This window comes from Flagellimonas meishanensis (genome assembly GCF_019880545.1).
Classification (GTDB): Bacteria; Bacteroidota; Bacteroidia; order Flavobacteriales; family Flavobacteriaceae; genus Flagellimonas; species Flagellimonas meishanensis.
In genome coordinates, this window is record NZ_JAINVW010000003.1 from 57,672 (window position 1) to 173,014 (window position 115,343).

The 115,343-nt window shown below is 43.4% G+C and carries 111 protein-coding genes, 3 tRNA genes and 1 other RNA gene (2 of these 115 cut by a window edge); 56 read left to right on the forward strand and 59 right to left on the reverse strand.

Annotated elements, in window-relative coordinates; all coding sequences use genetic code 11:
- Nucleotides 1–279: the 3' portion of a hypothetical protein gene (locus K7G75_RS08180; RefSeq protein WP_222983770.1), read on the forward strand. 183 nt of this gene lie to the left of the window's left edge; only the last 279 of its 462 coding nucleotides appear in the window; its start codon lies off the left edge, out of view; it ends in the stop codon at nt 277–279.
- Between the two features lie 68 nt (nt 280–347).
- Entirely contained in the window at nt 348–764 is a 417-nt protein-coding gene (gene aroQ, locus K7G75_RS08185) for a type II 3-dehydroquinate dehydratase (RefSeq protein WP_222983771.1), read from the forward strand.
- Here the strand turns inward: aroQ and K7G75_RS08190 are convergent.
- The 6 genes from K7G75_RS08190 to K7G75_RS08215 all read right to left on the reverse strand — a co-directional run bounded on the left by K7G75_RS08190 (nt 756) and on the right by K7G75_RS08215 (nt 4,702).
- Nucleotides 756–1,037, reverse strand: coding sequence for a DUF3817 domain-containing protein (locus K7G75_RS08190; protein WP_222983772.1), 282 nt, complete (start codon nt 1,035–1,037; stop codon nt 756–758). The two genes, aroQ and K7G75_RS08190, sit on opposite strands and share 9 nt — an antisense overlap.
- Before the next feature lie 9 nt (nt 1,038–1,046).
- Nucleotides 1,047–2,438: a dihydrolipoyl dehydrogenase gene (gene lpdA / locus K7G75_RS08195; protein ID WP_222983773.1), complete on the reverse strand. Its 1,392-nt coding sequence runs from the start codon at nt 2,436–2,438 to the stop codon at nt 1,047–1,049.
- A 118-nt stretch (nt 2,439–2,556) separates the two neighbouring features.
- On the reverse strand, nt 2,557–3,093 hold the full coding sequence (locus tag K7G75_RS08200; protein ID WP_222983774.1) for a DUF1572 family protein: 537 nt from the start codon (nt 3,091–3,093) through the stop codon (nt 2,557–2,559).
- Between the two features lie 2 nt (nt 3,094–3,095).
- Entirely contained in the window at nt 3,096–3,500 is a 405-nt protein-coding gene (gene msrB, locus K7G75_RS08205) for a peptide-methionine (R)-S-oxide reductase MsrB (RefSeq protein WP_222983775.1), read from the reverse strand.
- 15 nt (nt 3,501–3,515) lie between these two features.
- Nucleotides 3,516–4,016, reverse strand: a complete 501-nt coding sequence (gene msrB / locus K7G75_RS08210; protein ID WP_222983776.1) for a peptide-methionine (R)-S-oxide reductase MsrB — start codon at nt 4,014–4,016, stop codon at nt 3,516–3,518.
- Nucleotides 4,017–4,123: 107 nt separating this feature from the next.
- Complete coding sequence (locus tag K7G75_RS08215) at nt 4,124–4,702, reverse strand: collagen-like protein (RefSeq protein ID WP_222983777.1); 579 nt, start codon at nt 4,700–4,702, stop codon at nt 4,124–4,126.
- A 169-nt stretch (nt 4,703–4,871) separates the two neighbouring features.
- Here K7G75_RS08215 and K7G75_RS08220 point away from each other — a divergent pair, with 169 nt between their 5' ends.
- The 6 genes from K7G75_RS08220 (at nt 4,872) to K7G75_RS08245 (ending at nt 15,105) form a co-directional block, all read left to right on the forward strand.
- Nucleotides 4,872–6,812: an alpha-1,4-glucan--maltose-1-phosphate maltosyltransferase gene (locus K7G75_RS08220; RefSeq protein ID WP_222983778.1), complete on the forward strand. Its 1,941-nt coding sequence runs from the start codon at nt 4,872–4,874 to the stop codon at nt 6,810–6,812.
- Nucleotides 6,813–6,828: 16 nt separating this feature from the next.
- Nucleotides 6,829–8,436: a trehalose synthase gene (locus K7G75_RS08225; RefSeq protein ID WP_222983779.1), complete on the forward strand. Its 1,608-nt coding sequence runs from the start codon at nt 6,829–6,831 to the stop codon at nt 8,434–8,436.
- Nucleotides 8,436–10,331 carry a 1,4-alpha-glucan branching protein GlgB gene (gene glgB / locus K7G75_RS08230; protein ID WP_222984988.1) on the forward strand — a complete coding sequence of 632 codons (1,896 nt, stop codon included), beginning with the start codon at nt 8,436–8,438 and terminating at the stop codon, nt 10,329–10,331. The genes K7G75_RS08225 and glgB overlap by 1 nt, the downstream gene beginning before the upstream one ends.
- A gap of 95 nt (nt 10,332–10,426) precedes the next feature.
- Nucleotides 10,427–12,826: a glycoside hydrolase family 31 protein gene (locus K7G75_RS08235; RefSeq protein WP_222983780.1), complete on the forward strand. Its 2,400-nt coding sequence runs from the start codon at nt 10,427–10,429 to the stop codon at nt 12,824–12,826.
- A 41-nt stretch (nt 12,827–12,867) separates the two neighbouring features.
- Nucleotides 12,868–13,677: a M48 family metallopeptidase gene (locus K7G75_RS08240; protein WP_222983781.1), complete on the forward strand. Its 810-nt coding sequence runs from the start codon at nt 12,868–12,870 to the stop codon at nt 13,675–13,677.
- Nucleotides 13,678–13,779: 102 nt separating this feature from the next.
- Entirely contained in the window at nt 13,780–15,105 is a 1,326-nt protein-coding gene (locus tag K7G75_RS08245; protein ID WP_222983782.1) for an MFS transporter, read from the forward strand.
- Nucleotides 15,106–15,176: 71 nt separating this feature from the next.
- Here the strand turns inward: K7G75_RS08245 and K7G75_RS08250 are convergent, their stop codons facing one another.
- The 4 genes from K7G75_RS08250 to K7G75_RS08265 are packed head-to-tail and all read right to left on the reverse strand — an operon-like array spanning nt 15,177 to nt 18,125.
- Nucleotides 15,177–15,902 carry a head GIN domain-containing protein gene (locus tag K7G75_RS08250; RefSeq protein WP_222983783.1) on the reverse strand — a complete coding sequence of 242 codons (726 nt, stop codon included), beginning with the start codon at nt 15,900–15,902 and terminating at the stop codon, nt 15,177–15,179.
- A 33-nt stretch (nt 15,903–15,935) separates the two neighbouring features.
- Nucleotides 15,936–17,024 (reverse strand): DUF4097 family beta strand repeat-containing protein, encoded by a 1,089-nt coding sequence (locus K7G75_RS08255; RefSeq protein ID WP_222983784.1) that lies wholly within the window; start codon nt 17,022–17,024, stop codon nt 15,936–15,938.
- Nucleotides 17,005–17,571 (reverse strand): hypothetical protein, encoded by a 567-nt coding sequence (locus K7G75_RS08260; protein ID WP_262420295.1) that lies wholly within the window; start codon nt 17,569–17,571, stop codon nt 17,005–17,007. Before K7G75_RS08260 ends, K7G75_RS08255 begins: the two co-directional genes overlap by 20 nt.
- Nucleotides 17,568–18,125 carry an RNA polymerase sigma factor gene (locus tag K7G75_RS08265; protein ID WP_222983785.1) on the reverse strand — a complete coding sequence of 186 codons (558 nt, stop codon included), beginning with the start codon at nt 18,123–18,125 and terminating at the stop codon, nt 17,568–17,570. Before K7G75_RS08265 ends, K7G75_RS08260 begins: the two co-directional genes overlap by 4 nt.
- A gap of 215 nt (nt 18,126–18,340) precedes the next feature.
- Here K7G75_RS08265 and lon point away from each other — a divergent pair, with 215 nt between their 5' ends.
- Complete coding sequence (lon, locus tag K7G75_RS08270) at nt 18,341–20,791, forward strand: endopeptidase La (protein WP_222983786.1); 2,451 nt, start codon at nt 18,341–18,343, stop codon at nt 20,789–20,791.
- 72 nt (nt 20,792–20,863) lie between these two features.
- Nucleotides 20,864–21,550 carry a (d)CMP kinase gene (gene cmk, locus K7G75_RS08275; RefSeq protein ID WP_222983787.1) on the forward strand — a complete coding sequence of 229 codons (687 nt, stop codon included), beginning with the start codon at nt 20,864–20,866 and terminating at the stop codon, nt 21,548–21,550.
- 165 nt (nt 21,551–21,715) lie between these two features.
- Here cmk and K7G75_RS08280 read toward each other — a convergent pair whose 3' ends face one another.
- The 3 genes from K7G75_RS08280 to K7G75_RS08290 all read right to left on the reverse strand — a co-directional run bounded on the left by K7G75_RS08280 (nt 21,716) and on the right by K7G75_RS08290 (nt 24,054).
- Nucleotides 21,716–22,225, reverse strand: coding sequence for a DUF4411 family protein (locus tag K7G75_RS08280; RefSeq protein WP_222983788.1), 510 nt, complete (start codon nt 22,223–22,225; stop codon nt 21,716–21,718).
- Nucleotides 22,225–23,397, reverse strand: coding sequence for an ImmA/IrrE family metallo-endopeptidase (locus tag K7G75_RS08285; protein ID WP_222983789.1), 1,173 nt, complete (start codon nt 23,395–23,397; stop codon nt 22,225–22,227). The genes K7G75_RS08280 and K7G75_RS08285 overlap by 1 nt, the downstream gene beginning before the upstream one ends.
- A gap of 276 nt (nt 23,398–23,673) precedes the next feature.
- Entirely contained in the window at nt 23,674–24,054 is a 381-nt protein-coding gene (locus K7G75_RS08290; protein WP_222983790.1) for a LysM peptidoglycan-binding domain-containing protein, read from the reverse strand.
- Nucleotides 24,055–24,316: 262 nt separating this feature from the next.
- On the opposite strand from K7G75_RS08290, the gene rpsA reads away from it, so the two are divergent.
- The 10 genes from rpsA (at nt 24,317) to K7G75_RS08340 (ending at nt 33,645) form a co-directional block, all read left to right on the forward strand.
- Nucleotides 24,317–26,155, forward strand: coding sequence for a 30S ribosomal protein S1 (gene rpsA / locus K7G75_RS08295; RefSeq protein ID WP_222983791.1), 1,839 nt, complete (start codon nt 24,317–24,319; stop codon nt 26,153–26,155).
- Between the two features lie 113 nt (nt 26,156–26,268).
- Nucleotides 26,269–26,808 carry a bifunctional pyr operon transcriptional regulator/uracil phosphoribosyltransferase PyrR gene (gene pyrR / locus K7G75_RS08300; RefSeq protein ID WP_222983792.1) on the forward strand — a complete coding sequence of 180 codons (540 nt, stop codon included), beginning with the start codon at nt 26,269–26,271 and terminating at the stop codon, nt 26,806–26,808.
- 4 nt (nt 26,809–26,812) lie between these two features.
- Complete coding sequence (locus tag K7G75_RS08305; RefSeq protein WP_222983793.1) at nt 26,813–27,739, forward strand: aspartate carbamoyltransferase catalytic subunit; 927 nt, start codon at nt 26,813–26,815, stop codon at nt 27,737–27,739.
- A 1-nt stretch (nt 27,740) separates the two neighbouring features.
- Nucleotides 27,741–28,073: a ribonuclease Z gene (locus tag K7G75_RS08310; RefSeq protein WP_222983794.1), complete on the forward strand. Its 333-nt coding sequence runs from the start codon at nt 27,741–27,743 to the stop codon at nt 28,071–28,073.
- A 21-nt stretch (nt 28,074–28,094) separates the two neighbouring features.
- Nucleotides 28,095–28,466: a four helix bundle protein gene (locus tag K7G75_RS08315; RefSeq protein WP_262420296.1), complete on the forward strand. Its 372-nt coding sequence runs from the start codon at nt 28,095–28,097 to the stop codon at nt 28,464–28,466.
- Between the two features lie 71 nt (nt 28,467–28,537).
- Nucleotides 28,538–29,443, forward strand: a complete 906-nt coding sequence (locus tag K7G75_RS08320; protein WP_222983795.1) for a ribonuclease Z — start codon at nt 28,538–28,540, stop codon at nt 29,441–29,443.
- An 81-nt stretch (nt 29,444–29,524) separates the two neighbouring features.
- Nucleotides 29,525–30,172 (forward strand): pyridoxamine 5'-phosphate oxidase, encoded by a 648-nt coding sequence (gene pdxH / locus K7G75_RS08325; RefSeq protein WP_222983796.1) that lies wholly within the window; start codon nt 29,525–29,527, stop codon nt 30,170–30,172.
- Nucleotides 30,173–30,183: 11 nt separating this feature from the next.
- On the forward strand, nt 30,184–30,672 hold the full coding sequence (locus tag K7G75_RS08330; RefSeq protein WP_222983797.1) for a SixA phosphatase family protein: 489 nt from the start codon (nt 30,184–30,186) through the stop codon (nt 30,670–30,672).
- Nucleotides 30,673–32,751, forward strand: a complete 2,079-nt coding sequence (gene ppk1, locus K7G75_RS08335) for a polyphosphate kinase 1 (RefSeq protein WP_222983798.1) — start codon at nt 30,673–30,675, stop codon at nt 32,749–32,751.
- A gap of 12 nt (nt 32,752–32,763) precedes the next feature.
- Entirely contained in the window at nt 32,764–33,645 is an 882-nt protein-coding gene (locus K7G75_RS08340) for a Ppx/GppA phosphatase family protein (RefSeq protein ID WP_222983799.1), read from the forward strand.
- 2 nt (nt 33,646–33,647) lie between these two features.
- Here K7G75_RS08340 and K7G75_RS08345 read toward each other — a convergent pair whose 3' ends face one another.
- A complete protein-coding gene (locus tag K7G75_RS08345; protein WP_222983800.1) occupies nt 33,648–34,229 on the reverse strand; it encodes a MiaE family protein in 582 nt (193 codons plus the stop codon).
- A 55-nt stretch (nt 34,230–34,284) separates the two neighbouring features.
- Nucleotides 34,285–36,027: a DNA polymerase III subunit gamma/tau gene (locus tag K7G75_RS08350; protein ID WP_222983801.1), complete on the reverse strand. Its 1,743-nt coding sequence runs from the start codon at nt 36,025–36,027 to the stop codon at nt 34,285–34,287.
- A 107-nt stretch (nt 36,028–36,134) separates the two neighbouring features.
- Between K7G75_RS08350 and rnpB the strand changes: the two genes are divergently transcribed.
- An RNA gene (rnpB, locus tag K7G75_RS08355) (RNase P RNA component class A) lies at nt 36,135–36,427 on the forward strand.
- Here rnpB and K7G75_RS08360 read toward each other — a convergent pair.
- Genes K7G75_RS08360 through K7G75_RS08370 form a run of 3 tightly spaced genes read right to left on the reverse strand, consistent with a single transcriptional unit; the run spans nt 36,422 to nt 38,506 of the window.
- Nucleotides 36,422–36,958: an RsmD family RNA methyltransferase gene (locus tag K7G75_RS08360; RefSeq protein ID WP_222983802.1), complete on the reverse strand. Its 537-nt coding sequence runs from the start codon at nt 36,956–36,958 to the stop codon at nt 36,422–36,424. The two genes, rnpB and K7G75_RS08360, sit on opposite strands and share 6 nt — an antisense overlap.
- Nucleotides 36,958–37,791 (reverse strand): DUF3822 family protein, encoded by an 834-nt coding sequence (locus K7G75_RS08365; protein ID WP_262420297.1) that lies wholly within the window; start codon nt 37,789–37,791, stop codon nt 36,958–36,960. The genes K7G75_RS08360 and K7G75_RS08365 overlap by 1 nt, the downstream gene beginning before the upstream one ends.
- Nucleotides 37,772–38,506 carry a hypothetical protein gene (locus tag K7G75_RS08370; RefSeq protein WP_262420298.1) on the reverse strand — a complete coding sequence of 245 codons (735 nt, stop codon included), beginning with the start codon at nt 38,504–38,506 and terminating at the stop codon, nt 37,772–37,774. Before K7G75_RS08370 ends, K7G75_RS08365 begins: the two co-directional genes overlap by 20 nt.
- A 107-nt stretch (nt 38,507–38,613) precedes the next feature.
- Between K7G75_RS08370 and K7G75_RS08375 the strand changes: the two genes are divergently transcribed.
- The 6 genes from K7G75_RS08375 to K7G75_RS08400 are packed head-to-tail and all read left to right on the forward strand — an operon-like array spanning nt 38,614 to nt 43,804.
- The gene (locus tag K7G75_RS08375) at nt 38,614–40,047 is read left to right on the forward strand and encodes an ATP-dependent DNA helicase (protein ID WP_222983804.1); all 1,434 of its coding nucleotides are present in this window, start codon (nt 38,614–38,616) and stop codon (nt 40,045–40,047) included.
- A gap of 24 nt (nt 40,048–40,071) precedes the next feature.
- Entirely contained in the window at nt 40,072–40,641 is a 570-nt protein-coding gene (locus tag K7G75_RS08380) for a DUF4126 domain-containing protein (protein ID WP_222983805.1), read from the forward strand.
- A 38-nt stretch (nt 40,642–40,679) separates the two neighbouring features.
- A complete protein-coding gene (gene kdsB, locus K7G75_RS08385) occupies nt 40,680–41,393 on the forward strand; it encodes a 3-deoxy-manno-octulosonate cytidylyltransferase (RefSeq protein WP_222984992.1) in 714 nt (237 codons plus the stop codon).
- Complete coding sequence (locus K7G75_RS08390; RefSeq protein ID WP_222983806.1) at nt 41,384–42,088, forward strand: HAD family hydrolase; 705 nt, start codon at nt 41,384–41,386, stop codon at nt 42,086–42,088. Before kdsB ends, K7G75_RS08390 begins: the two co-directional genes overlap by 10 nt.
- The gene (locus tag K7G75_RS08395) at nt 42,088–43,215 is read left to right on the forward strand and encodes an iron-containing alcohol dehydrogenase family protein (RefSeq protein WP_222983807.1); all 1,128 of its coding nucleotides are present in this window, start codon (nt 42,088–42,090) and stop codon (nt 43,213–43,215) included. Before K7G75_RS08390 ends, K7G75_RS08395 begins: the two co-directional genes overlap by 1 nt.
- Nucleotides 43,216–43,264: 49 nt before the next feature.
- Entirely contained in the window at nt 43,265–43,804 is a 540-nt protein-coding gene (locus K7G75_RS08400) for a 1-acyl-sn-glycerol-3-phosphate acyltransferase (protein WP_222983808.1), read from the forward strand.
- On the opposite strand, the gene K7G75_RS08405 is transcribed toward K7G75_RS08400, so the two are convergent.
- The 9 genes from K7G75_RS08405 to thrA form a co-directional block, all read right to left on the reverse strand.
- Nucleotides 43,801–44,292: a hypothetical protein gene (locus K7G75_RS08405; RefSeq protein ID WP_222983809.1), complete on the reverse strand. Its 492-nt coding sequence runs from the start codon at nt 44,290–44,292 to the stop codon at nt 43,801–43,803. The genes K7G75_RS08400 and K7G75_RS08405 overlap by 4 nt on opposite strands.
- Before the next feature lie 76 nt (nt 44,293–44,368).
- A complete protein-coding gene (locus K7G75_RS08410; protein ID WP_222983810.1) occupies nt 44,369–44,836 on the reverse strand; it encodes a hypothetical protein in 468 nt (155 codons plus the stop codon).
- Between the two features lie 111 nt (nt 44,837–44,947).
- On the reverse strand, nt 44,948–45,658 hold the full coding sequence (locus K7G75_RS08415) for a YebC/PmpR family DNA-binding transcriptional regulator (RefSeq protein ID WP_222983811.1): 711 nt from the start codon (nt 45,656–45,658) through the stop codon (nt 44,948–44,950).
- A 76-nt stretch (nt 45,659–45,734) separates the two neighbouring features.
- Nucleotides 45,735–46,019 (reverse strand): 4a-hydroxytetrahydrobiopterin dehydratase, encoded by a 285-nt coding sequence (locus K7G75_RS08420; RefSeq protein ID WP_222983812.1) that lies wholly within the window; start codon nt 46,017–46,019, stop codon nt 45,735–45,737.
- A gap of 42 nt (nt 46,020–46,061) precedes the next feature.
- The gene (locus K7G75_RS08425; RefSeq protein WP_222983813.1) at nt 46,062–46,880 is read right to left on the reverse strand and encodes a sugar nucleotide-binding protein; all 819 of its coding nucleotides are present in this window, start codon (nt 46,878–46,880) and stop codon (nt 46,062–46,064) included.
- A gap of 7 nt (nt 46,881–46,887) precedes the next feature.
- Nucleotides 46,888–47,976: a glycine cleavage system aminomethyltransferase GcvT gene (gene gcvT, locus K7G75_RS08430; RefSeq protein WP_222983814.1), complete on the reverse strand. Its 1,089-nt coding sequence runs from the start codon at nt 47,974–47,976 to the stop codon at nt 46,888–46,890.
- Nucleotides 47,977–48,080: 104 nt separating this feature from the next.
- Nucleotides 48,081–49,376, reverse strand: coding sequence for a threonine synthase (gene thrC, locus K7G75_RS08435; protein WP_222983815.1), 1,296 nt, complete (start codon nt 49,374–49,376; stop codon nt 48,081–48,083).
- 4 nt (nt 49,377–49,380) lie between these two features.
- Nucleotides 49,381–50,304: a homoserine kinase gene (locus tag K7G75_RS08440; RefSeq protein WP_222983816.1), complete on the reverse strand. Its 924-nt coding sequence runs from the start codon at nt 50,302–50,304 to the stop codon at nt 49,381–49,383.
- Nucleotides 50,305–50,307: 3 nt separating this feature from the next.
- Nucleotides 50,308–52,752 carry a bifunctional aspartate kinase/homoserine dehydrogenase I gene (gene thrA / locus K7G75_RS08445; RefSeq protein ID WP_222983817.1) on the reverse strand — a complete coding sequence of 815 codons (2,445 nt, stop codon included), beginning with the start codon at nt 52,750–52,752 and terminating at the stop codon, nt 50,308–50,310.
- 251 nt (nt 52,753–53,003) lie between these two features.
- Here thrA and K7G75_RS08450 point away from each other — a divergent pair, with 251 nt between their 5' ends.
- Nucleotides 53,004–54,539 carry an NAD(P)H-hydrate dehydratase gene (locus tag K7G75_RS08450; protein ID WP_222983818.1) on the forward strand — a complete coding sequence of 512 codons (1,536 nt, stop codon included), beginning with the start codon at nt 53,004–53,006 and terminating at the stop codon, nt 54,537–54,539.
- Here the strand turns inward: K7G75_RS08450 and K7G75_RS08455 are convergent.
- Both K7G75_RS08455 and K7G75_RS08460 read right to left on the reverse strand, forming a co-directional pair.
- On the reverse strand, nt 54,536–54,955 hold the full coding sequence (locus K7G75_RS08455; protein ID WP_222983819.1) for an STAS/SEC14 domain-containing protein: 420 nt from the start codon (nt 54,953–54,955) through the stop codon (nt 54,536–54,538). The two genes, K7G75_RS08450 and K7G75_RS08455, sit on opposite strands and share 4 nt — an antisense overlap.
- A 159-nt stretch (nt 54,956–55,114) precedes the next feature.
- A complete protein-coding gene (locus tag K7G75_RS08460; RefSeq protein ID WP_222983820.1) occupies nt 55,115–57,670 on the reverse strand; it encodes an ATP-dependent Clp protease ATP-binding subunit in 2,556 nt (851 codons plus the stop codon).
- A 248-nt stretch (nt 57,671–57,918) separates the two neighbouring features.
- Between K7G75_RS08460 and gyrA the strand changes: the two genes are divergently transcribed.
- Together gyrA and K7G75_RS08470 are read left to right on the forward strand one after the other, a co-directional pair.
- Complete coding sequence (gyrA, locus tag K7G75_RS08465) at nt 57,919–60,405, forward strand: DNA gyrase subunit A (RefSeq protein ID WP_222983821.1); 2,487 nt, start codon at nt 57,919–57,921, stop codon at nt 60,403–60,405.
- A 74-nt stretch (nt 60,406–60,479) separates the two neighbouring features.
- Complete coding sequence (locus K7G75_RS08470) at nt 60,480–61,742, forward strand: tetratricopeptide repeat protein (RefSeq protein WP_222983822.1); 1,263 nt, start codon at nt 60,480–60,482, stop codon at nt 61,740–61,742.
- 52 nt (nt 61,743–61,794) lie between these two features.
- On the opposite strand, the gene K7G75_RS08475 is transcribed toward K7G75_RS08470, so the two are convergent.
- A complete protein-coding gene (locus K7G75_RS08475; protein WP_222983823.1) occupies nt 61,795–62,547 on the reverse strand; it encodes a C40 family peptidase in 753 nt (250 codons plus the stop codon).
- Nucleotides 62,548–62,565: 18 nt separating this feature from the next.
- Nucleotides 62,566–63,741, reverse strand: coding sequence for an acetyl-CoA C-acyltransferase (locus K7G75_RS08480; protein ID WP_222983824.1), 1,176 nt, complete (start codon nt 63,739–63,741; stop codon nt 62,566–62,568).
- Nucleotides 63,742–63,852: 111 nt separating this feature from the next.
- On the opposite strand from K7G75_RS08480, the gene K7G75_RS08485 reads away from it, so the two are divergent.
- From K7G75_RS08485 to K7G75_RS08505, 5 genes are all read left to right on the forward strand, one after another.
- The gene (locus K7G75_RS08485) at nt 63,853–65,889 is read left to right on the forward strand and encodes an HD family phosphohydrolase (RefSeq protein ID WP_222983825.1); all 2,037 of its coding nucleotides are present in this window, start codon (nt 63,853–63,855) and stop codon (nt 65,887–65,889) included.
- 111 nt (nt 65,890–66,000) lie between these two features.
- Nucleotides 66,001–66,084, forward strand: a tRNA-Ser gene (locus tag K7G75_RS08490).
- Between the two features lie 27 nt (nt 66,085–66,111).
- Nucleotides 66,112–66,186 (forward strand) — tRNA-Pro (locus K7G75_RS08495).
- A 310-nt stretch (nt 66,187–66,496) separates the two neighbouring features.
- Nucleotides 66,497–67,666: a site-specific integrase gene (locus K7G75_RS08500; protein ID WP_313777824.1), complete on the forward strand. Its 1,170-nt coding sequence runs from the start codon at nt 66,497–66,499 to the stop codon at nt 67,664–67,666.
- 232 nt (nt 67,667–67,898) lie between these two features.
- Complete coding sequence (locus K7G75_RS08505) at nt 67,899–68,450, forward strand: BfmA/BtgA family mobilization protein (RefSeq protein WP_222983826.1); 552 nt, start codon at nt 67,899–67,901, stop codon at nt 68,448–68,450.
- A gap of 135 nt (nt 68,451–68,585) precedes the next feature.
- Here the strand turns inward: K7G75_RS08505 and K7G75_RS08510 are convergent, their stop codons facing one another.
- Nucleotides 68,586–68,732, reverse strand: a complete 147-nt coding sequence (locus K7G75_RS08510) for a hypothetical protein (protein WP_222983827.1) — start codon at nt 68,730–68,732, stop codon at nt 68,586–68,588.
- Nucleotides 68,733–69,114: 382 nt separating this feature from the next.
- Here K7G75_RS08510 and K7G75_RS08515 point away from each other — a divergent pair, with 382 nt between their 5' ends.
- The 4 genes from K7G75_RS08515 to K7G75_RS08530 all read left to right on the forward strand — a co-directional run bounded on the left by K7G75_RS08515 (nt 69,115) and on the right by K7G75_RS08530 (nt 73,933).
- Complete coding sequence (locus K7G75_RS08515; RefSeq protein WP_222983828.1) at nt 69,115–70,155, forward strand: AraC family transcriptional regulator; 1,041 nt, start codon at nt 69,115–69,117, stop codon at nt 70,153–70,155.
- Nucleotides 70,156–70,249: 94 nt separating this feature from the next.
- Nucleotides 70,250–71,944 carry a serine hydrolase domain-containing protein gene (locus K7G75_RS08520; protein WP_222983829.1) on the forward strand — a complete coding sequence of 565 codons (1,695 nt, stop codon included), beginning with the start codon at nt 70,250–70,252 and terminating at the stop codon, nt 71,942–71,944.
- 288 nt (nt 71,945–72,232) lie between these two features.
- Nucleotides 72,233–72,646: a hypothetical protein gene (locus K7G75_RS08525; RefSeq protein ID WP_222983830.1), complete on the forward strand. Its 414-nt coding sequence runs from the start codon at nt 72,233–72,235 to the stop codon at nt 72,644–72,646.
- Between the two features lie 591 nt (nt 72,647–73,237).
- Complete coding sequence (locus K7G75_RS08530; protein WP_222983831.1) at nt 73,238–73,933, forward strand: urease accessory protein UreH domain-containing protein; 696 nt, start codon at nt 73,238–73,240, stop codon at nt 73,931–73,933.
- Here the strand turns inward: K7G75_RS08530 and hypE are convergent.
- Genes hypE through K7G75_RS08565 form a run of 7 tightly spaced genes read right to left on the reverse strand, consistent with a single transcriptional unit; the run spans nt 73,930 to nt 82,485 of the window.
- On the reverse strand, nt 73,930–74,955 hold the full coding sequence (gene hypE / locus K7G75_RS08535; protein ID WP_222983832.1) for a hydrogenase expression/formation protein HypE: 1,026 nt from the start codon (nt 74,953–74,955) through the stop codon (nt 73,930–73,932). The genes K7G75_RS08530 and hypE overlap by 4 nt on opposite strands.
- Before the next feature lie 3 nt (nt 74,956–74,958).
- Nucleotides 74,959–76,053: a hydrogenase formation protein HypD gene (hypD, locus tag K7G75_RS08540; RefSeq protein WP_222983833.1), complete on the reverse strand. Its 1,095-nt coding sequence runs from the start codon at nt 76,051–76,053 to the stop codon at nt 74,959–74,961.
- A 2-nt stretch (nt 76,054–76,055) separates the two neighbouring features.
- Nucleotides 76,056–78,311: a carbamoyltransferase HypF gene (hypF, locus tag K7G75_RS08545; RefSeq protein WP_222983834.1), complete on the reverse strand. Its 2,256-nt coding sequence runs from the start codon at nt 78,309–78,311 to the stop codon at nt 76,056–76,058.
- A 1-nt stretch (nt 78,312) separates the two neighbouring features.
- Nucleotides 78,313–78,846 (reverse strand): hydrogenase maturation protease, encoded by a 534-nt coding sequence (locus K7G75_RS08550; protein ID WP_222983835.1) that lies wholly within the window; start codon nt 78,844–78,846, stop codon nt 78,313–78,315.
- A 4-nt stretch (nt 78,847–78,850) separates the two neighbouring features.
- The gene (cybH, locus tag K7G75_RS08555) at nt 78,851–79,603 is read right to left on the reverse strand and encodes a Ni/Fe-hydrogenase, b-type cytochrome subunit (protein WP_222983836.1); all 753 of its coding nucleotides are present in this window, start codon (nt 79,601–79,603) and stop codon (nt 78,851–78,853) included.
- A gap of 13 nt (nt 79,604–79,616) precedes the next feature.
- Nucleotides 79,617–81,350, reverse strand: a complete 1,734-nt coding sequence (locus K7G75_RS08560) for a nickel-dependent hydrogenase large subunit (protein ID WP_222983837.1) — start codon at nt 81,348–81,350, stop codon at nt 79,617–79,619.
- Nucleotides 81,351–81,360: 10 nt separating this feature from the next.
- The gene (locus tag K7G75_RS08565; protein ID WP_222983838.1) at nt 81,361–82,485 is read right to left on the reverse strand and encodes a hydrogenase small subunit; all 1,125 of its coding nucleotides are present in this window, start codon (nt 82,483–82,485) and stop codon (nt 81,361–81,363) included.
- Nucleotides 82,486–82,645: 160 nt separating this feature from the next.
- On the opposite strand from K7G75_RS08565, the gene hypA reads away from it, so the two are divergent.
- The 5 genes from hypA to K7G75_RS08590 are packed head-to-tail and all read left to right on the forward strand — an operon-like array spanning nt 82,646 to nt 86,597.
- Entirely contained in the window at nt 82,646–82,987 is a 342-nt protein-coding gene (gene hypA, locus K7G75_RS08570; RefSeq protein ID WP_222983839.1) for a hydrogenase maturation nickel metallochaperone HypA, read from the forward strand.
- A gap of 16 nt (nt 82,988–83,003) precedes the next feature.
- The gene (hypB, locus tag K7G75_RS08575; RefSeq protein WP_222983840.1) at nt 83,004–83,858 is read left to right on the forward strand and encodes a hydrogenase nickel incorporation protein HypB; all 855 of its coding nucleotides are present in this window, start codon (nt 83,004–83,006) and stop codon (nt 83,856–83,858) included.
- An 11-nt stretch (nt 83,859–83,869) separates the two neighbouring features.
- Nucleotides 83,870–84,136 (forward strand): HypC/HybG/HupF family hydrogenase formation chaperone, encoded by a 267-nt coding sequence (locus tag K7G75_RS08580; RefSeq protein WP_222983841.1) that lies wholly within the window; start codon nt 83,870–83,872, stop codon nt 84,134–84,136.
- Nucleotides 84,137–84,147: 11 nt separating this feature from the next.
- A complete protein-coding gene (locus K7G75_RS08585) occupies nt 84,148–84,831 on the forward strand; it encodes a leucyl/phenylalanyl-tRNA--protein transferase (protein WP_222983842.1) in 684 nt (227 codons plus the stop codon).
- Nucleotides 84,832–84,848: 17 nt separating this feature from the next.
- On the forward strand, nt 84,849–86,597 hold the full coding sequence (locus K7G75_RS08590; protein WP_222983843.1) for a tetratricopeptide repeat protein: 1,749 nt from the start codon (nt 84,849–84,851) through the stop codon (nt 86,595–86,597).
- Between the two features lie 62 nt (nt 86,598–86,659).
- On the opposite strand, the gene K7G75_RS08595 is transcribed toward K7G75_RS08590, so the two are convergent.
- The 11 genes from K7G75_RS08595 to K7G75_RS08645 all read right to left on the reverse strand — a co-directional run bounded on the left by K7G75_RS08595 (nt 86,660) and on the right by K7G75_RS08645 (nt 96,011).
- The gene (locus tag K7G75_RS08595) at nt 86,660–87,430 is read right to left on the reverse strand and encodes a hypothetical protein (protein ID WP_222983844.1); all 771 of its coding nucleotides are present in this window, start codon (nt 87,428–87,430) and stop codon (nt 86,660–86,662) included.
- 42 nt (nt 87,431–87,472) lie between these two features.
- Nucleotides 87,473–88,693 (reverse strand): glutamyl-tRNA reductase, encoded by a 1,221-nt coding sequence (gene hemA / locus K7G75_RS08600; protein ID WP_222983845.1) that lies wholly within the window; start codon nt 88,691–88,693, stop codon nt 87,473–87,475.
- 75 nt (nt 88,694–88,768) lie between these two features.
- On the reverse strand, nt 88,769–89,167 hold the full coding sequence (locus tag K7G75_RS08605; protein ID WP_222983846.1) for a c-type cytochrome: 399 nt from the start codon (nt 89,165–89,167) through the stop codon (nt 88,769–88,771).
- Nucleotides 89,168–89,178: 11 nt separating this feature from the next.
- Entirely contained in the window at nt 89,179–90,051 is an 873-nt protein-coding gene (locus tag K7G75_RS08610) for a hypothetical protein (protein ID WP_222983847.1), read from the reverse strand.
- Nucleotides 90,048–91,364, reverse strand: coding sequence for an NrfD/PsrC family molybdoenzyme membrane anchor subunit (gene nrfD, locus K7G75_RS08615; protein WP_222983848.1), 1,317 nt, complete (start codon nt 91,362–91,364; stop codon nt 90,048–90,050). The genes K7G75_RS08610 and nrfD overlap by 4 nt, the downstream gene beginning before the upstream one ends.
- A complete protein-coding gene (locus tag K7G75_RS08620) occupies nt 91,361–92,329 on the reverse strand; it encodes a 4Fe-4S dicluster domain-containing protein (RefSeq protein ID WP_222983849.1) in 969 nt (322 codons plus the stop codon). The genes nrfD and K7G75_RS08620 overlap by 4 nt, the downstream gene beginning before the upstream one ends.
- Before the next feature lie 8 nt (nt 92,330–92,337).
- Nucleotides 92,338–92,616 (reverse strand): hypothetical protein, encoded by a 279-nt coding sequence (locus K7G75_RS08625; protein ID WP_222983850.1) that lies wholly within the window; start codon nt 92,614–92,616, stop codon nt 92,338–92,340.
- 11 nt (nt 92,617–92,627) lie between these two features.
- Entirely contained in the window at nt 92,628–93,518 is an 891-nt protein-coding gene (locus tag K7G75_RS08630) for a DUF5777 family beta-barrel protein (RefSeq protein WP_222983851.1), read from the reverse strand.
- A gap of 18 nt (nt 93,519–93,536) precedes the next feature.
- On the reverse strand, nt 93,537–93,935 hold the full coding sequence (locus K7G75_RS08635) for a hypothetical protein (protein ID WP_222983852.1): 399 nt from the start codon (nt 93,933–93,935) through the stop codon (nt 93,537–93,539).
- Nucleotides 93,936–94,084: 149 nt separating this feature from the next.
- The gene (locus K7G75_RS08640) at nt 94,085–95,203 is read right to left on the reverse strand and encodes a hypothetical protein (RefSeq protein ID WP_222983853.1); all 1,119 of its coding nucleotides are present in this window, start codon (nt 95,201–95,203) and stop codon (nt 94,085–94,087) included.
- 376 nt (nt 95,204–95,579) lie between these two features.
- The gene (locus K7G75_RS08645) at nt 95,580–96,011 is read right to left on the reverse strand and encodes an RrF2 family transcriptional regulator (protein WP_222983854.1); all 432 of its coding nucleotides are present in this window, start codon (nt 96,009–96,011) and stop codon (nt 95,580–95,582) included.
- A 120-nt stretch (nt 96,012–96,131) separates the two neighbouring features.
- Here K7G75_RS08645 and K7G75_RS08650 point away from each other — a divergent pair, with 120 nt between their 5' ends.
- The 11 genes from K7G75_RS08650 to K7G75_RS08700 all read left to right on the forward strand — a co-directional run bounded on the left by K7G75_RS08650 (nt 96,132) and on the right by K7G75_RS08700 (nt 107,496).
- Entirely contained in the window at nt 96,132–96,641 is a 510-nt protein-coding gene (locus K7G75_RS08650; RefSeq protein ID WP_222983855.1) for a c-type cytochrome, read from the forward strand.
- A 5-nt stretch (nt 96,642–96,646) separates the two neighbouring features.
- Nucleotides 96,647–97,222: a fasciclin domain-containing protein gene (locus K7G75_RS08655; RefSeq protein ID WP_222983856.1), complete on the forward strand. Its 576-nt coding sequence runs from the start codon at nt 96,647–96,649 to the stop codon at nt 97,220–97,222.
- A gap of 59 nt (nt 97,223–97,281) precedes the next feature.
- Nucleotides 97,282–99,207, forward strand: coding sequence for a Sec-dependent nitrous-oxide reductase (gene nosZ, locus K7G75_RS08660; protein WP_262420357.1), 1,926 nt, complete (start codon nt 97,282–97,284; stop codon nt 99,205–99,207).
- A 114-nt stretch (nt 99,208–99,321) separates the two neighbouring features.
- Nucleotides 99,322–99,963 (forward strand): hypothetical protein, encoded by a 642-nt coding sequence (locus K7G75_RS08665; protein WP_222983858.1) that lies wholly within the window; start codon nt 99,322–99,324, stop codon nt 99,961–99,963.
- Between the two features lie 6 nt (nt 99,964–99,969).
- Nucleotides 99,970–100,404: a nitrous oxide reductase accessory protein NosL gene (locus tag K7G75_RS08670; RefSeq protein ID WP_222983859.1), complete on the forward strand. Its 435-nt coding sequence runs from the start codon at nt 99,970–99,972 to the stop codon at nt 100,402–100,404.
- 16 nt (nt 100,405–100,420) lie between these two features.
- A complete protein-coding gene (locus K7G75_RS08675; RefSeq protein ID WP_262420299.1) occupies nt 100,421–100,723 on the forward strand; it encodes a cupin domain-containing protein in 303 nt (100 codons plus the stop codon).
- A complete protein-coding gene (locus K7G75_RS08680; RefSeq protein WP_222983860.1) occupies nt 100,720–101,958 on the forward strand; it encodes a nitrous oxide reductase family maturation protein NosD in 1,239 nt (412 codons plus the stop codon). The genes K7G75_RS08675 and K7G75_RS08680 overlap by 4 nt, the downstream gene beginning before the upstream one ends.
- Nucleotides 101,955–102,665, forward strand: coding sequence for an ABC transporter ATP-binding protein (locus K7G75_RS08685; RefSeq protein WP_222983861.1), 711 nt, complete (start codon nt 101,955–101,957; stop codon nt 102,663–102,665). The genes K7G75_RS08680 and K7G75_RS08685 overlap by 4 nt, the downstream gene beginning before the upstream one ends.
- Nucleotides 102,658–103,440: an ABC transporter permease gene (locus K7G75_RS08690; protein ID WP_222983862.1), complete on the forward strand. Its 783-nt coding sequence runs from the start codon at nt 102,658–102,660 to the stop codon at nt 103,438–103,440. The genes K7G75_RS08685 and K7G75_RS08690 overlap by 8 nt, the downstream gene beginning before the upstream one ends.
- A gap of 66 nt (nt 103,441–103,506) precedes the next feature.
- Nucleotides 103,507–106,407, forward strand: coding sequence for a GAF domain-containing protein (locus K7G75_RS08695; protein ID WP_222983863.1), 2,901 nt, complete (start codon nt 103,507–103,509; stop codon nt 106,405–106,407).
- On the forward strand, nt 106,408–107,496 hold the full coding sequence (locus K7G75_RS08700) for an ion channel (protein ID WP_222983864.1): 1,089 nt from the start codon (nt 106,408–106,410) through the stop codon (nt 107,494–107,496).
- Between the two features lie 35 nt (nt 107,497–107,531).
- Here the strand turns inward: K7G75_RS08700 and upp are convergent, their stop codons facing one another.
- The 4 genes from upp to K7G75_RS08720 form a co-directional block, all read right to left on the reverse strand.
- Nucleotides 107,532–108,185, reverse strand: coding sequence for a uracil phosphoribosyltransferase (gene upp, locus K7G75_RS08705; RefSeq protein WP_222983865.1), 654 nt, complete (start codon nt 108,183–108,185; stop codon nt 107,532–107,534).
- Nucleotides 108,186–108,382: 197 nt separating this feature from the next.
- On the reverse strand, nt 108,383–109,087 hold the full coding sequence (gene deoD, locus K7G75_RS08710) for a purine-nucleoside phosphorylase (RefSeq protein ID WP_222983866.1): 705 nt from the start codon (nt 109,085–109,087) through the stop codon (nt 108,383–108,385).
- A 4-nt stretch (nt 109,088–109,091) separates the two neighbouring features.
- Nucleotides 109,092–109,733 carry a deoxyribose-phosphate aldolase gene (gene deoC, locus K7G75_RS08715; RefSeq protein WP_222983867.1) on the reverse strand — a complete coding sequence of 214 codons (642 nt, stop codon included), beginning with the start codon at nt 109,731–109,733 and terminating at the stop codon, nt 109,092–109,094.
- A gap of 1 nt (nt 109,734) precedes the next feature.
- The gene (locus tag K7G75_RS08720) at nt 109,735–110,139 is read right to left on the reverse strand and encodes a hypothetical protein (RefSeq protein ID WP_222983868.1); all 405 of its coding nucleotides are present in this window, start codon (nt 110,137–110,139) and stop codon (nt 109,735–109,737) included.
- A 195-nt stretch (nt 110,140–110,334) separates the two neighbouring features.
- Here K7G75_RS08720 and K7G75_RS08725 point away from each other — a divergent pair.
- A tRNA-Arg gene (locus tag K7G75_RS08725) sits at nt 110,335–110,408 on the forward strand.
- A gap of 177 nt (nt 110,409–110,585) precedes the next feature.
- Here the strand turns inward: K7G75_RS08725 and K7G75_RS08730 are convergent.
- The 5 genes from K7G75_RS08730 to K7G75_RS08750 form a co-directional block, all read right to left on the reverse strand.
- On the reverse strand, nt 110,586–111,884 hold the full coding sequence (locus tag K7G75_RS08730; protein WP_222983869.1) for a metal-dependent hydrolase family protein: 1,299 nt from the start codon (nt 111,882–111,884) through the stop codon (nt 110,586–110,588).
- Nucleotides 111,885–111,979: 95 nt separating this feature from the next.
- Complete coding sequence (locus K7G75_RS08735; RefSeq protein ID WP_222983870.1) at nt 111,980–112,615, reverse strand: hypothetical protein; 636 nt, start codon at nt 112,613–112,615, stop codon at nt 111,980–111,982.
- 150 nt (nt 112,616–112,765) lie between these two features.
- Nucleotides 112,766–113,515 carry a nucleotidyltransferase domain-containing protein gene (locus tag K7G75_RS08740; protein ID WP_222983871.1) on the reverse strand — a complete coding sequence of 250 codons (750 nt, stop codon included), beginning with the start codon at nt 113,513–113,515 and terminating at the stop codon, nt 112,766–112,768.
- Between the two features lie 635 nt (nt 113,516–114,150).
- Entirely contained in the window at nt 114,151–114,507 is a 357-nt protein-coding gene (locus K7G75_RS08745; protein ID WP_222983872.1) for a hypothetical protein, read from the reverse strand.
- Nucleotides 114,508–114,667: 160 nt separating this feature from the next.
- Nucleotides 114,668–115,343 carry the 3' portion of a hypothetical protein gene (locus K7G75_RS08750; protein WP_222983873.1) on the reverse strand. The gene runs 281 nt beyond the window's last position, so 676 of the gene's 957 nt are visible here — the last part of the coding sequence; its start codon lies beyond the right edge, outside the window; its stop codon occupies nt 114,668–114,670.

Below are 115,343 nucleotides of genomic sequence, written 5' to 3' on the forward strand. Positions count from 1 at the left end.
GAGGACAATGCGACCATTGTGACCATCCTTTATTCATACCACAAAGAATTTGTTGGTGCAAGAGGGCTTCGTTGGTATACAGGGATAGGCCCGAGCATTATTCTCATTGAGGATTTTGATAATATTTTTGCGTTGCGCCCACATGTTGGTATTGATTTCAAGGTCAATGGGGTGCCTTTTGTGGTAAACTTTGACTGGAGACCCTCCGTGGTCTTAAGCGATACAGGCGAAAATGAAGTGGGTGCCTTTGGTTTTGGACTACAGTTCGCAATTAATTAAGAAGAAAAAGTGATTGGAAGAGGGTGGGGGCATTCCCACCCTTTTCTTTTTGTTGTATTTTTAAACCCATGAAATTGATAATCATAAACGGTCCCAACCTGAATCTTTTGGGCAAACGTGAACCTGAGGTTTATGGAAATAGCACTTTTGAGGACTATTTTGAAAAGTTGCAGCACAAATATCCGAAAGTACAGTTGTCCTATTTTCAATCCAATATAGAGGGAGAGCTTATTGACAAAATCCAAGAAGTGGGCTTTGATTATGATGGTATTGTGCTGAACGCCGCATCCTATACCCATACTTCTGTGGGAATCGGGGATGCCGTTAAGGCCATTGATGCACCTGTGGTGGAAGTCCATATCTCCAACACGCACAAGCGGGAAGAGTTCCGACATGTTTCCTACATCTCGTCAGGAGCAAAGGGTGTCATTCTCGGTTTTGGATTGCAGAGTTATGACCTTGCAATACAAAGCTTTTTACCCTAAAGGCTTTAGGTATTTTTTATCCATATAAAATGTACCGAAGGGCAACAAGGATGCCAAAAAAAGAATTGAAAATCTTTTTAGGTCCCATTTACGTTCCCAGCAAAACACAGCAACCACAGCTACATAGACAATAAAAAGAAAGCCATGGGCATATCCCACAATCTTGTTGGGTTCCAAGATTTCTGCCCAATATTTTAGCGGCATGGTAATTCCAAACAAGGCCAGATAGGAAATTCCCTCCATAATTGCGGTTGCCCGAAAAAGTTTCAGCATATCGGGGACCTACAAGTGGATTACTTCATCATAGGCATCGGCCACCGCCTCCATAACAGCCTCGCTCATGGTGGGGTGTGGATGTACGGCCTTGAGCACTTCATGACCGGTAGTTTCCAGTTTTCTGGCGACAACCGCTTCGGCTATCATGTCGGTTACCCCGGCACCAATCATGTGGCAACCCAGCCATTCGCCATACTTGGCATCAAAAATAACCTTCACAAAACCATCGGCGTTGCCTGATGCTTTTGCCTTTCCACTGGCAGAAAATGGGAACTTGCCCACTTTTATGTCATATCCCTTTTCCCTGGCCTGTTTTTCCGTCAAACCTACCGAAGCAACTTCCGGCATACAGTAGGTACATCCTGGGATGTTGCCATAATCCAAAGGTTCCACATGCATTCCAGCTATTTTTTCAACACATAGGATTCCCTCAGCAGAGGCCACATGGGCCAAAGCCTGCCCCGGAGTTACATCGCCAATGGCATAATACCCGGGGATGTTCGTTTGATAGTAGTCGTTCACAATGATTTTATCCCTGTCCACAGCAATGCCCACATCCTCTAGGCCGATATTTTCAATATTGGTTTTGATGCCGACCGCGGAAAGTACGATGTCCGCTTCCAATACTTCCTCACCCTTGGAAGTCTTGACCGTGGCCTTGACCCCATCGCCAGAGGTGTCCACCTTGGTAACCTCAGCTGAAGTCATGATTTTTACCCCGGCCTTTTTAAAGCTTCTTTCCAATTGTTTGGACACATCTTCGTCCTCCACTGGGACAATATTGGGTAGATATTCTACCACGGTAACCTCCGTGCCCATGGAATTGTAGAAATAGGCGAATTCGATACCAATGGCACCGCTACCCACAACAATCATTTTCTTGGGTTGCTTTTCAAGGGTCATAGCCTCCCGATATCCTATTACTTTTTTTCCATCCTGTGGCAGACTGGGCAGTTCCCGGCTTCTTGCACCGGTGGCTATAATAATATGGTCCGCTGAGTATTCGGCGGGGTCACCATGTTCGCCCTTGACCAAGACTTTCTTTCCCGGTTGTACCTTGCCAAATCCGTTCAGCACCTCAATCTTATTCTTTTTCATCAAGAATTGAACGCCTTTGCTCATGCCATCGGCCACTCCACGGCTTCTTTTCACCACGGCGTCGAAATCGTGTTCCACTTCATTCACTTTCAGGCCATAGTCTTCCGCATGTTTTAAATATTCAAAAACCTGAGCGGATTTCAGTAGGGCCTTTGTGGGGATGCAGCCCCAATTAAGGCAAACGCCACCCAAACTTTCCTTTTCAACAATGGCTGTCTTGAAACCGAGTTGTGAGGCGCGTATGGCGGTTACATATCCCCCTGGACCACTGCCCAAAACAATTACATCAAATTTGCTCATCAGTTTTTGATTTTAGTTTTTATACATGGAAATGCCCTGTTTGGGCAGGTGCAAAAGTACGGAATTCAAAAAGCAAATCCCAAGCGCTAAAAAATCAAATTTGGCCTGAAGGAAGAAATTAAGTTTTGTCCTCTCCGAACATCTTTTTATTGAAGGCTTCCGAACCACCCTTGGGAATGGACAGGGAAATCCATTCCTTGCCTACAATCATTTTGCCCAAAAAGATAATTTGCCCCACATGACTTGCATAATGGGCCAATTGACGATTTATGGCTTCCACTATTGTGTGTTCTTCGTCTCTTATCCTGATTTTTGTATCAAAATTTGAAGAATCAATACTTTCAAGGGCATTGAACAAGCATTTCCAGCCTTTTTCCCATTCGGTAAGCATGTCTACTTTTGTGGCATAGGTGCCTTCAAATTCCATTTCACGGTTTCGCCATGGTTTTTCCCCGTCTTCGGTCAAAAAATTGGTCCATCGGCTCAACATGTTGCCCACCATATGTTTTACGATAATGGCGATGGAATTATCCATTTCCTGGTATTGCCAGTGAATGTCATTTTCTGCAAGTTGCTCAAATGTTTTATCCCCCAAGGTTTTGTAACGCTGGAATTCAAACTTGATATTGGAGAGGTAATTCTCTTGAAAATCCATTCCTAGTTCTCGGGTTCGAAGTCGATGCTCACGGAGTTTATACAATAACGTTGACCCGTGGTATCCCGGGGGCCATCATTAAAAACATGGCCCAAGTGCCCTCCACAATTCGCACAGACCGTTTCGGTCCGGATCATGCCATGCGAGGTGTCCCTGATATACTCGATGGCGCATTCAACAGCTTGGTCAAACGAGGGCCAACCACAACCACTTTCAAATTTATGCTCACTTTCAAAAAGCTTTGCATTACAGGCTTTACAGTGGTAGTCACCATTTTCAAAGTGGAGATCATATGCTCCGGTAAACGGCCTTTCCGTGCCTTTGTTGCGAAGCACATAGTATTCCTCTGGGGAAAGCTGCTTTTTCCACTCTTCTTCTGATTTTTGAACACCGTATTTTTTGTCCATGTTGGTTGTTTGAGGTTAATCTTGTTTTGCGTCAGGGATAAAGTCGAGTGCGACACCATTGATGCAGTGCCTTTTTCCTGTTGTTTGCCGAGGTCCGTCATCGAACACATGACCAAGGTGCCCGCCACAGGTGGCGCAGTGTTCCTCTGTTCTGGCATAGCCGATTTTGTAGTCAACATCATAGGCCACATTGCCTTCAATTTCACGATCAAAAGAGGGCCAACCGGTACCTGAATCAAATTTGTGCTCGCTTTTGAAGAGGGGAGTTCCGCAACCGGCGCACACGTAGGTGCCTTTTTCTTTGTTATTAAGAAGTTCACTGGTAAAGGCATTTTCGGTGGCAGCTTTTCGGAGTACATAGTATTCCATATCCGTAAGCTCTGCACGCCATTCCGCATCTGTTTTCGTCACCGGATAGATTTTATCCTCGGTTTTGGCCATTGTCTTTTCTTCCTGGGAAATGCCCCTGCACCCCACAATGACCAAAAAAAACATCCAAAGCAATTTTTTCCCCATTCTTTTTTTCTGTTTTAGTCGATTTTTTATCAAGTCCTATCAAAAATAACAAACAAAAAAGTCCCACAGAAGAACTGTGGGACTTCAATGGCTGTTAAACACATATTTTATTGTAGGTCCAGTTTTTGGATTCCGCTTTCATCAACACCAAGGGCGCTCAACACATTTTGGATATTGGAGAGATCTATCTCAGGTGAATTGGCAAATTCACTTGGAACAAATACAATACGGAATGATTGGTTATCCGTAAATCCTGGGTCGAGGATGGAAAGATCAAAATTGCCATCGATGAATAATTCCACATCCAAGAAAGTATGGGCAGAAACATATTGAATGGTTCCCTCGGGCAGGAAAAAGCTTTGGGGAATCTGGCTCCATGCATCGGCGGTGCTGCCATCGTTCAAGTCGATAAGCCCATCAAAACGGTAAACGAGCACGGCATACGATTCAAATACCTCAAAGTTGGTAACATCACTAAAATTGATCAGGGTACTCCAAATATTTCCTTCCACATCATAGCCAAAATTTACTCCATCTACCTCAACCACTTGACCCTGAATGCCGTCAAGTCCGTCCAAACCATCGAGTCCATCCCGACCATCAAATCCAGGAGGTCCCTGTGGTCCTTCGCATGCTACTATAAACAGTACAACAAGTGCACCGATAATTGTATTGAATTTCTTCATGATTTCTGATTTTTTTGATTTGTATTTTTTTCGTTGTTTTCTTCTTAAATCAAAAAGCGTTCCATAAATTTTTATGGGAAAAAAAAGAATCCAAGAAAAAACAGGCTTTGTCTGAAATTTTTTGGTTTAATTTCTATATTTATCAGGACGGACCAACTAAACTAAGATTATGCTTAGGCAACAACGTGTTGTAATTGATAATGTGCGACCGCAATTGGATTGTGGGGAATTTTTTATAAAACGCGTGGTAGGTGAAACGGTGGATGTGACCGCCGATATACTCCCCGACGGCCACGATGTGACACAAGCCGAACTTCTTTACCGACATGAGGGTGATAAAAGCTTTTCCGAGGTACGCATGCACCACCAGGGCAACGATGTGCACATGGCCTCTTTTTTAGTGAAAAAGCAGGGTTTTTATGAGTATAAGTTAAGGGGTTGGGTGGACTACGCGCTCAATTGGCAACACGGCATAGAGGCCAAATTGAATGATGGGCAACATTTGAAAAGTGAACTGTTGGACGGTGTACAATACCTTAAGTTTTTACTGAAAAAAGTTTCGGCAACCGACAAGGAGCTTTTGAAAGAATGGATTGACGAGTTTCAAGATCCCAAAAAATATGATGCGGCAGTCAACAATGCAGTTTCAGAAAAACTACATAACTGGTTCGTTGCGCATCCACAGCGAATATTGGCCAACGAGAGCAAAACGCTGAAAGTTTATGTGGATAGGAAAAAAGCAAATTTTAGCACGTGGTACGAGTTTTTCCCTCGGTCTGCATCCCCACACCCAAATACCCATGGAACATTCAAGGATTGTGAGGCCCTGCTTCCCCGCATAGCCAGAATGGGTTTTGATACATTATATTTTCCACCGATCCATCCCATTGGGGAAGTGAACAGGAAGGGAAAAAACAACACTGTGAATGCACTGGAAGGGGATTCGGGAGTGCCATGGGCCATAGGTTCCAAACATGGCGGGCACAAGTCCATACACCCAGAACTGGGGAATGAAAAGGATTTTAGACGATTGGTGAAGAAAGCCAAGGACATGGGCATTGCAGTGGCCATGGACATTGCCTTTCAGGCGGCCCCGGACCATCCTTATATCTCCGAACACCCAGAATGGTTCCGTAAAAGACCCGATGGCACCATTCAATATGCGGAAAACCCTCCAAAAAAGTACCAGGATATTGTTAATTTTTATTTTGAGACCAAGGCATACAAGGAACTATGGCAAGAACTGCTAGGCATTGTGCTGCATTGGGTAGGTTTTGGTGTCAATGTTTTTCGTGTGGACAATCCGCATACCAAGCCCTATTATTTTTGGAACTGGCTCATTTCTGAGGTCAAAAAGGAGCATCCCGATGTACTTTTCTTGGCTGAGGCATTTTCCCGACCAAAGGTTATGCAGCAATTGGCCAAACAAGGCTTTTCCCAGTCCTATACCTATTTTACATGGCGCGTGAACAAGCATGAGTTGATCGAGTATATGCTGGAACTAACCCAGACGGATATGCGGGAGTATTATCGTCCCAATTTTTGGCCAAATACACCGGATATAAATCCCTATCATCTGCACGGGGCCAATGAGTCCATGCATTTGATTCGATATGCCCTGGCGGCAACCTTAAGTGGCAGCGTTGGGATTTATGGACCCGTGTTCGAGTATATGGTCACTGCTCAACTACCTCCAAAAGAAGAATATTTGGATTGCGAAAAATATGAGATTCGGCATTGGGATTGGACCATTGAAAATGCTTTGACCCATTACATCACCAAGATAAATGCCATTAGACACAAGCACGGGGCGTTGCAACAGACCAATAACTTAAAGATATGCAATACGCAGCATGATAATTTAATGGCCTTTTATAAATGGGATGACAACCTAAGTGATCAAATACTGGTGGTGATCAGCATGGATCCGCACCATACGGTTCAGGGCAAAGTTCAGTTTCCATGGTACGAGGTTGGTCCTACCGGTGGGGAAGGTGTGAAGATCAAGGATTTGATAACCGACCAAGAATATAACTGGTACGACGAATGGAATTTTGTGGAATTACACCCCAATGTGCCATTTCACATTTTTAAGATAATCAAGGAATGATCAAAAAAAGAATCCATTGAAACCTCCTTACAAATTCAATATAGCCTGGGAAAACCTTTTGGAAGATGAAAGCTTCACGCAGGTCTTTCTATCCACAGTGCTCGAGGAATACGTGGTACGACAGCGGTGGTACGGCGGGAAGTCGAGCAAGTTAAAATATATTGAGCTCCCGGAGCATTTCAGGATCCAACAGCACGGGGAGGTATACTATGGACTGATATTGGAGGTCAATTTTGAAGAGGCCTTTTACCAACACTATTTTTTGCCGATTGCCTTTGTGTCCGATGAAAATTTTGCCAAAAAAGATAGGATACTGCCGCTTACCCTAAATGGTCAGGAAGGGTTCATAATAGATGCACTGAACCTAGACGCGTTTCGGAAACTGGTCTTTGAAAGATTGATAACCGCCGAACCCAATGACACAACCAGGGTGCGCTATCACAAAAGCTTGAATTTTACGGATACGGAATATAAATCGTCGCGATTCATGGGGATGGAACAGAGCAATACCTCCATCATCATGAACGATAAATATGTGATCAAGTTTTTTAGAAGGATCTACGCCGACAAGAACCCCGATTACGAAATGAGCCGTTTCCTTTCCGAAAAAAAAGGATACAGGAACACACCAGCCTATATGGGCAGTTTGAGCATTATAGACTCCGACGATGCCAACATTACCATTGCACTGATGCAGGAATTGCTTCCGAACAAAGGAGATGCCTGGGAGTTTATGTTGAAGGAAATTGATAAGGTATTCCAATGGTTGGAACGAAAGAAAATTGATGTACACGCCTTGCCCAAGGTGGCGCTGTTCAAGCGGTTGAAGATAGGGGATGTGCCCCATCAAATTATCGACTGGGCCGGGTTGAACATATTTTTGAGGTTGCAGACCTTGGCAAAAAGAACTGCTGAAATGCACATTGCGCTGGGTTCTGAGTTTGAGGATACGGCATTTACCCCGGAACATTTCAATGGCGATTATGAAGTGTGGCTAAAAAACAGACTGCTCTACCAATTCCAGAACCGCCTGAACACTGTTGAAAACAATTTTACCAAATTGACGGGCCTGTCCGCTGAGTTGGCCAAGGAGTTTCTGGAACGAAAAAATGAGATCAGGAAACGTTTCATCAGTTTTGATTGGACCAAACTCAAAGGGGAGCGGCTTCGCGTACATGGGGATTATCATCTGGGGCAGGTTTTGGTTCGGGATGATGATTTCTATCTTCTCGATTTTGAAGGGGAACCGGAGAGTACCATCAGGGACAGGAAGGTAAAACAACCGCCATTGAAGGATGTGGCGGGCATTTTCCGCTCTTTTCATTACGCGGTATATGCCACCATTTTCAACAACGAAGGAAAATATCCCTATAAGCAGGCCGATCTTTTTCACGCTGGGGAAATTCTTTATACGTACTTTATCGGCGTGTTTCTCAATACGTACGTGGATTTGATCCAGAAAAACAATATCAACATTGGGTACACCCAGGAGCGGGAGTTCCTTTTGGAGTACTGCATGTTGGAAAAAGCAGTTTACGAACTGGGATATGAAATGAATTCGAGGCCCTTGTGGGCGGTCATTCCGCTTAGGGGCATTATGAGTATAATCAACAATAAAAAATGATGGCAAAAGTAGTTCCGCACAGTCTTTTTACCGATTTCGATATTAACCTCTTCAAGTCCGGAAAACACTTCCGTCTGTACGATAAATTGGGATCCCACTTGGTCGAGGTGGATGGGGTCAAGGGCACCTATTTTGCTGTTTGGGCGCCTTCGGCCAAGTCCGTATCCGTGATTGGCGATTTCAACCATTGGAATGCTACTGAAGATAAACTCAATGTCCGTTGGGACCACAGTGGCATTTGGGAGGGGTTTATCCCTGGAGTGGACAAGGGCGCAAAATACAAGTACAAAATTCAATCCCATAACAACGATATTTGGACTGAAAAGGCAGACCCTTTTGCCAGATACTGCGAACAGCCACCAAAAACGGCCTCCTTGGTCTGGGACGCCCCCTACAAGTGGAAGGACAAAAAATGGATGGATGGGCGCGAAAAATATAATAGCCTGCAGAGTCCCTTTTCCGTATACGAAGTGCATTTGGGCTCCTGGAAAAAGAAGAATGGATGGGAGTTTCTCACCTATGCCGAAATGGCTGATGAATTGGTGAACTACGTGGACGAAATGGGTTTCACCCATGTAGAGTTCATGCCCGTCATGGAGTATCCGTTTGATCCGTCTTGGGGATACCAGTTAACGGGTTATTTTGCCCCGACTTCCCGCTTTGGAAAACCGGAGGATTTTAAAATGCTCGTTGACAAGTTCCACCAACGCGGCATAGGGGTCATTTTAGACTGGGTACCTTCGCATTTTCCAGAAGATGCCCACGGACTTGGCTTTTTTGACGGTTCACATCTCTATGAACACCCAGACCGCAGAAGAGGGTACCATCCTGACTGGAAAAGCCTTATTTTCAATTACGGAAGGAACGAGGTAAGGGCATTTTTGATCAGCAACGCTGTTTTTTGGCTTGATCAATTCCATGTGGATGGTCTACGGGTTGATGCCGTGGCATCCATGCTCTATTTGGACTATTCCAGGGAAGACGGGGAGTGGGAGCCCAATATGTACGGCAACAACGAAAATTTGGAGGCCATGTCCTTTCTCAGGGAAATGAACACTGAGGTCTACGCCAGTTTCAAGGGGGTGCAGACCATTGCGGAAGAGTCTACGGCGTTTTCCGGGGTCACCAAGCCAGTGCATTTGGGCGGTCTCGGTTTTGGTATGAAATGGATGATGGGATGGATGCACGACACCTTGGAATTCTTCAAAAAGGAGCCGATATATAGATCCTACGACCTAAACGATATCACCTTTAGCATGACCTATGCGTTCACGGAGAACTTTATGTTGCCATTTTCCCATGATGAAGTGGTTTATGGCAAACAATCCCTTCTTTACCGCATGCCGGGCGACGAATGGCAGCGCTTTGCCAACCTTAGACTGCTTTTCGGTTACATGTTCACCCATCCCGGAGGAAATCTTCTTTTTATGGGGGGTGAGTTTGGCCAATCTTCCGAATGGAATTTTCAGGAAAGCTTGAATTGGCACCTCACGCAGTACGATTTTCATTCCGGAATACAAGAGGTCGTCAAGGATCTGAACCAACTTTATCGGAACAGTCCAGCACTTTATGAAAAGCAATTCAGCCCAGAGGGATTCCAATGGATAGAGCACAACGATCATGAAAATACGGTTTTGACTTACATTAGGAAAGGCAACGATCCAGAGGACGATTTAATCGTGGCCTGCAACTTCACCCCGGTCCCAAGGGAGAACTATAGGATGGGTGTGCCAAAAACCAAGCAGATGAAATTGGTTTTCAACAGTGACGATACCAAGTACTCTGGAGGCGGTATTGGCAAGAAAATAGTCAGGCCAACCAACAAGAGTTGGAATGGCTTTGAGCAGTCCGTTGTTATCACCGTGCCACCGTTGGGAGTCGTAATCTATCGATAAAGGGAATACGCAAACGTTGTAGCAACAATGTTTTTAACATCTTTTTAATTTCTCGGTCTAAAGTGTTTCTTTTGCTAGTCTCAATAAACTGACTAATGATCACCAACACAGAAATAGAAAAACGCGGAAACGAGCAACCCAATCACATAATTGATTTCAAGCAAGAGAACGATAAGCTTTATTTCACAACGCAAAATGGCGTCGTACTCGAGCTGACCATACTGAGGGACAGCGTAATTCGATTTCGTTATGCAACGGAACACGTTTTTGAGCCTGATTTCTCCTATGCCCTTAGCAATGATGTGAGCATTGGGTACAATGAACTTTCTGTAAAAGAAGACACCGACGAATACATCGTGAAGACCTCCAAGGTCATGGTCCATATTGATAAATCCAATCTTAAAATCAAGATAGAGGATATAGAGGGCAATAGCATTGTTGAGGATGAACTAGGTTTTCACTGGGAGGAAAACTATGATTATGGGGGAAACATCGTGAAGATGAGCAAAGTATGCCATTCTGGGGAAAGCTATTACGGAATGGGCGACAAGGCCTCCCACACCAACCTAAAGGGAAAGCGGGTGAACAATTGGGTCACCGACTCCTACGCCTATGGCAAGGACCAGGAACCGCTGTACAAGTCCATCCCCTTTTATGTAGGACTCAAGGAAAGCGTCGCCTACGGCATTTTTTTCGATAACTCCTTCAGCACCTATTTTGATTTTGCCAATGAAAAAAGGAATGTGACCAGTTTTTGGGCAGACGGCGGGGAAATGAACTATTATTTCTTCTACGGACCAAAAATGGGCCAAGTTGTGGAGGCCTACACCAATTTAACAGGCGTTCCTGAACTGCCACCACTCTGGGCCTTGGGGTTCCATCAGTCCAAGTGGAGCTACTATCCAGAAAAAACGGTTAAAAAGTTGGCTTCCACCTTCAGAAAATTGAAAATCCCATGCGATGCCATTTATCTGGATATTGATTACATGGACGGTTTTCGATGTTTTACCTGGAACAAGAAGTATTTCCCGGATCCGAAGAAAATGATCAAGGAACTGGAGGCCGATGGGTTCAAGACCATAACCATGATAGATCCAGGAATCAAAATCGATAGGGATTATTGGGTGTACCAGGAAGGTATGGAAAACGATTTCTTCTGCAAAAGGGCCGACGGACCGCATTTTAAAGGAAAAGTATGGCCCGGGGAGTGTAAGTTTCCCGATTTCACCAATCCGGAAGTACGGGAATGGTGGGCAGGACTGTACAAGGAAATGATAGCCGACCTTGGCGTACATGGAGTTTGGAACGACATGAACGAACCTGCTGTGATGGAAGTGCCCAGCAAGACTGCAAACCTGGATGTGCGGCATGATTATGACGGCCATCCCTGTAGCCATAGAAAGGCGCATAATGTATACGGGATGCAAATGGTCCGCGCAACTTATAACGGCATTAAGAAATATACCTTTCCGAAAAGACCTTTTGTCCTTACCAGGGCGGCCTATGCGGGCACGCAGCGCTACTGTGCCACATGGACAGGAGACAACGTAGCCACCTGGGAACACCTATGGATCGCCAATGTACAGATGCAGCGCATGTGCATGAGTGGCTATTCCTTTGTGGGCTCCGATATTGGTGGGTTTGCAGAGCAACCCAATGGGGAGCTTTTCGCACGTTGGATTCAATTGGCAATCTTCCATCCTTTTTGTAGGGTCCATTCCAGCGGAGACCATGGAGACCAAGAGCCTTGGTCCTTTGGTGAGGAGATTACCAACATCGTAAGGAAATTCATAGAATTGAGGTACAGACTATTGCCTTACCTCTACACCATGTTCTACAGGTATATAAAGGATGGCTTGCCCATGCTGCAATCCTTGGTATTCTATGATCAAGAAGATACCCAGACACACTTTAGGACCGATGAGTTTCTATTTGGGGAGCAAATTTTGGTATGCCCCGTGCAGGAACCCAATTCGCAGGGTCGAAGGATGTATTTTCCCAAAGGGAATTGGTACAACTACTGGACCGATGAGGTCATTACCGGTGGTGTAGAGAAGTGGGTCTCGGCACCACTGCACGTCATACCTTTCTATGTAAAAGAAGGTGCCATGATACCAAAATATCCGGTGCAACAATATGTGGGTGAAAAGGAAATGACCGAACTGGAAATAGATGTATACTTTAAGGAAGGAATGGAAAATTCCCAGGTGTACGAGGACCAGCAAGATGGTTACGATTATAAAAAAGGCAGGTTCAGTCTGCGGCGGTTTAGATTGAGAGGAAAACAAAATGAGCTCATCATCCAACAATTTAAGGATGGGAACTTCATCACTCCGTATGATAAATTTAGGTTTACCTTCCACGGACTGCCCTTTACCATTGGCACCGTTGAGGTAGACAACGAGGAGGTTAACACCCAGGACGTTAAATTAAATGGGAACAATTCCATCGAGATAACCAAGGATTTTACTGAATTGCACATCATTGGGAAATAATTTTTTTTGTATTTTCCCAAGTAGTTAAACATAGAAATATCATGAAAAAGTTCATTTTAGCCATAGCCATCTTTTTGGGGATTGCAGCTTGCAAAACCAACCCTTTTACCGGTAAGAGCACGCTCAATTTTTATCCGAACAGCCAAGTTTTTCCCATGGCATTTGCCCAATACGATCAATTTTTGAATGAAAACAACGTGGTAACGGGCACCTCGGAGGCAGAAATGATCAAACGAGTGGGTCAACGGATCGCATCAGCATCGGAAAGATGGTTGAACGCCAATGGCCATCCCGGATATTTAAAAGACTATAAATGGGAGTATAACTTGGTCAAGGATGAGACCGTAAATGCGTGGTGCATGCCTGGTGGAAAAATAGTGTTCTATACAGGTATTTTGCCTATCACTCAGACTGAAACCGGTGTGGCCGTTGTAATGGGCCACGAGGTGGCACATGCACTGGCAGACCACGGAGCACAGCGTATGAGTGCTGGGATGTTGCAGCAAATCGGTGCGGTGGCCGGGAATGTGGCCATTCAAGATCCGCAAAAGCGAAACACCTTTAATCAGGCCTACGGACTGGGTTCCACATTGGGGGTCATGTTGCCGTTCAGCAGAAGCCATGAAACCGAGGCAGACCGTATTGGACTTCAAATCATGGCCATTGCAGGTTACAATCCAGATGAAGCTGCCAATCTTTGGAGAAGGATGAAGGCGAAGGCTGGTGGCCAGGCCCCTCCTGAGTTTTTGAGCACCCACCCCTCAAACGACACCAGAATCAACAATTTGACCGCTTGGGCGCCTGCGGCGAAACAAGAAGCGGCTAAATTTGGGGTGACATCATTCAAATAGTTTGAAAAACAGCACACAGAAATGTCATTATTGACCGCATGTGACAATGGCTTTTTCCATGCCCCTTACATGCGATCAAGATGACATTTTTTATTTGGGAATATGACTAGAGTATTGGCCTTAAAGGGAAGTAAAAAATTATTGAATGCATGGGCATTCTATGATTGGGCGAATTCCGTATACAGCCTGGTGATTTCTTCTGCCATTTTCCCCATATTCTATGGAACCCTTTTTCGTGTGGCGGGTATTGAAAAGGTCACCCTTTTTGGCGGGGAAATAGCCAGGGCTCCCCTTATAAGTTATGTGACATCTTTGGCCTTTGTGTTCATTGCGCTGGTTACCCCCTTGGTTTCCGGCATTGCCGATTACATGGGCAACAAAAAGGTTTTCCTGAAGTTTTTCTGCTATCTGGGTGCGCTTTCCTGCATAGGCCTATACTGGTTTTCCTTGGAAAATATTTATTTTGGTTTGCTCTGCTACTTCTTTGGATTGGTGGGGTTTTGGGTCAGTTTTGCCATCAATAATTCGTATTTGCCCGATATAGCCTATCCAGAACAACAGGATGGCATCAGCGCCAAAGGCTTTTCATTGGGATATATAGGCAGCGTGATCTTATTGGTTTTCAATCTGGCCATGGTGATGCAACCTGCAGTATTTGGTATTACGGATAGCGGTGGTGAGGTTGCCGAGATAAAGGCCATGAAATACTCCTTTATTTCCGTGGGTGTTTGGTGGATCATGTTCAGTCAATACACTTTTGCGCATCTCCCCAAAGGATACAAAAGGGAAGGGGAGCGCACGAATATTGTGCTTAATGGATTCAGGGAATTGCAGAATGTTTGGAAACAATTGGGCTCTGAAATCCGCTTAAAGCGCTTTTTGGGAGCTTTTTTCGTATACAGTATGGCCGTTCAGACCATTATGCTGATTGCCACTTACTTTGGGGAAGAGGAAATTGGTTGGGGTTCGGACAGTGAACGTACCACGGGACTCATTATCAGTATCTTGGTCATTCAATTGGTGGCGATTTTGGGTGCGACCATCACGGCCAGGGCCTCGAAGCTATTTGGAAACATTCCCACCTTGATGGTCATTAATGCCATTTGGGTTTTGTTGTGCATCTATGCCTATTTTTTGCAAACCCCCACGGATTTTTATACCGCAGCCGGATTGGTGGGGATCGTCATGGGTGGTATTCAGGCCCTTTCCCGTTCCACATACTCCAAGTTTTTGCCGGAGACCACCGATACCGCTTCCTTTTTCAGTTTTTATGATGTGGCGGAGAAGATAGGAATCATTATTGGTACTTTTATGTACGGTGCCGTGGCCCAACTAACGGGAAGTATGCGTAACAGTACCATATTTTTGGGATTGTTCTTTTTGGTCGGACTCTATCTGTTGACACGCGTGAACAAGAAAAGCAACTAGTACCAAAAACAAAAGGCCCTGAATTTACAGGGCCTTTTGTTCGATTGTTCTTTGATTGGTGATAAACTCCCTTATCCTTTGGTTATATCCCCCGAACCGGAGGCCTTGCTATTTACTTTTGATGGATTGCCTCGATAGATGATGTCCCCCGACCCCGAAACCCTGGCATTTAAGGATTGGGTTGCCGTAACTTTCACATCGGCGGAGCCGGATATTTGCACATCAACGAATTCAGCCTCAAGACCAAAAGCCTTAACATCGCCAGAACCGGATACCTGCACATCCAGGGCCGAGGTTTTTCCCGATAGGGCAATGTCACCTGATCCAGAAAGCGATGCATCCACCTCTTCCGCTTCCACGGCAATATCTATATCTCCGGAACCTGCTATACTAACGCTGAAATCATCAGATTTCAAAGTGGTCCGGCCTACAACATCACCGGATCCTGAAATGGACAACGAACTGATTTCCTCAACGGGAACCGTAATCAATATGGCCTTGCCCCAAGTGGATGGGCTCAGATTCATGCCTTTTTCCTTTTTAATGATCAATTTCCCGTCCTTGACCTCAGTTTTGATATGTTCCAACAGGTTGGATTCACCCTTGAGGGTGATTTCCCCTTCACTACCCTCCACCAGTTCAACATCGAACCATCCTGCAAGTGCTACGCCATCATAGTCGCCCACGGAACGTTCTACGGTGACAACATTACCGTTTCCTTTTACTCTTTTTCCCCATTGTGCACTTGCCATTGCTGTAACGGTCAGTGCCAATCCAAATGTGATGATTTTTCTCATGATTGATTTTTAATGTGTTTTTTGATTTGATTTTTAGTTTTGATAGAAGGTAATTCCACCATAATCACTGGTGATATTGACCATGTTTCCCGAGTTTTCGCTACCGTAGTAGCCTTTGTAATATTTTTCATTTGATTTTTCCTTGCTGATATTGATTTCAAAGGCATCTTTGCCACTCACTCCAGCATAGTCCGTAGAAATCTCAAAATCAAAATGGTACTGGGGATCGTATCCTATCTTGATGCCGGTGTAATCACTTTTTATGTTGATATTTCCAGCATCTGGAGCCATTTTATCAATCTTCAGCGATCCATAGTCCGAGGTAACGCTCACATCTCCATGCACCGTTCCCAATTTAACCCCGATGTAATCGCCAATACCGGTTACATTTTTCACTTCATTTGCCTCAAGGGAACCATAGTCACTGGAGTATTCCAGGTCCGCCATTTCCTGGATCACGGCATTGGTGTAATCGGCCTTTATGTTCAGGTTCCCTGCTTTTTCGATGGTAAAACCAGAGTAGTCCGCAACGATTTCCGCACTGTTCACATAACCAAATGTGGACCTTGAGGTATAGTCAAAACGGAGTTCATTGTTCCTTCCGCGTAACTCACCTATGTCGATTTTTCCATAGTCGCAGCTGATTTTGGCATGTCCATCAATGCGATCAAGATAAATATTGCCATAATCGTTGATGAGGTTTATATTGTTCTTCACAGGAAGCTTGATAACATAGTTTACCTGAATGTTAACCCTTCTCCTGCCTCCCCACCAACCGCCGCGGTTGTTCCCATCACCAAACATGGTTCTTGCAAAGACCAAGCTCGGATTATGCTCAAAATCAACATCGATTTCATTCAATCTTTCCTGTACCTTTTCCTCATTGTTGCCGTTGGCCTTTATATGCACCTCCACAACTACCCGGTCCTCGTTCCATGAGGTTATGTTCAGGTTTCCGTAGCTGTTCTTTACCTTAAAGAGTGCGTTCGGATTTACGCTGAACTCCTTTTTTATGGTCTTTTCCTTGGTATACCTCCCGTTGGGATTGTCCGTGTTTGCCGACAGTAACAGGGGAACCAGCATCAAGGCCCAGAGAGCACTTTTATATAGTGATGTTTTCATTAGAATAGGAATTTAAGTTTTTAATGTTTTCGATACTGTTCAGTACTTCTTTAAGTAGATCTATTCTTATCTGGAAATTGGTTATCATGGCATTCAGTATAATTTTGCTGTCACCACCATTTACCAAGTCTCTTTCCAGTTGCTTGTAATCATTTTCCAAATGCTCCAATTGCATCAGGGTGTCATCCACCAACTGAGCGTTCTCGGGTGTTTTTTGATTTTTAAGGAGCTGCACCTGTTCTTCCACCAAACTGACGAAGTAAAACTCCGTATTGGACACTTCCGGTGCTATTTGCACAACTTGCTGCTTGATGCTGGGCCGTATATTGAAGACCTGCAGACCGAGCAGGGCAATGAGCGCCACCGAGGCAGCTATGGAAAGGGGCCTCCACCATGTGCTTTTTTTCCTGTGCAATGCAACGGTACCCTGGTGCTGCTGCAATTTTTCCATAAACCGGTCACGATGTCCGGTTTTAGGCTCTTCAAGGTCAAACTGTCCTTGTAGACGTTCAAATAATTGTTCAATATTGTCCTTTTTCATCATCATGCATTTACGGTCAATTTTTTTCTTAAGCTTTGTTTTGCCCTGGATATGGTGGTCCTACAATTAGCGTAGCTAATGTTCATGATCTCACTTATTTCATCATAATCATATCCCTCGATCAAATGTAAGGTCAAAGAAACTCTGTAGTTGTCCTTCAGACTTTTCATGGTTTCCATCACTTTTTGAGCCTTCAGTTCTGCAAAACCATTGGAATCCAGAGCAACTTCGTCATTATCTTCGACCTTGTACATTATTTCATCCAAATCCACTGCCCTGTTCCTCTTTTCTTTATTGTAATGATAGATACTGTTGTTCACCACAATCCGTTTTAGCCATGCGCCGAAGGCAACTTCTCCTTTAAAAGTGTGCAACTTGGTGAATGCGTTCAAGAATGATTCCTGCATCACGTCCTCAGCTTCCGCTGGGTTCTTCACAATCCGGTTCGCAATATTGTACATGGCCTTGTAATAGCGATTGTAGATCTCCATTTGCGCACTTTGCTTACCTTGACGGCACAAGTCAAGCAACCTATCAATATGTTCATTTTGGTGGCTCAAAAAATGAATGGTTTGTCTTATAGAGGGATGAAATTATCAATTGTTACACTTTTTGAAAAAAATAAATTTTAATGGCATGGGAATTGCCTTCTTAAAGCGATGAATGTGCCTGTAATCTACTGATAATATTGATTCTCAATGGATTATTTAGGCTCACTTTGCTAACAACGGGGTTTTATTTTTGTCCTTTATGACAAAATGACCGAAAAGATGATATGGGATCGATGAAAATTTCAAATTTTGACAATATAGACTTGCAGGGCCTGGACCAGGATGCGGAACTTATACCTTTGCTCACACCAGAGGATGAAGAACAGATGAACCGGGAGGATCTTCCGGAGGTGCTTCCTATTTTGCCCCTGCGCAACACGGTACTGTTCCCGGGAGTGGTGATCCCGATCACTGCAGGTAGGGACAAGTCCATAAATCTGATCAAAGATGCCAACAATGGTTCCAAGACCATAGGTGTGGTTTCACAGAAGGATGAGGAAACCGAGAACCCTGGGGTTGAGGATATAAATACCTTGGGGACCGTGGCCAGGATTTTACGTGTGTTGCAAATGCCCGATGGGAACACCACCGTGATCATTCAGGGGAAAAAGCGCTTTCAAATAGAGCAGATTCTCACCGAGAAACCTTATTTGACCGCCAAAATTGCGGAGGCCGCCGAAGAACGACCTAAAACCAACAATGAGGAATTTGAGGCCATAATTGATTCCATCAAGGAGCTGGCCTTTAAGATAATCAAGGACAACCCCAATATTCCGAGTGAGGCCACTTTTGCCATCAAAAATATTCAGAGCAATTCGTTCTTGATCAACTTTGTGTCCTCCAATCTGAACCTAACCGTTGCGGAAAAGCAGCAATTGCTCGAGATACCCAATTTACAGGAACGCGCCTTGGCCACTTTGAAATATATGAACATGGAGCTCCAAAAGTTGGAGCTCAGGAACGATATCCAATCCAAGGTGCGGAGCGATATGGACCAGCAGCAAAGGGAATACTTCCTGCACCAGCAGATGAAAACCATCCAGGAGGAACTGGGCGGTATGTCTTACGAGCAGGAGGTGGACGAAATGCGGGAGAAGGCCAAGAAAAAAAAATGGAGCAAAAAGGTAGAGGAACATTTTGAAAGGGAACTGGGCAAAATGCAGCGGATGAATCCCCAGGTCGCCGAATATTCCATCCAGCGCAACTACCTGGATTTGATTTTGGATTTGCCTTGGAACGAGTATTCCACGGACAAGTTCGACCTTAAACGCGCCGAGCAGATTTTGGATAGGGACCACTATGGTCTGGAAGATGTAAAAAAAAGGATTATTGAGTACTTGGCCGTTTTGAAGCTGCGGAACGATATGAAGTCCCCGATACTTTGTCTGTATGGCCCACCAGGTGTTGGCAAGACTTCGTTGGGAAAATCGGTGGCCGAAGCATTGGGCAGGGAATATGTTCGCATGTCCTTGGGCGGTCTTCGTGATGAAGCCGAAATACGGGGGCATCGGAAGACATATATTGGTGCCATGCCCGGCAGGATTGTACAAAGCATCAAAAAAGCGGGGACTTCCAACCCGGTTTTTATCCTGGATGAGATAGACAAGCTGTCCAACAGTCATCAAGGAGATCCCTCTTCGGCCATGTTGGAGGTACTTGACCCGGAACAGAACAATGAATTCCACGATAACTTTTTGGAAATGGGATACGATCTTTCCAAAGTGATGTTCATAGCCACGGCCAACAATCTGTCAACTATCCAGCCTGCGTTGCTCGATCGTATGGAGATCATCAACGTTACGGGCTATACCATCGAGGAAAAGGTAGAGATAGCCAAGCGGCATCTATTGCCAAAACAATTGAAGGAACATGGCCTGTCCCCAAAGGATTTGAAGATTGGCAAAAGACAATTGGAAAAGATTGTTGAAGGCTATACCCGTGAGTCAGGGGTTCGGGGATTGGAAAAACAACTGGCCAAAATGGTCCGCTATGCGGCCAAATCCATAGCCATAGAAGAGGAATATGACATCAAGGTGACGAATGAGGATGTCGAAAAAATATTGGGACCGGCCCGTTTGGAGCGGGACAAGTATGAAAATATCGACGTGGCGGGGGTTGTCACCGGGTTGGCATGGACCAGTGTCGGGGGTGATATTCTTTTTATAGAAACCATTCTTTCCAAAGGAAAGGGCAACCTCAACATTACCGGAAATTTGGGCAAGGTAATGAAGGAATCGGCTACAATAGCCCTGGAATACATTAAATCCAATGCGGATAAATTTGGCATTGATGCCGACATTTTCGAAAAATATAACGTCCACATCCATGTTCCGGAAGGCGCAACACCAAAGGATGGACCAAGCGCAGGGATAACCATGCTTACCTCGCTCGTTTCCCTGTTCACCCAGAAAAGGGTAAGGAAAAGTCTGGCAATGACCGGGGAGATTACCTTGCGGGGCAAAGTTTTGCCGGTTGGAGGGATCAAGGAGAAAATTTTGGCCGCAAAACGCGCCAGGATAAAGGAAATAATACTTTGCGAGGATAACAGAAAGGACATTGAGGAAATCAAGGAGGAGTACTTGAAGGGACTTACCTTCCATTATGTTTCCGATATGAGCGAGGTAATCGATATAGCCATCACCGACAAAAAGGTGAGAGATGCCAAAACCTTATAAAGTTCCAGGCAAGCACAATTAGAACCGTCCCCTTAAGGGGACATTAGGTGCGTTATGTTTATTTTTGATACAATGAAGAAAATAACCATAGCTGTTGATGGGTTTTCCTCCACCGGAAAAAGCACCATGGCCAAGCAATTGGCTGCCGCGTTGGGTTACGTGTATGTGGATACAGGGGCCATGTACCGTGCCGTAACCCACTACGCCATAGATCAAGGTTTTATTGACCAGCATGTTGATGCCACAGCGTTGATAGCCCATTTGCCCAAAATAAACCTTGAATTTGTGCCCAATCCTGCCACCGGCCGTTCAGATATGTATTTGAATGGTAAAAATGTGGAAAAGGAAATCAGGACCATGAAAGTTTCCAAACAGGTGAGCCAGGTAGCTGCGATAACGGAAGTCCGCGAGAAGTTGGTGGAAATGCAACAGCAAATGGGAAAGGACAAGGGCGTGGTTATGGACGGCAGGGATATTGGTACCGTGGTTTTCCCAGATGCGGAACTAAAACTCTTCATGACGGCTTCTGCGGAAACAAGGGCGGCCAGACGCTACAAGGAACTGTTGGAGAGGGGAGAACAGGTTACCTATGATGAAGTGCTGAAAAATGTAAGGGAACGGGACTGGATAGATTCCACCCGAGAGACGTCGCCCCTCAGAAAGGCTGCGGATGCTATTGAACTGGACAATAGCGATATGGGCCTGCAAGAGCAGTTTGAACGTATCCATGAATTTGCCAAAAGGGTGATTGCGAAGTAGGGTGGGAAGGATGGGATTTGTGGGTTTGACTTATCGGTTTCGAATAAGAATAGTAACGGGTAAAAACGAACTGAATTTTGGATAAACACACACCTTTTTTAAGTTTACTGAGCCTGGGTTTATTATTAATCTCGCTATTTTTTTTTGTGTTGTTAGTCACTAGCTTCACTCTGATTTACAAATAAATTTTATCTTCAAATCCCTTATAAATTCAAAATCGTCAATCCACTTAACATTCATATTATCGCAAACGTGAGGAATTTTAATTTTGGTTTGATTCTTAAAATAGTCTTTCGTTTCCTTTGTCACTACAATTGCATTTTCTTTAATTGCATGAGCAATTACCCAAGGGTCAGCTTTTGAGTGAATTCCGTTGCTTGAAACTAAATATTTATGACTTGGGTTAGATGCATATATTTCTTTTAAACAGTTTGTTACCCCTCCATCAATTTTTCTAATCGGAATATCACTGTTTTTCAGCCATTGAAATAGATTGTCTTCGCCTTTCTCTATTTCTTCATAAACTAATTCGGGAATAAAAATCACACCTTTTTTACCTAAATCATTTAAAACTTCCCAATAAGAAGGACAAATTTCTGGTGAGTAATATTTTTGCCAAGCTTGAATAAGAATATTGGCATCAATACAGTAAACTACTTTTTCATCTTCGAACATTAGGCAAGCAGTTTTTCAAATTTTTGGAATTTATTAATCTGCGTGTTAAGAAGATTACTTGCAATTGATGGTGATAACGAACCGTTATTAAAAGAATCCATTACAATTCTCGTGAATAGTTTGCTATTTTTATTTAGGCGTAGAAGGTAAGTGTCTGGTCCGCCTTTCCTTTCTTTTTGTTTTTCCTTTTTTATTTTTTCTCTTTCCAAAAACTTCTCAAATTCATCTTGAGCATCTAGTTTTAGAATTTTATATTGAGATTGGGAAATTAAATTTAAGTTTAAAGCGCGAACTAATAATGCAAAAGAACTTATACCGAGCTCTTTAGCTTGTTTAAAAATCAAATCATTCGAATCAAATATATCTGCATCCAATTGGGAAATTAATTCCTTTGGCATTAGTGCATTGGCTGCAACTTGGTTGCAAAATAATTCTACTGAATGAAATTTTGATTTAGGTTTGTCAGTAAAATCAATATCTATTTCATTTGAGATACCCGATTTAGCTATCCAAATATGTGCTAACTCATGGACTAATGTAAATAGTTGTGGTGCATTCCAATTTTTTGAATTCACAAATACAAAAGGGGCGAATTTGTCAGCAATCGCAAAACCTTGAATTAAGTCTCTATCTAGAACTAAATGTGAATGCAAGTGGCTAGCACGAGATATAAATATTCCAGCAGTTTCTGATTTGTCAATCCATTCGTTTATCGGTGTTTTCTGATAATTATCTGGACTAATTTTTAAGGTGTCCAATATATCTCTAGCAACAATTTCTGGATTATTGTTGATAGAATATTTTCCAACAAAAGGAAGTTTGTCTTCGCCAATTTCTTCGAATAATTCACTTATCCAATTCTGTTTTTCTTGAACATCACGAATAATAAATAATGATGCTGTATCTAGCTTCTGAGCATCATCTCTTCGATAATCTTGCAGTGGTTGGAAATCTTTTGGTATTTCTGGTAAAAAGAAAAGTGAAAATGGTCTTCTAAAACTTTTTGCCAAGATTTGAGCTTGTCGAATTGTCGGAAAATCATTACTATTCTCCCAAGCCAAATACCTTTCAGGCGATACAGAAACTTTTTTAGCAGCATCTTCAACAGAGATATTAGCGGACTCTCTTGCCCACTTTAAAATCTCGGATGTTATAAATGCTTTATCAGCCATTATTTTTTTATGCAAAGGTAAAATTTTAGCTCAGAACGTAATTTTTTTCAGCTTGTGGCTAACGTTAAAGATATGATTCGTTTTTAGCGTATTATATCGACTGATACTGAAACAAGTTCAGCACAAGCAAGTGAAGTTAGCTTTTTCAAGGTAATAATCCAACGCAAATAGATGGGCGCCATTTCCGAATTGGAAGCGGGACATTTTTGAAAGGGAGATACAAAATCTTCAAAAAAAAGACGCCCCAAGGCGCCTTTTTATCTTAAGATACTTTGTTTATAGATTGGGAATCACCAACACCTGGTCAGGGTGGATCAGATCCGGATTTTTAAGAATGTTCGTATTGGCCTCAAAAATTTTGTTGTACTTCATGGCATCCCCATAATAGTGCTTGGCAATTTTGCTTAGGGACTCTCCGCTCTTAACGGTGTGCCTGTGGAAAACCGAGTCGTCTTCAACGCCAATGTTCGCTTTGACGTCGGAAGGATTCTGACCCCCGATTTCCTTGATCTTGTCCCACAAAAGGTTTTTCTCATACTGGGTTCCGGCCGTGCCCTTTATTTTCAGCACGCCGCCTTCCTCGCTAACATCGCCGTTCTTTATGTTCAATTTTGCACCCAGGTCCAAAACGGGCTGATATTTTGCTTTTACACTCATGATCGTATTTTTTTTAGTTAATAATTAGAGCTTTCAATATAGGTATTCTTAATAGATTTTGCCATGAAAATTTGACTATACTTTCGCATGCGGCAAACCTTTGGCCCCTATGCTTTGTAAAACAAGAATTTAGTTGTATTTTTGCGCTCCTTTTTTAACAAAGCAGCAAGAGGAAAAAGGAAAGTGAAACTAATCTTATAAACCCTTTCGCGGTAATTGTTCAACTCTTGTAAAACGCGGAATACAAATTGAATATCAGCGCATGGCTGAAGAAAAAACTAATGTTGAGGCAGTGGAAGTTGCCGAAACCGTACAAGAAGTAAAAGAAGAAACCAAGACCCAACAGGATCCCAAGGAATTTTTGGAAAACTTTGATTGGGAAAGGTACGAAGAAGGAATTGAGCGTGTTGATGACAAAAAGCTCAAGGAATTTGAAGCACTCGTAGAGGAAAATTTTGTGGACACCGCCGATGAGGAAGTGGTCGAGGGAAAAGTGGTCCACATGACAGACCGAGAGGCTATCATCGACATCAATGCAAAGTCTGAAGGGGTTATTTCCCTGAACGAGTTCCGTTACAATCCCGATCTTAAGGTAGGGGACAAGGTTGAGGTGCTCATCGATATCCGTGAGGACAAGACCGGACAATTGGTATTGTCGCACAGAAAGGCCAGGACCATTATGGCATGGGATCGCGTGAACGATGCCCACGACAAGGAGGAGATCGTTACCGGTTTTGTAAAATGCAGGACCAAAGGTGGTATGATCGTCGATGTATTCGGAATTGAAGCGTTCCTGCCCGGTTCCCAGATAGATGTTAAGCCTATCCGTGACTATGATCAATACGTAGGAAAGACCATGGAGTTCAAAGTGGTTAAGATCAACCATGAATTCAAGAACGTGGTAGTTTCCCACAAAGCCTTGATTGAAGCGGACATCGAAGAACAGAAAAAAGAGATTATCGGCCAGTTGGAGAAAGGCCAGGTATTGGAAGGTGTTGTGAAGAACATCACTTCCTATGGAGTCTTTATAGACCTTGGTGGCGTGGATGGATTGATCCACATTACCGATCTTTCCTGGAGCCGCATCAACCACCCCAACGAGGTGGTGGAACTGGATCAGAAACTGAACGTGGTCATCCTTGATTTTGATGACAACAAATCTAGGATCCAATTGGGTCTTAAGCAATTGGAGAAACATCCATGGGATGCCCTCGGCGATGAGATCAAAGTAGGGGATAAGGTCAAAGGAAAAGTGGTGGTTATCGCTGACTACGGGGCCTTTATCGAGGTTGCCGAAGGTGTTGAGGGATTGATCCACGTTTCGGAAATGTCCTGGTCCACACATTTGCGATCTGCACAGGATTTTGTGAATGTGGGCGATGAGGTCGAGGCCGTTGTGTTGACCCTGGATAGGGAAGACCGCAAAATGTCCTTGGGCATCAAGCAGTTGACCCCAGACCCATGGACCGATATCACTTCCAAATACCCCGTAGGTTCCAAACACAAAGGAATCGTAAGGAACTTTACCAACTTTGGTGTGTTCGTTGAAATGGAAGAAGGAATTGATGGATTGATCTATATCTCCGACCTTTCTTGGACCAAGAAAATCAAACACCCATCAGAGTTCGTAAACGTGGGCGATACCTTGGAAGTTGAAGTATTGGAATTGGATGTTGAGGGCCGTAAGTTGAGCTTGGGCCACAAGCAGACCACAGAGAACCCTTGGGACAAGTATTCCAAAGAGTTTGCTGAGGGAACTGTCCACAAGGCGTCCATTGCAGAAGTGGTCGACAAAGGCGCCACCATCAACTTCAATGAGGATATTGTTGGTTTTGTGCCTTCGAGGCATATGGAAAAAGAAGACGGCAAAAAACTTGTGAAAGGTGAAGAGGCCGAATTCAAGATCATCGAGTTCAATAAGGATTTCAAGCGTGTGGTTGCAAGTCATACCGCCATCTTTAGGGAGCAAGAGGACCGCAACGTAAAAGCAGCCAAGAAAAGGGCAGCTTCTTCTGATGAAGCCGCACCGACCCTTGGAGATGCCAATGCACAGCTACAGGCGTTGAAGGATAAAATGGAAGCCGATTCCAAGAAAAAATAATCGGTTAGCCATACAGATACAACGAGCCCTGCCATTTAGGCGGGGCTTTTTTTGACCTTTACATTCTAAAGAATTGATTACTTTTGTTTTCAACAGAGTCGGTCGCAACGCAAATGAGTCAAAAAGTACTGCTTACTTCGAAGGAAATAAACATCATACTGCACCGTTTGGCCTGTCAACTCCTTGAAAATCATCTGGATTTTAGCAATACGGCCTTGATTGGAATTCAACCCAGGGGAATCTTTTTGGCAGAAAGACTGGCAAAGATCCTAAGGGACGATTACAAGATAAAACACATTGCACTGGGCTTTTTGGACATCACCTTTTTTAGGGATGACTTTGGGCGTTCCGATAAGATTTTGGCAGCGAACACAACAAAAATGGACTTTTTGGTCGAAGACAAGAAAGTGGTGTTTGTTGATGATGTGCTCTACACCGGAAGAAGCATAAGGGCGGCCCTGACGGCCATCCAATCCTTTGGTAGACCATTAAGCATTGAGTTGCTTACCCTGATCGATAGAAGATTTAGCAGGCATTTGCCCATTCAGCCCAATTATCGTGGCAGGCAGGTCGATGCCATAAACGAGGAGAAAGTAAAGGTGATGTGGAAGGAAAATGATGGAAAAGATATTGTGTACTTAGTTAGCAAATAGCACGATGGGCGAATTGAGCGTAAACCACTTATTGGGAATAAAATATCTGAAGAAAAAGGATATCGAGCTCATTTTTGAAACGGCCGACCACTTTAAGGAAGTAATAAACAGATCCATAAAGAAAGTTCCCACCCTACGGGATGTGACCATAGCCAATATCTTTTTTGAAAATAGCACGCGGACCAAGCTCTCTTTTGAACTGGCAGAAAAAAGGCTATCCGCCGATGTGGTGAATTTTTCGGCTTCTCAATCCTCGGTAAAAAAGGGAGAAACCTTAATCGATACCGTAAACAATATCCTGTCCATGAAAGTGGATATGGTGGTAATGCGGCATCCCAATCCGGGAGCTGGGATCTTTCTCGCAAGGCATGTAAACGCTTCCATAGTAAATGCCGGTGATGGAGCCCATGAGCATCCCACCCAAGCTCTTTTGGATTCCTATTCCATTCGAGAAAAGTTGGGCGATGTTGGTGGTAAGAATGTGGTCATAGTCGGGGACATCCTGCATTCCCGGGTGGCCCTGTCCAATATTTTTGCGCTGAAGCTACAAGGCGCCCAGGTAAAGGTATGTGGACCCAAAACCTTGATACCAAAGCATATTGAATCGCTAGGTGTGACTGTTGAAACCAATCTGAGAAAAGCTTTGGAATGGTGTGATGTGGCCAACATGCTTCGGGTACAGCGCGAAAGGATGGACATCAGCTATTTTCCATCCACGCGGGAGTATACCCAGCAGTTTGGGCTGAACAAACAACTGTTGAACAGTTTGGACAAATCCATAGTGGTGATGCACCCGGGACCCATTAATAGGGGGGTGGAGATCACAAGTGACGTAGCGGATTCCAACCAATCCATTATTCTGGAACAAGTGGAAAATGGAGTGGCGATCCGAATGGCTGTATTATATTTATTGGCATCAAAAATTAAATAAAATGATTTTCGACAAAGAAGGAACAACCACCATTGTTTTTCAGGAAAAGATTTCCCTTACGACCTTCTTGGAAAATTTGAACAAGGCATATCCCAAATTGAAACACGACAATATCATTGTCAACCTTTTTTCATTCAACAAGCTAACGGCAAATGATATTCTCGAGTTTTTGGACATTTCCAATACCCATAAAGCGTCTAAAAAATCTTTTGTGTTGGTGACCGATAGGGTCTCTTATGATGAGGTGCCTGACGAAATCAGTCTGGTACCCACGCTTCAAGAGGCCAGGGACATCATCGAAATGGAAGAGATAGAACGGGACCTAGATCTTTGATTGTAAGGTTAAAATGAATAATTGAAAATTAAAGATTTGCCCAAGGAGAATATTGTTCAGAAAAAGAGCTTCAGTTTTGCCCTTGATATAGTGCACTTCTACAAGAAGTTACAGTCTGAGCATAAGGAATTCGTTCTATCCAAGCAATTATTACGTTCGGGCACCTCCATTGGCGCTTTGGTGCGAGAGGCTGAACATGCGGAGAGCAGGAAAGATTTCACACATAAAATGAACATAGCCCTCAAGGAGGCCAATGAAACAAGGTACTGGCTTGATATATTGTTTCGATCGGAATACGTTTCAGAAACGAATTATGCCAAATTGAACGATGAAATTACGCAATTGATCAAATTACTGGCCTCAATTGTAAAATCCTCAAAATTGAAAGTTTAAGTATTGATCATGACGATAATATCTTCTTACCATATAATTTTTCATTTTCCATTTTCAATTTTCCATTTATTTTGAAGTTAACAATATTAGGTTGTTACTCCGCAACTCCAAGAACATTCACCAACCCAACATCACAGGTACTTGAGATTAAGAACCAAATTTTTTTGATTGATTGTGGGGAAGGCACCCAGGTGCAGCTCAGAAAGTACAGGATAAAATTCGCAAGGATCAAGCATATCTTCATTTCCCACCTGCACGGAGATCACTTTTTTGGACTTCCAGGATTGATTTCAACCTTTAGGTTGCTGGGAAGGGAAACGGAATTACATGTTTATGGACCCAAGGGCATCAAGGAGGCCATCACCCTTTTCCTTAAACTTGGGGACTCTTGGACAAATTATCCGTTGGTTTTCCATGAATTGGACTCCCATGGTTCTGAGCTTCTCTTTGAAGACGATAAACTGAGCGTCCATACCATACCCCTGGATCATCGGGTATATACCAACGGTTTCCTGTTCAGCGAAAAACCAGCACCCCGGACCCTAAATGTGGAGGCAGCCATCAAACATGGAATAGATAGGAGCCAGTTCATCAAAATAAAAGAGGGCAAGGATGGGATTGACAAGGAGGGAAAAACAATAGCCAACAAAAAACTCACTTTTGATCCGCCCCAACCTAAAAGCTATGCTTTTTGCAGCGATACCGCCTATGATGAGAATATATTGCCCCTCATCAAAGGGGTGGATGTGCTCTATCACGAATCTACTTTTTTGGAGACAGAATCAAGACTTTGTGAAAAAACCAAACATGCAACGGCCAAGCAGGCTGCGGTAATCGCAAAGAAGGCCGGCGCGGGCCAACTTATATTGGGACACTATTCCACCCGCTATAAATCCATCGAGGTTTTTAGGGAAGAAGCCTTGACAGAATTTCCCAATGTGGAACTGTCTGAAGATGGGAAAACCTTTGAGATCTGATCAAAAAATATAAAAACGGTCCAATACCTTTCCCATTTCCCATCTTTTGCTGAAATTTGAGGGTAATCCAGATTGATACGCATGCAAAATGACCTGAGCAATTACAGGAAGGCTTATGAAAAGAGCTCATTGACCGAGGATTCCATCGATGCGAACCCCATGCAGCAATTCCAAAAGTGGTTCTATGAGGCAGAGGCTACCGAAGGTCTGGAAGAACCCAATGCCATGACAATCAGCACCATCGGTTTGGACGGTTTTCCAAAAAACAGGGTGGTTCTTATGAAAAAGTACACCTATGAAGGGTTCATTTTCTATACCAACTACCTAAGTGAAAAGGGCAGGGCCATTGCCAACAATCCAGCAGTGTGCATTTCCTTTTTTTGGCACAGTCTTGAGCGCCAGATCATAATAAAGGGCACTGCAGAAAAAATCCCCGGGAACATGTCCGATGGATACTTTGAATCCAGGCCAGAGGGAAGTAAATTGGGGGCTATCGTCTCCAATCAAAGTGAGGTGGTAGAGTCCAGGGAATATCTGGAAAAGGAATTGGCCGCATTGGAAAAAAAGTATGAGGGGAAGGAAATTGACAGACCTCCGCATTGGGGCGGCTACTTGGTCCGCCCGATGTCAATGGAATTTTGGCAGGGCCGTCCCAATAGACTGCACGACAGGATCAGATATACTTTGGTAGAAGATCTGGATTGGAAAATAGAGCGATTGGCACCCTAAAACCGATTTGTATGAAACATTTGATATTGATGCGACATGGAAAATCATCGTGGGACTATGATATTTCCGATAAGGATAGACCGTTGCAGGAAAGGGGAATAAATGATGCCCATTTGGTAGGTAAGAAATTTAGGTCAGGTGGCGCGCAAATTGATTTTGCCTTTTCCAGTCCAGCGAACCGGGCCTTGCACACCAGTATGATTTTTCTCAGGAATCAAGAGTACAATTTGGAAAGATTTCGTGTAACGGAATCCCTTTACGACTTTTCTGGGAACAGTGTCCGCCAATTTGTTCAGCAATTGGACAACGATCTTCACAAGGTTGCCATATTTGGACATAATTATGCCTTCACAACGCTTGCAAATACATGGGGAGATAGGTATATTGACAACGTACCCACGGCCGGGCTGGTCCATATAGTTTTTAAGGAAGATAACTGGACGAAAATTGGAAAGGGTACCATTGAGCAATTGATATTTCCAAAACATTTAAAAAAATAAATGATCAAAGTAAGGAACGAATATGTCAACAGGGAGATAAGTTGGCTGCATTTTAACGCACGGGTGCTTCAAGAAAGTGCGGACAAAAAAGTGCCGTTGATAGACCGCCTGAGGTTTTTGGGTATTTTCAGCAACAATTTGGATGAGTTTTTCAAGGTGCGCTATGCAACCGTAAAGCGTATTGTGGATGCTGGAAAAACAGGAAAAAGTGTCTTGGGTGGAGAAAGGGCCAAAGATCTGTTGGAGGAAATCACCAAAATTGTTATCGCACAGCAGTCCAGGAGTTTGGAAATATTCAAGAGCATTGAAAAAGAACTCGAGCAAGAGAATATTTTCATTATCAATGAGAAGGAAATCACCGAGGGGCAAGCAGAATTCATCAGGGATTACTTTTTTAAAAAAGTGAACCAAGAACTGATGACCATCATCCTCAACGACCTTACCGAATTTCCGTTGCTGAACGATACGGCGGCCTATTTGGCAGTAAAAATGGTAATGAAAAAAGACCACGCCAATCACCACGGCCCAAACCGATATGCACTGATCGAAATTCCAAAGGGCATCGACAGATTTGTGGAACTGCCCAAGGAGGGGAACAAGAACTTTATCATTATCCTGGATGATCTTATCCGATTTTGCCTGGACAACGTGTTCACCATGTTCGAATACGAGTCCATTTCAGCGCACATGATCAAGATTACCCGTGATGCTGAGCTTGACATTGATAACGACCTTACCAAAAGCTTCATCGAAAAGATATCGTCCAGCGTTGAAAGTCGGAAAATAAGTGACCCGGTCCGTTTTGTCTACGACAAGAGCATAGATAAGGATACCCTCCAATTTCTTAAGGAAAAAATGAACATTGTGGACACCGACAGCGTTATTCCCGGTGGAAGGTATCACAACAGGAGGGATTATATGGGCTTTCCCAGTTTGGGCAGAGAGGATTTGATGTACAAAAAAATAGAATCACTGCCCGTTAAGGGTTTTAGCATGAAGGGGAGTCTTTTGGAACTCATAGCGCACAAGGATTTTATGATCTATACGCCATACCAGTCCTTTAGCTACGTAACCAAGTTTCTCCGTGAAGCTGCTTTGGACCCCAAGGTACGTACCATCAAGATAACTGTTTACCGATTGGCGGATGACAGCCAAGTGGCCTCTGCGTTGATCAATGCGGCCAAAAATGGAAAGCAGGTTACCGTCCAAATAGAACTTCAGGCCCGTTTTGATGAGCGTGCCAACATCGAATATGCCAACCAATTGCAAGAAGAAGGAGTCAACCTGATTTTTGGGGTGCCTGGTCTTAAGGTGCACAGCAAGATATGCATGATCGAGAGGGAAGAAGGCGAAGGCATTAAACGATACGGTTTTATCAGCACGGGCAACTTTAATGAATCGACCGCCAAGATTTATACGGATTACACCTTGTTCACTGCCCATGAGGGCATTTTGAAGGATATGAGCAAGGTTTTTGACTTCTTTGAAACAAATTATAAGATATACAAGTACAAACACCTTATAGTTTCACCACACTATACTAAGTCAACCTTCATTAGGCTTATTGATAACGAGATTGCCAATGCCGAGGCAGGCAGGGAGGCCTTCATCAAGGTGAAGATGAACAGTTTTACATCCTATAAGATGGTGGATAAGTTATATGAGGCCAGCAGGGCAGGGGTGAAGATACAGCTGATAATCAGGGGCATATGTTGTCTTATTCCAGGAGTGCCCGGAATGAGCGAGAATATTGAGGCCATTAGTGTGGTCGACAAGTTTTTGGAACATCCCAGGGTGTTTATCTTTGGAAATGGCGGAAATCCCAAGGTCTATATTTCGTCAGCGGACTGGATGACCCGTAACTTGGATTTCAGGGTTGAAGTGGGCTGCCCCATCTATGATCCAGAGATAAAACAGGAACTCTTGGACACTTTTGAGATTTCTTGGAGTGATAATACAAAGGCCAGGGTGTTTTCGGACAAACAGGACAATGCCTATCGGAAAAGAAAATCCGGGGAGGAACCGATCAGGTCACAATTTGCTTTGTACTATTACTATCAGAAAAAGTTGCAATCCTAAAACCTACACAATTTGATAATACGTAAGTTCGCAGCAATAGATATAGGCTCCAATGCCGTAAGATTGCTCATCAACAATGTGATAGAACAGACGGATAAGCCCACTGCATTCAAAAAAAGCGAGTTGGTGCGGGTACCTGTGCGATTGGGGGAGGATTCCTTCTTGCGCGCTTCCATTTCTGATAATAGCCTTGCTCGATTGATCCAAACCATGCAATCCTTCGATCTGTTGATGAAAGTATATGGTGTTGAAAAATACATGGCCTGTGCAACTTCTGCGCTCCGGGAGGCCAAGAATGGAAGAGAAGTGGTGGAGAAGGTATACAAGGCCTCGGGAATCAAGATTGAAATCATTGATGGTAAACGGGAAGCTGCCATCATTGCCTCGACGGATTTAAAGGATATCATAAAAAGTGATAGATGTTATCTTTATGTGGATGTGGGAGGCGGTAGCACGGAGTTCACCTTTTTTGAAAATGGCAAGCCCCAGGTGTCCAAATCATTTAAAATAGGTACCGTACGGATCTTGAACAATTTGGTTGATGATTCGGTTTGGGCAGAGGTCAGGGATTGGATTACCCAAAGGGTAAGTCCAGACAGTCAAATTGAGATCATCGGTTCTGGAGGAAACATTAACAAGCTTCACAAAATGTCCGGTAGAAAGGTAGGGCAACCATTGTCCTATATTTGGTTGAATGCCCAATATCACTTTCTGAACAGTATGGATTATGACGACCGGATATCGGAATTAGGCCTAAATCAGGATAGGGCGGATGTGATCATACCAGCTTCAAAAATTTTCTTGAACGCTGCCAAGTGGAGCAAGGCAAAAAAAATACATGTTCCCAAAATAGGTCTGGCCGATGGGATGATCAAAACCCTATATTACCAATAGGCTCAACCGTGCATGGTTTCCTTTTTGCCCAGATTTTTCATTAATTCTGCTTCGTAGTCAAGCAGTTCTTGCCATTTGCGGTCCACTTCGTCGCGGTTACCGTATTGGCGGGCAAATTTTAGGAACATGGTATAGTGGTTGGCTTCGCTGACCATTAAACTTCTATAGAATTCGGCCAGTTCCCCATCCTGAATTTCTTCTGAAAGCAGCCGAAACCTTTCACAGCTCCTGGCTTCAATAAGGGCGGCGTACAACAGCTTGTGCACCAAATGGGTTTCCCTGCTCCCTCCTTTGGGAAAGAACTTCATCAACTCGATCACATAGGCATCTTTCCTTTCCCGGCCCAAGACCCAACCCCGTTTCAGGATTTTGTCATGTACCATGTTGAAGTGTCCCATTTCCTCCCGTGCCAAAGCCGTCATTTCCTTGACCAATTCTGACTTTTCCGGAAAACCTATAATGAGCGAAATGGCCGTGCTTGCTGCTTTCTGTTCGCAATACGCGTGATCGGTGAGTATTTCTTCAATGTTTTTTTCAACGATGTTCACCCATCTTGGGTCCGTCGGTAATTTTAGTCCTAACATGAGACTTGGTATTATAGCGAGTTAAAAAGCAAAGATACAAGGAATGGGCCAGGGTCTAAAAATCGAGATCAAACTCTTTGCGCAACAGTTCAATGGCGGGATTCTTCTCTTTTAGTTTTTGATATTTTTCCGCCGGGGTGAAGGCAAATTTCTTGGCGGTTTCCTCATTTACGGTTATTTGCAGCGAAATGGAATAATTGTTAAGCTTTTGTTTTAGATAATCCAGCATCAGGCTTTGTTCGAGTTCCACTTCTTTCTTCATGGTGGCATTGGGAAGTTCGATCCAAATGGTGTTTACGTTCTTTAGCTTGGGTACATCGGTTTGAAAATTGCTCGCCAGTATTTTTCTCCCCTTGTCGTTTAGCATTTGTGTAAAATCGTTCCAGTGCTGTTGCATCTCCTCCTCAGAGAACGGCTCTGTGGGAAGCTCTTCCTTGGAAAGATTAGGGGCTTTGACATTTTCATGTTCCTTTTTCGCCTTTATGCTGGACAAGGACAGGCCCGAAACCCTTTTAACAGGATTCTTGATCTCAATTTTCTTCTTGGGTTGATAGTTCGGTGGAGGTTCTTGAATCGTTTCCAACTGCTCCTCTTGTAACATTTCTTCCGACGCTGCTACACTTTCAAGCTGAGGGATAGTCTCTTGTGTTTCTTGTTTTGGTGGATGGGCCTGCGTATTGGGAGCATCTATTTTTACAAAATGCGAGGCAGGGATTATGAAATCACGCTTTTTTTTTTCACCATCAAAGGTGATGGAGGCCATTTTCATTAAGGTGAGCTCCACCAAAAGACGCTGGTTTTTGCTAGCCTTGTACTTTAGATCGCAGTCGTTTGCCAAGTCAAGTGTCTTTAATAAAAAGCGTTTGTCCGCTTTCTTTGCTTGATCGTGGTACTGGTTTTTCACATCATCACTCACCTCTAACAGACTGATGGTATCAGGATGCTGACAGACCAACAGATCCCTGAAATGTGTGGCCAATCCAGAAATGAAATGGTGTCCATCATACCCGAGTGAAAGTGTCTTGTTGAAGAGCAAGAGCAGTTCGGGGATATTGTTTTCCAGAATTAAATCCGTAGCGGAAAAATAGGTATCATAATCCAGAACATTCAGATTTTCCGTGACCGCTTTCCTGCTCAGTTGTTTCCCGGAAAAACTCACGACACGATCAAAAATGGATAGGGCATCCCGCATGGCGCCATCCGCTTTTTGCGCGATGATGTGGAGTGCGCCCTCTTCAGCTTCAATATCCTGCTGTTCAGCTATATATTTCAAATATTCTGCGGCATCCTTGACCGTGATCCGTTTGAAGTCAAAAATTTGGCAACGGGAAAGTATGGTCGGGATAATTTTGTGCTTCTCCGTGGTTGCCAATATAAAAATGGCATGTTTTGGGGGCTCCTCCAGGGTCTTTAAAAAAGCGTTGAATGCGGATTGGGAGAGCATATGTACCTCGTCGATTATGTACACTTTATATTTTCCAACCTGCGGAGGTATGCGCACCTGATCAATCAGGTTTCGTATGTCATCTACCGAGTTGTTGGAAGCGGCGTCGAGTTCAAAAATGTTAAAAGCAAAGTCCTCATCCTCCCTTTGTGTACCATCTTGGTTTATTTGCTTGGCCAGAATTCTTGCACAAGTGGTTTTTCCAACCCCTCTTGGGCCACAAAACAACAATGCTTGTGCCAGATGATCGTTCTCAATGGCATTGAGCAGGGTATTGGTGATGGCCTCCTGTCCTACCACATCCTTAAAGGTCTGTGGACGATATTTACGGGCGGATACTATGAAAGGTTCCAAAATCTGGAAATTTCTGGTTAGTACAAATATAAAAATAGGATTCCGCAAACCTGCTTTTGGTAACCTATGTAACCTACTTTTTATTAACAATCGCAGTATCTTTGCACAGAGCAGGCCACCTTATCGCTGCAACATTAGTTGGAGAGGAAAGTCCGGACACCGTAGTGCGGCATAGCGGGTAACGCCCGTCCACCGAAAGGTGAGGACAAGTGCAACAGAAAGCAAGTACAGTTCGGCTGTAGTGAAATCAGGTAAACTCTATGCGGTGAAACGCCATGTAAACCAACATTAAAGGGCGGCACGTCCAAGTTGGAGGGTAGGCGGATTGAGCTTTTGGGCAACCAGGGGCCTAGATAAATGGTAGGGATATACAGAATCCGGCTTATGGCCTGCTTTATTTTTTGAAAAAACTAAAAACACTGCTTCCATATTTCCTTGCCTCGCTAAAATGCGCATGGGAGGACAGATTCTTCTGTTCGGCATGTTCAAGGACCAGTACGCCACCTTCTTCCAAAAGCCCTTTTTCCATTACATGGCCTATGATACTGGTAAGCTTTTCTTCGGCAAGATTATAGGGAGGATCTGCAAAGATGATGTCAAACTTTTGCTGGGTACGCTCCAAGAATTTGAAGACATTGGATTTTAGCGGCGTAATGGGAAAGTCCAATTCCTGTGCTATTTTGTTGATGTATTGTATGCAACCGGCAAAACTGTCCACCGCAACAATCTCCTCGACTCCCCTTGAGGCAAATTCAAAACTTATGTTACCCGTACCTGCAAATAGGTCCAGTACTTTTATTCCATCCCATTGAAATCTATTGTTCAAAATATTGAACAGCCCCTCTTTCGCCATGTCAGTAGTGGGCCTTACGGGGAGTTTTTTAGGTGCAACAAGTCTTCTGCCCTTATATTTTCCAGATATGATTCGCATTAAAGGGAACTGAGTACGGTAAGGTCAATGGTTTGATTTTCCATTTCATCAAAAGGAAATGCGGCATGGCTTGGGACAAAAACCGACACGTTGCCGATATATTTGCGGCACAGCTCGTAAAGAGCATCGCCTTCATCAATGGAGCCGAACAGTTTAAGCTGGATCTTTTCCAAATCCACTTGTAACTGTTCCAGGCTGAAAAGGAGAAAGTACAGCAAATCCTCCTTTGTCCCATACTCGAACTGATTGTAGAACAAAAGTTTCTTTTCTGAAATGACCACCATTTCCATTTCCTTTTTTGAGACCTGCACATAGCAAACAGGGTCTGTGCCCATCCTTCCTTGGTTGAGCAGCATTGAGATCAACACTGAACCGCTGTGCTTGAACTCAAATTCCCCAAAAAGATCAAAGATGTGGTTGTTTACGTTGGTGTAGGGGACATAGACATTGACGATGTCCTGATTTTCAATTTCATCATAGGCAATTTGGTCATTGGCCATGATTTTCGCATTGAATTTTAGGTAATTGGGCAGTTCATCTTTGTGGAAAAGGGGTTTGGGCACTAGGCTGAAAAGTCCATTTTTGTGTATGACAACGACCTCGGAAAAATCTTTCAAGGCATCCTTATGCTCGTTCAAAACGTTTTTTAGCTCCTTGAGCATCAGGTAGGGGGTGGAGGTCAATTTGAAGTCCACTTTTTCAAACAGCAAAATTTTATTGGATACAGTGTCCACTGCACAAAAAGAAAGTCCATTCAAACCAACTTGAATGGACAGTTTCTTAAAGGTATTTTCTGTGCTTTCCTGCGCTATATTAGTTGTCCTTTCTGTCATAGATCGGTGGCCAGTTACCATTGGTGCTTACATCGGTAAGAGAGCCCACTTTTATTTCGGTTCCGTTGACCTCTTCCACACTTTGGTGGGCATTCTCCCTTGTTCTTAAATCTTCGGGTTGGTCATACAGGATGATGTCCTTTTTTACTTTTGCCTCAAAAACAGCTGCTTTATAGCCACTTTTGTCGATGATGTCCGCCTTCATTTCAAACTTCTCATCATTTTGGGCATAAGGAACATTCATCATGGTCTTATAGCGATCGCTGTCCCTGAAAAGGGAATCCCTTATTTTTATAAAACCCAAGGTGTCAATGACCACGGTATCCTGCTGCAACTCGATTTGGTAAACCTTGTCGAAGCGCATAAAGGAGGAATCGCGCTGCTGGGTAATGGTGAAATTGGCCGTGTCGATAAACTGCACCAAGCTATTGAAATCATTGGCATACTTTCCGTTCACCACCTTGTAGGCCTCCTGGGAGTCCCTGATATCCTTTAGTTTGGCAATTACTTTTGAAAATCTTTCCTGTCTTACCTTGTTGAACTCAATGGGCGCATTGACGGATTGGTATATTTTATAGCCCAGGAAAATGCTCAACAGTCCAAAGCCGAGTACAAGAAAAGGTTTGATTTTTTGGGGTAGGAATCTGTCAATAACGAATACAAGCCCGATGGTCACCAGGAATATTAGTACAACGATAAGAATTAAGTTTAACATAATCGGTATTGTCTTTCAGAGTTAATTTAGCGGTTACAGACAAATCTACAATTTTTTTTTAATCACGAAACTTTTTGCTTTAAAAAACCATACTATCTTTAACCCACATGGACTACCCCCAAGCATCTGGTTTTTTGAAGATTTTGACCGAAAAGTTCCCACATGAACCTACCGAAAAACAGCATGTGGCACTGGAGCGACTCAGCCAGTTTATTTTGGAGGGGAAAAGGAACGAATTGTTCCTTTTAAAGGGTTTTGCCGGTACGGGAAAAACCACCATTATTGCCACCATTGTCAATAATCTTTGGAAGATAAAGAAGAGTGCCGTGCTCATGGCACCAACTGGCAGGGCGGCAAAGGTAATGTCGCTGTATGCCGGGGATATGGCATTTACCATCCATAAAAAGATTTACTTCCCCAAGAAACAAAAAGGAGGTGGCGTGCAGTTCATACTAGCCCCCAACAAGCATAAGAACACCCTGTTCATAGTAGATGAGGCTTCCATGATTTCGGATTCCCCAGCAGACTCCAAGCTCTTTGAAAATGGTTCGCTGCTGGATGACCTTATGTACTTTGTGCATTCAGGTAACAACTGCAAATTGATATTGATAGGGGATACGGCGCAATTGCCACCGGTGAAACTGGAGATCAGTCCGGCTCTGGAAGAGGAAAGATTGTCCTTGAACTATGATAAAGAGGTGCAGACCATGGAACTGGATGAGGTGATGCGGCAAGCCGAAAATTCCGGGATCCTATACAATGCCACCAATTTAAGGGAACAACTCCAATCCCAATTTTTTGACCGTTTTCAGTTTGAATTGGCTCCTTTCAAAGATGTTGTGAGACTGGTTGACGGCAACGACATTCAAGAAGCCATAGATTCTTCCTACCTCGAAAAGGGAAAAGAGGAGACTGTGATCATTGTGCGGTCCAACAAACGGGCCAACCTTTATAATAAGAACATTAGGGAACGCATCCTGTTTTTGGACAGCGAAATAGCCGTAGGCGACTACATGATGGTGGTCAAGAACAACTACTTTTGGCTTAGACCCAATTCAGAGGCCGGGTTTATTGCCAATGGGGATATCATTGAAATATTGGAGCTTTTTTCCATAAAGGAACTCTATGGGTTCTCTTTTGCCGAGGTGAAAGTGAAAATGGTGGACTATCCGAATCAAAAACCCTTTGAAACCGTATTGCTGTTGGATACCATAAACGCGGAGACCCCATCGCTTTCCTACGATGATGGGAACAAGCTGTACCAAGAGGTAATGCAAGACTACGCTCACGAGAAATCAAAATACAAAAAGTTCCTGGGCGTAAAGAACAACAGATTCTTTAATGCACTACAGGTTAAATTTTCATATGCCATTACGTGCCACAAATCCCAGGGGGGACAGTGGGACACTGTATTTGTTGAACAGCCCTATTTGCCAAATGGGGTGGATAAAGACTATTTGAGATGGCTTTACACAGCGGTAACAAGGGCTCAGAGACGATTGTACCTAATCGGATTCAAAGATGATTTTTTTCTTGACTAGGAATACGCTATTTTAGACATGACCATGAACTTATCACCGGATACCATACTAAGTATTTTTTTAGGAATCGGTTTGGCCGCTTCGGTCGGATTTAGGGTGTTTCTGCCATTGTTTGCCCTCAGCTTGGCTGCACACTTTGGTGCTTGGGAGCTCAATGAAAATTGGCAGTGGATAGGTAGCCTTACGGCACTTGTTGCCTTGGGCGTTGCCACTTTGGTGGAAATTTTTGCCTATTTCATCCCTTGGCTGGACAATGCCTTGGATTCCATAGCTGTTCCTTTGGCAGCCGTGGCGGGTACGGCCGTGATGGTCTCAACAATTGCCAATTTAGATCCTGTGGTCACTTGGTCATTGGCTATTATTGCTGGAGGGGGTACGGCGACCGCCATAAAGGGAGCCAATGCCGCCGGAAGATTGACCTCAACGACCACGACGGGTGGATTGGCAAACCCTTTGGTAGCAACCATAGAAACCGGAACGGCGGTAGCGGTTTCAACCGCTTCGATTTTGGTTCCACCCATTGCCGCCATATTGGTCATCATAATCTTGGTTATCATCTTCAGGATATACCGTAAATTGCGGCCCAAAAGGTAAAACGTCAACCAGATTTTGCAAATGTGAAAGTAATTTCAATGATTCCGGCCAGATACCAGGCCTCGCGATTTCCGGCAAAGCTTATGCAGGATCTGTGTGGGAAACCGGTAATTGTGCGCACTTATGAAGCGGCTGTAAATACCGGATTGTTTGATATGGTTTATGTGGTCACCGACAGTGAAACCATTGCAAAGGCCATTGGTGAAGTTGGTGGAAAAGTGATCATGAGCAGAAATCAACACGAGAGCGGCAGTGACAGGATAGCCGAGGCCATTCTTGATATGGAGGTGGACATCGTCATCAATGTGCAGGGAGATGAACCCTTTATCGATAAAGAGAGTTTGGCAAAGACAATTGCTGTTTTCAAGGCAGATGATGAGAAACAAATTGACCTGGCTTCCCTGATGACCCCAATCTCAGATTGGGAAGAGATTTCAAACCCCAATACAGTAAAAGTGGTTGTGGACAACCAAAACTTTGCACTTTATTTTTCAAGATCACCCATTCCCTATCCAAGGGATGAAAAAGTGACATCAACCTATTATAAGCACAAAGGGGTTTATGCCTTTAGGAAAAGAGCTTTGTTGGATTTTCAACAATTGCCCATGCGGCCCTTGGAGGCCAAGGAAAAGATTGAGGCAATTCGGTTCCTGGAATACGGAAAAAAAATAAAGATGGTGGAAACGCATGTCACCGGTATCGAAATTGATACCCCAGAGGATTTGGAACACGCGAGAAGGGCATGGAAGTAGATTTCAAAAGCATAAAGGTAATCGGGTTCGATGCAGACGACACCCTTTGGGTGAACGAGACCTATTTTCGGGAGACGGAAGAACTTTTTGCCGAATTGTTGGAAGATTATGAGACCAAGAACAAAATAGACCAGGAACTCTTCAAAATGGAAATGAAGAACCTGGAGACCTATGGTTATGGCATAAAAGGATTTGTTTTGTCCATGATAGAGTCCGCACTGGACCTTTCAAACAAACAGGTGCCCCAAGAAACCATCGCCAAGATTCTGGAACTGGGCAAAAAAATGATCTCACACCCCGTGGAATTATTGGATGGCGTTGAGGAGGTTTTGGCCCAATTGTCTGGAAAGTATCGCTTGATAGTTTTGACAAAGGGCGACTTGTTGGACCAGGAACGAAAATTGGAAAAATCCGGCCTTTCCCAGTATTTCCATCACGTGGAGGTATTGAGTGATAAAAAGGAAAGCAATTATCAAAATTTGCTGGACCATTTGGATATAAAGGTGAGCGAGTTTTTAATGATTGGCAATTCCCTAAAGTCCGATGTATTGCCTATATTGAACATTGGTGCGAGGGCCGTGCATGTACCGTTCCATACTACATGGGCACATGAAATGGTCGCAGAAGAGGAAATGGTGAACAACCATCTAAAATTGAGCCGCTTAAAGGATATTTTGAAGTATTTGGACCACTGATGAAGACGAAAGAAGAATTGAAGAATAGAGATACCACACCCAATAAGAAGACCACGTACCGTAATTTTCCTATGGTGCCCCGTGTCATTTTTGGACCAGGTTGTTTTTCCCAATTGGGGGAAATCCTGTTGCCCAAACGTAAAAATTCCGATGCACCCTTCATTTTTTTGATTGACGATTTTTTTGAGAACCAAGAATTTGCATCACGGATACCATTGATGTTCAATGATGAGATAATCTTTGTTTCTGCTGAGGAGGAGCCAAAGACAGAGCAAGTGGATACACTAGTGGCGCACATCAATGAAAAGTTTGATGAGAAACCATCCGGCATTATTGGTATTGGTGGGGGAACACTGTTGGATTTGGCCAAGGCTGTATCCATCCTCCTTAACAACAAGGGATTGGCCAAGGATTACCAGGGATGGGATTTGGTTGGACGCCCTTCCCTGTATCATGTAGGTATTCCCACCGTCAGCGGAACAGGGGCCGAGGTGTCCCGTACAACGGTGCTTCTGGGACCGGAAAAAAAGTTGGGTATCAATTCGGATTATACCACGTATGATCAAGTAATATTGGACCCGGATTTAACCCGGACCGTTCCAAAGGATCAATGGTTCTATACGGGAATGGACTGTTTTATCCATTGTGTTGAATCCTTGGAAGGAACCTATTTGAATGCTTTTAGCAAAAGCTATGGCGAAAAGGCATTGGAATTGTGCAAAGAGGTGTTCTTGGATGATTTATCGGAAAGCGAATCCAGGGATAAGTTGATGATGGCCTCCTGGCACGGCGGAATGAGCATTGCCTATTCCCAAGTGGGCATTGCGCATGCCATGAGCTATGGTCTTTCCTATCTATTGGGAACCAAACACGGAATTGGAAACTGCCTGGTATTTCAACATTTGGGCGAGTTTTATCCCAGAGGGGTGGAGCTCTTTAAACAGATGGTTCAAAAACATCAAATTGAATTGCCTCAAGGCACCTGTGCCAATCTCACCCAAGATGATTTTGATACATTGATCAATGTCGCCCTTGGCATGGAAGCCCTATGGGAAAATGCCCTGGGCCCCAATTGGAAAACAATAATGACACCAAAACGGCTGCAAGGCCTGTACGAGAAGATATAGGGGTCATTTTGGGCTATTTTTATTTTGCATATCACATACAGGTTGACACATGCATAGATTATCCAAATTCATATACTACAAAGTTCTTGGATGGAACATGCTGGGTACTTTTCCAGAGGTAGACAAGTGTGTGGTCATTGTGGTCCCCCATACGCACTGGTTTGATTTTTTCCTAGGGCTATTGGTGCGCAAAGTGGTCAACAAAGAAATAAACTATATTGGAAAGAAAAGTCTTTTCAACCCACCTTTTGGATGGTTTTTTAGGTGGACAGGGGGTGCCCCGGTGGACCGATCTAAAAACTCCAACACCGTGGAAAGCATTGCCCAAATTTTTAGGGAAAGGGAAATTTTTCGTTTTGCATTGGCTCCAGAGGGGACACGGAAAAAGGTGCATACCTTAAAAACGGGTTTTTATCATATAGCCAAAATGGCCCAAGTGCCCATAGTCATGGTAGCTTTTGATTTCGGCAAGAAACAAGTAAAAATTTCAGAACCCTTTTTCCCAAGCACCAATATGGAATTGGACTTTGAAAAAATCCATGCTTTTTATAAAGGGGTGAAAGGAAAAATTCCGGAATACAGTTTCTAAATTTTCTTTAGGACCTTGGGTTTGGGTTTCTCCACTTTTTTCGTATTACCAGGGAAAACCATATTTGTGCTCGAATAGGAACTCCCAAAAGTCACCGCCGCAGCATAAACCTGTTGAATGGCATCTACGACCTGGGGCTCTGAAAGCTCTTTGAGCGGATGGGCATAAACGGACCATATTATTTCGTCACTTAGCGCATATTTTACATCAAGTACGGAATGGAAATTGGCCACCAAGGCGTTTAGTAATTCATCCTCTTCCAATTTTTCCCGCTCTATAATGGGACTGATGATTCGCATGCGGTTGGCATTTTCATCAAAAATGCACATCAATAGACGCTCATTGATGATGAACTGATAGGAGTTCCCCTGAATTCGTACCGTATCCGACTCCCTTTCGATAATTGCATACAGTTTATCGGAATCCATCTCTTGCGATAGTATCGAAGAGCTTAGTAATAGTGCAAAGAGTAATATCGGTATTCTCATGGTTCAGGTATTTATCTCTAAGTCGGATTCAAGATTAGAATATATCATTCCTAAACCAAACAAATGCAATTTTTGATCAGGCCCTTACAAAATCCAGTTCAACTTCTGCCGGTTCATCCGTTCCGTCGCCGTCAAAATCAAACTCAGCAGGACCGTTTATGGACAATGTGGTGGCGGTACTCTGAATACCAAAAAATTCCGATTCTCCAGGGGAATCATCAAATTCCACGACCAAAAGGTCCTCATCAAAAGACATTTGTCCGGTAATGGTATCGACACCTTCTCCGGGAATGTTAAGGGTCAGCGTAAAGCGTCCATTGGCCTGAATGGCCAAGGTGGCAGACCCGCCTTCTTCCAAAACGTCAAACTCTACCACGGGGCCTTCTCCCGCCAGACCAAAAATAGCTCTAATGGCATTCCAATTGCCTTGGATATCGCTGATGGAAATGTCGGTGCCTTCGAGACTGGTACCGTCGTCATCTGAGCAGGATAAAACAAAAAACAAGAGCAATAAAAGGGCGATGAATTTTGAGATTGATTTCATGATTAACATAATTTATTGATGTACAATAAGTTACAAATTATATCAACGTAAATCTATTTTGGAATGTTAAAAATTGGACAAGCTGAAATACGATTATTCGGGGGGTATATCCTATTCCTGCATAGTGTGGTATACGTTCTGCACATCATCATCCTCTTCAATCTTTTCCAACAGCTTTTCCACATCGGCCATTTCCTCTTCGGTAAGTTCCTTGGTCACTTGGGGAATGCGCTCAAAACCTGAGGAGATAATTTCAATGTCCCGTGATTCCAGTTCTTTCTGTATGGCGCCAAAATTTTCAAAGGGCGCATAGATGTGAATGCCATCTTCATCCACAAAAACCTCTTCGGCACCATAATCGATCATCTCAAGTTCCAATTCTTCGGAATCTATCCCTTCGGGATTTATGGTGAAGTTGCAGGTATGGTCGAACATGAACTCCACCGAACCGGAAGTTCCAAGACTTCCATTGCATTTATTGAAATAACTTCGGATGTTGGCCACGGTCCTCGTATTGTTATCTGTAGCGGTCTCAATCAGAATGGCAATACCGTGGGGAGCATATCCTTCAAAAATGACTTCCTTAAAGTCTCCCTGGCTTTTGTCCGAGGCCCTTTTTATGGCCCGCTCAATATTGTCCTTGGGCATGTTGACCGCCTTGGCATTCTGGATCACGGCCCTTAGTTTGGAGTTGGAATCCGGGTCTGGGCCACCTTCCTTTACGGCCATTACAATGTCCTTGCCTATTCTGGTGAACGCCTTGGACATCGCGGCCCAGCGTTTCATCTTCCTTGCTTTTCTAAATTCAAATGCTCTTCCCATATGAATATGTACTGAAAAATACGGGCAAATTTAGCAAAAATTGACCCTGTGTCAAGTACTGGTTAAGCGCTTTATTTCATGGATTGATGATGCCTTCAATGCTTTGTGCCAGGCGCAGATCTTTTTGTGTGATCCCATCCACATCGTGTGTGTTCAGTTTTATGGTCAGGTTGTTGTATACATTTTCCCAGTTCGGATGATGGTTTTGTTCCTCGCACACGAATGCAATGTGGGTCATGATGGCGAATGCTTCCTTAAAGTCCTTAAACTTAAAGGATTTGGTGATCATTCCTTCCTCCAACGACCATCCATCCAGTTTTTTGAGCGCTTCCTTCACCTGATTTTCATTCAGTTTTTCCATAGATCTATATTTTTATAAAGGTAGAGAAATCCGAAGGGTAAACTAAACAGGAAGATGATGGTCAATGATTTCCTGGTATTTTATCCGCAGGTTTTTGGGCAGCTTATTGTGCTTGGGAAGGGCGGCCAGATAGCGGTCTTCATTGGTGGTGAACACGCGTTTTAGAATGGGATGGTAGTTCCCCATTTTTCGAATCACCTCTTTGATGAATTCTTCATGCTGTATAAGGTCTTGACTCCCCAAATGAAAAATTCCAGTTTTGTTCCTGTTGATGAGATAATGCAATTGTTGCGTCAACCGGTCATCATTGGTCACATTGATGATGAGATTGGGAAACACCTCAATGGGCTCCTTGTTTTCCAGGGTTTCCTTAATCTCCCTGATTCTTGGCGATGTATTGCCAAACACCATGGGCACCCGGAGGATTGCCATTTTTTCCGGGGGCAATCGCATCATCATGTTCTCGATCTTTATTTTTAGCCGTCCGTATACGCTTTCGGAAAGTGTTTTGTCAAACTCGTAGGAAGGATATTTGCTGTAGGCATCAAAAACATTGGCGGAGGAGATGAAATACAATCGGGTGTCATGCTTCACCAAATATTCCATGATATGCTGATGGGCCTGTATCTGTGCAGAAAAATTTCCCCGTAAGGAAGATATGATGATATCCGGCCGCACCTTTTCAAAAATTTTGAAAATATCATCTTCCTCCAGGTCATATTTCAAAAACTGGTTATTGGAGGCAAACGTACGGTTGGAACAACAGGTTCCATACGTGTCAAAGTAGGAGCAGAGTTCTTTGTAAATGGCATTGCCCACAAATCCGCTGGCTCCCAGTATTAGAATCTTTTTTTTGTCCAAATTTGGTCTAGGTGTTTTTATAAAAAGGGAGTTTTACCACCGTCGCGGGTACCGCACTCTTTCGGATTTGAATGTAAACGGTAGTGCCAACTTCGGAAAACCCTGTGGTAACATATCCAAGCCCTATGCCCTGGGACAAAGAAGGTGACATGGTCCCGGAAGTTACCTTGCCTATTTCTTTGCCGGCTTCGTCCACTATGGGATAGCCATTCCTAGGGATACCTCTTTCCTCCATTTTAAGGGCCACTAATTTTCTTTTTGGGCCGGTTTCTTTTTCCTTGGCCAAGGCCTCGCTGTTCACAAAATCTTTGGTGAATTTGGTGATCCAACCTAAACCGGCCTCGAAAGGGGAGGTGGTATCGTCAATGTCGTTTCCGTAAAGGCAGTAACCCATTTCGAGTCGTAAGGTATCCCGCGCGGCCAAACCAATCGGCTTGATGCCAAAATCTGCCCCTGCTTCCATCACGCGGTCCCATACTTGCTTTACTTCGGAATTCTTGCAATAAATCTCAAAGCCACCTGAACCGGTATAGCCAGTGGCCGAAATGATCACGTGTTCGATACCGGCAAAATCGGAAACTACAAAATTGTAAAATTTAATGGAAGCGAGATCAACGGAAGAAAGCGACTGCATGGCCTCCACCGCCTTTGGTCCCTGAATTGCCAATAGGGAGTAATCATCGGAGATGTTGCGCATTGTGGCGCCTATACTTTGATTGTATTTCGAGATATGTTCCCAATCCTTATCTATATTGGACGCATTGACCACCAATAAATAGGTTTCATCCTTGACTTGGTAAACAATAAGGTCGTCCACTATGCCTCCTGTCTCATTGGGCAGGCAACTGTATTGCGCCTTTCCAATAGTCAACTTGGAAGCATCATTGGAGGTCACTTTTTGGATGAGTTCAAGGGCATTGGGCCCTTCAATCAAAAACTCTCCCATGTGCGATACATCGAACACTCCGACGGCCTTGCGAACGGTTTCGTGTTCCATGTTCACACCTTCGTAGGAAACAGGCATTTCGTACCCGGCAAAGGGAACCATTTTTGCACCCAATGACTTGTGGGTCTCGTATAATGCGGTCTTTTTCATTCCATTGGTTTAATGGCCGTAAATTTATTGAATTCGACTAAGATGCGCCTCTCGCCGGGCCAATGTTTTGAACAATCTTTTGTTAAAATGGGGCATTGCACATGCTAATGTGCCAATAGATAGGACTTTAACTCTGCATAGGTGGAAATGGCATGCGACCTTTTTTTCTTGTCCATCACTCGTTGAATTTGGGGAGGAATAGCGGGACTGTACCCGATGGTTTCTTCAACCACATCCAAAAACTTGACAGGGTGTGCGGTCTCCAAGAAGATACCGTAGGTATTGGGATGGGTTTTTTGATATTCCTTTAGGCCAAGATATCCCACGGCACCATGTGGATCTAAGATGTAGCCCGTATCGGAATGGATTTTTTTCATTGTTTTTTTTGTTGCCTCGTCGGTAAAGGCATAGGATGAAAGATTCGCTCTCAGCTTTTGCAAATCGTCGTTGTACAATCTTCGGATGCGTACAAAATTGCTTGGATCTCCAACATCCATGGCATTGGATATCGTGGCGGTGGAGGGTTTTGGTTGATAAATTCCTTTTTCCATGAATTTTGGAACAATGTCGTTTGCATTGGTCGAAGCCACAAAATGCTTCACGGGCATGCCCAATTTCTGGGCCACCATACCGGCACAGATGTTTCCAAAATTACCGGATGGGACGGAAAAAATAAGCTCTTTGTTTTTTGATTTGGTCTGTTTGTAGGCAAACAGAAAGTAGAACAGTTGGGGCAACCATCGGGCCACATTGATGCTGTTGGCAGAGGTCAATTTTTTTCTATCTGTAATGTCGCAGTCCAAAAATGCGGTCTTGACCATCCTTTGGCAATCATCAAAAGTGCCTTTCACCTCCATGGCTTCAATATTTTTCCCCAAAGTGGTCAGCTGTCTTTCCTGAATGTCACTTACTTTTCCACTGGGGTATAGAATCACGACGTTGACCCCATCCACCCCTAAAAAACCATTGGCGACAGCTCCTCCGGTATCTCCAGAAGTGGCTACCAGAACGGTAACCTCCTCTTTTTGACCTTTTGAAAAATAACCCAAACAGTTCGCCATAAATCGTGCCCCTACATCCTTGAAGGCCATGGTGGGGCCATGAAAGAGTTCCAAAGCGCCCACATTTTCCGCTATGTCCACAACCGGAAATTCAAAATCCAAGGTGTTGGCAATGATTTCCCTTAAAACCGAATCGGGAATATCCCCTTTCACAAATTGATGGATAGCTTCAAATGCAATATCATGGTCTGTCAGATCCTCAATGTTATCAAAAAAAGATTTGGTCAGGGGCCGTATGCTATCCGGGAAATAGAGTCCCTTGTCCGGGGCAATTCCCGCAACCACCGCCTGCTTAAAGGACGCTGTAATGGATGGATTGTTTAAACTGTGGAACTTCATGGATCTATCCAATTTGCTTTATACCTTCGGTATTTATTCTTGATACATGTACATCGAAAGGAATTCCAATACCCGTGTAAGTTTCTTTCATGGATTGTGCCACCCTTTCCGCTGTTTCCATTCCTTTGCTCAGGGCAAAAATGGAAGGTCCAGAGCCAGAAATGCCACAGCCCAGTGCTCCGGCCTCTAGGGCGTTGAACTTTACATTTCCGAATAGGGGTATCAGTATGGACCGGATGGGCTCCACGATATGGTCTTCCAAAGAGCGACCGATCAATTCGTAATCACTTTTGAACAAACCGGCGATCAATCCGCCAACGTTTCCCCATTGTTCTATACCTTTTTTAAGGGAGATGGTGGTCTTTAGGATTTTTCGGGAATCCGATGTTTTGATTTCTATTTGAGGATGGATCACAGTGGCCACAAGTTCTGATGGGGTGGGAAGGGGCACGATATCCAAAGGATTGTAGCTCCGTACCAAAGTGAAGCCCCCAAAAATTGCTGGTGCCACGTTGTCCGCATGGGCCGTGCCACTTGCCAGATTTTCCCCTTGCATGGCAAATTGCACCAGCTCCAATTTTGAAAAAGGCCTGTCCAAGAGTTCATTCATGGCCCACACCGCTCCTGCGGAGCTTGCTGCACTACTCCCAATACCGCTTCCGGGTTTTATGCGCTTGTCGATTTCAATCTCAAAACCGCCTTGATAACCACTTTGTTCCAATAGGGCATTCCCCGCTATTCCAGCCACGTTCTTTTCTGTTTCCAGGGGCAGTTCCTGCCCAACGATCTTGGTTATTCGTATGCCTTTTTCAGTGCTCTTTCGAACCGTCATCAAATCGCCAACGGAGTCCAGGGCCAATCCGAGCACATCAAACCCACAGGAAACATTGGCAATGGTGGCGGGACAGAAAACGGTTATTTTGCTCATGGTTTAGAAGTTACCAATTCGTACTATATCTGCAAATATACCCGATGCGGTAACATCGGCACCCGCCCCAGCGCCTTTTATGATCAAGGGTTGGTCCGGATACCGTTCGGTAAAGAACAGTACAATGTTGTCACTCCCCTCCAGATTGTAAAAATCATGTCCTCTGGGTATTTTTTGAAGCCCTACTTTCGCCTTGCCGTTTTCAAATTGGGCAACATATTTTAACCTACAATCGGAGTCAGCTGCTTCCCTGTACATTTTTTGGAAATCTGCCTCATATTTTTTCAGGGAGGCGAAGAATTCCTCATTGGTTTTGGTCTCTAGGCTTTCCTTGGGCAGAAAAGAATCGTTCTCAATATCCTGAATGTCCAGCTCATGGCCACTTTCCCTGGCCAAGATCAGTATTTTCCGCATAACATCAATGCCACTCAGATCAATGGTGGGGTCAGGCTCAGTATATCCCTGTTCCTGTGCTTGTTTCACCACGTCATGGAAGGTGACGGAATCGTTAAAGTTGTTAAAGACGAAATTGAGACTTCCGGACAGCACGGCCTGTATTCTTTTTACCTTGTCGCCAGATGCTATCAGATGCTTTAGGGTGTCGATAATGGGCAATCCCGCACCAACGTTGGTTTCAAACAGAAACGGAGCATTGTACTGTTTGGCCAATTGCTTCAACTCTTTGTAATAGGCAAAGTCTGAAGAACATGCAATTTTGTTGCAGGTGACCACGGATATGCTGCTCCGTAGATAATCCGCATAGCTGTCGGAAACGTCCTTGCTGGCCGTGTTGTCTACGAAAACACTGTTCCGGTAATTGAGGGATTTTAAACGATCAAAAAACCGCTGTCTGTCGGCTGCTTCCCCATTGGCCAATACATTTTCCCAATCCCGCAATGAAATTCCACCTTCATCAAAGCTCATGGTTCTTGAATTGCTGATGCCAATCACCCTTACATTCAGTTTTAGCTCTTCCTTTAAATACTTTCTCTGCTGCCGTATTTGGGCAAGAAATCGGGAACCGACATTGCCCACACCCATCACAAAGAGATTGAGTTGTTTTATGTTTTCTTCAAAAAAAGTTTCGTGTAGAGAATTCAGGGCTTTTTTTACGTCATCTTTTCTGATGACTGCCGAGATATTCCTTTCTGAAGCTCCTTGGGCAATGGCCCTTATGTTGACATTGTTTTTACCCAAGGTGCTGAACATTTTGCCGCTCAGCCCTTGATGACTTTTCATATTGTCCCCGACCAGCGCAACAATGGTAAGATCCTTTTCAAGGATTACCGGTTTGATCTTGTTCCTGGAAATCTCGTAGGCAAAGGTCTCGTTGACAGCCTCGGCCGCCTTTTCAGCATCCTCGTCGGCAATTCCCACACAAATGGAGTGCTCGGATGATGCCTGTGTAATCAGCACAATACTGATGTTTTGGAATGATAGTGTTTCAAAAAAGCGTTTTGAGATCCCCGGTGTTCCTATCATACCGGGGCCTTCCAAAGACAACAGGCTTATGTTCCCCACGTGGCTTATTCCCCTAACAGTCTTACCCTGTCCATTTTGATTTTCCGCAATCAAAGTGCCAGGATTTTCGGGTTCAAAAGTGTTTTTGATGGCAATGGGGATTTTTTTGCCCAACACCGGTTGAATGGTCGGGGGGTAAAGCACCTTGGCACCAAAGTGGGAGAGCTCCATGGCTTCCTCATAACTGATCTGCGAAATGCACTTGGCCTGTTTTACCAACCTGGGATTGGCGGTGTACATACCACTGACATCGGTCCATATTTCCAGGATGTCCACGGCTAGTGCAGCCGCAATGATGGCTGCCGTATAGTCTGAACCACCCCTGCCCAGCGTAGTGGAATCACCCGATTTACTCGAAGCAACAAAACCGGGGAGCAATACTATTTGATGCTTGTTTTCCTCAAAAAAAGTTTGGCAATTGGCATTGGTTTGCTGAAAATCAACAATGGCCCTGCCATAATTGGCATCGGTGGTGATGAGCTCGCGACTGTCTTTGAAAACAATGTCCAAGCCAACACTTTTTAAATATTTGGTGATTATGAATGAAGAGAGCAGTTCGCCGTAACTCACTATTTTATCGGAGAGTTTTGGGGTGAGTTCCCCAATCAAAAAAGAACCTTCCAACAAGGTTTCCAGGGTGTTGAGGTCACTTTTCACCTTGCTCAACACTTGACTCTGGTCCTGAACTGGAATCAGTTCCCTGATGGCACCTAGATGCCGTTCCTCGATTTCCTGCAAGGACTCTTTATATTTGATATCTTGATTAGAGGCCAAAAATGAGGCCCTCAACAAGTGGTCAGTCACCCCCCCAAAGGCTGAAACCACAACGGCAACATTTTCCGAACCAAGGTTTTCCAAAATGGAACGGACCTTATTTATATTTTCTGGATTGGCAACCGAAGTGCCGCCAAACTTTAGGACTTTCATAAGTGAAATTTGCAATTAATATTGTAAAATGGATCAAATAACGGACGGAACTATATAGAAGACTTACCCCAAAGGGGTGGTTGTCATGGTAGTGATTGATGAAAATGGATCCATCTGAAGAAAATTACTATCCGTTTGTTTAAATTGCATTGTGCTTAACCAAAGGTTAAAAGTAGCATATTTGGTCGCTTCGTCAAATCCTTGAGCAAGTTTTTGCGAAATCCACAGTAATACACATCTTTTTTTGTTGAATGAAAATCTTTTCCGCCCGTCAAATCTATGAAGCTGATAAATCCACAATGGAGAAACAACAAATTTCCAGCGATATGCTCATGGAACGGGCCGCTATCAAGTTGTTCGAGTGGATAGATGCACGTTTGCACGGGACCTCCGTAGCGCTTCAATTATTTTGTGGCATTGGTAATAATGGTGGTGATGGACTGGCGCTGGCCAGAATGTTGGTGGAAAATGGATATACCATCAAGGTACATGTGGTGAACTACAGTGAAAAACGCTCCAAGGATTTTCTTCTCAATTTGGAACGGTTGAAGGATAGAAAGGTATGGCCCAATTTTATCACTGCGGAAAGTGCTTTTCCCGAGATTTCGCCAAACGATGTCGTGGTGGATGCCCTATTTGGCATTGGTCTTAACCGGGCACCGGATGAATGGGTAGGCGATTTGATAGGACACATCAACAACTCAAAGGCTTTTGTGCTTTCGGTGGATATACCTTCGGGCCTGCCCATGGACAAGGGCCCTTGGGATGTATCTGCGGTAATCCATGCCAACTATGTATTGAGTTTTCAAGTGCCCAAGCTGGTTTTTTTTCTTCCACAAACGGGTATTTATGTTGATCAATGGGAAATTTTGGACATTGGCCTGGATGAAGGGTTTCTAAACGAAGTGGAGACCGATTTCATACTTATTGGACGCGATGAAGTGCTAACACATTATCGCCCTCGGGAAAAGTTTTCCCATAAGGGAAACTATGGTCATGTCGCGATCATTGGAGGAAGTCATGGTAAAATTGGCGCCGTACAGCTGGCCATAAAAGCATGTTTACGGACTGGTGTGGGACTTGCAACGGCAGTGGTTCCGCAGTGTGGTCATTTACCAATACAGACAGCTGTTCCGGAGGCGATGGTACTGTCGGATCAAGGAGATAGACATCTTACCGGCATGCAACTTCCATTTACTCCCACTACAATAGGTGTGGGGGTGGGTTTGGGCCTGCATGAGGATACGGTCGGGGCATTGCGCTACTTGCTCAGGAAAATGGACTCACCCATGGTGATAGATGCAGATGGACTGAACATATTGTCCAACCATCCTGACATGTTGAACGATGTGCCCAAATTTTCCATTTTGACACCACATCCCAAAGAATTGGAACGGTTGATAGGACCATGGAACGATGATTTCGAAAAACTGGAGAAAGTTAAATCGTTTGCCACAAAGTATCAGCTAATCGTTGTGATCAAAGGAGCACACACCATAACATTTTTTGATGGGAAAGGCTATGTGAACACCACGGGCAATCCGGGTATGGCCACCGCAGGTAGTGGTGATGTTTTAACTGGGATGATCACCGCTTTATTGGCGCAAGGATATAAACCGATGCATGCGGCGGTTCTAGGGGTTTATTTACATGGATTGGCAGGCGATATCCACGCTTCCCAAAATGGATATGAAGCAGTAACGGCTTCGGGATTGATACAAAATATTGGAGCGGCCTTTCTGGAACTTTTAAGACCTAGGGAAGGGGAAAACCAGCAAAAGTCCTAATCGTTCTTCCTGGTTTTAGTGGTCTTGATTTTTTTCTTCACCCAGGCCAGTGCGTTGTCATATTCAATAAAGAATTCCATGTTCTTTTTATAGAAAAGCTTCTCTATTTTGAAATTGTGCATGTCAATTTCTTTTTTGGACACTATGGCGAATGCCTTAAGATTTTCCATTCCCCGGAGGTAGTTGTAAATGGTAGGGTCCACGGCATAGGAATTTTTCCTTAGGCTGATGTAGCCAAAGTCCTTGTCCCTAAAATGAATTTCCGAAATACCGATGATTTGATAGGCGCGTTCCAGTGTAACTGTGGCTCCCTCGTCGAAAGTGGCCACCATATAGTTGTCAAAAACCTGCACGCATCCAATATCCAAATGATACTCGCGTACCACAATGGCCTTCTTCGTAGAAGCTATTTTCATTCCCCAAAATAGTTATAGTGTCTCACGACGAAAATATGTGGAAAGCGGGGCTGTGGGAAAAATATTAGATTAAAGACCAAAATATCGTTTTAACGACAAGCGGAAAACAAAAAAAGCCGATCAAGAAGACCGGCTTTATGCTTTACAAAAATGAAAACGCTACTCCTCTGTCTCAGGTGATTTTTCCGCCTTTTTGATCTTAATGGTCAGCTCTTCATTTTTTTCGTTCAAATCCATGAATATGCTATCCCCCTCTTCCAGTTTGGAATTTACAATTTCCTCAGCGAGGGCATCCTCAATGTATTTCTGGATGGCCCTTTTCAGTGGCCTTGCACCATATTGCCTGTCAAAGCCCTTGTCGGCGATATAGTCCTTGGCCTTATCCGAAAGCCTCAGATCGTAGCCAATGTCCTTGATTCTTCCGAACAATTTGTCCAATTCAATATCGATAATGCGATTAATATCCTCTTTTTCCAATGGGTTGAAGACGATTACGTCATCAATTCGGTTCAAGAATTCCGGGGCGAATGCCTTCTTCAGCGCATTTTCGATAACGCTTTTTTGGTGTGTATCGGCTTGGGCTTTTTTTGCTGCCGTTCCAAATCCCACACCTTGGCCAAAATCCTTTAGCTGCCTTGCCCCAATGTTGGAAGTCATGATGATGATGGTATTCCTGAAGTCTATTTTTCTTCCAAGGCTGTCGGTCAAAAAGCCATCATCCAAAACCTGCAACAACATATTGAAGACATCGGGATGGGCTTTTTCCACTTCATCCAACAAGATTACGGAGTACGGTTTACGTCTTACCTTTTCTGTCAACTGCCCGCCTTCTTCATAACCCACATATCCCGGAGGTGCACCCACCAATCGCGATATGGCAAATTTTTCCATGTACTCGCTCATATCGATTCGTATGAGCGCGTCTTCAGAATCAAAAAGTTCTTTGGCCAATATTTTGGCAAGTTGTGTTTTTCCGACCCCGGTCTGTCCCAAGAAAATAAAAGAACCAATAGGTTTGTTTGGGTCTTTGAGCCCTGCACGGTTTCGTTGAATGGCCTTGGCCACTTTGGCCACCGCCTCATCTTGCCCTATGACAAATCCTTTGATCAGGTTTGGCAATTCGGCCAGTTTGTTGCTCTCGGTCTGGGCAATTCGATTTACGGGAATACCGCTCATCATGGAAACCACATCGGCTACATTGTCCTCTGTTACCGTTTCCCTGTGCTGCTTGCTCTCTTCTTCCCAACGTTCCTGAGCTGTGGCCAGCTCTTTTTCGAGGCGCTTTTCGTCGTCGCGAAGTTTGGCGGCCTCTTCATATTTCTGCTTTTTGACCACGCTGTTCTTCAACTCACGTACATCTTCCAATTGGCTTTCCAGTTCCAAAATTTGTTTTGGCACATCCATGTTCACAATGTGCACCCGGGAACCTGCCTCATCCAGTGCGTCAATCGCTTTGTCTGGCAAAAACCTATCGGTCATGTACCTGTTGGTAAGCTTGACACAGGCCAGAATGGCCTCATCGGTATAGTTTACATTATGGTGGTCCTCATATTTTCCTTTGATGTTCATCAAGATTTCGATGGTCTCTTCTACTGTGGTAGGTTCCACCATCACCTTTTGGAAACGACGTTCCAGCGCACCGTCCTTCTCGATGTACTGTCTATATTCATCCAAGGTTGTGGCACCGATGCATTGGATTTCTCCTCGTGCCAAGGCAGGTTTGAACATATTTGAGGCGTCCAAACTTCCTGTGGCTCCTCCAGCACCTACAATGGTGTGGATTTCATCGATGAATAGTATGATGTCATCATTCTTTTCCAGTTCGTTCATCACCGCTTTCATGCGCTCTTCAAACTGACCTCGATATTTGGTACCAGCGACCAAAGAGGCCAAATCCAGCGTGACCACTCGTTTGTTGTAAAGAATCCTAGAAACCTTTTTGTTGATGATGCGCAACGCCAAGCCTTCTGCAATGGCACTTTTACCCACGCCCGGCTCACCGATCAGCAAAGGGTTGTTTTTCTTTCTGCGGCTAAGTATCTGCGATACCCGCTCAATCTCCTTTTCCCTTCCCACTACGGGGTCGAGTTTGTTGTCCTCGGCAAGTTTGGTCAAATCCCTTCCGAAGTTGTCAAGCACCGGGGTCTTGGATTTTTTGCTTCCCTTTTGTGAGGAACTTGATCCAAAAGTACTTTCCTTGGCCTCTCCGCCATCATCGGGATCTCCTGGAAAGGATTCCGCCCTTGGGGAATCCACGTAGTCGTCGTCGCTTGTTATCATGGATTTGAACTGTTCCTTCACATTGTCATAGTCCACTTTTAGTTTGTGGAGCAATTTTGTGGTGGGGTCGTTCTCATTTCTAAGTATGCAGAGTAACAGGTGGGCGGTATTGATGGAAGAACTTTGAAATAGTTTGGCTTCCAAAAAGGTTGTTTTTAGTGCCCGCTCGGCCTGTCTTGTCAGGTGTAGGTTTTTTTTGTCTTTTTGCATGGCCCCCGTATTTGGATTGGCCGGGCTCAGGATTTCCACTTTTCTTCTAAGATGTTCCAAATCTACATCCAGGGCATCCAAAATGTTTATGGCCTTGCCATTGCCATCTCTCAAAAGACCGAGCATAAGATGTTCCGTTCCAATAAAGTCATGGCCCAATCTAAGGGCCTCTTCTTTGCTGTACGCTATAACGTCTTTTACTCTGGGGGAAAAATTGTCGTCCATACGTTTCTCTTTCAGCAATTAAAATTAATAAAACTATCATTACCGTGGTCAAATACCATACCCATATTCGATAAACTAGTGGTAAAAGTCGAAATAAGTGTCATTTTTTTACAGTTTAACATAGCTTTATAATCGTTGGCCAACTGTTGATAATTTTTTTAATAAAGTGTGGGCCCTTGGCTTTGAAAGGTGTGATTTTCCGTATATTGCCATGATATTTTAACCACAAAAAACAATACGATTTTAGCATGGCTGAAGGAGAAAAGTTAATTCCTGTCAACATTGAGGATGAGATGAAATCTGCCTACATTGATTATTCAATGTCGGTCATTGTGTCACGTGCCCTGCCAGATGTTCGGGATGGCCTAAAGCCCGTTCACCGAAGGGTTCTTTTTGGAATGCATGAATTGGGTGTGCGATCTTCGAGTGCGCACAAAAAATCTGCCCGTATTGTTGGGGAGGTGCTCGGTAAATACCACCCGCATGGTGATACCTCCGTCTACGATACCATGGTACGGATGGCCCAGGAGTGGAGTTTGAGATATATGCTCGTCGACGGTCAAGGTAACTTTGGATCCGTTGATGGCGACAGTCCAGCGGCCATGAGGTACACCGAGGCCAGAATGCGCAAGATTGCCGATGAAATGTTGGCGGACATTGAAAAGGACACTGTGGACCATCAATTAAATTTTGATGATTCCCTGCAAGAACCTACCGTCCTTCCTACCCGAATACCCAATCTTTTGGTCAACGGCGCATCGGGAATTGCAGTAGGAATGGCAACCAACATGCCGCCCCACAATCTTTCCGAAGTAGTGGACGGTACTATCGCATACATCGATAATCATGACATTGAAATCGATGAGCTCATCACACATATTAAAGCACCGGATTTCCCAACAGGAGGAATTATCTACGGATACGATGGTGTAAAAGAGGCATTCCATACGGGAAGAGGCCGTATCGTGATGAGAGCCAAAGCCTCGTTCGAGGAAGTACAGGGCAGGGAATGTATCATAGTTACGGAAATTCCCTATCAGGTGAACAAGGCGGACATGATCAAAAAGACCGCCGATCTTGTCAATGACAAAAAAATAGAAGGTATCGCCTCTATCCGCGATGAATCGGACAGAAAAGGGATGCGCATTGTTTACATCCTCAAGCGCGATGCCATTCCAAACATCGTGTTGAATACGCTTTATAAGTATACCGCATTGCAGTCATCCTTTAGTGTGAACAACATTGCCCTGGTAAAAGGCAGGCCTGAATTGCTCAACTTGAAGCAGATTATCCACCATTTTGTGGAACACAGGCATGAGGTTGTCGTTAGAAGGACCACTTTTGAATTGAAAAAGGCTGAGGACAGGGCACATATTCTTGAGGGGCTTATCATTGCCTCGGACAATATTGATGAGGTGATTGCCATTATCCGGGGTTCTTCCAATGTGGATGAGGCCCGCAGTAGCTTGATGGAGCGTTTCAAGCTTTCCGAGCTGCAGGCGAAGGCCATCGTGGAGATGCGCTTGAGGCAGTTGACCGGTCTGGAGCAGGACAAATTGCGTGAGGAGTATGACGAGCTTTTGAATACCATCGAGGACTTAAAGGACATCCTGGCCAAGAAAGAAAGGAGAATGCAGGTCATCAAAGATGAGCTGCAGGAGGTAAAGGAGAAATATGGCGATGAGAGGCGCTCGGAAATCAATTTTGCCGGAGGGGACCTCAGCATTGAGGATATGATCCCTGATGAGCAAGTCGTCATTACCATTTCCCATGCCGGATATATTAAAAGGACACCACTTTCGGAGTACAAAACCCAAAATAGGGGTGGAGTGGGACAAAAGGCGTCCTCCACACGAAATGAAGATTTTCTAGAACACCTGTTTGTGGGGACGAACCATCAATATATGTTGTTTTTCACCCAAAATGGTAAGTGTTTTTGGATGCGTGTCTACGAAATTCCAGAAGGAAGCAGGACTTCCAAGGGAAGGGCGATACAGAACCTTATCAACATAGAAACCGAGGATAAGGTGAAAGCATTCATATGCACGCAAGACCTAAAGGATGAAGACTATGTGAACGGGCACTACGTGATCATGGCCACCAAAAAGGGCACCGTGAAAAAAACCTCGTTGGAACAATATTCAAGACCACGTCAAAATGGTATCAACGCCATTACCGTAAAGGATGGGGATGAACTATTGGAAGCCAAGCTTACCACAGGTACCAGTCAGATCCTATTGGGATTAAGATCGGGCAAAGCCATTCGATTTGAAGAGAGCAAGACCCGTCCCATGGGAAGGAATGCAGCCGGTGTCCGTGGAATAACATTGGCCGGTAAAAAAGATGAGGTCATTGGCATGGTCTCCGTACACAATTTTGACGACGATATACTGGTCGTTTCCGAAAATGGATATGGAAAACGTTCATCCATAGAGGACTATCGAGTTACCAATAGAGGAGGGAAGGGCGTAAAGACGATTTCAATTACAGAAAAGACAGGTGGTCTTGTGGCCATAAAAAATGTATCAGATACCGATGACCTAATGATCATAAACAAATCTGGTATTGCCATTCGTATGAGTGTGGAAGATCTTCGGGTAATGGGCCGTGCCACGCAAGGCGTGAAATTGATTAACCTAAAAGGTGATGACTCTATTGCCGCGGTTGCCAAGGTAATGAAGGAAGACGATCCACTTGACGATACCGATATCAAGGAAATTGAGGTGAATGAATGATAATGGCATGGCTATTGATAATTGCAGTTCGGACAAAAAAGAATAATCAATAAACACTAATAATTAAATTAAACATGAAGACTAAAGTTTTAATACTACTTGCAATAAGTATTTCAGCTTTTGGATTTTCCCAAAAAGATGAAATCAAGGAGGCGGAAAAGGCCATGAAAAAGGGTGACTTGGAAACGGTAAAAAGTGCTTTGGACGGCGCAGCCGCATCGATTGATGCCGCAGATGAAAGACTGCAGGCCCAGTATTATGCCCTAAAGGGCAATTTGTACTCGGATCTTGCCAAAAAAGGCGATGAATCTGCATTCCAAACAGCCATTGATGCCTACAAAAAGGTAATCTCCATTGAAGAAGCAAGCGGAAAAGAGAAATACGCTCCAGGAGCCACGCAAAGTCTTGCCCAAATGACCAGCGATTTGGTTAATGCCGCAGTGGAGGACAACAATAACCAGGAATTTGGCAAAGCTGCCGAGAAATTGTACCTGAGCTACAAGTTGAGTCCTGCGGACACTGTGTATTTGTATTATGCGGCCAGCAGTGCCGTAAATGCACAGGATTACGAGAATGCACTTACCTACTACAATGAATTGAAAGATGTTGGCTATGATGGGAGTTCGGTTAGTTTTACCGCTGTGAACATTGAGACCGGTGAGGTGGAAACCATGGATGAAACCACCCGGGATCTATATGTGAAGGCAGGAACCCATAAGGACCCAAAGAAAGAGAAATCGCCTTCAAAGCGACCTGAGATTGTGAAAAATATAGCTTTGATATACCAACAATTGGGAGATAGCGAAAAGGCTTTGGCCGCCTACAGCGATGCACGTTTGGAGGATCCAAACGACGTAAACCTTGTTTTGGGGGAGGCCAATCTGTACTATTCCATGGGTGATAAGGACAAGTTTAAGGAGTTGATGGCGGAAGCTTCCGCCATGGCACCGGATAATGCTGATTTGTTGTACAATATTGGGGTTATCAGCATGGAGCAGGGGAACTTGGAACAAGCAAGGGAATCCTACAAAAAGGTTTTGGAAATAGATCCCGGATATATCAATGCGTTGCTCAACCTTTCTACAACCTATGTAGACGAAGGAAATGGTTTGATTGACGAGATGAACAGCCTTGGAAGTTCAAGAGCAGATATCGCAAGGTACGACGAGTTGAAAAAGAAAAAAGATGATTTGTTCAGGGAAGGCGCCCAGGTTCTGGAAGAAGCATTGAAATCCAATCCTGACAATGAAAGTGTTTTGACCCAATTAAAGAACATTTATGGAGCTTTGGGAGATACCGAAAACTTCATGAGGATGAAAAAGCTTTTGGGCGAGTAACTAACAGTATTATTTATAGAAAAAGCCCCGAAATTTTTTGGGGCTTTTTTTTTTAAATGATTTTTTTGATGACACGGAGTTGATGCGAATACAATCTTTCATCCACATTAAAAATTCCCGTATGGTCTAACCTGTCAATTCGCACGTGCCCGTGGGCGTGAATAATGTAGTTGTCCTCCAAAATGACACCTACATGGTCTATTATCCCTTCCTTATTGTCAAAAAATGCCAGATCGCCCGGCTCGCTTTCTTCAATGAAACTAAGGGGCACACCTTGCTTGGATTGGGCTTCTGCACTGCGATGCAACGAGTATCCATTTATTTTGTAGACCATTTGCGTCAATCCGGGTGCATCAATCCCAAAAGGAGTCTTTCCTCCCCATTGGTAAGGTGCCTCTGTATACATCAGAGCTGTCTCAATAAGACTGCTCTTCGGAAGCTCTCCGCTTACCTTGTCCCCTTCGAAGGTATGTTTAAGGACGGTGGAAGACGAAACAACAGAGCCCAGTACAATGGGCTTAAGAATCCCATTAGCTGCACGAATATGCGAAACCAAGTTCGAGGAGAAAGATGTATTCTTGGAGGTAACAAGGGCATTAAAAACATCTTCCGAGATAAATGAAATCTGGTTGTTATGTACCCAACCCTCTTGGCTATCATATGCCACCCGAATCCTGCTCCATGTTTTTCTTCGTTCCAGGACCTTGATATGTTCTCCGTACAATAATTGGGAGACCATTTCCGAACCGTTTTCTGGTTGATTTCTAATGGGAACAATGCTCAAATGGCAAATTCCATATTCCATGCATGATCGGTTCGATGTCTAACTTCTTTCCAAAACAATTGCAGATGCACCTCCACCGCCATTGCAGATGGCCGCTGCGCCCAATTTGGCATTTTGTTGTTCCAAAACACTGAGTAGGGTTATGGTAATCCGAGCTCCAGAACATCCAAGCGGATGCCCCAATGATACGGCCCCACCGTTCACGTTCACGTTCTTGTCCGTTAATCCCAATAACTTCATATTGGCCAGACCAACAACGGAAAAAGCCTCATTGAACTCAAAAAAATCAATGTCATCAATTGATACACCTGCCCGGTCCAATGCTTTTGGCAGTGCCTTTGCCGGTGCAGTGGTGAACCATTTTGGTTCTTGGGCAGCATCTGCATACCCTTTTATTGTTGCCAAAGGTTTCAGTCCAAGTTCCTTGGCTTTATCGGCACTCATCAGGACCAGTGCCGCAGCACCATCGTTAATGGTGGATGCGTTGGCGGCGGTTACCGTTCCATCTTTAGTAAAGGCCGGCCTCAAAGAAGGAATTTTATCAATATTCACATTCCTATATTCTTCGTCTTCAGTTACCACGATAGGTTCCCCACGTCGCTGTGGCACTTCCACGGGTACCACTTCATTGTTGAACTTTCCCGCTTTCCATGCCTCTGCAGACCTGTTGTAGGACTGAACGGCAAAGTTGTCCTGTTCTTCCCTGCTAAATTTGTGTTCCACCGCACAGGCATCCGCACAAACACCCATCGCATTTTGATCGTAGGCATCCACCAGACCATCCTTTTGCATCCCATCGACCAAAGTCGCCGGGCCGAACTTTAAACCATTCCTCATGTAGGCATAATGAGGAATAAGGCTCATATTTTCCATGCCGCCGGCAATAACAATGGCATTTTCGCCAAGCGCTATGGATTGTGCTCCCTGCATGATTGCTTTCATACCAGATGCACAAACCTTGTTCACAGTAGTACAGGGAACCGAATCGGGAATTCCGGCACCCAGAGCAGCTTGTCTGGCCGGGGCCTGTCCCGTACCTGCTTGGACTACGTTGCCCATTAGGACCTCGTCCACCAGTTTTGGGTCAAGATTTATTTTTTTTAAAGCCCCTTGAATGGCGATTGATCCCAATTTGGGGGCCGGTATCGATGATAGCGCCCCCATAAAACTGCCTATGGGCGTCCTGGCTACCGAAACAATGACAACTTTGTTCATATATGCATGTTTGATTGTGCGAAAATACTAAATTTCAACGCAAGCTCTAGGAAATGTAACAAGCACGGGTCTTATTTATATTTTCTATTTTTGATGGCAATTGCGCAGAGGATGGGAAAAATTTTGGACAAGACGTACAAATATCAATCACTGACCTATAAGTACTTTCTTTATTTGGTTTCGGTGGCACTGATCGTGTTTTTTTTCCCGAAGGGGGGCAAGTTTAAATACGAGTTCCAAAAAGGAAAGCCATGGCAATATGAAAGTCTATACGCACCCATTGACTTCTCCATAAAAAAGACCGATGAGGAGCTTGCCAATGAAAAACTCTCGCTCCGTAATTCAAAAACGGATTACTTTACCGCCGATGTTTCCATTTTTGAAGAGGTGAGGACCAGCTTCACCGCTGATTTTCAAAATACATTCGCTTCTAACAACTACACTGCCCGTCAACGCAGGACCATGTTGGAAGCAGGGTATTCCGCAATCGATAGTTTATATAGATTTGGGATTTTTCAGGATTTACCAACCGCCAACACCAATGTTTTGGTAAAGAACAACGAGGCAACACCATTGACCCTCAAGGACTTTTTGACCCTCGAGTTGGCAAAACAATTGGTGGCTCCCTTGCTGTCCAAGAAAAATCTGGCCGATACCAGGACATTGGAAAACTTGGTTCGGCAGAATTTGAGGCCCAATGTCTTTTACAACGAACTGCTGACCGAGAAGGCCTTGGAAGAAGACCTTGCAAAAATTTCGTTGACCCGTGGCGAGGTTTCCAAAGGAAGGCTCATAATTGCCAAGGGTGAAGTGGTTGAGGCAGAAAACTTCAAGATGCTGAGTTCCTTGAAAGTGGAATATGAGTCGGAGCTATGGAGGGGTACCAATTATTATTTCATCATTTTGGGATATACCATTCTGGTGGCCCTTGTACTGGTGATGCTGTTTCTGTTCCTCAAAAGGTACAGGAACGAGATATTTAGGAACAACAACAAGGTCACTTTTATCTTTTTCAACATACTCGTGATGGTTTTGGCCACCACATTAATGGTAAAGAATAATGAGAATTACGTTTTTGTAGTGCCCTTGTGCATACTTCCGTTGGTACTCAAAAACTTTTTTGACGCTCGATTGGGTCTTTTTGTCCATGTGCTTACCATACTCATCCTTGGATTTGTGGTGCCAAACAGTTTTGAATACATCTTTTTGCAGACCATTGCGGGAATTGTTACCATACTCACGGCCTCCGAGTTGTACAAAAGGGCCAACCTTTTCGTTTCAGTAGGACAGATCACCTTGATTTACATCATTGGATATTTTGCTTTTCATGCCATTCATGAAGGAAATCTGGATAATATTGAGTGGATCCTGTTCGGCATATTTGTTCTCAACGGATTGTTGACGTTGTTTGCACAGCCCCTTATTTATATCTATGAAAAAATGTTCGGGCTCATTTCAGATGTATCGCTTTTGGAACTTTCGGACACAAATTCCAAGCTTCTAAAAGAATTATCGGACAAGGCTCCGGGTACATTTCACCATTCCTTGCAGGTGGCCAATTTGGCCGAGGCTGCCGCAAACGAGATAAGGGCCAACGCTATGTTGGTAAGGGTAGGGGCGCTTTATCACGATATAGGAAAAATGCACAAGCCAACCTATTTCACGGAAAATCAGGTAACCAATGTAAACCCCCACGACGACCTTCCGCCCAGGGAGAGTGCCAAGATCATTATTGACCATGTGATCAAAGGAATTGAGATAGCCAGAAAGAACAATATTCCAGATAGGGTCATTGATTTTTTGAGGACGCATCACGGAACGACCTCCGTCTATTACTTTTACAAAAAACAACAGGAGATAGAAGAAAATGTGGATGAAGATGATTTTAGGTATCCCGGTCCTATTCCTTTTTCAAAGGAAACGGCCATTTTGATGATGGCGGATGCGGTGGAAGCAGCTTCAAAAAGTTTAAAGAACCCCACATTCTTGATAATTGATGAGTTTGTGGAGAAAATTGTGAAAGGACAGATGCAGGCAGACCAGTTCCTGAATGCCAACATCACCCTAAAGGAAATTGAGATGGTCAAAAAGGTGTTGAAACATAAACTCACCAATATATACCATCTTAGGGTGGAATATCCCGAGTAGGCGCAGTGCGATTGGGTTCGCCAAAAAAATAGGAAAATAGTTGCGATCTTACGGATGAAAAGGTACATTTGCATCCGCATTTTCAGAGTGCACGTTCATAATACTTTTATAGGAGAGGTGCCGGAGTGGTAACGGAGCAGATTGCTAATCTGTCGACGGGTAACCGTCGCCTGGGTTCGAGTCCCAGTCTCTCCGCTTTTTCTTTTGAAGGTTATTATTTTTCGGGGTGTAGCGTAGCCCGGTTATCGCGCCTGCTTTGGGAGCAGGAGGCCGCAGGTTCGAATCCTGCCACCCCGACGAACCACTTTTTAGTGGATATCAAAGCACTGTCAACTGGCTGATTGACAGTGCTTTTCATTTTTACTGCATTCATCTGATATCATCTAAAACCATATAAAAGGTGTAGAGTTCGGTGAATGAATTGGTACGTTCCTTGTGCATAATTTTGATAGCATATAAGGCTATTTAAGGTCGTCTTTGCAAACAATCAATGTTTCACTCAAAAGACCTGTAACATGCGGAACAACAGTACATTGAAGGTGCTCATCTTTACAAGGGACCACACACACACAATCCAGAAAAACTTACAATCTACGCCCGGATAACCGTGGACGGAAAGAGGGCAGAGATAAGTTTGAAACGTCGGACTTCGGTGAATGAATGGGACGAGATCAGGGGCAGGGTCATCGGGTTTTCCCAAAAGGCAAGAATCTTGAACAGCTATCTCGATGAAGTCTATGTCCAGATCATGGATGCCCACAAAAGGCTGATGGGAGAGGGGAAGGTTATAACCGCCCAAGCCATCAAGGCCCGTTTTCTGGGGCAGGATGACCAAAACAAAACTTTAAAAGAACTTATATGCTATCACAATACTTCACAGGTTTTGGTACCCAAACCAGGGACCATGAAGAACTACTACTCAACGGAAAGGTATCTCCATAAATTTTTGGAGAACAAATTGAACCTCTCCGACATCTTCCTGAAACAATTGAACTACAGGTTCATAACTGATTTTGAACAATACTTAAGAACCTATCAACCCAAAAAAGCGAGAAAGACCTGCTCCAACAATGGGATCATGAAACATTTGGAACGGTTGATGAAAATGGTGAACCTGGCCGTGAAACCGGAATGGCTGGAAAAGGATCCGTTTCGAAACTACAAGCTCAATTTTCATAAGACAGAACGAAGTTATCTGACTGAAAGGGAACTTCGCTTAATTGAGGAAACGACTTTTAGAGGTGCTGGTTATGAGAAAGTAAAGGATGTATTTCTATTCTCCTGCTATACCGGGCTTTCCTATATCGATGTCAAGGAATTAAAATCCCATCAGTTGGTTTTGGGAATTGATGGAAACCTTTGGATACATACCAAAAGGGAAAAGACCAATGAAACAATAAAGATTCCATTATTGCCCAAGGCTAAAATGATACTGGAGAAATATAAGAGTGGATTGCAAAAAGATGTCCTTGAAAAAGTATTGCCCGTTTTCAGCAACCAGAAAACGAACAGTTATCTAAAGGTAATTACCAAAGCATGTGGTATCCATAAGCATGTCACCTTCCATACGGCGAGGCACACTTTTGCCACGACAATAACATTGTCCAATGGAGTACCAATTGAAACCGTTTCCAAAATGTTGGGCCATACCAAACTCACCACTACCCAGATTTATGCTAGGGTACTTGAAAGGAAAGTGGGAGAGGACATGCAAAACCTTATTACAAAAATGGAAACCAAAAATAACATTGAGGAAATGCAATATCAGGAAAGGTGAAAAGGCATTTCATGTTTTCAGGATTTGATAGTGGAACGGTCAAATTCGGAAAAGCAAGAGGGTAACGCGCTAAAGCGACGTTACGCTATCAAAATTGATTTTAAAACATTGAAAATCAATATTTTAAAAAAGGATTAAAAAGTGACTGGAAAACTTTAATTGTAACAATTGAACTCAAAACCTTTATAAACAGGGCTTTTGATTGTAACAATAATAGTGGAAAAACAGGAAAATGGATGGATTTGGAACCATACGGCTGCACCATAGAACCATTAAAAGGTTCAGGCGATTTTCAAGGAAGATCACAAAATCATATTCCGAGACCTTGGAATCAATCATGGACTTTTTTGAATGGCATGGAATCGCCCCTTCAAATAGGTTTCCGAAGCGGGTTGATGAAGACGGGGAGAAGACACGCAAAAGGATAAATGCCCTTATCGCTATCGTAAGGGATATAGAAAAGACCCAGACATTGCCAACGAACGAAATGCTATTGGCCCTTTTTGGACATCATGAAATAGTTAAAAAGAATAAAGAACCAATACGGGAAGAAACGATGTTCAAGAAATTGACCAGGGAGGAATGGAACAAATTGGAAAAAACGGTGCCGAAGGTTAAATATGAGTTTTTGGAACAGGATTATAAAACGGCAACTAGTACAGCTTTGCATTTTCTGGAAAGGGTGGAGTGGGTCAAGCCACGGTTTGGGACTCCCTATTACAGAGTGGACACAGATGCAGGAGAACCGCACGTTCTTAAAAAGAGGTTCAAGGACGGATTTTAATAAGTGCCTCGCTCAGTAGTATTAGTCTTCTATGAGTTTTCCAAATCAAATTCCGATAAAAATGGGTTCATTGTTTTTCCCATTCAATACACCCCGTCCTTTTGCGGGGGAGATATTGAAGGAAAAAACAATGTGTTAAGAGTTGTGCGCATAGACGCTAACGTACGGTGTCCCGCGATTGACGGCCGCGAACATTCTGGCGCTGAGCTTGTTCCTTATAATATTGATCGTGCTCATTTTGTTCTTTCCCTCTTCCGTCCTTCTTTCATAATAGCGTTTCATTTCCGGATTGTACTGTATGGCAGCGGTAGCACACGTGTTCAGGATGCCCTTGAGTTTCTACAAAAACTGTTGAGAAGTATATCAATAGCCTTCAAGATTCTGGATGAAAAATTAAAAAGAATTGACATCATTCTTTTTTTGCTTTCAAAACGGAGGTGTTTTTTATAGAACTTGAATAACAGATAATATAAAAACCCTTGCACCTGTGAAAGCTTCTATTTGCTTAGTCGAGAATAACGGAGTCGAACTAATGTCAATCCCTTCACAAACTTCATTCATACAGGAAAGTAACATTATCTCTATTTATTCTTATTCTACTTGACCCAATCTCTCAAAATATGTAAATGACGGTGTCAATTTATATCTTTGATACGTTGACTCTATGTCTTTTGAAAACTACATCTTGTTTTTTTTTAGTGCCCTAGGGGTATTCAATGGTCTTGTGCTTACCGTTTACTTTTTGGTTATTGCCAAGCCTTGGCACATTTCAAATGGTTTTTTTGCATCATTGCTATTAGTATTGTGCATCCGTATCGGGAAATCTCTGTTTTTTTATTTTAATCCCGATCTGGCGAACACCTACATTCAGCTGGGAATCTCCGCATGCTTTTTTATTGGTCCACTTTTATACTTTTATAGCCTCTCTATTTTTAAATCTAATAGCTTGGTTTTCAGGTACTGGAAACTTCATTTAATTCTATTGGCCTTGATCATTTGTATTGCGGGGGTTTATTTTCCATATAGGGGACATTTGGCATTATGGAAAAATTACTTCATGAATATTGTTTATGTACAGTGGTTCATTTATATGTTATTAACGGCCTTTATAATTTTTCCAACAATTAGAAAAAAATGGCTTCAAAATGATAAAATACCAACAATATATTCCTGGGTTATAAATGTGTTTTTAGGAACCCTTGCCGTTTTCGCAGCTTATGTAACTGGCTTTTATACCAGCTACATTGTTGGCGCTCTCAGTTTTTCGGTAATAACTTACTTGTTACTATTGTTTTTCATATTTAACAAAAACAAGAAATCAGTTTTGTACTTAAGCAGTTTAAAACTGGAAAAGCGTAAAATCCCGAACGAAAAAGCCTCAGAACTATTGATAAAGCTTAAACAGCTAATGGATGACGAAAAAGTATATCTAAACCCAAATTTGAAGTCAGAGGATTTAGCGGAAAGGCTTGGTGTGTCTGTACACGGGTTATCTTCACTCCTCAATGATACAATGGGAAATCGCTTTACGGAAATGGTCAATAATCACCGAATTGAATTTGCCAAGCAATTGATGCTTTCAAACAAAAATCTAACGCTTGAAGCAATTGGGCATGAATCTGGATTTAATTCCAAGTCTACCTTCTATAATTCCTTCAAAAAAAGTGTTGGTGTCACTCCTGCCATGTATCTAAAACAACTATAGATCTTTGTTCAAACTTATAAATTGATACTTCTTTGGCACAAAAAAATTAGCTGAGAGATAAAATATATGGCAACTTGGCATAAAAACTCCAAGTATGTCCTCTTATCAAAAATGCCTTTATAGTTTATTTGCCATTTTATTTTTTAGTGGATTATTAAAGGCACAACATCTCAGCAATCAGCAAAAAGAAAAAATAAATTCCATTTTTAATAGCTACAAAAGCGCTCCTGGCTGTGCCGTTGGAATATTTAAAAAGGGAGAAATCATATACTCCAATGGATATGGATTATCCAATATTGGTTCTCAAGAGTTTGTTAGTGACAGAACAGTTTTTGATATTGCCTCTGTCTCCAAACAATTTACAGCGGCCTGCATTTTTTTGTTGGAAGCAGAAGGTAAGCTTTCACTTGAAGATGAAATACAGAAATACCTTCCTTCTATTCCAAAATATAATGGACAAACCATTAGCGTAAAACACCTATTAAATCATAGCAGTGGTTTACGCAGTTATTTAAAGCTTCTCTTTGCAAAAGGAATTTCTTGGGATTCAAAATTCACAAATAAAGATGGATTGGAGCTTATGGCCGAACAGCGTGGGTCAAACTTTGAACCTGGAAGCAAATTCTCTTATAGCAACACAGGGTATATGTTATTGGCAAGCATAATAGAGATTGCAAGTGGCAAACCTTACCCAGAATATGCCCAAGAAAAACTATTCAATCCCTTGGGAATGACCAACACCTATATTGGTCAGACCAAAAGGAAGAAAGAAAAAGCTATTGGGTATACAGAAACCGGTGAGGGCTATCAAGCAGCACATTATGATAACAATTCCGTTATTGGGGATGGAGGAGTATATTCCAATATTTTGGATTTTTTCAAATGGAGTGAAAATTTTAAAACCGGAAAGGTTGGGGGGGAATTGCTCATAAAAAAAATGACAACCTCTGGATATTTAAAAAACAACCGTCCAACCAACTATGGCGGAGGACTCTTTTTAGGGGATTATCAAAATATACCAGGCCTATACACCATTGGACATTCCGGTGAATGGGGAAGTTTTAGGTCTTTGTTTTTCAAATTTGTTGAACAGGATATTGCCTTTGTACTGTTAAGCAACAATGCAAATACCAATGTTTGGTCTTTATTAAATCAATTGGTCGGTAGTGTAATGCAAATGGAGGTTGAAGAAGCAAGGAATTCCCTGTTGACAAATGAAACAAAAAAAACAAAAGAAGCATCCGCAGTTGTAATTGATAAAAAAGACCTCTCTACATTCTTGGGTCATTATTTTAATCCGGTTGAAGGAAATACCAGAACTATCGGCATTGAAAATGATACACTGGTTTATCAGCGATCAAATGGAGTTGGAACCAAACTTATCCCTATGGAAAAAAACAGTTTTCATTTCATGGACATGCCCCATGTAACTGTAAAGTTTGATATGGGGTCCCAACCATGCAGCTTGTCTTTGGACATCAATGGTCGTACATCCTTTCAGTTTAATAAATATATCCCGCTAGAATATGATTCCAAAGAGATTGAACAATTTACAGGAAACTATTATTCCGATGAATTGGATACAACTTATCAAATAAAAAGCAAAGGAAAACAGCTATTGGCTCTCATAAAGGATTCAGATACGATTACGTTAAACCCGGTAATGAAAAATATATTCAACGAGGTTCACTTTGGATATTTAAAATTTGAAACAAACAAAAAGGGAAGAATAAATGGTTTTACGGTGAATGACGAACTGATCAACAACATTCATTTTGAAAGAATATAAATCATAATGGTCACCTAAATAATACCTTAGGATGTTTGAGAAATTTTCATAAAAGTGTAAAAATTATGCGATGCTTCAGTTTAGGTTACATCCATTGACCCTTATCTTCTTTTGCATGCCAACCTCAAAACCATAAAAATGTGGAAGTGGCACCTTTCAAACAAAAAGGACATTGCTCCATAAATGCAATTAATTATGAAAACCTTTTATTATACATTCTTGGTTTCAATTTTGTTTATTCTTACTAGCTGTCAAAAAAATTGTAACGACCCCGTTTGGGCGGTTGCAATGAAAACCGCTAAAAATGGGGAAATTGTTGAGGGTTCAAAGAAGGCACTGATAAGCGCAATACGAAATGGTGCGGACATTAAAATAGGTTGGGGCTCCAAAGGGAAAAACCATATTATTGAACATTTGGCAACACCAATTTGGTTGGCAATATTAGATGAAAATGAGGTGCTTGCCCATTTATCTCCCCAAGTTTTATCCAATGTTGATTGGGAACATCTTGAAGCCAACTATGAGAAGAAGGAAATGATTCGATGGGAGTGGCGTGTTGTAATCACCTCAAAGGGTAGTTTTGATGCCATCTGGTACGACAGAAAGTATGATACTTTAATAAAAAGAATTCCCCAACAACATGCCATGACCTGGTTTATTAAATCCATAGCAACTTCAGCTAACAAAAACCTATACCAATAGCCAAAAGATTTGCAAAATGGTAGGTGTAAAGTCACCTGATCTGTTACCTACCTCCAACAAAAGTTGCTGTAATTATATTTTTTGCATTTTCTTACGGAAATTTCATCTTTATTGTATATTTGCACTCGCAAAAACGAAACGAATTTTGCATGGAATTGTACTAATTTGGGTGCAGTTAAGAGTTCGGTTAAGTCATCTTAGTTTTCAGTGTAAAGCATTGATATAAAATAAGTTATAGGTGGTAAAAACATCCTGCCACCCCGACGAACCAGTTTTCAAGTGGTATCAAATCCTGCTAATTGACCGATTGACAGGATTTTTCATTTTTACCCAAATCATTCAAGATCTTATTCAAGGTTTATAGTGGGATGAATCAATCCAACAAAACGGTGTAAGGAGATGAGGTTAAGTTGAATGTAATATTCAGCATCTGATTTTCAACTCAAATATCTATACCAAGTCGTTGTTCCAAGGAAATTCTACCCAGTCCATCAAAATATGTTGACAATTGCCCCAAGGTTTTAAGATCTTCCGGTCCCTAAAAGCTGTAAATTTAGGAGAAGAATAATTTCACACCCAAAAATCATGGAAATGACCTTTCCGTTAACCGCCGGTTTGATAGCCTCCATACTGCATGTGATAACTGGTCCAGACCATCTTGCTGCTGTAGCGCCATTTGCCATAGAATCGAAAAGAAAAGCATGGAAAATTGGACTCTTTTGGGGCATTGGCCATTTGGTGGGAATGATGGCCATTGGACTGCTTTTTGCAATTTTTAAAGAGATTGTTCCGATTGATGAAATATCAAAATACAGTGAACAATTGGTGGGTTTTGTTCTTGTGGGAATTGGTGTTTGGGCCTTGTTTCGAATTTTTAGGAAAAAAAACAAGCACGATCATCTACACATCCATGCGGAAAACCCTCCCGTGATTCATTCCCATGAGCATCAACATGATAATGGAACCCATCAACATACGCATCAAAAGAAATTGGGGCAGAACCACCTGGCTTCATTCTCCGTAGGAGTATTGCATGGTTTGGCCGGTGTATCCCATTTTTTGCTATTTCTCCCAGTATTGGGCTTCGAGACCCAATTTGATTCGGTTTCCTATATTATTGGTTTTGGAATTGGAATACTTGTGGCGATGGTCACCTTTGCATTTGTAATGGGCAAGGTTTCCTCACTTGCCAAAAATGGTCACAACGAAGTTTTTTTCAATGGAATCCGCATGGCTGGTGGGTTGTTTGCCATAGTCATTGGGGTGTATTGGTTTTTTAGCAACTAACAAATCCTTGGCAATTGTTCCCCAATCATGGGGGTTACCATTCGCTTGCCCCCGATGGTGCTTTGCATGACAACTTTTTTGGGATGTTCGGCAGTAATTGATCCAATGCAATTGGCCCTCATGCCCTTATCATCATTCCTCATCAATTCCACGACCGCTTCCTCTACCTCGGCATCAACAACGGCAACAAAGATTCCCTCGTTGGCCACATATAGGGGATCCAGTCCCAAAATTTCGCAGGCCGCCGCAACTTGGTCATCAATAGGGATATGGGCTTCACTTATAACAATGCCTTGTTGAATGTCATTGGCGATTTCAGAAAGGACACTGGCCAAACCACCCCGTGTTGGATCCCTGAGCAGATGTATTTTGTCTCCAAAAGCATCCAATAGATCATTCACCAAATAATTCAAATTGGTGGTGTCACTTTTTAGGGTCGATTCAAATTGAAGACCTTCTCGTTGCGACATAATGGCCATGCCATGCTGTGCAATGGGACCGCTGATAATAATTTTATCCCCAGTCTTGATGTTGTCAGCTGAGATATTGGCCTTTGGATGTACCTTACCAAAACCGGTGGTGTTGATAAAGATTTTATCTCCTTTGCCACGTTCCACAACCTTGGTGTCACCGGTAATAATTTGAACGCCACAATGGTCAGCGGTTGCCTTGATGGAATCCACGATTTTTACAAAGTCGTTTATTGCCAATCCCTCTTCAACAATAAAGGCCAGGGATAAGTATTTTGGAGAGGCCCCGCACATGGCCACATCGTTTACCGTGCCGTTGATTGCCAATTCACCAATATTTCCACCTTTAAAAAAAATAGGCGATATCACAAAACTGTCCGTGGAGATGGCCATGCTTCCTTCAATTTTGATAATTGACCCATCATGTTTTTGGTCCAGATATGGATTGCTGAATTTTTCAAAAATTATCTTGTCCAGAAGTTCCCTTGTCATCAAACCTCCACTACCATGGCCCAGATTAATGGTGTCGAACTCAAAGTCTTTAGTATCCATAAGCTAAGACGAAATCAGATTATCGGAAAAATGGTAATATGCGGCACAGGCTCCTTCCGAGGAGACCATAGGTGCACCCAACGGATTGGATGGTGTGCATGCTTTTCCAAATTGATCGCACTGGTGCGGTTTTTTTATGCCCTTAAGAATTTGCCCGGCGATGCATTGGGGATTTTCAGGAGTTCCGACTGCACTGATTCCAAACTTGGATTCAGCATCAAAAGCCCCAAACTTGGCAGTGAGGCGATAACCACTGCTCGGTATTTTGCCTATACCACGCCATTCCCGATCTCCTATTTCGAAAACAGCCTCAATAATTTTTTTGGCCTCAACATTTCCCTCTTCGCGTACCACCCGTGCATATTGGTTTTCCAATTTATATTTACCCTTTTCCAACTGTAGTACGGCCATATAGATTCCCTGGACCAAATCCAATGGTTCAAACCCGGTTATCACAATAGGAATCTTATATTTTTTAACCAAGGGGTAGTACTCCTGCAAACCCATTATGGCACAAACATGTCCGGCACCCAGAAAAGCATCGATGCTACAAAACTCATCATCCAATATACCTTCCATTGCCGGAGGCACAAGTACATGGGAAACCAAAATGGAATAGTTTTTCACGTTTTCTTTTTGGGCATGCAGCACGGAAAGGGCATTGGCTGGGGCTGTTGTTTCAAAGCCTACCGCGAAAAAAACCACTTCTTTTTCGGGATTTTCCTTGGCAATGTTCACAGCCTCCAAGGGAGAGTACAAAATACGAAGGTCCCCTCCATTGGCCTTGGCTTCCAACAGGCTTTTTTTGCTTCCGGGCACACGTACCATATCACCAAAAGAGCAGAGAATAACCCCATTTTCCAACAACTCTATAGCTTTGTCGATTAGGTTTAGTGGGGTCACACAAACGGGACAGCCCGGGCCGTGTATCATTCGCACACCATCCGGGAGCAGGTCCAAGATGCCATTCTTTACCAGGCCATGGGTTTGCCCACCACAGATTTCCATGATGTTCCAGGTGTTGGTAGTGGCCCTTTCAATCAGCTTTAAATAACTTTTTGTGGCCTCGAGGTTTCTATATTCGTTCAAATACTTCATCTTTAATTTTTTATGTGTTGATGGTACATAATTTGCCCGAAAGAAATATTCTCGTCGTTTGGACTTAAGTTACGATTAAAATATAGCTTGTATTCGGTTCCGGACAGTTCTTTTAGCATATCTACCAATGCGGTATTTTGAAATACCCCGCCACTAAATGCGATTTCTTTGATTTTTAGCGTTGCTGCCACTTTGAAGATACAATCGGCCAGGGTGAACAAGAAATTAACGATGATTTCTTGCTTCGGTACTCCGCTCACATAATCAGAATAGAGGCTCTTCAATAGTTTTTGGGTTGGGATTGTAGCGTTTTTGATTTCTGGTAGGTAGGATTTGCAATTTTCCTGCTTGTAGTGGTCAATTTGGTTTTCAAGTAGAATGGCCGCCTCACCCTCATAGGTATTAAAATCGCATAGTCCCAATAATGAAGCGACAGCATCAAAAAGGCGACCCACGGATGAGGTCTTCAGCGTGGTGTTTTCTTTTAGGTTTTTATAGATGGCAATTTCCCTTTCCGAGAACTTTTTCCTCACCACGGGCTCCATAGTATGCGTTGCAAGCGAGAGCAGGGAGATTCTCGGTTCCTTGGACATTTTGTCTCCAGCCAACCAATCAAAATAGTCAAAATGTCCAACACGTTCCATACTTTCGGAATGAAAACTGAAGAACTCACCTCCCCATATTTGGGCATCATCACCATAACCTGTTCCATCCCAAACCACGCCTAAAATGGGAACCTTGCTCTCAAAAAGCCCATGCTCACCCAACACTGAAGCAAAATGGGCCTTATGGTGTTGAATTTGATAGAGCGGTACGTTCCATTTCTTTGAAAGCTCCACCCCTAAATGTGTGCTTGAGTAGGCCGGATGCCTGTCCGTTAAAACTAGTTCTGGATTTTGCTCAAAAAGTTCCGTGAATTTGGTGGTGGTCTGCACGTAGCGCTCGTAAACGTCAAAATGATCTAGATTTCCCAAATATTGACTCACATAGAGGTAATCGTTAGGAAGAAAGGCGATGGTACTCTTTAAGTGGCCACCCATGGCCATCACTTTTTTATCGGTTTTGACGGAGGCATCAAAATTGGGGCTAAGTCCCCTTGAACGCCTAAATAGCACTTTCTCGTTGAATTTGGCACTGAATTTCACCACCGAGTCGTCCTGTGGGTTGGTAATTTTCAGGTTGTGGTCCAAAAAGCAATCTGCAATACCTTTCAGTTCTTCATGGGCCATTTTTTGGGAACTGATAATGGGTGAGCCATGAATGTTGCCACTTGTGGCAACAATCGGAATGCCCAATTCAAGGGCCAATAACTGTAAAATGCCAGAGTAGGGGAGCATAATGCCCAATTGGTTCAACCCCGGCGCTAACTCATTTAATGCCAAAATTCCTTTAAAACCTTTTTTCGGTAGGATTACTATTGGACTCTCAGGTGAGGTCAACAACTCCTCTTGTTCCTTATTGATGCCCAAATGTTGTTTCAACAAAGACAAGGAAGGATACAAAATGGCAAAGGGTTTGGTTGGGCGGTTCTTTTTCAAGCGGAGTCTTTGTATCACTGATGCATTCTGGGCATCACAGCACAACAAATAACCGCTGGTGTTTTTTATGGCAATTATGGACCCCGTCAGCAATAAATCGGTGGCTTTTTTGAAGATGTTGTCATCAGGAATAACCGTTCCATCTGAATCGGTCAACTTTAGACTGATTCCACAATCGGAACAGGAATTGGTCTGGGAATGAAACCGCCTGTCCATTGGATTGTGATATTCCTTTGCGCAACTATCGCACATTTTGAAGGCGTCCATGTTCGTATGGTTCCGCTCGAACGGAAAGGAATTGGTGATGGCCCACCTTGGACCACAGTTTACACAGGTGGTAAAGGGATACTGGTAACGTTTGTTGTTTTTGTCATTGATTTCTTCCTTGCAATCCTCGCAAATCGCAAAATCTGGGGTGAGTTGCAAATTTAGTTTTCCGGATTTTTGTGAGGGAACTATGGTGAACTCCTCAAAAGCACGGTAATCAATTTCCAACAAATGATGGTCCACTATTTTTGAAACCTTTGGCGGATTTGTAATCAAGTGCTTGTAGAAGTCGTACGCATCATTTTTCGAACCAGAAATGTAAATGATAACGCCTTCTTCATTATTGGAAACTGTGCCCTTCAAATTCATTTTTTTTGCCAGTTTGAACACGTGGGGCCTAAATCCTACCCCTTGAACACGACCTGTTACCGTTATTTTGAAGGATTTTGACACCTTATGTGATTTGGAGGTGCAATGTTTCCGCCAAATCTACAATCCGTCCAATGGTCTCCGGGATTGCCTTTTTTACGTTGGGCGACAGTTGGATTGTCATGGGACTTACATTTTTTACAGAAATCGTAAAGAGGTACAGATCCGGTTTGGTCTCCATAAGGTAGACCGCTTCGATCATATCCTTAAGTCCAACGTCATGAACGCTAAGTGCGGAAGGAAAGTCACTGGCGAATTTTGGTTGGATCAATGAAATGGCTCCTTCTTCTTTTCCATCCATCGTGGCATCCACAAAAATTATCTTGGAATAACTCTCAAAACAGTTTAGCAAAAGGAATCCACCCGTACCCCCATCCAAGATATCAACGTATGGTGGAAGTTCCATGCTGTCCATTTCTTGGATTAAATGGACACCTACACCTTCATCGCCCATAAGGTAATTGCCAACACCCAGGACCAATATGCTCCTTGACTTGTCTTTTTCAAAGAAAAAGGCGTCGCTAGATATGGCCACGGGTTTTTTATCCAATTCTGACATGATTTTACTCCACTGGTTCCATTACTTCTTTGTCCAAGGGCTCATCTACCACTTCCTCTTCCGGCATCTTTGAGAGACGCTCCTCCCGAACAAATTTATATCCCCCGAACATGGATGAAACCTCACCTCTTCCTTCAAGCCAATCATGATAGAACACCAAATAAACATGAATCAATGTAAACAGGATAAAAAGCCAGGTTGCAGCATGGTGTATGGTCCTAACCATAAAGTCACCACCAAAGAGCGGTACTACCCAGTCGAACATTTTTGGCAACCACCAACCCGCAGTTGAGGAATAGAGTCCAAAGCCCGTGAACACTTGCACCAATGCCAGTAAAAATAGAACGGCATAGGAGAATGCCGCCACACTGTTGTGGCCAATGCTTATGTTTTTCACATCCGGATTTTTTTCATTTGCAAGAAAAATATCCACCTTGATCACATGCAAAAAATTGCTCCACATTTTTTTATTGAAGGGCCAAAAGGCTCGCCAACTAGAAAATTTGTTCCCAACAAATGACCAATATATCCTAAGGATCATATTGAAAAAGAAGACATAGGCCGTGGCAAAGTGAATAAAACGTACTGTGCCGAACCAATAAATCTCGCTTGCTTCCGCATTGGACAGAATGGCTGGTGGATTTGCGATTATGAAACCCGTAATGGCCAGAATGGTAATGGCCAGTGCATTGATCCAGTGGAAAATCCGAACTGGAAGCTCCCAAACATATACCCGTCTAAATTTTCGTGTTTCCATGGCCTCTTATTTACTAGATTTCGCAGCTTGAAACATTCTGTACTTGTGAAATATGCTTTCCATGTTCATCATAGAGATGCACCGCACATGCAATGCAGGGGTCAAACGAATGGATCGTCCTGATGATTTCCAAAGGCAGTTCGGGATCTGCCACAGGAGTTCCCAGAAGGGTGGATTCGTAAGCGGACCGTTGACCTTTTGGGTCCCTAGGTGATGCATTCCATGTGGAAGGGACCACCAATTGGTAATTTTCCGTTTTGCCGTCCTTGATTTTGATCCAGTGGGCCAACGACCCTCTTGGAGCCTCTGAGAAGCCCACGCCTTTTGACTCACTTGGCCAGGATTCTGGTTCCCATTTGTCCATATTGGCCATTCTAGAGTCACCATTTTTGATGTTCTGCAGCAAGGTGTCATAAAACTCCATGGTCCAGTTGGCCACCAACTGTGTCTCTATGCCCCTGGCAGCGGTTCTTCCTAATGTGGAGAATAGAGCATCAACCGGCACGTCGAGGTGGCTCAGGGCACCATTGACAACATCCTGGATTTCTTTGTTTCCACGGGCGTAACCCACTAAAAGTCGGGCTAAAGGGCCAACTTCCATAGGTTTTCCCTGCCAACGTGGAGTTTTGATAAAGCTGTATTTTTGACTGACATCCAACTGGTCATAAGGGGGTTTGGGACCAGAGTAGTTGATTTTGGTCTCACCATCCCAAGGGTGTTTCCCCTCGGCCCTTCCTTCCTCATATTCATCATACCATGAATTGTTGACAAATTCGGCTATGTCATCGTTTCTATGGTCCACATCATATACTTTGGATAGGTCTCTGTCCAAAATGATTCCCTGTGGGAATTTAAAATTGGAAATATCAGCATATCCATTGGTTGGAAAATCACCATAGGACATATAGTTGCCGAATCCTTTTCCAATGGCCCCCCAATCTTTATAAAAGGAGGCTATGGCCAAAAGGTCGGGGATATAGACCTGTTCGATGAACTGTTTTCCTTCCTTGAGCAATCTTCCCACATAGGCCAATCGCTCGGCATTGATTCCACCAGGGCTTTCTGTATTAATGGCACATGCCATTCCGCCGACCAAATAATTGGGATGTGGGTTCTTACCACCAAAAATGGTATGGACCTTCACAATTTCTTTTTGCCACTCCAGGGCTTCCAAATAATGCGCAACCGCTAAAAGGTTTACCTCGGGGGGCAGTTTCATTTGGGGATGGCCCCAATACCCATTGGCAAAAATCCCCAACTGGCCACTTTCGACAAACTTGGTTATCCTTTTTTTGATATCGGAAAAGTAGCCCGGCGAGCTTTTTGGCCAATTGGATATGCTTTGGGCAATTCTGGATGTCTCGGCGGGATCGGCTTGTAAAGCGTTGACCACATCTACCCAGTCCAAGGCATGGAGATGATAAAAATGAACGGTATGGTCATGCATGTACAGCGCACCTTCCATAATGTTTCTTACCATTTCCGCATTGGGTGGAATCTGGATTCCCAAGGAATCCTCAACAGATCTTACCGAGGCCAGTGCATGCACGGTAGTGCACACCCCACAAGCTCGTTGCACAAAGGCCCAAACATCTCTGGGATCTCTTCCTTTAACAACATTTTCAAGACCCCGAACCATAGGGCTGGAGCTGTAGGCATCGGTTATCTTTCCATCCTTTACCTCAACTTCTATCCTCAAATGCCCTTCGATTCTGGTAATGGGGTCTACTACAATTCTATTTGCCATGATGTTTTTGTTAAGAATCTATTTTCTTTTCGTTTTGTTTGCCGCGGGATGTGCGGCTTCTGAGTTCTTTTCTTTTTGAAATATTGGCTGCCACGGCATGTACGGCCAAACCTCCTGCCACGACCCCAGCGGCCACTTTGCCGATGGTATCTGCAGAACTTTCTATTCCGAAGCCTGCCAAGCCCGTCAATCGCTCGTAGAAAGGCCCATTGTCCCAAAAATCCTCTTCACTACAGCCAATGCACCCATGGCCGGACTGTATGGGAAAACTGACCCCATTGTTCCATTTTATGGTACCACAGGAATTGTAGGTCATTGGACCCCGGCATCCAACTTTGTACAAGCAGTAGCCCTCTTTGGCATTTTGGTCATCAAAGGTTTCAGCGAAAAGACCCGCATCATAGTAAGGTCTTCTATAGCAGGAATCGTGGACCCTTTTTGAATAGAAAGCCTTGGGCCTTCCCAATCCGTCCAATTCGGGTAGGCGCCCGAAAGTGATAAGATGCACAATGATGCCTGCCATTACCTCTCCGATGGGCGGGCAACCTGGAACCCGGATTATGGGTTTGTTCTTGATTATTTTGTGGATTGGGGTGGCCTCTGTGGGGTTGGGGTATGCGGCTTGCACACATCCGTTGGAGGCGCAGCTGCCCCAAGCAATAATGGCCTTGGCCCCTTCAGCGGCTTCAATCAGCAAATCCTTCGCTGATCTCCCGGCAATGCAACAATAATTGCCATCATCACCCAAGGGTACGGAACCCTCCACACAAAGAATGTACTCTCCCTTGTATTTTTCCATGGTGGCGTGCTTTGCAGCTTCGGCTTGATGTCCGGAGGCAGCCATAAGTGTCAAGGTGTAGTCCAGGGATATTTTGTCGAGAATGATATCGGAAACAATAGGGTGATCCGATCTTATGAACGATTCGCTGCAACAGGTGCATTCTTGATAATGCTCCCAAATGACGGGAATTCGGAAGGTGTTCTCCAACGATTTGGCCACTTGGCCGATCATCGAGGTTTCCAAGCCCATATAAGCAGCAATATAGGTGGCAAACTTCATAAAATCGCGCCTACTATATCCCTGTTTTATAATGCTTTCATAATAGGTTTCCTTAGTTAGTTTTTCTGTCGCCATGGCCCAATTATTTTACCTAAAAAATCATTTTTTAAGGGTTTAACACTAAAACTACCTAAAAATCAAGGTTTTGAAAATGATAAATATCATGTTGTGGAAATTTCATTTTGAATAATATTGTTTCTTATGTAATTCTGATTAAGATCAAAAAAGATTAGGTATGCACGAGTTGTCCGTGGCCATGGGTATTGTGAAGATTGCCGAGGACGAAACCAAAAGGGCCGAGGCGGAAAGGGTCACAGTGATTGAACTCGAAATTGGTAGACTGGCTGGTATTGAATTTGAATCCCTCGATTTTGTTTGGCCGGCAGCAGTAAAAAATACCGTGCTCGAACATGCGGAGAAAAAGATTGAAGTAAAAGAGGGGTTGGCCAAGTGTGCGGATTGCGATGAGGTTTTCAAGATCCAACAATTTTATGATTCATGCCCATCGTGCAGTAGCAATCTGAAAGTGGTGATACAAGGCAAGGAACTTAGGGTCAAGGCCTTGGAGGTAGTATAACTTAAATTTAAACGATATGTGCGGCACTTGCGGTTGTGGAAGCGAAGAAAATGGCGTCAAGATTTTGGCCCCTTCCATCAAAAATGAAGTCCATCATCATGCCAATAAAGAGCATCATTCCCATTCCCATGACCATTCATTGGGACATGGGCATCATCACTCACACGATTATGGGCATCATCAGCATGATCACGACCATCATCATAAAACGGTGCTTGAGGTGGAAAGGGACATTTTACAACATAACGAGATCATGGCGGCCAGAAACAGGGGGTACTTTGATGCCAAGAACATCTTTGCCCTCAACCTGGTGAGCTCTCCGGGTTCTGGTAAAACCTCAATTTTGGAATGCACATTAAAAGATCTCAAGGACAAGATTCCTTTCTATGTGATAGAGGGAGACCAACAGACAGTGAACGATGCCAATCGAATTGCCGCTTTGGATGTTCCGGTATTGCAGATAAATACGGGAAAGGGGTGCCATCTTGAAAGTGACATGGTACATGATGCGGTGAAAAAACTGAACATTGCAAACGATTCCGTTTTGATGATCGAAAATGTCGGTAACCTTGTCTGTCCATCCATGTTCAACCTAGGTGAGCACAAGCGTGTGGTAATCGTAAGCACTACCGAGGGCGATGACAAGCCCATTAAGTATCCGGATATGTTCCACACCTCGGATGTATGCATCATCAACAAAATTGACCTGGCCCCTTATTTGGACACCAGTATTGAAGAATTGAAAAAGAACGCCCTAAAGGTGAATCCCAATCTGATATTTTTTGAGGTTTCCGCAACGAAGGGCACTGGAATGGAACAATGGTACCGTTGGCTCGAGGAACACGTAGAATTGATTGCACAAAAACAATAAAACCTAGAAGCATGTGTTTGGCAATACCGGGAAAATTATTGGAGATCACCTCTCAGCTTGATGAAACCTTCAGGATGGGAAAGGTTTCATTCGGGGGAATCAAAAAGGAAGTTAGCCTAACCCTGGTGCCGGAGGCCAAAGTAAATGATTATGTGATGGTTCATGTTGGGGCGGCCATCAGCATTGTTGACGAAGAGGAGGCAAAAAAGACCTTTGAAATACTGTCACAATTGGGAGAATTGAATGATCTGGAGCATCCACCCGAAAGCAACCCATAATTTCTTAAAACGTGCCTTACTTTGAACTAAAAAAGGAGGAACTCACTTTTCCACCGGCCTATTTCGCCGATATCGATGGTCTGCTGGCCGTAGGGGGAACTATGTCCGTGGAACGCTTGCTCTTGGCCTATAACAGTGGTATTTACTATTGGCACTACCCTTTGAAGCACATCAAGTGGTGGTCGCCCGACCCCAGGACTGTGATACGGCCAAATTTGTTCGAGCTGTCTCAATCCCGATTGGATTTCCTGACCACAGCGTTTAGGGTAACGGTGGATACCCAATTTGAAAAGGTACTACGAGCCTGTCAAGAAGAGTATAACACTGAAGGCCAGATGGACAATGGATGGCTTACCGAACGGATGGTGCGCATGTTCAAGGAATTGCATCAAATGGGCTACGCCCATTCCGTGGAAATTTGGAATAACCATCAACTAGTGGGCGGATTGTTCGGGATAGCAATAGGAAAACTTTTCTTTGGCGAATATTTGTTCGAAACGGCGGATAATGCTGCGGAGTTTGCCATACTGTTTTTGATTAAAAAATTAAAAGATGAAGGTTACGTATTGATGGACATGCAAAAGGAAACCTTTTTCTTTCCAGACATTGAACACGATGAGATTCCGAGATTGGAGTATGTGGACATTTGTAAGGAAAATGTCAAGAAGTATGGCGATGAACTTCCCAAATTTTAACCCAAAAAAACAAAACAATGAGCCTTTCCTTCCAAGAACAAATCGAAAATGCCAATGTACTTTTGCAGGAAAACCAACTAGAAAAATCCATTGAAAGCTATTTGGAAGCCTTAAGGCTTGCCTCTTCCCCGCAACAAAAGGTACACCTGCACAGTGTATTGGGCAGATTATACCAAAAAACAAAAAATCCGAAAGGGGCACTGTCCCAATTTAAAAGTGCTTTGGAACAAGCCGCGCAATTTGCCGAAGCAATGGATAGTGCTGATAGGGCATCCATCCTTAATAATATGGCGGCGATTTATGCCGAAATGGATCATCGGAAAGCGATTGACCATTATAAAGAGGCCATACATTTGTATCAAGGCCTTGTGGGAAATGGCAACAAGGGTTTCCTTCCACATCTCGCGAATACCCTTTTTGCAAAGGCGGAGGCACATAACAAAAAGAATGACTTTTACTTCGCAAAAAAAAATTATAAGGAAGCCATTACGGTATACGAAAGTTTGTCCAATATTGCCTATGAACGTTTAAGGGCAAGTGCTCATCACCAGCTGGGAAATATTTATACGGAAGAATTCAATCTGTTTGATGCAAAAGTGCATTATGGCAAGGCGCTAACACTTTTCAACAATTTGATTGGGGCGGGAGAGGATGCATTGAAACCCTATTTGGCGGCTGCCCTCAATAATCTGGGAGTCACTTTTAAATCGATGGGAGAGCCCGAAAAGGCTCTGGAGCAGTATAACAAGGCCCTTGATGTGTACCATGGACTTTCAGATAAGTCCCCTGAAATTTTTGAGCCCTATGTGGCAGCTACCTTTAACAGTTTGGGCATATTGTATGCGGAAGTGGGCAATTTTGAAAGGGCCGTGGAGCACATACAACAAGCTGTGGTTATCTACAATGGGCTTGCGGACATCAAACCAAGGGAATATACACACTATTTGGCTACCGGATTGCACAACCTGGGACTCTTCCATTTTGAGCTCAAGGAGTATGAATTGGCGGGGGACTATTTAAGCCAGGCACTTGAAATAAGAAAAAAACTGGCCATGGAACAGCCCAAAAATTTTGATGCCGATTTTTGTGCCACGGCATTGAATTTGGTAGAGTTGTACCAAACCGAAATGGAACGTAAATTGGATTTTGATTACAAGGAGAAAGCGTTGGCCCTGTTGAACGATGTGCAGGTAAGACTGGAAAGATATGATGCCGAAAGCTCCGTTATCAAGAACATGAAAAGTGACTGTGGGCATTATCTGGATTATTTTGAAGGCATCGATACGGAACAGGTGACCGTAAATGTGATCATGAAAAGGGTAAATGACCTTTATGAGGAAATAGACGGAACCATCTTGCCAGCCGAGAAGCTGGTTTTTCAGCAGGAGATTACAGCTCTTTTAAATACAAACTCGGAACACTTCCCTAACAGCACCCGATTGAGGAACGAACTTGTCAATGCCCATACCAATCAGAGCTGGCTCTATTTAAGGCTAAAGGAGTTCAACAAGGCGGAACGCACAGTCCTGGAGGTCCCAAAGCAAGAACGACAGTCTCTAGCGCTACAATGCAATTTGGCCCATGGTTACCTTTTGCAGGACCAAATGGACCAAGCCCTGGAAATTTACTGTGGACTAAAGGAACAGACCAATGCAGTGAATGAAAAGTTTATGGATATCGTTCTAAAGGATTTTGAGATATTACAAAGGGATGGAATTGATCACAAGGGCTTTGAAGTGGTCAAAAAACTGCTTTCTGTGACTTAAAATATCCTCGTAAGAGGGCTTAGTAAAGTTTTAAGGTGAATAGATATTCATAAAGTAAATGCCTATTGGATAAGCTCACCTTCCTCCACTAGGATGTCGTAGGAATAACCACTACCAAAATCCCGATTTAGCCGAACTATGCCGCGCATGGTAATTTTGTCCCCCTTCTCAATTTCGGTGGCTGAGGTTATCACCAAATCGAAATCGTCCTGGCTTCCATCCTTGAGATGGATCCAATTTTTGCCCATAATACCGTTGTTCACCTTTGCACATTCCCCACTCAGTTCTACAACTTTCCCCGCATACTTTTCTGGGTTTTCCACCAAATCGGAGACCTTTACGGTGCCGTGGTAGAGTCTATCCCTTTCTTCAGTGGAAACCACGGAATTTTTTATAGTCTCCGCTTTTTTGGAAATGTCGTCCATTTTATTGTTCATAAGACTTTCCCCTCCATGTTTTTTGGGTATCAGGGTGGTGACCAGGTAGATAGTGTCAAAAACCCGTTGGTGCTCTTTACTCTCAAATGCGGTCTTCATAAGGGCCTCATTATACAGGTAAGCGGTTCCTTCCTCTATAGGCTGTTTTCTTGCGGAAATCCAAAACTCGCGGCCTCCTTCTTCAACCTTAATATAGATGTATTTACCGGCCGGAAGTATTTCCTTGGCTACCACCTCATGCATTTCAAGATCCACATCGGACCCAAAATGGCCTTTTTGTGGTATTTGCTTTACGGCAAAAGGTTCCGTGGTTTTTGGACCCATATTACAGCCAGAAAGCAATGAAACAATCAGTACGACAAGAATATACGCTTTATTTTTTATAGGATGATACATATTTATACAATTGGGTTGCGGGCATTTAGAACCGCTGGTTTGTTAGAGTAGGTTTGCCTGTTGTTCAATCAGAACATCCATTTTTTTGGGTGGTAATTGTCCCTCTCCGTGCATTACCAACTTTCGGATGACCCTATCGGTGATCAATTTGATTTTTCCTTCATCCATCGGTCCTTGTTGCATCCTTAAATATCTTTTTATTTTTTGGTTCAATGTTATTTTATACTCGCCGAGCAATTCCCTCAACGGGGCTTCTTGGTACCATTTTTTGAATTCGGACAGTTCCTCTTCCTTGATGGCATTGACCTGGTTTATAGCGGCCAACCTTTTTTCGCGATTTTCTTCCAATTCCGTGGAAATGGTATCGAGGTCATAAAACATGGTTTCAACAGGGTCATTCAAACCTGGGTCGATGTTTCCGGGCAGTGCAAGGTCAATAAGCATTCTGGTCTTCTCGGTTCCGCTGATTTTAGTGATAAGATTGGGACAATTGCTTGCCGCACTGATGATTACATCAAAGTTCTCAAAATCGTTGGAGAGAACTTTCTCCCAATCGTACCAATCTCCAAGGTATCTATCCGTCAACATTAGTGCTTTGCTTTTGGTTCGATTGCTGATGAAAATATGCTCAAAACCAAACTTGACATTGTATTTGAACAGTTGCTTGACAATATCACCGGCACCCACGAACAATAGTTTTTTCTCATTTACCGCAGTCTTCCCAAAGGTGTCCACAATCATCTTGAGTGCTTTGTATGCTGCTGATGTGGTGCCATCCCTGAACAATGTTTCATTGCGGATTCTTTTATGGGTCCTAAATACCGTTTGCATGGCGCGCTCCAACAAGGAACCCTGTAGGCTATGGGCAATTGCCAATTGATAGGCCTTTTTGACCTGACACACGATTTCGGCATCTCCCAATACCTTGGAAACCAATCCAGAGGAAACCTCCAACAAGTGTCTTACCGATGTTTCGGTGGAATCGCTTGTGGTGAAAAGTTGCTCATTATCGGATGATTCCTCTCCCAAAAGATGCGAAACCATGAAGCGCAGTAGCGAAGTTGCAGACGTAGCTTCTGCTTCAAAATAAACCTCTGTTCTGTTGCATGTAACCAAGAGAAGCAGTCCCGAGATGTCCGGGAAACGGTTGCGCAACAGTGCCATTACCTCTTCCTTTTGGTCATGGGCAATGTAAAACTTCTCCCGTTGCCTGACGGAAGCCGTCTTATGTGAAATACTTATATAACGCAGTATCTTGGCCATCTGATTTTTTTTGTTTTCTTGTCACAATATGGTATTGCAAACAGGCATTATTTGAACACTCTTCCCGCCTGTGTGCTATTCTTCCATGGTCCTCATGTAATTCACGATAAGCCATCTGTCCTCATCATCGGGCATCTTTTTGGTATATTCTGGCATATCGTTTCTACCAAAGGAAGTTTTGTAAAACAGCTCTCCGTCAGTCTGTGCCTGAAATTCCGATGTTGAAAAGTCTCCCAAGTCACCTTTTTGATCTGCAGCTTTTGGGCCATCCCCATAGCCTTCTTTTCCATGGCACGATTTACAGTGCTTGCTGTACAGGGCTTTTCCAATATCAAGGTCAACGGAAGGGTCGGTTGGGTTTTTCATGTTCACATATTTTTCGGGAACCACCCATTCTTCCTGCACAGTGGCATTAAAGGAAAAGTAGATAGAGGCCAGAAGACCAATGATAATTGTTGTTAGAATTGCTTTCATTTTTAGAGATATTAAGATTTAGAAATTTTATATAGATTTCGAATTAAATACAATATTGGCCCCCAAGTGGCAATAACCAAAAAGAGGGTAAAAAACAGAATGAAAATGGGGGTTTCGCTTCGTGGTCCCCACAGGGTCCTTTCATCAAATGTTGATTCTTCAACGATTGGGACTCCGTAGGGAGCATTTGCTATCGCCTTGACCGTGCCATAATCATCACTATCGCTTAGAACGACCTCTAGATTAAGATTGCCATCCAATCCGGGAATTCCCCCTTCAACAGGGACAAGAATTGTGCCCTCTTCATCGGTATAATTGAATTCCTCACCAATGGGCAAAGGCCGTAGCAAGCGTTGGACCTGTACTTTCAAGTTGCTTTCCGCTATCGGAATGCCACTTACGGCATCGGTCAAAGTTGCTTCTATGTAATTCACACTATCCCTCGTGACCAGGTTGGTTCTGATGTCGGCATCCTTAAAACTAACAGTCTTTGATGCCCTCTTAAAACCATCGTTGCCCTCAAATGCAACACCAATGGTATAGGTATCTGTTGAGTCTGCCTTAATCCGATCTAAGGACGGTAGGAGAAACCGGCTTTTCCCACTCATGTTGGTCTTGGTAGTGCCCAAGGGAAACTCCTCATCCTCAAATTCATAATAAACTTCTAAATCTATATGTGGCACATCGGTCATCTGGTTGTCTATTCTGGAAATTGCCTTAATATCCAAATAGCTCTGTTCGCCCATGACCTTTATATAGTCCACTTTTAATCTAACAGTGTTCTTTTTTGCCTTTTGTGCATGCAGACCTTGATGGTGCACTGGGAAAAGGAACATTCCCAAACAAACCAAGAAAATAAGATATAAGTAACCTGCACTTTTCATGATTCCGAACTTTGAAGGGTTGCCGATAAATTCTGTTCGTCCGCGGTCCGCTGTATGGGAACGGCGGGTAAGTATCTTACCAATAGTGTTATGATCAACAGTGCCATGGCCAAGGTGGCCACGGTTATGGCCCATTCGTGCATGCTTGGGAAGTAAGAATGCCATGATTCGGGAACCCCTTGTATGGGTAAAAAAGGTTCTAGCAAGGTGGGGGTGATGATGATATAACGTTTCCACCAAGATGCAATAACCACAATCATACCGATAAAAAACATGGGCAATGGCTTTCTGCCTTTCTTGAACAGTAGGACTATTATCGGCAAAACAAGGCCAGCAATGGTCACGAACCAGAACAAGGGGGCGTAGTGCCCTGTGAACAAGGTGGCCAAATGCACCTCTTCGCCTTTCTTTGCGGTGAATGCAGGGATCAAATACTCATTGATATTGAAATAGAGATAGATCAAACAGGCCAAGGCCAACAGTTTTCCCATTTTATCGAAGTGATATTCCGTAATGTAGGCCTCCAGTTTTCTGGCCCTTCTTACCACGTAAATAACCGTTACAAGAGCACCGACGCCAGCCACAAAGGCCCCCGAAATAAAATAAGGTGCAAAATTGGTGCTGTCCCATCCTGTTCTGTATGTGGTTGAAAACAGCCAGGCATCTATGGTCTGCAACAAAATCCCTGCTAGGATGATCAACACCGCTATCACCCGTATTGATTTTGTCTGGATTTCCTTTTGGGCAGCATTGCCAGTCCACTTCAATGATAGTTTTCCATACCATTTGCTAAGTTTCGGCTTGGTTTTGGAATAATACTTCTGGAGTATTGCAAAATCGGGTAACAAGGGAAAATAAAGCAATAATAGACTGATTACCAAAAATGTGGGTATAATGATGACGTCCCAGGTAATGGGAGATTGCAACCTCGCATGTATGAACAAGTTCAGCAATCGATCAGGCCTGGCCATATCTATCATGATGGTAATGCCAGCCATGGCAATACAAGCTACTGTAATGATCTCGGCAATCCTAACCAGCGGCGTTCTCCATGCATTGTTCGTCAATCTTAGAATGGCCACCGTAACGGAACCCACGAAACTTGTGGCAACAAAAAACACAAAATTGGAAATATAGATGCCCCAAAGCGCATAATCACGCATATTGGTCACCACTTGTCCCTTAACCAGTTGGTCCACATATGCAATGATTCCTATAATGATGAGCAACAATAGCAAACCAATCCAGACAGCCCCAAGCCTTCCGAACTTTCGGGGTGCCAAATCCTGTACTATCACATCATGATTTTTCATTCTTTGACCGGTTTTTCTACGGATTGAAATTCAGTAAAATGTTCCATGCCATCCTCGAAATCCACCAACCTATCCACTGGTGGCAAATAATATACGCTGGGTTCCGTACCCAAACTTTCCAAAAGACGATAGCCTGCCTTTTCTTCCAAAAGTTTGCTCAATCGAACCGTTTCTTCGCCATTGGTCACCGTATCCTCATATTTGTCACCAAAATAGAACACCCCATTTGGGCAGGCGGTAACGCAGTGGGGCAATTCGCCCTCTTTTACCATGTGCGGACAAAAATCACATTTGTCCACAGTGCCTTTCAGACTTGGCATCCCGGCATATTCCGGGGTGGGTTCTACGCCTGTCATATCTAGGTTTAGCGTAACTTCTTGCCCGGGATCTCCCCAGTTGAAAACTCGAGTTGAATAGGGGCATGCGGCCATGCAGAAACGGCACCCAATACAACGGTCATTGTCAATGAGTACAAGGCCATCCTTTCGCTTGAAGGTAGCATCAACAGGGCATACGGTCACACAGGCCGGTTTGTCGCAATGTTGGCAGGTGGTGGGCATCCAGTAGGGTGCTGTGTCCTCAGATTCCTGCATTTTGTAGACCTTCATCCATGCATTATCACCGGTTATGTAATGTGCCTTATTACAGGCACTCTGACATTTTAGGGCATTCTTGCATTTCGCCAGGTCTACTACCATGACAAACTTCCTATTGGGAATACCTTCGCGCACGTTATAGTCCATGCCATGCCGATGGCCCATTTCAACTACTTCGGATGAATCTACCTGGATGATGGTACCATCGGTCGTCATGAGTTCCATGGTCTCTCCCGAACCTTCCTCGGCGTTGGCTTTCAGGCTGGTAGATAATTTGGACAGTGCAACACCACCAATAGCACTAGCAATACCAATTTTCAGACCCTTGTCCAAAAATTTACGCCGCGACTTTTTGCTGTTGTTTTCCATATTCAGAATTACTTGGATGAACCAGATTTTTTACCTAACCAATCCAAGAAGGTCGTGTTGGAGATATTTTTCTTCACGATTTTGGATTTTTTTAAGGCACTGATCTTCACCTTTACCGTGGTGCCATCCGGCCTCAAAAGGGTCTCATAACCATCTTCTCCGATATCTTCCTTGTTTTTATCCCCGGACTGATCATAACCAACAAATGGAATCAGCAATGTGCTTCCCAAAATGGGCAGGATTCCCCTTCTTGAAATTTTTTTCCCTTTGTCAGGTTTCGATGCCATATTTGTTTTCATTAAAAGTTATAGAGTCTGGTGATGTTGAAACCGATCACGAAATCCCCGCTGAAAAAGTCATTACGATTGAATATGACATTTTTTTGGGGCACAATGCCCTGATAGCTCGAGATGAACAGTTGAAATGCATGGGATGAGGTCCTGAATTCCACCCCTAAGCTAAATCCTGGTTCGGGATCTATGAAACCCGTTAAAGGGTCATATGCTGTACTGGATCCCTCCAAATAATGTACAAACGGTTGGGTATAATCTACCAAAATAGAGGTTTGCGGACTAATTTTGTAACGTCCTCCCAGCGATAGGGCGACCACATCATTGGGCATCCTTTCTGGCACAAAGTTGTAATGCGACACACTGCCCGCAGCCTGCAAAGAAAGCTTGGAATTGAATCGGCGGGAAACGATCAACTGGTGAAAGAAAGAATATCGATGCTGTTCCACCAAAAAGTTATCCTTTCCGCGTGCATCAATGGTGAAGTTTCCAAAATAGGTAACGTTCACGGGCATTCTATCGGAACGCGTCTGCCTAAATATGCCCACTTTCCAGTTAAAATCCTGTAAGCGGTCAAATTTTGTGGTCCCATAACCGATGGTAAGCCGTTCATGCAGCCCATAGGAAAACCCGATACGGATATTGGAAGGGGCCCAAATGCCCAGTAGATCGTTGCTGCCCCCATCCACGAGCCCAAACCTGTGGCCCATTTGCACTTCCAGGGTGTTCTTTGAATTGAGAACATCCGTGGGCATTTCAATAATGTACGAGCTTTCGAAGGCAGGACGTTGTGGTTTATCCACTACCGAATCCTTTACGGTTCCCTGTTCGCTACCCTGTGCAAGCAGCAATAGGGGGAATAGGAGGAAAAAAACAGATATAAGGTTCAAATTTTTCATAGTAAAGTGTCTCACTAGTTAGTTGTTTTCGGCTCCACGGTCTATCCAAGCCCTTATCAAGGCAATTTCATTACTGCTGAGCACAAAACCTGCATCTATGGGATGGGCGTTGCCCGGTAATTTTTGAAAGAGTTCACTACCTTCGGCATCGCCTGGCACAACATAGTCGGGAACAATTTCACCATAAGCACTACCTACTCTTAGATCGGGATTGGCCACCGATCCGTTGTGACAGACCGTACAATCCTTGCCGCTTTGTGAAAATAAGGGCTCAATATCGGTTTGAAATGAAATCTCCTCATCCGGCGGAATTTCAGGTCCGGAAGCTTCGGGAAATTCCACATCTTGATCATAGTAGCATGAAAAATTCCAAAGGCCTAAGGCTGCAACCACAAGTAATTGAAATTGCCTCTTCATTTTTTTGATTTTATTGTATGGTTCTCCGACGTTCATTTTGAATTGAATTTATTGTGGTCCATAGTATACTTGAAACTGAAGGGACACCATGAAAGCTTCCGAAATGCCTGTGCTGTTGGGTATGCGCTGACATATTGAAGGCTCCATGATCAATCCTGCAAAGCTTCAATGGAATTTTTTAGGAGCGCCCTTATATAAGCTGGGTTATGGATACCCTTGCTCTGGTCTTCGAGGGCGGTCATGTAATTCCAAGCGGCCTGCGCCTCTGCCGTGGTAAAGATCCCTGTTTGCGAACGGCCATTGATGATGATGCCCACTACTGGAGTTCCGTTACCGACAGGATTTCCATCTATATCAAATACCGGATTACCATCAACATCTTCCTCATATTCCTCACCCACCACTTGTGTCAACAATTGACCCAGCGTTTCAAAATCACTGGTGAAACCTCCGATTTCATCTGGAGTACCATTGGGGTGACATGCAATACAGGCATCTGCGGTCGGGTTCCATGAGTGCAGTCCCTCGTTGGTGTCCGAAGATGGACCCATGTGACATTCAACGCAAGAGGATCCAGTTCTGTGCGTGGCCGAACCTACCCCAGGATATCCCTCGGAACCCGCAATGTTGGCTCCCATTATACCTTCCAAAACGGTGGCTTGCGGTCCATGGTGCGGTCCGAAACGGGTACTGGTGATCACGTATTTTCCTGTACCATTCTCAGCAGGGATTACATAGCTGTTTCTCGGCTGGTGACAGGTTATACAGTTATTGCTGGAACCGCCAAAGTCGATTACCGTGGTTCCATCTATCACCAATGTAACAGGATCGATATTTCTCAGGGCATAATCAAAGCCATCGTTCTCAAAGTCGAACGTGCTGTGCTTGTCATGGCAAGTGGTACAGTTAATGGGCATCGGATTGGCATATCCTGCGGTATCAACCGCACCGAACGCCAAATAATCGATGTACCCTGCGTTGCCGTGGCATTGGGCGCAATTGGGTGAAGCTCCCCTAGCAAAGGTGGTGCCCACGCCGTGCATCGATACGGAAAAAGAAGCAATGATCGGCTCTCTTGCCGTATTGGAGTGGCATGCGATACAGGAAGCCGTGCCATCTTCTCCATCAATACCGTCAATGCCGTCAACACCGTCCTGTCCGGGCGGACCAGCTATTGGGTCTGGAATTTCAAGGTCGCTTGTACATTGGACCAGAAAAAAGCCCATAACGGCCAACGACAGAATACTAAGAAACTTGGATTTTTTCATTGGAATATTAATTTAGAGTCTTTGGATGGGGATAAAACTAGTAATAGCATGGCACCATAAATATGATATAGATCAGGTTTGCCAAAAATTTCTTAAAATGAATGAAGACCCTTTAAAAAGTAGAAGAAGAAAGGAAAATCGAGATTAATTCCTGGCTTACAATCCCAAAAACAAGTAGCGTCCATTTTCGGTCAGGGATTCGGAAGGTCCGGTGCAGTTATTTGGCGGTGTTAATGGCCTGATTCATTTTTGACTGTTCAGGATGAAGTGTTTTATGAAAAGCGCACCCAGTTATACCTAATATAATAGCATATAAAAATGAAAGACACTTACGCCATAGGCAAGTAGCTAAACCGTTTTCAGGCTTTTGTATTTTTTATAAAGGCAGTATGGAATTTCCTTGTTTGACGTCCGCAACCAATTCTTTAATGGTTGTGTTCTCCAGATTGTGGATTACCCCCAATTTTTGATCGCCTACTAAGTTGTGCAGTGGACATGGATTCTCAGAATTGCACTGTTCAAGGCTCAGCAGGCAAGAACGGAACTTGTCCTCCCCATCGATGATCTCAATAATCTGCATGATATTCATTTGTAGATTCACTTCATCCAGATAGAATCCGCCATGGGGCCCTTTCACGGAAGATACCATGTTATGTCGGGCAAGTTCCTGCAAAAGTTTGGCGATATAGGGTGCAGGAGCATTGATGGGGGCACTCAGATCCTTGGCCTGAATCTTATTTTCCACACTGGCATGGAGTGCGAGGTACAGTACTCCTTTAATGGCATACTTGGAAGACCTTGAAAACATTGAGGTTGTCTTTCTGCAAAAATATATAATAAAAGATGTTTTTGTCTTAAATATGACGAATATCATGTTTTTCGTAATCCATGACCAATATTTTTGAGCATTCATTTAAAATCACATCCTATGAAAATCAATTCCATAATTTTCTCGAGTTTGCTCACGGTTTTCCTTCTGGCATGCGGGGGCAAGGAAGAAAAGAAAACTGATGGTTTCAGTGTGGAGCGAACAAAGGCCACTGAGCAACCGCAGGAAAACACTTCGGCCACGAATGATGTGCCCGCATCGGAGCGGATTACTTTGGACAATAAGGGCGTGGGCCAAATCAAATCGCTTTCGCTAGATCCAGAGATAAACATGGAAATGGTTGAGGCCGGTAGTGCCCTTTTCAAGACCAATTGTACTGCCTGTCACAAAGTGGATAAGCGTTTTATTGGTCCTTCACCCAAGGGAATCATGAAACGTAGGAGTCCGGAATGGATCATGAACATGATTTTGGACCCGCAATTAATGGTTGAACAGGATCGCTGCGCCAAAGACTTACTTGTGGAGTTTAATGGTGCGGCCATGGCCAATCAGAACATCACTGTGGAACAGGCAAGATCAATCTTAGAATACTTCAGAACTTTAGAATAACAATTATGAAAACCATCCATTTAAAAATCGTATTGGGTTCCTTTTTGGCAATTTTCCTTGTTTTGGGATGCAAAGATGGGAACCAGAAAACACCGGCTGTGACCGATTCAGGCTCCAGTGCGGAAAGTGAAAAGGTAGGACAGGCCTTTATTGCGGATGACGAGTCCACGCCCAATGTCCTTCAAATTGCATTGGGATCACCTGACCATACCACACTCGTTGCCGCCGTGCAGGCCGCTGATTTGGAAAATGCATTGGTAAACGCTGGACCACTCATGGTCTTTGCGCCAACCAATGCCGCATTTGACGCACTTCCTGATGGCACCGTGGAAAATCTGTTGAAACCGGAGAACAAAGATGCCTTGGCCAACATTCTCAAACATCATGTGACACCTGGCAATTACTCCAAGGAATTCCTGAAAAAATTTAAAAAACTGGGGCAGGCCAATGATCAGAACACCACCGTGGAGGTAAAAGATGGAGAGGTATACATTGGAGGTGCCAAAATCGTGGCAAGCGTTCCCGCGGGCAATGGCATTGTACATGTGGTTGATGCCGTGATATTACCTCCAGAAAACTAAATCCTAATCTAAAAACAAACAAAACAATGAGAAATCTGAATTATTTTTTTAGCTCCATAATGGCAATTGCGTTACTTTTTATTGGATGTAAACCCGGCACAAACGGATCCGATGGCGGGGCGCTGGCCTCAAGTGCCGCGGAAAAAGTTTACGTGGCCCCAGGGGAGCAGGATGAGTTCTATGCATTCCTCTCGGGGGGGTATAGCGGCAACCTGACCGTATATGGTCTTCCCTCTGGTAGGATGTTCAAGGAAATTCCTGTGTTCTCCCAATTCCCAACTTCGGGGTATGGATATTCCGAGGAAACCAAACCCATGTTGAACACCTCCCATGGATTCATTCCCTGGGACGATTTGCACCATCCCGATATTTCACAGACCAATGGGGAGCTTGATGGCCGATGGATTTTTGTGAACGGGAACAACACCCCAAGGATTGCACGGATCAGTCTTAGTACTTTCGAAACCGAGGAGATTATTGAAATACCCAATAGTGGTGGTAACCACAGTTCTGCTTTCATTACCGAAAACACCGAATATGTAATTGCGGGTACGCGTTTTGCAGTTCCTGTTCCGCAGCGGGATATGCCCATCAACGAATACAAAGGAAACTTCAAGGGCGCCCTTAGCTTTATAAGTGTTGATCCAGAAAGTGGCCGTTTGGACCTAAAATTCCAGGTGATGATGCCCGGGTTTAACTATGATCTATCTCGTCCGGGAAGGGGAAAATCCCACGGTTGGCATTTCTTCAGTACCTATAACACAGAGGAGGCCAATTCATTGATGGAAGTGAATTCCTCCCAAAACGACAAAGACTTCATCGCGGCTATCAACTGGAAAAAGATTGAAGATTATGTGAACAATGGGGGAGGCACAAAAATGGCCACCAACTATGCACACAATGTGTACGATGAACATACCCACTCAGGCACATCCACAATGAAAAAAGAAGTACTGACCGTGGACCCCACCGAAGTGCCAGGCGCGGTATTTTTCCTACCTACACCAAAGTCGCCACACGGCTGTGATGTTGACCCCTCAGGAGAATACATCATTGGTGCAGGAAAGCTTTCTGCGGACATAACCGTACACTCATTTACCAAAATGTTGGAGGCCATTGAGGCAGAAAAGTTTGATGGAGAGGCTTACGGAATCCCAATCCTGAAATTTGAAGATGTCATGACCGGTCAGGTAAAGAGTGGGGGATTAGGGCCGCTACATACCGAATTTGATAGTAATGGTAACGCCTACACCACATTCTTCATTTCCTCTGAAGTGGTAAAATGGAAATTGGGCACTTGGGAAGTAGTGGATCGTAAACCCACTTTCTATTCCGTAGGTCACTTGATGATACCTGGTGGAAATTCCCGTAACCCTTTTGGAAAATATCTGGTGGCAATGAACAAGATCACCAAAGACCGTTATTTGCCCACCGGGCCTGAAATGGAACATTCCGCGCAGATTTATGATATCTCTGGGGAAAAAATGGAATTGATCTATGATTTCCCAACACATGGGGAACCCCATTACGCTGCGGGATGTCCGGCAGATTTACTCAGGGCCAACTCCAAGAAAATCTATCGATTGGATGAAAACAAGCATCCCTATGCAGTAACATCTCCCGACCAGGCCAGAGTGGAACGAAATGGCAATGAAGTGCATGTGTACATGTCCACCATTCGAAGCCACTTTACACCTGATAATATTGAGGGCGTCAAAGTTGGTGACAAGGTGTATTTCCACATCACCAACCACGAACAGGATTTTGATGTGCCCCACGGCTTCTCAATATTGGGACAGAACACCTCCGAAATATTGATAATGCCCGGGCAGACCAAGACTTCGGTTTGGGAGCCCAAACAAGTAGGCGTATGGCCATTCTATTGTACCGATTTCTGTTCGGCATTGCACCAAGAAATGCAGGGTTATGTAAGGGTTTCCCCTGCCAATGCCAACATGGACCTTTCATGGTCTCTAGGTGAGTAAGGATCGCCATCATTTTTCAAACGGAGAGCGGGCAGCAAAGCTGCTGCCCGCTTTACTTAAACGGTTCAGGACCGCACCTTGGAATTTTCCGTTCAATATTTGTAAAGTCACATTATGAAAAAAGCCAGTATCCTCATGATCATAGGCCCCTTATTTCTTTTGGGATTGTATTTCTTCCCCTTATGGAACATCATGCTGGGAGCACCCCAATATCCAGAACCTTTGGGCATAAACATCCACATTGACGGCTTACAGGGAGTTAACGAATTTGATATCCAGAATATAGATGGCCTTAACCACTACATTGGCATGAAAACCTTGCCCAAACCGGAAGATATGTGGGAATTCAGTGTTTTTCCCTTGATTATTGGTGTCATGGTCATCCTTGGGGTCCTCATTGGCTTTTTAGGGTTTTTCAAGGTGGTGTCGCCCAATTGGTTTATAGGATGGTTTGTTGTGATGTCCATACTTGGCATTTTGGGCATGTATGATTTCAATGCCTGGATGGTGGACTACGGAACCAATCTTGACCCCAATGCCATTATGAAGTTGGCCAATCCGGATGGCACACCCATGACCTACAAGCCACCCTTGTTCGGCCATGCCAAAATGTTGAATTTTGATGTAACTTCCCTACCTGCCACTGGCGCGTGGATGATGTTCACGGGGATGATGCTCATATTAATTGCCTTCTTATGGGGCAGAAAAATGTGGAAACCCAAAAAACAAGAAGTCTTGCAGACCGCAAATTCATAAGACACAATGGAATCAATTAGGGCTTTATTGGTTTTGCTGATGCTGGGAGTAATGTCGTGCAACATTGGACCCAAGCCCATAGCCTATGGTACGGATGCCTGTCATTTCTGCAAAATGACCATTGTGGACAAGCAGCATGCAGCCGAATTTGTCACAAAAAAAGGCAAAGTGTACAAGTTTGATGCATCGGAATGTATGCTAAATCAATTGAAGGATTTTGAAACCGACAAGGTAGCCCTGTTTCTGGTGAACGATTATGCATCGCCCGGGGAACTTGTTGATGCCACCAAAGCCACCTTTTTGATCAGCAATAATCTTCCAAGTCCAATGGGCGAATTTCTATCGGCCTTTGAATCCGAACAAGCAGCGAAGCAGGCAAAGACGGGAAATGAAGGTCAACTTTTTACCTGGGACCAACTGCTAAAAAAGTTCAATCCTTAAATCAAGTCAGCGACCTATGGACATGTACAGAATTGACTCAACCATTCTCGATTTACCTTTTACCGGACTTACGATTAAAAAGAGCCCAACCACGTCGGGTATTGAAATACTGTGCATATCCCTTGAAAAAGGGGCGGCTTTTCCGGAACATAGTTCTCCCAAGGATGCCCGACTTATCGTTGTCCAGGGAAATATCGAATTCAACATAGCCAACCAGACTTTTCAATTATCGGCCCAACAAAGCTTAAGCTTCCCCAAAGAGGAAATACATTCAGTAAAGGCCAACGAGGATTCTAAATTTTTGATCATTCGCTCATGAGTTTTTCCCGCTTATTCTTTTTGCTTACGAGTTTGTTTTTTATCAACACGCTATGGGCGACAACCATTGTTGTGTGTGAAACTTGCGAGATAAAATCCATAAAGGAAGCAATAAGCCTTGCCGCGGACTTTGATACGATTTTGATAAAAAGGGGCACATACAGGGAATTCAACCTATTGGTGAACAAACCCCTTACACTAAAGGGTGAAGGTTTCCCGACAATTGATGGTGAGGATAAGGGAGAGATCATTCGAGTGGTCTCTGATAATGTGACCATTGATGGATTTTTCATCATCAATGTGGGGACGAGCTATACCTCGGACCATGCCGCCATCCGGATGGTGCGCTGCAAAAACTTCTTGATCCAGAATGTGGTGTTGGAACGGCTTTTTTTCGGGATCTACATCGAAAAATCGAGCTATGGTAAAATTTACCACAACAAAATCATCGGTGATGCAAAGGATGAATACAATTCTGGCAATGGTATACAATTGTGGTATTCCAATCATGTTGAAGTGGAAAAAAATATAGTACAGGGGGTTAGGGACGGGATTTACCTGGAATTTTCGGACAACATTGCCATCAAGGACAACTCCAGCACAAACAACCTCAGATATGGTTTGCATTTTATGTTCTCAAACGATGACATCTACACCAACAATGTTTTCCAGAACAATGGGGCAGGGGTGGCGGTGATGTTTTCAAAACGGATAGAAATGCGCAACAATACCTTTCGCGAAAATTGGGGAACAGCCTCCTATGGTATGCTCCTAAAGGAGATCAACGATGCGGAAATAGTCGACAACGTTTTTGAGGAAAACACCATTGGGATCAATATCGAGGGATCAAACCGCATAGTGTACAGGGGAAACGATTTTAGAAACAACGGATGGGCCATCAAAGTACTGGGGGCATGCTATTCCAATACCTTTACCCAGAACAATTTTCTCTACAATTCTTTTGATATATCCTATAACAGCCGATTGAACGATAACGTATTTGATCAAAACTATTGGAGTGATTATACAGGATATGATCTGGACAAAAATGGCATTGGGGATGTGCCCTATCGCCCGGTTAAATTATTTTCCTACATTGTAAATAGAACACCGGAGACGATAGTTCTTTTGCGCAGCTTATTTATGGATATTATCGACTTTTCCGAAAAAGTTTCGCCTGTTTTTACACCGGACAATCTATTTGATGCTAACCCACTAATGAAAAGGCACCAATGATAGCGATCACCAACCTTAAAAAAAGCTTTGGCAGAAACGAGGTCCTAAAAGGATTGGACCTCGAAATAAAACCAAAGGGCATTATAGCCATACTGGGTCCGAACGGTTCAGGAAAAACCACCCTTATCAAATCCATTTTGGGAATGGTAATTCCTGATGAGGGCAGTATTTCAATATCGGGGAAGGACATTAAGAATAAATGGGCCTACCGAAAAGAAATAGAATACCTGCCACAGATTGCAAACTTTCCCGGGAATCTGAAGGTAAGGGAGCTTATCCACATGATCAAGGACCTACACCAAAGGCCCACAAATGATGAACAGCTCATTGACCTTTTTGGGCTGAAACCTTTTTTGGAAAAAAAATTCAGTACACTTTCCGGTGGAACCAAACAAAAGGTGAACATCCTGCTCACCTTCATGTTCGACAAGCCTTTGATAATACTGGATGAACCCACAACGGGATTGGATCCCAGGGCACTGATTCATTTGAAGGAACTCATCCAGTACGAAAAAGCAAACGGGAAAACCATTTTGGTCACTTCGCACATCATGCACTTTGTTGAGGAAATCGCCGATGAGATCATCTATCTGTTGGATGGAAGGATATATTTCAAGGGAAGCGTAAAGGACCTGATGGAAAAAACCAAACAAAAGAATGTGGAACATGCCATTGCGGCCATAGCCAACAACACGGACCATGCTTAAAATCCTAAAATATAGTTTTTATGACCTGATGCGGAGCAGATGGAGCTATGTCTACTTTTTGTTCTATTTGGCCCTGGGGTTTGTACTCCTCTTTCTCAACAGTGACCTTTCCAAGGCGGTCATCACGTTAATGAACATCATCATTGTACTTGTTCCGTTGATTGGGACGATTTTTGGGGTGATGTATTTCTACAATTCCAAGGAATTTACCGAGCTGCTCCTGGCACAACCAATCAAGCGCTCATCCATTTTTATGGGACAATATTTGGGCGTGGGCTTTTCCCTTACGCTGAGTCTTCTTTTGGGATTGGGCATACCATTTGTCATCTATGGCCTTTTCAGGAGCAATGCTGTGTTCGATTTCACCTTGTTGCTCGTAAATGGTGCGTTTTTGACCATGATTTTTACCGCCCTATCATTCAATATTGCCCTTTCCAATGAAAACAGGATCAAAGGTTTCGGTTATGCCATATTGGTGTGGTTGTGCCTTGCGGTCATTTATGATGGACTTTTTCTAATGTCGCTTATCGTATTCGAAGAATACCCATTGGACACGTTTTCATTGATTGCCACGTTGCTCAACCCCATAGATCTTTCCAGAACCCTTATTTTGTTGAAACTGGACATATCTGCCTTATTGGGATATACCGGCGCCGTTTTCAAGAATTTTTTTGGTACCGACCAAGGATTGATGATCTCTCTTTTTGCGCTTATGCTGTGGACCTTGCTACCAATATGGCGATTGGTCTTCAAGGCCAAGCGCAAGGATTTTTGAGAATTTCTCCCAAAAAAATAGGAGTAAGCTTCTTTTTTTATCTTTAGGGGATTGACTTGAACGCCCATGCGCCTTATACTGACCTTTTTTTTGTTCTTCACCCTAGGGACAACCGTTTCGGTGTTTGGACAGAAATTCCAATATACTTACCACAAAGGCGACGGCATTCCTTTCAAAAAAGTAAACCAAACAATTCAGGATGTAAAAGGCTACGTATGGTTGGCCACTGACCAAGGCCTGTTCCGGTTTGATGGAAAAACCTTTGAGGACCACAACATTGCCTTGAGCAGCAAGACCATACGGTCGTTTGTACAGTGGGATAACGAGACCTTGCTATTTACCACTGACACGGGAATCCACATTCTAAAATATAATGATGATGATGTTTTGGTTAACCATTTCATCAAAACCCCGGAGAACGTCTACCCAACCACGCTTTTTAAGGATTCAATGGCCAGGTTGTGGACTGGAAGGATGGATGGATCTATTGCCGTTTACCAACAACCAGGCTTGGATGCTGCAATTTTTACCCCTGTCGATTTGAAAAAAACAGAACACATTTTCTTCGGTGAAGATGGATTTGGCACTGTTTGGGCATTGATTCCGGGAGAAGGAGTGTTCTATTTTGATGAAACTTCCAAAGCATTCAAGGTGTTTGGAGGATATGAAGGGGCCAAGCACTTTTTAGTGGATGATGATGAAATTTGGATTGTTGGCAATACCATTTACAAAATAACCATAGATGGAAATCAAAAAACACAAAACCAAACCGAATTTACCACGGATAAAAAAATACAACAAATAGCACGCACCAGTTCCGGAACCATTTTTCTTGCCACCGAAACGGAAATCTTCACTTTTTATCCGGAAGAAGGCCGACCAAAACTGAGCAAGGTCTTTGGTTCCAATGACCCGCACCGGGTGGAGGAATTGCCATTTCAGGGCATAAACCATTTAGCCTTTACATTGAATGAGATGAACCTGAACCATGTGGTCTGGGTGAGTTCCAAAAATGGAATATTTCTGTTGTGGTCAAGTTTTTTTCAAAATGTATCGGGCCTTGGATATGACAATGTCATGGGGTTGCATACCACAAGCAACGGACAGATCTTGGTATCACAGGGACCCGTGCACCGCATATACAATCAGGGAGCCTCAGTCAGCTTTAAAAAGGAAAATGAACTGAACGGGATAACGGGGATTGTCTCCAACAGCACGGATACGTGGTACGGCACCACAGAGGGTTTCATTTATCAATACAGACAAGGAAGGTTAGTGAAAACATACGACCTTTCATCAAGGGGAAGCGGTGTTTTTTTCATGTCGATGGATCATGCAGGTGATATTTGGTTTTGTCAAGCAACTTCGGACAAACCTCTGGTAGGGGTCGGAAAGATAGATTCCAGTGGGAGGGTGGAAGCCTATGGGAGAGATAAAGGATTTGATAGCCGTATTTTGATCATTCGCGAGGGAGGTCGGAACGAGCTTTATGCCGCCGGAATAGGTAATGAATCCTATCTTTATAAATACAATAGGGACAAAGATGTCTTCGAAAACAAAAGTCTACCCTTTCCCTTTAAGGTGAGCAGCAATTTTGAAGTGCACGATATGGCTGTGGATGGTAAAGGTCTTGTTTGGATGGCCACTACCGATGGCCTTATCAAATATGATACGGAAACGGTAAGAAAGGTGGATTTGGGGAAATTTACGGATGGGGAAGTACGGTCCATTGTGGCAATGCCCAATGGCGTCCTGTGGCTTTCCACGGACACCAACGGTCTTATACATTTGGATGCGGAGGGAAATTATGTGGTTTTTGATGAAAATAGCGGCACACCATCCAAGGTGTCCTCCTATCGTTGCCTGGCCTTGGACAGCAATGCACAGCTATGGGTTGGAACAGCCGAAGGGCTCGTATATTCTTCAGAGACCCTACCTGGGCCCCTACAGACCAAGGCCCCTATTGTGCGGAGCATTCTGGTTGACAATGAAGAGGCGTTGTTTAAGGATGTCATCCAAATCAATGAGCAACAGTTGATCCAAGTGGAAATGACCACCTTGGCCTTTCCCAGTGAAGACATAAGATATGAATACAAGATCATTGAAAATGGCACCCCTAAGGATGAAATCTTCGATATTCCATGGATTGGTTCCCAAGGTGCCTTTCTAGAGCCAAAAAGCATGACCTCCGGCACATACCAGCTGTGGGTAAGGGCGCAGAAACAAGGCGGTTTTGCTTGGAGCAAACCGAGCAAGTTCGGTTTTAGGGTCGCTGGAAAATGGTACACCAGCTGGTGGGGTATTTTGCTATGGACTATATTGGGATTTTTGTTCTTTTGGTATTTTGTGCGACACTGGTTTTTAAAGCGGATAAGTGGATTGCAGGCCTCACTGAATCAAAAACAGAAGGAACTGAAACAAAAGGAAGTAGAGCTGGTATCGCAGTCCCGTTCCCTTCAGGACAAGCAGGAAGAACTGAAAACTACCGGGGCCAACATTTATCTTTTGCAGCGGCTGATTCGTCAAATACCCAGGAATGCGAGTTGGAAAGATGCGATGCCCGTACTCAGAAAGTTGGTGGACCTTCCCACTGGCATAGATGCCTTTGAAATCGCATACAAAAAAGGGGACGATATCGTGTATTTGGGATTCCAGAGGGGGTTGGACGATACTGTGGTAAGACAGCAGGAATTTAACGAAAAGGAAGATTTGGCCAGTTATGTTTTGGTGACCAATAGACCCCTCACCATAGCGGATTATGATCGGGAAGCTTCCCAATACATCTCCAAAAAGGCCGATAGGGGGTATGCCTCACGATTGCTATTGCCCTTTGAACAGGCCAAGGGAACCCCAGCTGTGCTATGTGTTAGCAACAAGGATAAAGAGACGTTTTCGCAACAGGATCTTACGCTTATCCAAATTTTGGGGTTGTTTTTGGGCGCCAGTGTTAAAGATGAACTGAAATAGATGTCAAAAAAGAATTTCATAACGTTGGTTTTGTTGTTTGCAATTGGGTGCAATACAAATCTGTTTGCTCGCCTGGCTTTGAACGATACCTTATTGGTGGGAATTCATGAGGCACCACCTTTTGTGATAAAGGACGCGGAAGGTTTTTCAGGAGTATCGGTAGACCTGTGGGAGCATATTGCACAGGAAATGGGAGTCCCTTTTAAATATGAACTATACAGTGATGAGGTTGGCATTGTACGTTCTTTGGACTATGATGAGCTCGATTTGACAATCAATCCAATGGCTGTGAACAAAACCCGACTGGAGCGCTTTATGGTCACCCAACCCTTTTATATTTCCAGTATTGGGGTGGTCACAACAGTAAATAGCCAGAGCAAATTCAGGATATTCATCAACAATTTTTTCTCAAGGGACTTTTTAAATGTGGTACTGTTGCTGGTTTTGGTGCTATTGACTTTTGGGACGATTCTCTGGTTCGTGGAGCGGCGCAAGAACCAGTATCAGTTTAGGCCCGGCATAAAAGGCCTTTTTGATGGTCTTTGGTGGGCAGCAGTGACCATGACCACGGTTGGGTATGGCGACAAAGCGCCAAAGACCAATCTGGGAAAGACCATTGCCATTATTTGGATGTTCACGGCAATCATTATAATTTCCAGTTTTACGGCGACCATTGCCTCTACCTTAACCGTGAACACCTTGGAAGCGAGCATTGACGGGCTTGATGATCTCCAAACCATAGAAAGATTGGGAGTGGTAGGGGCATCGGACGGTGAGACCTTTGCATTGCAGCAAGGAATACGACCATTTAGAACCTACAGGACCGCTCCGCAAGCGTTACGAGCACTGTCCCGCAAGGAAATTGAAGTGCTCATCCACGATAAAACAGCCTTGGAATACCTTATTCTTACGAATCAACTGGAAGAGAAGGTAAAATCACTGCCGCTTACCTTCAGCAAACAATACAGAAGCTTTATCATGCCCAAATCCGAACCCCATTTTGATGAGATCAACAAAAAGCTTATCTCCCGAATTCAATCCTCGGAGTGGGGCGGCATGTTGAAGAAATATAATTTGCACGCTGAATGAAAATGACGAGGGTTGAGCAACGATTTTCGGTTATTCTAGAGTTTTTGCCCGTAAGATAAATCGCCAGCATCCCCGAGTCCTGGAATTATATAGCCCTTGGAGGTCAACTTGTCGTCCACAGCCGCGATCCAAAGCTGGGTTTCCTTTGGAAACACAGTTTCCACATGGGCAAGGCCATCTTTGGAACCAATTACGGAAATAATATGGATTTTTTTAGGAGTTCCATGGTTTTTTAAAGCTTCCAACACATTTTCAAGGGTTTTTCCAGTGGCCAACATGGGGTCGGTGAGCACCAAAGTTTTACCATCCAGGGAAGGAGCCGCAAAGTACTTCACTATCACCTCAAAGTCATCACCTTCGCCAGGGTGGTGGCGGTAGGCTGAGATAAAGGCATTCTCTGCCGAATCAAAATAATTTAATAGACCCTGATGCAACGGAAGGCCCGCTCTGAGTACGGAACACAGCACCAACTTGTTCTGTGGAAGGGAAGTTTTCTTTGCGCCAAAAGGCGTTGTGATCACTTCTTCCTTATAGTCCAAGGTTTTGCTCATTTCATAGGCAAGCACCTCTCCAATCCGCTCAATATTTCTTCTGAACCGCATGGAATCCTTTTGAATTTGGGGATTCCGAATTTCGGAGATAAAGGTATTTAAAAGTGAACTTTGCGTATCAAATCGGTGGATAATCATTGGGTTATCATCAATATATTGGCGGTTACTCTGCGTTGCAGCAGGAGTATTTCTTGCCTGGTTTCATTTGTGTAAAGTCGGGATAAAAGCCCATTTATCCAAAATCCGGCAATGTTGTTTTTGGATCAGTTCGCTTTTTTGCAATCATTCATTTGGTTACCAAAACAATGGTGTCAAAAATGAAAAAACAGGCAATTTCAATCCAATGCAGCGGCAAGCGCTATTTCCACCATATCCCTGAAGGAAGTTTGGCGTTCTTTGGCGGACAAACGTTCTCCTGTGACCAAAGAGTCGGAGATTGTAAGTATGGTAAGGGCCCTAACATTATATTTGGCGGCAATTGTATAGAGTCCGGCGGTTTCCATTTCAACACACAAAATGCCGTATTCTGCCCAAAGTTTGAAATCATTGGGGTTGTCCACATAAAATTCATCCGAGGAAAGCACATTGCCCGCCTTGATGTGAATATTATGTTCCCGGGCATAATTGACCGCTTTTTGGAATAAATCAAAATTGGCAGTGGGGGAGTAATCGGAATTGATGAACCGTGAGTTGTTTATCCCGGAAGTGGTGGAGGCGGACATGGCCAGGACGACATCGTTAAGTTTCACCTCTTTTTGGTAGGACCCCGCAGATCCCACACGGATGATGTTTTTTACGCCATATTCGTTGATCAGTTCGTGAAAGTAGATCATGGAGGAGGGCATGCCCATACCACTTCCCTGTACCGAGATGCGTTGGCCGTTGTAGGTGCCCGTATAGCCCAACATGCCCCGTACCTGGTTGTAGCAAAAGGGATTTTCCAAAAAGGTCTCCGCAATCCATTTGGCCCTTAGTGGATCACCAGGCATCAAAACGGTTTCAGCGATTTCCCCTTTTTTGGCCTCTATGTGGATACTCATACACCTATGGTTTTACTATTGATGGCCCGGAAGATGTCCCAATCCTGGAAGCGCCAAGTTCTATATATTTCAAAGCGGTAAGTCTGTCCCGGATTCCTCCAGAAGCTTTTATCCTTGCATTACTGCCGACAATTCTCTTCATCAAGACCACGTCATCAAAAGTAGCCCCTCCACTTCCAAAGCCGGTGGAAGTCTTTACAAAATCGGCACCTGCCTTTACAGCCAGTCTGCAGGCCAACTCTTTTTCCTCGTTGGTCAGGTAACAGGTTTCGAGGATTACTTTCAAGGGTTTCTCTCCTGCCACATTTTTAATCGCCCCGATTTCACGAAGTACCATGGAATCCTGCTTTGATTTGAGCCATCCAATGTTGATGACCATATCGATTTCGTCCGCTCCCTGTTCCATACAATCCCTTGCTTCGGCAATTTTGGCCTGAGTGGACATGGCCCCCAGTGGAAATCCAATCACGGCAGCAATCTTGATATCGGAATCTTTCAATTCCGATTTGGCCAGGGCCACATGGCACCCGTTTACACAAACTGCATAAAATTGATGGATTTTGGCCTCATCGCACAGTTGCTTTATTTCGGAAATGGTTGCCGTAGGTTTTAAAAGGGTATGGTCTATATACTTTGCTGGCGACATATCAATTGTTGAAGAGTTGTTTCAACTTGAAGATAAGCACTAATTCTGATTTGTTCTTGCCCGCGAAGGAACTGGCAATCGCCTCGGCCGTCCTTACAATGAGCGATTTTACCTGGGCATTGAATTTTTCGGGATGGGCTTTGTAAAAATCCTTGAAATCCTTGAAATAATCTTTACCATCCTTTTCCTCCTCCTCCAACCAATCAAACACAGTTTCAATCTGATAGGCTGAATCCGTTTGAAACTCATCCTCAAAATTGTCCACTTCCAACCAGTGTTGCCTCACATACTTCCTTAGCCGTTCCACTTCAGAGGGCCTCACTTGCTTGTCGGCCATAGCGACGGCATAGAACAGTTTCCCCAAATTCTGATAGAATTCATTTCCTATTTTTTCTGAGTTGCGCATGCCAATGGTTTTTATAGCCTAAATGTAGAACCAAAATAGGGTGTTTTTTATGATATAGGTCATCTAATTGTGGTAGCAAGAATTTCTATTGACTTTTCCCATAGCCTATATTTGTTGACCTACTCTCCCGATGATAGCTCCAAAAAAATATTTTTTACAATCACATACATTAGTATCTTTGCAGCCTCAAAGCAGGGTCGCGTAGCTCAGCTGGATAGAGCATCTGCCTTCTAAGCAGACGGTCGCAGGTTCGAATCCTGCCGCGATCACAAGTAAATAAAGTGCCTTGGAGAGTTTTACTTTTCAAGGCCTATTTTTTTGCAAACAAGTTGCAAACAGGTCTAAATGATGAAAAGTTTAATATTTCTTTTAAAAAATACCTCTAAATAACAGGAAACCGAGAGCTGAATGTATACTAACGGTCCTATGCACATTGCTGGCAGATGTTATTTTTCGTTTTTGTATATCTTTCCTTCTTTCATTACAAAGGGTATGTTTTCCAGTAATTTGATATCGGTCAATGGATTCCCCTTTATTGCAATCATATCTGCTAACTTGTCTTTTTCAATGCTTCCTAACTTATCTTCAACTCCGAGCAGTTCAGCAGCGGTAAGTGTTGCACTTTTTATAATGTCGATTTCTTTCATTCCTGCATTTTTCATGAGCAAAAATTGTTCAGCATTTCTGCCATGGGGATAAACCCCTGCATCTGTTGCAAACACTATTTTCACATTTTGCCGGTAGGCTTTTGAAAAGGTTTCCAATAAAGACGTGAACATTTTATTATTGCTCATATCAATATCCTTATCATCGTAGTCATTATTCTTTTCTATCAACTCATAATATGCCGACAATAAGTCCATTGACAAATATGCATTTTTTTGAAGCAATAGGTCAATTGCCTCATCATCAAGGAAAGTCGCATGTTCGATAGAAGTTACACCAGCTCGTAGCGCATTTTTGATTCCTTCTGCACCATGAGCGTGTGCTGCGACCTTAATTCCTCTTTTTTCCGCTTCATCCACTGCCGCTTTGATCTCTTGAATCGTATATGATGCAGCTCCTGGTTTTGTTCCGTAGGAACCAAATCCTCCTGTTGCAAAGATTTTTATCCAGTCAACTTTATATTTTAGATGTTTACGCGTTTCTTTTCGTACTTCATCTTCTCCGTCTGCGATACTTATAAGGTTTTCACTAAAATTAATTTGAGGGCTTAGCCAATTCCCAAATGCACCATGCCCGCCTGTAATTGTAAGTGCAGGCCCGCTGACATACATTCTTGGTCCAATTATCCAGTCTTTATTGATTGCATCCCTCAATGCCACATCGCCATAGAAATAACTATGCAGATCTCGCACAGTTGTAAATCCTGCTTCCAATGTTTTCTTTGCATTTACGGTTCCAATTATTCCGTAGCTCGCTGCGGGCAACGTGTAAACATCAAAATCATCTTGCTCCATATACCAATTCCCAATTAAATGAGTATGACAGTCTATTAAACCGGGAAGAATTGTATGGTCAGATAAGTCAATATAGTTTTTCGTCTTGGATAGTTCGGGATTTTTTTCAATTTCAAATATTTTGCCATCCTTTATTGTAATGAGAACATTTTTTTCTATTCGTTCTGTATTAAAATCTAAAACTCCTCCTGCAAGAATGTATTGATCAGATCCCTGCGCCAGTGTATTTGTAATGATCAAAACCCAAAAAAATGTAATTCCCCAAATTCTATTTACATTTTTCATAAGTGTTCAATTTAATGACTGCCAACGGTGAGTATATGAAGCGTAGCGACCAAATCGGAGCTATGATTTCATATAACTTGTTAGCATTTGTTTTTTTATCTTATGTTAAACCAATTTTCAGAGTTCATTCTTTCAGAGTTTTTAGGAAATACAACATCCTTAAACCCTTCTGGCCCTATCATATTTCTTATCTCAATTCTAAGCTTACTCGGTTTTAATTTCCAATAAGACTTTTCAAATTGAAATTCAAATCCATCGTAGGGAATGGTAGTATGAGAATAAATATTACCTTCAAAATTCTCACTTCTTAATTTTTCCATTTTCTTTCTGTCGAACTTTACTATGCTAGATGTCCAAAATTTATTCTGCCCCCAAAGGGTTTCGGGGGATGAATCTGTCCACAATGTATCCTTTAAAATTCTATCGCCCAACTGTGAAGAAGCATGAATGTTAACAATAGAATCACCAATATTAACAAACATATCTATATACAATGGTTTTACTAACCCACTTTTCACTGCCATATAAAAATAGTAATCATCTTCTTTTAGAAAAAGGACATTATTATCATCAATATCCAATGATTGCGCATCTGCCCATTCAGCTCTGTTAATCTGCCCATCGATCAATATAGGTCTAACAGAGTCGGTTTTTTTTAGATTTTTATCATTCTTTTCATCGCAAGAAGAGCAAAGTAATAAGGGAAGTATAAGCCAGGTTGGAAATTTCATAATTCTTAAAATGTCTTTAAATAAATGCCAACGGTCTGGTGTATGCGATGTGACCAACTTTTGCTGGGCATGACCGTAATATACATTGTTGGCATTTCGTTACTCTTTCTTTTTACTTCGTTCCAATTCAAATTCTTTTTTTCTTAGGCATTACCAATCTTCAAGGGATGGTTTGTTATCTCTCCAGGACCATTCCACATCTTCCATAAACCAATGAAAAGCTTCAATGTCAGTTACATTCCAATTCCTAAATCCTCGGACGTTTTCAAACAGCCGACTAGCATTTTCCACAGTAGGTTGGTTTAAAACCTGATTCATTTCTTTGATCAGGTTCTTGGGCTTGGCATTGCATCTTGACAAGTATTCGTAAAACCACTTGTGATATGGGAAAAATACGCGATTGTATGCGAGAATCAATCTCCCGGCAAACAGCACAAGCTGTGATGCGGCGCGGCTTTTCGTATAAATGTTGCCATGTCGCTCAGCTTCACCCATTAGCCAATTCTGAATAAAGGTCATCGAATAGAATTTTCGTATTTTTTGGTCCCGGTCAGCTTCAGGGTATTGCTGGATAGAATGGATGATGCTGGCCAGATCATCTACTTTTGAAAAAGCTATGATTGCTCGATCAAATGCCGCTCGGGTGGGTTCATTTCCTCTGTCAACGACTTGCCTGAGGTAGTGCATGTCGATGACTTTTCCATCCACAAAGCCACCGGGATAATCTGTCAAGTCCGTTCGGTTGATAAAAAAGTCCCCTACTTTTTGTCGGTTTTTAAATTCCTCATCTGTGGCAACCATCATAAAATCGATATCTGATTCCGGCCTGGCGCATCCTTTGGCAACAGACCCGCCGATGATCAACGCCTCAAATCGCTCATCGTCCTGATATTCTTTCACAAGGTTATTGATTGTACGCTGGTGATGAGGTGAGATACTAGTGTTATGGCTTTTCAAATTCATATCGCTCAATTTTCTCTAGCTTGCAATGAATGCCAACGACCCGCTAAACGTAGTTCCGGGATTTTTAAGGAAATATAGCGAAATCGTGTAACAATGTTGCAAGAATGACGCTTCCGGTTTGTCTTGTGACATTGTTTGTCAAGTAGGCCTTGGAGAGGCCGTCACTTGTCGATTTAGCGGTATTGGGAATAAAAATTTCGGGATCAAATTACCGTTTAGTGCCCTGTTATGGCACGTTGCCGCTTGAGCGGCTCCATAGGCCCGAAGCTGTATGGAGCTTGACCGATGGTAATTTGGTTTAGCGGGTCGTTAGGGCACATTTCTTTTGGGGCGGGAGTGCGCAAGCACGTAGCGACAAAAGTCAGCCGAGGGCTGAATGTGCCCTAACGGTCTCGTGTATGGCTCGTTGCGGAAAAATCCGTAGGATTCTTTCCGCCGTAGCCCTAAAGATAGCTGATTGCGGTGATTTCCGATTAGGAAATCCAACCGCAATGAGCTATACACAATGTTGGGTGGCGTTATTTAAATTTTATTTTAGCAATTCCACTGTGTGAATAATCACTAGAACAGAGTTAGTCATTGAATTCCATTACTTTAAAATAAAGTTTGTCTTTGAACGGAAATCCATGAGATTGATACCATTTCGCATAAAGAGTTGAAATTCCACCATCTTTATTTTTAGCTATTATTTCATAAAATCCAACTCCATAAAATAATGGATTGTTGAAAGGATTAATATCATTTTCGAAATTTATATCAAAACGGTCTGCTTTCTCCACTTCTTTATAATTTTCGATTGTCAGTCCATTTCGCTGTAATTCAGTCCTAATTCTGTCCAATGGAATTTTCGTTTTTTTGTACATGATAGGTCTGAGAAGAGTTATTAATCCAACAACTGCAAAAAATAATATAATTATTCCGAAAACCATTATTTACTCACAATTCAAATGTTTATGCTATAAGTTTTTAATGACACCCAACGGTCTCGGCTATGAGTAGTTGCGTGAATTTAGTAATAAATTCCGCAAGTACAAACTGACGGCTGAAATTCCGAAGGAATTTCCAAAGTAGCCGAGAGTAAGCAATTACTTATAGCCATTGTTGTAGCCAGTTTTTATTTCCGTTAATTAGTATATCATTTATGTTTTTTGTTTCCTTTTTGTTTAAAGTGGATAATTTTCCATTTATAATAAATTCAGTTCGTTGTTTTAAAATCCAAGCTTTCTTAATGAATTCATACTTACAAATTTGTCTAATAAGTCCATTTTTATAGTAGTCCAATTCAGCTTTGAAATCTTTTTGCTCTTCATCAAATATTCTAGTAAAGATGGTCATTAAATCTCCATTTTCTGAATAAGAATGTTTTTTTGTGTTTATGCCAAATCCATTTTCTTTTCTGTAAATTATTTTATTCTTTGAATAGACTTCTGTTATATAGGTTTTTGTTGTATCACCTTTTTTAGGAAAGTCAAACGAATATTCAATGATTTTTAAGGTGTCATTTTTTCTAATGTAATTTTTAGACCAATTTCCATATTCGCCTGTAGCTACAATTTCTTTATTATTATCGTACTTCGAATAGTATTTTCTACTTATTGAATCCCAGTCAGTTGTTACAGTCCATTCAATTGTTTTTTTCTTATTGTTGTAAGTGAATAAATAGTCAGAATGATTGCTGTTAATCTGTTTTAGCCTTGAATTAACATAAAAATAATTCCAGTAAAATTGAACTTGATTATTTTCAAAAGCCGTTCCGCTTGCGTAA

Coding starts and splice junctions, on each gene's coding strand:
- aroQ (WP_222983771.1), top strand. CDS start 348: ATGAAATTGATAATCATAAACGGTCCCAACCTGAATCTTTTGGGCAAA.
- K7G75_RS08190 (WP_222983772.1), bottom strand. CDS start 1,037: ATGCTGAAACTTTTTCGGGCAACCGCAATTATGGAGGGAATTTCCTAT.
- lpdA (WP_222983773.1), bottom strand. CDS start 2,438: ATGAGCAAATTTGATGTAATTGTTTTGGGCAGTGGTCCAGGGGGATAT.
- K7G75_RS08200 (WP_222983774.1), bottom strand. CDS start 3,093: ATGGATTTTCAAGAGAATTACCTCTCCAATATCAAGTTTGAATTCCAG.
- msrB (WP_222983775.1), bottom strand. CDS start 3,500: ATGGACAAAAAATACGGTGTTCAAAAATCAGAAGAAGAGTGGAAAAAG.
- msrB (WP_222983776.1), bottom strand. CDS start 4,016: ATGGGGAAAAAATTGCTTTGGATGTTTTTTTTGGTCATTGTGGGGTGC.
- K7G75_RS08215 (WP_222983777.1), bottom strand. CDS start 4,702: ATGAAGAAATTCAATACAATTATCGGTGCACTTGTTGTACTGTTTATA.
- K7G75_RS08220 (WP_222983778.1), top strand. CDS start 4,872: ATGCTTAGGCAACAACGTGTTGTAATTGATAATGTGCGACCGCAATTG.
- glgB (WP_222984988.1), top strand. CDS start 8,436: ATGGCAAAAGTAGTTCCGCACAGTCTTTTTACCGATTTCGATATTAAC.
- K7G75_RS08235 (WP_222983780.1), top strand. CDS start 10,427: ATGATCACCAACACAGAAATAGAAAAACGCGGAAACGAGCAACCCAAT.
- K7G75_RS08240 (WP_222983781.1), top strand. CDS start 12,868: ATGAAAAAGTTCATTTTAGCCATAGCCATCTTTTTGGGGATTGCAGCT.
- K7G75_RS08245 (WP_222983782.1), top strand. CDS start 13,780: ATGACTAGAGTATTGGCCTTAAAGGGAAGTAAAAAATTATTGAATGCA.
- K7G75_RS08250 (WP_222983783.1), bottom strand. CDS start 15,902: ATGAGAAAAATCATCACATTTGGATTGGCACTGACCGTTACAGCAATG.
- K7G75_RS08255 (WP_222983784.1), bottom strand. CDS start 17,024: ATGAAAACATCACTATATAAAAGTGCTCTCTGGGCCTTGATGCTGGTT.
- K7G75_RS08260 (WP_262420295.1), bottom strand. CDS start 17,571: ATGATGATGAAAAAGGACAATATTGAACAATTATTTGAACGTCTACAA.
- lon (WP_222983786.1), top strand. CDS start 18,341: ATGGGATCGATGAAAATTTCAAATTTTGACAATATAGACTTGCAGGGC.
- cmk (WP_222983787.1), top strand. CDS start 20,864: ATGAAGAAAATAACCATAGCTGTTGATGGGTTTTCCTCCACCGGAAAA.
- K7G75_RS08280 (WP_222983788.1), bottom strand. CDS start 22,225: ATGTTCGAAGATGAAAAAGTAGTTTACTGTATTGATGCCAATATTCTT.
- K7G75_RS08285 (WP_222983789.1), bottom strand. CDS start 23,397: ATGGCTGATAAAGCATTTATAACATCCGAGATTTTAAAGTGGGCAAGA.
- K7G75_RS08290 (WP_222983790.1), bottom strand. CDS start 24,054: ATGAGTGTAAAAGCAAAATATCAGCCCGTTTTGGACCTGGGTGCAAAA.
- rpsA (WP_222983791.1), top strand. CDS start 24,317: ATGGCTGAAGAAAAAACTAATGTTGAGGCAGTGGAAGTTGCCGAAACC.
- pyrR (WP_222983792.1), top strand. CDS start 26,269: ATGAGTCAAAAAGTACTGCTTACTTCGAAGGAAATAAACATCATACTG.
- K7G75_RS08305 (WP_222983793.1), top strand. CDS start 26,813: ATGGGCGAATTGAGCGTAAACCACTTATTGGGAATAAAATATCTGAAG.
- K7G75_RS08310 (WP_222983794.1), top strand. CDS start 27,741: ATGATTTTCGACAAAGAAGGAACAACCACCATTGTTTTTCAGGAAAAG.
- pdxH (WP_222983796.1), top strand. CDS start 29,525: ATGCAAAATGACCTGAGCAATTACAGGAAGGCTTATGAAAAGAGCTCA.
- K7G75_RS08330 (WP_222983797.1), top strand. CDS start 30,184: ATGAAACATTTGATATTGATGCGACATGGAAAATCATCGTGGGACTAT.
- ppk1 (WP_222983798.1), top strand. CDS start 30,673: ATGATCAAAGTAAGGAACGAATATGTCAACAGGGAGATAAGTTGGCTG.
- K7G75_RS08345 (WP_222983800.1), bottom strand. CDS start 34,229: ATGTTAGGACTAAAATTACCGACGGACCCAAGATGGGTGAACATCGTT.
- K7G75_RS08360 (WP_222983802.1), bottom strand. CDS start 36,958: ATGCGAATCATATCTGGAAAATATAAGGGCAGAAGACTTGTTGCACCT.
- K7G75_RS08365 (WP_262420297.1), bottom strand. CDS start 37,791: ATGACAGAAAGGACAACTAATATAGCGCAGGAAAGCACAGAAAATACC.
- K7G75_RS08370 (WP_262420298.1), bottom strand. CDS start 38,506: ATGTTAAACTTAATTCTTATCGTTGTACTAATATTCCTGGTGACCATC.
- K7G75_RS08375 (WP_222983804.1), top strand. CDS start 38,614: ATGGACTACCCCCAAGCATCTGGTTTTTTGAAGATTTTGACCGAAAAG.
- K7G75_RS08380 (WP_222983805.1), top strand. CDS start 40,072: ATGAACTTATCACCGGATACCATACTAAGTATTTTTTTAGGAATCGGT.
- kdsB (WP_222984992.1), top strand. CDS start 40,680: ATGATTCCGGCCAGATACCAGGCCTCGCGATTTCCGGCAAAGCTTATG.
- K7G75_RS08390 (WP_222983806.1), top strand. CDS start 41,384: ATGGAAGTAGATTTCAAAAGCATAAAGGTAATCGGGTTCGATGCAGAC.
- K7G75_RS08395 (WP_222983807.1), top strand. CDS start 42,088: ATGAAGACGAAAGAAGAATTGAAGAATAGAGATACCACACCCAATAAG.
- K7G75_RS08400 (WP_222983808.1), top strand. CDS start 43,265: ATGCATAGATTATCCAAATTCATATACTACAAAGTTCTTGGATGGAAC.
- K7G75_RS08405 (WP_222983809.1), bottom strand. CDS start 44,292: ATGAGAATACCGATATTACTCTTTGCACTATTACTAAGCTCTTCGATA.
- K7G75_RS08410 (WP_222983810.1), bottom strand. CDS start 44,836: ATGAAATCAATCTCAAAATTCATCGCCCTTTTATTGCTCTTGTTTTTT.
- K7G75_RS08415 (WP_222983811.1), bottom strand. CDS start 45,658: ATGGGAAGAGCATTTGAATTTAGAAAAGCAAGGAAGATGAAACGCTGG.
- K7G75_RS08420 (WP_222983812.1), bottom strand. CDS start 46,019: ATGGAAAAACTGAATGAAAATCAGGTGAAGGAAGCGCTCAAAAAACTG.
- gcvT (WP_222983814.1), bottom strand. CDS start 47,976: ATGAAAAAGACCGCATTATACGAGACCCACAAGTCATTGGGTGCAAAA.
- thrC (WP_222983815.1), bottom strand. CDS start 49,376: ATGAAGTTCCACAGTTTAAACAATCCATCCATTACAGCGTCCTTTAAG.
- K7G75_RS08440 (WP_222983816.1), bottom strand. CDS start 50,304: ATGAGCAAAATAACCGTTTTCTGTCCCGCCACCATTGCCAATGTTTCC.
- thrA (WP_222983817.1), bottom strand. CDS start 52,752: ATGAAAGTCCTAAAGTTTGGCGGCACTTCGGTTGCCAATCCAGAAAAT.
- K7G75_RS08450 (WP_222983818.1), top strand. CDS start 53,004: ATGAAAATCTTTTCCGCCCGTCAAATCTATGAAGCTGATAAATCCACA.
- K7G75_RS08455 (WP_222983819.1), bottom strand. CDS start 54,955: ATGAAAATAGCTTCTACGAAGAAGGCCATTGTGGTACGCGAGTATCAT.
- K7G75_RS08460 (WP_222983820.1), bottom strand. CDS start 57,670: ATGGACGACAATTTTTCCCCCAGAGTAAAAGACGTTATAGCGTACAGC.
- gyrA (WP_222983821.1), top strand. CDS start 57,919: ATGGCTGAAGGAGAAAAGTTAATTCCTGTCAACATTGAGGATGAGATG.
- K7G75_RS08470 (WP_222983822.1), top strand. CDS start 60,480: ATGAAGACTAAAGTTTTAATACTACTTGCAATAAGTATTTCAGCTTTT.
- K7G75_RS08475 (WP_222983823.1), bottom strand. CDS start 62,547: ATGGAATATGGAATTTGCCATTTGAGCATTGTTCCCATTAGAAATCAA.
- K7G75_RS08480 (WP_222983824.1), bottom strand. CDS start 63,741: ATGAACAAAGTTGTCATTGTTTCGGTAGCCAGGACGCCCATAGGCAGT.
- K7G75_RS08485 (WP_222983825.1), top strand. CDS start 63,853: ATGGGAAAAATTTTGGACAAGACGTACAAATATCAATCACTGACCTAT.
- K7G75_RS08505 (WP_222983826.1), top strand. CDS start 67,899: ATGGATGGATTTGGAACCATACGGCTGCACCATAGAACCATTAAAAGG.
- K7G75_RS08510 (WP_222983827.1), bottom strand. CDS start 68,732: ATGAAACGCTATTATGAAAGAAGGACGGAAGAGGGAAAGAACAAAATG.
- K7G75_RS08515 (WP_222983828.1), top strand. CDS start 69,115: ATGTCTTTTGAAAACTACATCTTGTTTTTTTTTAGTGCCCTAGGGGTA.
- K7G75_RS08520 (WP_222983829.1), top strand. CDS start 70,250: ATGTCCTCTTATCAAAAATGCCTTTATAGTTTATTTGCCATTTTATTT.
- K7G75_RS08525 (WP_222983830.1), top strand. CDS start 72,233: ATGAAAACCGCTAAAAATGGGGAAATTGTTGAGGGTTCAAAGAAGGCA.
- K7G75_RS08530 (WP_222983831.1), top strand. CDS start 73,238: ATGACCTTTCCGTTAACCGCCGGTTTGATAGCCTCCATACTGCATGTG.
- hypE (WP_222983832.1), bottom strand. CDS start 74,955: ATGGATACTAAAGACTTTGAGTTCGACACCATTAATCTGGGCCATGGT.
- hypD (WP_222983833.1), bottom strand. CDS start 76,053: ATGAAGTATTTGAACGAATATAGAAACCTCGAGGCCACAAAAAGTTAT.
- K7G75_RS08550 (WP_222983835.1), bottom strand. CDS start 78,846: ATGTCAGAATTGGATAAAAAACCCGTGGCCATATCTAGCGACGCCTTT.
- cybH (WP_222983836.1), bottom strand. CDS start 79,603: ATGGAAACACGAAAATTTAGACGGGTATATGTTTGGGAGCTTCCAGTT.
- K7G75_RS08560 (WP_222983837.1), bottom strand. CDS start 81,350: ATGGCAAATAGAATTGTAGTAGACCCCATTACCAGAATCGAAGGGCAT.
- K7G75_RS08565 (WP_222983838.1), bottom strand. CDS start 82,485: ATGGCGACAGAAAAACTAACTAAGGAAACCTATTATGAAAGCATTATA.
- hypA (WP_222983839.1), top strand. CDS start 82,646: ATGCACGAGTTGTCCGTGGCCATGGGTATTGTGAAGATTGCCGAGGAC.
- hypB (WP_222983840.1), top strand. CDS start 83,004: ATGTGCGGCACTTGCGGTTGTGGAAGCGAAGAAAATGGCGTCAAGATT.
- K7G75_RS08580 (WP_222983841.1), top strand. CDS start 83,870: ATGTGTTTGGCAATACCGGGAAAATTATTGGAGATCACCTCTCAGCTT.
- K7G75_RS08590 (WP_222983843.1), top strand. CDS start 84,849: ATGAGCCTTTCCTTCCAAGAACAAATCGAAAATGCCAATGTACTTTTG.
- K7G75_RS08595 (WP_222983844.1), bottom strand. CDS start 87,430: ATGTATCATCCTATAAAAAATAAAGCGTATATTCTTGTCGTACTGATT.
- hemA (WP_222983845.1), bottom strand. CDS start 88,693: ATGGCCAAGATACTGCGTTATATAAGTATTTCACATAAGACGGCTTCC.
- K7G75_RS08605 (WP_222983846.1), bottom strand. CDS start 89,167: ATGAAAGCAATTCTAACAACAATTATCATTGGTCTTCTGGCCTCTATC.
- K7G75_RS08610 (WP_222983847.1), bottom strand. CDS start 90,051: ATGAAAAGTGCAGGTTACTTATATCTTATTTTCTTGGTTTGTTTGGGA.
- nrfD (WP_222983848.1), bottom strand. CDS start 91,364: ATGAAAAATCATGATGTGATAGTACAGGATTTGGCACCCCGAAAGTTC.
- K7G75_RS08620 (WP_222983849.1), bottom strand. CDS start 92,329: ATGGAAAACAACAGCAAAAAGTCGCGGCGTAAATTTTTGGACAAGGGT.
- K7G75_RS08625 (WP_222983850.1), bottom strand. CDS start 92,616: ATGGCATCGAAACCTGACAAAGGGAAAAAAATTTCAAGAAGGGGAATC.
- K7G75_RS08630 (WP_222983851.1), bottom strand. CDS start 93,518: ATGAAAAATTTGAACCTTATATCTGTTTTTTTCCTCCTATTCCCCCTA.
- K7G75_RS08635 (WP_222983852.1), bottom strand. CDS start 93,935: ATGAAGAGGCAATTTCAATTACTTGTGGTTGCAGCCTTAGGCCTTTGG.
- K7G75_RS08640 (WP_222983853.1), bottom strand. CDS start 95,203: ATGAAAAAATCCAAGTTTCTTAGTATTCTGTCGTTGGCCGTTATGGGC.
- K7G75_RS08645 (WP_222983854.1), bottom strand. CDS start 96,011: ATGTTTTCAAGGTCTTCCAAGTATGCCATTAAAGGAGTACTGTACCTC.
- K7G75_RS08650 (WP_222983855.1), top strand. CDS start 96,132: ATGAAAATCAATTCCATAATTTTCTCGAGTTTGCTCACGGTTTTCCTT.
- K7G75_RS08655 (WP_222983856.1), top strand. CDS start 96,647: ATGAAAACCATCCATTTAAAAATCGTATTGGGTTCCTTTTTGGCAATT.
- nosZ (WP_262420357.1), top strand. CDS start 97,282: ATGGCAATTGCGTTACTTTTTATTGGATGTAAACCCGGCACAAACGGA.
- K7G75_RS08665 (WP_222983858.1), top strand. CDS start 99,322: ATGAAAAAAGCCAGTATCCTCATGATCATAGGCCCCTTATTTCTTTTG.
- K7G75_RS08670 (WP_222983859.1), top strand. CDS start 99,970: ATGGAATCAATTAGGGCTTTATTGGTTTTGCTGATGCTGGGAGTAATG.
- K7G75_RS08675 (WP_262420299.1), top strand. CDS start 100,421: ATGGACATGTACAGAATTGACTCAACCATTCTCGATTTACCTTTTACC.
- K7G75_RS08680 (WP_222983860.1), top strand. CDS start 100,720: ATGAGTTTTTCCCGCTTATTCTTTTTGCTTACGAGTTTGTTTTTTATC.
- K7G75_RS08685 (WP_222983861.1), top strand. CDS start 101,955: ATGATAGCGATCACCAACCTTAAAAAAAGCTTTGGCAGAAACGAGGTC.
- K7G75_RS08690 (WP_222983862.1), top strand. CDS start 102,658: ATGCTTAAAATCCTAAAATATAGTTTTTATGACCTGATGCGGAGCAGA.
- K7G75_RS08695 (WP_222983863.1), top strand. CDS start 103,507: ATGCGCCTTATACTGACCTTTTTTTTGTTCTTCACCCTAGGGACAACC.
- K7G75_RS08700 (WP_222983864.1), top strand. CDS start 106,408: ATGTCAAAAAAGAATTTCATAACGTTGGTTTTGTTGTTTGCAATTGGG.
- upp (WP_222983865.1), bottom strand. CDS start 108,185: ATGATTATCCACCGATTTGATACGCAAAGTTCACTTTTAAATACCTTT.
- deoD (WP_222983866.1), bottom strand. CDS start 109,087: ATGAGTATCCACATAGAGGCCAAAAAAGGGGAAATCGCTGAAACCGTT.
- deoC (WP_222983867.1), bottom strand. CDS start 109,733: ATGTCGCCAGCAAAGTATATAGACCATACCCTTTTAAAACCTACGGCA.
- K7G75_RS08720 (WP_222983868.1), bottom strand. CDS start 110,139: ATGCGCAACTCAGAAAAAATAGGAAATGAATTCTATCAGAATTTGGGG.
- K7G75_RS08730 (WP_222983869.1), bottom strand. CDS start 111,884: ATGAAAAATGTAAATAGAATTTGGGGAATTACATTTTTTTGGGTTTTG.
- K7G75_RS08735 (WP_222983870.1), bottom strand. CDS start 112,615: ATGAAATTTCCAACCTGGCTTATACTTCCCTTATTACTTTGCTCTTCT.
- K7G75_RS08745 (WP_222983872.1), bottom strand. CDS start 114,507: ATGGTTTTCGGAATAATTATATTATTTTTTGCAGTTGTTGGATTAATA.